The sequence below is a fragment of the Ruegeria sp. CJ9 genome (assembly GCF_056536625.1).
In genome coordinates this window covers 109,161-213,228 of the sequence record NZ_JBQFPY010000007.1, presented here as the reverse complement: position 1 = coordinate 213,228, position 104,068 = coordinate 109,161, and the positions used below count along the sequence as shown (strand labels likewise).

At 58.1% G+C, this 104,068-nt stretch carries 104 protein-coding genes and 2 tRNA genes (1 of these 106 running past the window's edge); 52 read left to right on the top strand and 54 right to left on the bottom strand.

The window, feature by feature from the left end; translation table 11 throughout:
• Positions 1–496 precede the first annotated feature (496 nt).
• The 4 genes from ACR0AJ_RS15980 (at position 497) to ACR0AJ_RS15965 (ending at position 4,416) form a co-directional block, all read left to right on the top strand.
• Positions 497–1,249 carry a 5-oxoprolinase subunit B family protein gene (locus tag ACR0AJ_RS15980; protein WP_170397355.1) on the top strand — a complete coding sequence of 251 codons (753 nt, stop codon included), beginning with the start codon at positions 497–499 and terminating at the stop codon, positions 1,247–1,249.
• Positions 1,246–2,244, top strand: a complete 999-nt coding sequence (locus ACR0AJ_RS15975; RefSeq protein ID WP_480741321.1) for a 5-oxoprolinase subunit C family protein — start codon at positions 1,246–1,248, stop codon at positions 2,242–2,244. Before ACR0AJ_RS15980 ends, ACR0AJ_RS15975 begins: the two co-directional genes overlap by 4 nt.
• Before the next feature lie 11 nt (positions 2,245–2,255).
• The gene (locus ACR0AJ_RS15970; RefSeq protein WP_480648263.1) at positions 2,256–3,017 is read left to right on the top strand and encodes a LamB/YcsF family protein; all 762 of its coding nucleotides are present in this window, start codon (positions 2,256–2,258) and stop codon (positions 3,015–3,017) included.
• A gap of 151 nt (positions 3,018–3,168) precedes the next feature.
• On the top strand, positions 3,169–4,416 hold the full coding sequence (locus ACR0AJ_RS15965; RefSeq protein ID WP_480741319.1) for a hypothetical protein: 1,248 nt from the start codon (positions 3,169–3,171) through the stop codon (positions 4,414–4,416).
• Positions 4,417–4,487: 71 nt separating this feature from the next.
• On the opposite strand, the gene ACR0AJ_RS15960 is transcribed toward ACR0AJ_RS15965, so the two are convergent.
• Positions 4,488–5,870 (bottom strand): D-alanyl-D-alanine carboxypeptidase family protein, encoded by a 1,383-nt coding sequence (locus ACR0AJ_RS15960; RefSeq protein WP_170350449.1) that lies wholly within the window; start codon positions 5,868–5,870, stop codon positions 4,488–4,490.
• Between the two features lie 280 nt (positions 5,871–6,150).
• The gene (locus ACR0AJ_RS15955; protein WP_170350451.1) at positions 6,151–6,852 is read right to left on the bottom strand and encodes an HAD family hydrolase; all 702 of its coding nucleotides are present in this window, start codon (positions 6,850–6,852) and stop codon (positions 6,151–6,153) included.
• Positions 6,853–6,945: 93 nt separating this feature from the next.
• Between ACR0AJ_RS15955 and clpS the strand changes: the two genes are divergently transcribed.
• From clpS to hemF, 4 genes are read left to right on the top strand one after another with little or no spacing between them, the layout of a single operon-like run.
• The gene (gene clpS, locus ACR0AJ_RS15950; protein WP_170350453.1) at positions 6,946–7,290 is read left to right on the top strand and encodes an ATP-dependent Clp protease adapter ClpS; all 345 of its coding nucleotides are present in this window, start codon (positions 6,946–6,948) and stop codon (positions 7,288–7,290) included.
• Positions 7,291–7,317: 27 nt separating this feature from the next.
• A complete protein-coding gene (locus ACR0AJ_RS15945) occupies positions 7,318–8,283 on the top strand; it encodes a class I SAM-dependent methyltransferase (RefSeq protein WP_170350455.1) in 966 nt (321 codons plus the stop codon).
• A gap of 37 nt (positions 8,284–8,320) precedes the next feature.
• Positions 8,321–9,121, top strand: a complete 801-nt coding sequence (locus ACR0AJ_RS15940; protein WP_170350457.1) for an SDR family NAD(P)-dependent oxidoreductase — start codon at positions 8,321–8,323, stop codon at positions 9,119–9,121.
• A 5-nt stretch (positions 9,122–9,126) separates the two neighbouring features.
• The gene (gene hemF / locus ACR0AJ_RS15935; RefSeq protein ID WP_170350459.1) at positions 9,127–10,011 is read left to right on the top strand and encodes an oxygen-dependent coproporphyrinogen oxidase; all 885 of its coding nucleotides are present in this window, start codon (positions 9,127–9,129) and stop codon (positions 10,009–10,011) included.
• Between the two features lie 7 nt (positions 10,012–10,018).
• Here hemF and ACR0AJ_RS15930 read toward each other — a convergent pair whose 3' ends face one another.
• Positions 10,019–10,432 (bottom strand): hypothetical protein, encoded by a 414-nt coding sequence (locus ACR0AJ_RS15930; protein WP_170350461.1) that lies wholly within the window; start codon positions 10,430–10,432, stop codon positions 10,019–10,021.
• Between the two features lie 191 nt (positions 10,433–10,623).
• Here ACR0AJ_RS15930 and ACR0AJ_RS15925 point away from each other — a divergent pair, with 191 nt between their 5' ends.
• Entirely contained in the window at positions 10,624–11,136 is a 513-nt protein-coding gene (locus tag ACR0AJ_RS15925) for a toxin-activating lysine-acyltransferase (protein ID WP_480648261.1), read from the top strand.
• A gap of 1 nt (position 11,137) precedes the next feature.
• Positions 11,138–12,052 (top strand): Hint domain-containing protein, encoded by a 915-nt coding sequence (locus tag ACR0AJ_RS15920; protein ID WP_480648259.1) that lies wholly within the window; start codon positions 11,138–11,140, stop codon positions 12,050–12,052.
• On the opposite strand, the gene modC is transcribed toward ACR0AJ_RS15920, so the two are convergent.
• Genes modC through modA form a run of 3 tightly spaced genes read right to left on the bottom strand, consistent with a single transcriptional unit; the run spans position 12,049 to position 14,618 of the window.
• Complete coding sequence (gene modC, locus ACR0AJ_RS15915; RefSeq protein ID WP_170506829.1) at positions 12,049–13,146, bottom strand: molybdenum ABC transporter ATP-binding protein; 1,098 nt, start codon at positions 13,144–13,146, stop codon at positions 12,049–12,051. The genes ACR0AJ_RS15920 and modC overlap by 4 nt on opposite strands.
• Positions 13,143–13,835: a molybdate ABC transporter permease subunit gene (gene modB, locus ACR0AJ_RS15910; protein ID WP_170350469.1), complete on the bottom strand. Its 693-nt coding sequence runs from the start codon at positions 13,833–13,835 to the stop codon at positions 13,143–13,145. Before modB ends, modC begins: the two co-directional genes overlap by 4 nt.
• A gap of 3 nt (positions 13,836–13,838) precedes the next feature.
• On the bottom strand, positions 13,839–14,618 hold the full coding sequence (modA, locus tag ACR0AJ_RS15905) for a molybdate ABC transporter substrate-binding protein (RefSeq protein WP_480689721.1): 780 nt from the start codon (positions 14,616–14,618) through the stop codon (positions 13,839–13,841).
• A gap of 217 nt (positions 14,619–14,835) precedes the next feature.
• Here modA and ACR0AJ_RS15900 point away from each other — a divergent pair.
• Positions 14,836–14,911 (top strand) — tRNA-Val (locus ACR0AJ_RS15900).
• A 145-nt stretch (positions 14,912–15,056) separates the two neighbouring features.
• Complete coding sequence (locus ACR0AJ_RS15895) at positions 15,057–16,055, top strand: LacI family DNA-binding transcriptional regulator (RefSeq protein WP_170350473.1); 999 nt, start codon at positions 15,057–15,059, stop codon at positions 16,053–16,055.
• Here ACR0AJ_RS15895 and ACR0AJ_RS15890 read toward each other — a convergent pair whose 3' ends face one another.
• A complete protein-coding gene (locus ACR0AJ_RS15890; protein WP_480741317.1) occupies positions 16,056–17,189 on the bottom strand; it encodes a Gfo/Idh/MocA family protein in 1,134 nt (377 codons plus the stop codon). It lies immediately after the preceding gene.
• A gap of 38 nt (positions 17,190–17,227) precedes the next feature.
• On the bottom strand, positions 17,228–18,331 hold the full coding sequence (locus ACR0AJ_RS15885; protein ID WP_170377599.1) for a Gfo/Idh/MocA family protein: 1,104 nt from the start codon (positions 18,329–18,331) through the stop codon (positions 17,228–17,230).
• Between the two features lie 112 nt (positions 18,332–18,443).
• On the opposite strand from ACR0AJ_RS15885, the gene iolC reads away from it, so the two are divergent.
• From iolC to ACR0AJ_RS15865, 4 genes are all read left to right on the top strand, one after another.
• Entirely contained in the window at positions 18,444–19,424 is a 981-nt protein-coding gene (gene iolC, locus ACR0AJ_RS15880) for a 5-dehydro-2-deoxygluconokinase (protein ID WP_170551425.1), read from the top strand.
• Positions 19,425–19,433: 9 nt separating this feature from the next.
• Positions 19,434–20,270, top strand: a complete 837-nt coding sequence (locus ACR0AJ_RS15875) for a 5-deoxy-glucuronate isomerase (protein ID WP_480648255.1) — start codon at positions 19,434–19,436, stop codon at positions 20,268–20,270.
• Complete coding sequence (locus ACR0AJ_RS15870; RefSeq protein ID WP_170350482.1) at positions 20,267–21,106, top strand: class II fructose-bisphosphate aldolase; 840 nt, start codon at positions 20,267–20,269, stop codon at positions 21,104–21,106. The genes ACR0AJ_RS15875 and ACR0AJ_RS15870 overlap by 4 nt, the downstream gene beginning before the upstream one ends.
• A gap of 73 nt (positions 21,107–21,179) precedes the next feature.
• Positions 21,180–21,986: a hypothetical protein gene (locus ACR0AJ_RS15865; protein ID WP_480741314.1), complete on the top strand. Its 807-nt coding sequence runs from the start codon at positions 21,180–21,182 to the stop codon at positions 21,984–21,986.
• A gap of 11 nt (positions 21,987–21,997) precedes the next feature.
• Here the strand turns inward: ACR0AJ_RS15865 and iolB are convergent, their stop codons facing one another.
• From iolB to nhaC, 11 genes are all read right to left on the bottom strand, one after another.
• Positions 21,998–22,804, bottom strand: coding sequence for a 5-deoxy-glucuronate isomerase (iolB, locus tag ACR0AJ_RS15860; RefSeq protein WP_480741313.1), 807 nt, complete (start codon positions 22,802–22,804; stop codon positions 21,998–22,000).
• Between the two features lie 24 nt (positions 22,805–22,828).
• Positions 22,829–24,010 (bottom strand): phytanoyl-CoA dioxygenase family protein, encoded by a 1,182-nt coding sequence (locus tag ACR0AJ_RS15855; RefSeq protein ID WP_170350488.1) that lies wholly within the window; start codon positions 24,008–24,010, stop codon positions 22,829–22,831.
• A 49-nt stretch (positions 24,011–24,059) separates the two neighbouring features.
• Positions 24,060–24,959 carry a myo-inosose-2 dehydratase gene (iolE, locus tag ACR0AJ_RS15850; RefSeq protein WP_170350489.1) on the bottom strand — a complete coding sequence of 300 codons (900 nt, stop codon included), beginning with the start codon at positions 24,957–24,959 and terminating at the stop codon, positions 24,060–24,062.
• On the bottom strand, positions 24,956–26,788 hold the full coding sequence (gene iolD, locus ACR0AJ_RS15845) for a 3D-(3,5/4)-trihydroxycyclohexane-1,2-dione acylhydrolase (decyclizing) (RefSeq protein WP_170350491.1): 1,833 nt from the start codon (positions 26,786–26,788) through the stop codon (positions 24,956–24,958). The genes iolE and iolD overlap by 4 nt, the downstream gene beginning before the upstream one ends.
• 87 nt (positions 26,789–26,875) lie before the next feature.
• A complete protein-coding gene (locus ACR0AJ_RS15840) occupies positions 26,876–27,694 on the bottom strand; it encodes an ATP-binding cassette domain-containing protein (RefSeq protein WP_170350493.1) in 819 nt (272 codons plus the stop codon).
• Position 27,695: 1 nt separating this feature from the next.
• Positions 27,696–28,820, bottom strand: a complete 1,125-nt coding sequence (locus tag ACR0AJ_RS15835) for an ABC transporter permease (protein WP_170350495.1) — start codon at positions 28,818–28,820, stop codon at positions 27,696–27,698.
• A gap of 80 nt (positions 28,821–28,900) precedes the next feature.
• Positions 28,901–29,842 (bottom strand): sugar ABC transporter substrate-binding protein, encoded by a 942-nt coding sequence (locus ACR0AJ_RS15830; RefSeq protein WP_170361549.1) that lies wholly within the window; start codon positions 29,840–29,842, stop codon positions 28,901–28,903.
• A 125-nt stretch (positions 29,843–29,967) separates the two neighbouring features.
• The gene (gene iolG, locus ACR0AJ_RS15825) at positions 29,968–30,981 is read right to left on the bottom strand and encodes an inositol 2-dehydrogenase (protein ID WP_170350499.1); all 1,014 of its coding nucleotides are present in this window, start codon (positions 30,979–30,981) and stop codon (positions 29,968–29,970) included.
• 162 nt (positions 30,982–31,143) lie between these two features.
• A complete protein-coding gene (locus ACR0AJ_RS15820; RefSeq protein ID WP_170350501.1) occupies positions 31,144–32,400 on the bottom strand; it encodes an Hsp70 family protein in 1,257 nt (418 codons plus the stop codon).
• A gap of 108 nt (positions 32,401–32,508) precedes the next feature.
• Positions 32,509–33,525: a GlxA family transcriptional regulator gene (locus ACR0AJ_RS15815; RefSeq protein WP_170350503.1), complete on the bottom strand. Its 1,017-nt coding sequence runs from the start codon at positions 33,523–33,525 to the stop codon at positions 32,509–32,511.
• A gap of 70 nt (positions 33,526–33,595) precedes the next feature.
• Complete coding sequence (nhaC, locus tag ACR0AJ_RS15810; protein ID WP_170397309.1) at positions 33,596–35,068, bottom strand: Na+/H+ antiporter NhaC; 1,473 nt, start codon at positions 35,066–35,068, stop codon at positions 33,596–33,598.
• Positions 35,069–35,412: 344 nt separating this feature from the next.
• On the opposite strand from nhaC, the gene ACR0AJ_RS15805 reads away from it, so the two are divergent.
• The 7 genes from ACR0AJ_RS15805 to ACR0AJ_RS15775 are packed head-to-tail and all read left to right on the top strand — an operon-like array spanning position 35,413 to position 44,689.
• Positions 35,413–36,651 carry a hydroxymethylglutaryl-CoA reductase gene (locus ACR0AJ_RS15805; RefSeq protein WP_480741310.1) on the top strand — a complete coding sequence of 413 codons (1,239 nt, stop codon included), beginning with the start codon at positions 35,413–35,415 and terminating at the stop codon, positions 36,649–36,651.
• 56 nt (positions 36,652–36,707) lie between these two features.
• A complete protein-coding gene (locus tag ACR0AJ_RS15800) occupies positions 36,708–37,559 on the top strand; it encodes a UbiA family prenyltransferase (protein WP_480741308.1) in 852 nt (283 codons plus the stop codon).
• On the top strand, positions 37,556–40,012 hold the full coding sequence (locus ACR0AJ_RS15795) for a PEP/pyruvate-binding domain-containing protein (RefSeq protein ID WP_170350510.1): 2,457 nt from the start codon (positions 37,556–37,558) through the stop codon (positions 40,010–40,012). Before ACR0AJ_RS15800 ends, ACR0AJ_RS15795 begins: the two co-directional genes overlap by 4 nt.
• On the top strand, positions 40,005–41,105 hold the full coding sequence (locus ACR0AJ_RS15790) for a BtaA family protein (protein WP_480648232.1): 1,101 nt from the start codon (positions 40,005–40,007) through the stop codon (positions 41,103–41,105). Before ACR0AJ_RS15795 ends, ACR0AJ_RS15790 begins: the two co-directional genes overlap by 8 nt.
• On the top strand, positions 41,102–42,433 hold the full coding sequence (locus ACR0AJ_RS15785) for a hypothetical protein (RefSeq protein ID WP_480648230.1): 1,332 nt from the start codon (positions 41,102–41,104) through the stop codon (positions 42,431–42,433). Before ACR0AJ_RS15790 ends, ACR0AJ_RS15785 begins: the two co-directional genes overlap by 4 nt.
• Complete coding sequence (locus ACR0AJ_RS15780; protein WP_480741306.1) at positions 42,430–43,275, top strand: hypothetical protein; 846 nt, start codon at positions 42,430–42,432, stop codon at positions 43,273–43,275. The genes ACR0AJ_RS15785 and ACR0AJ_RS15780 overlap by 4 nt, the downstream gene beginning before the upstream one ends.
• Complete coding sequence (locus ACR0AJ_RS15775) at positions 43,268–44,689, top strand: AMP-binding protein (RefSeq protein WP_480648226.1); 1,422 nt, start codon at positions 43,268–43,270, stop codon at positions 44,687–44,689. The genes ACR0AJ_RS15780 and ACR0AJ_RS15775 overlap by 8 nt, the downstream gene beginning before the upstream one ends.
• 139 nt (positions 44,690–44,828) lie before the next feature.
• Here ACR0AJ_RS15775 and ACR0AJ_RS15770 read toward each other — a convergent pair.
• The 3 genes from ACR0AJ_RS15770 to ACR0AJ_RS15760 form a co-directional block, all read right to left on the bottom strand.
• Positions 44,829–44,905, bottom strand: a tRNA-Arg gene (locus ACR0AJ_RS15770).
• A 21-nt stretch (positions 44,906–44,926) separates the two neighbouring features.
• A complete protein-coding gene (locus ACR0AJ_RS15765) occupies positions 44,927–45,421 on the bottom strand; it encodes a GNAT family N-acetyltransferase (RefSeq protein WP_367648264.1) in 495 nt (164 codons plus the stop codon).
• On the bottom strand, positions 45,418–45,729 hold the full coding sequence (locus tag ACR0AJ_RS15760; RefSeq protein WP_170361525.1) for an ETC complex I subunit: 312 nt from the start codon (positions 45,727–45,729) through the stop codon (positions 45,418–45,420). Before ACR0AJ_RS15760 ends, ACR0AJ_RS15765 begins: the two co-directional genes overlap by 4 nt.
• Before the next feature lie 153 nt (positions 45,730–45,882).
• On the opposite strand from ACR0AJ_RS15760, the gene uvrB reads away from it, so the two are divergent.
• The 3 genes from uvrB to ACR0AJ_RS15745 all read left to right on the top strand — a co-directional run bounded on the left by uvrB (position 45,883) and on the right by ACR0AJ_RS15745 (position 49,546).
• Positions 45,883–48,069: an excinuclease ABC subunit UvrB gene (uvrB, locus tag ACR0AJ_RS15755; RefSeq protein WP_480741304.1), complete on the top strand. Its 2,187-nt coding sequence runs from the start codon at positions 45,883–45,885 to the stop codon at positions 48,067–48,069.
• 79 nt (positions 48,070–48,148) lie between these two features.
• Positions 48,149–48,712, top strand: a complete 564-nt coding sequence (locus ACR0AJ_RS15750) for a hypothetical protein (RefSeq protein WP_480741302.1) — start codon at positions 48,149–48,151, stop codon at positions 48,710–48,712.
• 126 nt (positions 48,713–48,838) lie between these two features.
• The gene (locus tag ACR0AJ_RS15745; protein ID WP_480741301.1) at positions 48,839–49,546 is read left to right on the top strand and encodes an ORF6N domain-containing protein; all 708 of its coding nucleotides are present in this window, start codon (positions 48,839–48,841) and stop codon (positions 49,544–49,546) included.
• Here the strand turns inward: ACR0AJ_RS15745 and ACR0AJ_RS15740 are convergent.
• The 4 genes from ACR0AJ_RS15740 to ACR0AJ_RS15725 form a co-directional block, all read right to left on the bottom strand.
• Positions 49,543–49,896 carry an MmcQ/YjbR family DNA-binding protein gene (locus tag ACR0AJ_RS15740; RefSeq protein WP_480741300.1) on the bottom strand — a complete coding sequence of 118 codons (354 nt, stop codon included), beginning with the start codon at positions 49,894–49,896 and terminating at the stop codon, positions 49,543–49,545. The two genes, ACR0AJ_RS15745 and ACR0AJ_RS15740, sit on opposite strands and share 4 nt — an antisense overlap.
• 77 nt (positions 49,897–49,973) lie before the next feature.
• Positions 49,974–50,381 carry a hypothetical protein gene (locus tag ACR0AJ_RS15735; protein ID WP_480741299.1) on the bottom strand — a complete coding sequence of 136 codons (408 nt, stop codon included), beginning with the start codon at positions 50,379–50,381 and terminating at the stop codon, positions 49,974–49,976.
• 63 nt (positions 50,382–50,444) lie between these two features.
• The gene (locus ACR0AJ_RS15730; RefSeq protein WP_170350529.1) at positions 50,445–50,735 is read right to left on the bottom strand and encodes an antibiotic biosynthesis monooxygenase family protein; all 291 of its coding nucleotides are present in this window, start codon (positions 50,733–50,735) and stop codon (positions 50,445–50,447) included.
• Between the two features lie 98 nt (positions 50,736–50,833).
• On the bottom strand, positions 50,834–51,139 hold the full coding sequence (locus ACR0AJ_RS15725) for an excalibur calcium-binding domain-containing protein (protein WP_254437241.1): 306 nt from the start codon (positions 51,137–51,139) through the stop codon (positions 50,834–50,836).
• A 242-nt stretch (positions 51,140–51,381) separates the two neighbouring features.
• Between ACR0AJ_RS15725 and ACR0AJ_RS15720 the strand changes: the two genes are divergently transcribed.
• Positions 51,382–51,885, top strand: coding sequence for a HugZ family pyridoxamine 5'-phosphate oxidase (locus tag ACR0AJ_RS15720; protein WP_480741297.1), 504 nt, complete (start codon positions 51,382–51,384; stop codon positions 51,883–51,885).
• Here ACR0AJ_RS15720 and ACR0AJ_RS15715 read toward each other — a convergent pair.
• Positions 51,870–52,277 (bottom strand): universal stress protein, encoded by a 408-nt coding sequence (locus ACR0AJ_RS15715; protein WP_170350532.1) that lies wholly within the window; start codon positions 52,275–52,277, stop codon positions 51,870–51,872. The genes ACR0AJ_RS15720 and ACR0AJ_RS15715 overlap by 16 nt on opposite strands.
• 62 nt (positions 52,278–52,339) lie before the next feature.
• Complete coding sequence (locus tag ACR0AJ_RS15710; protein WP_170350533.1) at positions 52,340–52,666, bottom strand: antibiotic biosynthesis monooxygenase family protein; 327 nt, start codon at positions 52,664–52,666, stop codon at positions 52,340–52,342.
• A gap of 146 nt (positions 52,667–52,812) precedes the next feature.
• Here ACR0AJ_RS15710 and ACR0AJ_RS15705 point away from each other — a divergent pair, with 146 nt between their 5' ends.
• Positions 52,813–53,475, top strand: coding sequence for a hypothetical protein (locus ACR0AJ_RS15705; protein ID WP_170350534.1), 663 nt, complete (start codon positions 52,813–52,815; stop codon positions 53,473–53,475).
• Positions 53,476–53,520: 45 nt separating this feature from the next.
• On the opposite strand, the gene ACR0AJ_RS15700 is transcribed toward ACR0AJ_RS15705, so the two are convergent.
• From ACR0AJ_RS15700 to phhA, 5 genes are all read right to left on the bottom strand, one after another.
• Positions 53,521–55,809, bottom strand: coding sequence for a glycosyl hydrolase family 28-related protein (locus ACR0AJ_RS15700; protein WP_480648214.1), 2,289 nt, complete (start codon positions 55,807–55,809; stop codon positions 53,521–53,523).
• Positions 55,810–55,943: 134 nt separating this feature from the next.
• Positions 55,944–56,345 (bottom strand): DUF4864 domain-containing protein, encoded by a 402-nt coding sequence (locus ACR0AJ_RS15695; RefSeq protein ID WP_170361506.1) that lies wholly within the window; start codon positions 56,343–56,345, stop codon positions 55,944–55,946.
• Positions 56,346–56,393: 48 nt separating this feature from the next.
• Complete coding sequence (locus tag ACR0AJ_RS15690) at positions 56,394–57,968, bottom strand: lysine--tRNA ligase (protein ID WP_480741294.1); 1,575 nt, start codon at positions 57,966–57,968, stop codon at positions 56,394–56,396.
• A gap of 124 nt (positions 57,969–58,092) precedes the next feature.
• Positions 58,093–58,446: a 4a-hydroxytetrahydrobiopterin dehydratase gene (locus tag ACR0AJ_RS15685; RefSeq protein ID WP_170350538.1), complete on the bottom strand. Its 354-nt coding sequence runs from the start codon at positions 58,444–58,446 to the stop codon at positions 58,093–58,095.
• Positions 58,447–58,453: 7 nt separating this feature from the next.
• Positions 58,454–59,254, bottom strand: coding sequence for a phenylalanine 4-monooxygenase (gene phhA / locus ACR0AJ_RS15680; protein WP_170350539.1), 801 nt, complete (start codon positions 59,252–59,254; stop codon positions 58,454–58,456).
• A gap of 109 nt (positions 59,255–59,363) precedes the next feature.
• Between phhA and ACR0AJ_RS15675 the strand changes: the two genes are divergently transcribed.
• Together ACR0AJ_RS15675 and ACR0AJ_RS15670 are read left to right on the top strand one after the other, a co-directional pair.
• Complete coding sequence (locus ACR0AJ_RS15675) at positions 59,364–59,831, top strand: Lrp/AsnC family transcriptional regulator (protein WP_368040019.1); 468 nt, start codon at positions 59,364–59,366, stop codon at positions 59,829–59,831.
• An 81-nt stretch (positions 59,832–59,912) separates the two neighbouring features.
• A complete protein-coding gene (locus tag ACR0AJ_RS15670; protein WP_170350540.1) occupies positions 59,913–60,335 on the top strand; it encodes a tellurite resistance TerB family protein in 423 nt (140 codons plus the stop codon).
• 2 nt (positions 60,336–60,337) lie between these two features.
• On the opposite strand, the gene dacB is transcribed toward ACR0AJ_RS15670, so the two are convergent.
• The 3 genes from dacB to ACR0AJ_RS15655 form a co-directional block, all read right to left on the bottom strand.
• A complete protein-coding gene (dacB, locus tag ACR0AJ_RS15665) occupies positions 60,338–61,816 on the bottom strand; it encodes a D-alanyl-D-alanine carboxypeptidase/D-alanyl-D-alanine endopeptidase (RefSeq protein ID WP_480741292.1) in 1,479 nt (492 codons plus the stop codon).
• Between the two features lie 66 nt (positions 61,817–61,882).
• On the bottom strand, positions 61,883–62,503 hold the full coding sequence (locus ACR0AJ_RS15660) for a nicotinate-nucleotide adenylyltransferase (RefSeq protein WP_480648207.1): 621 nt from the start codon (positions 62,501–62,503) through the stop codon (positions 61,883–61,885).
• A gap of 32 nt (positions 62,504–62,535) precedes the next feature.
• Complete coding sequence (locus tag ACR0AJ_RS15655; RefSeq protein ID WP_480741290.1) at positions 62,536–62,898, bottom strand: MOSC domain-containing protein; 363 nt, start codon at positions 62,896–62,898, stop codon at positions 62,536–62,538.
• A 243-nt stretch (positions 62,899–63,141) separates the two neighbouring features.
• Here ACR0AJ_RS15655 and ettA point away from each other — a divergent pair, with 243 nt between their 5' ends.
• From ettA to ACR0AJ_RS15630, 5 genes are all read left to right on the top strand, one after another.
• Complete coding sequence (gene ettA, locus ACR0AJ_RS15650; protein ID WP_170412802.1) at positions 63,142–64,809, top strand: energy-dependent translational throttle protein EttA; 1,668 nt, start codon at positions 63,142–63,144, stop codon at positions 64,807–64,809.
• Complete coding sequence (locus ACR0AJ_RS15645; protein WP_170350545.1) at positions 64,806–65,552, top strand: hypothetical protein; 747 nt, start codon at positions 64,806–64,808, stop codon at positions 65,550–65,552. Before ettA ends, ACR0AJ_RS15645 begins: the two co-directional genes overlap by 4 nt.
• Positions 65,553–65,698: 146 nt before the next feature.
• Entirely contained in the window at positions 65,699–66,454 is a 756-nt protein-coding gene (locus ACR0AJ_RS15640; RefSeq protein WP_480741289.1) for a sulfotransferase family protein, read from the top strand.
• A 210-nt stretch (positions 66,455–66,664) separates the two neighbouring features.
• Positions 66,665–66,871, top strand: a complete 207-nt coding sequence (locus ACR0AJ_RS15635) for a cold-shock protein (protein WP_170350547.1) — start codon at positions 66,665–66,667, stop codon at positions 66,869–66,871.
• A 191-nt stretch (positions 66,872–67,062) separates the two neighbouring features.
• A complete protein-coding gene (locus ACR0AJ_RS15630; protein WP_170350548.1) occupies positions 67,063–67,623 on the top strand; it encodes a L,D-transpeptidase in 561 nt (186 codons plus the stop codon).
• Here ACR0AJ_RS15630 and ACR0AJ_RS15625 read toward each other — a convergent pair whose 3' ends face one another.
• Positions 67,624–68,283: an arylesterase gene (locus ACR0AJ_RS15625; RefSeq protein WP_480663376.1), complete on the bottom strand. Its 660-nt coding sequence runs from the start codon at positions 68,281–68,283 to the stop codon at positions 67,624–67,626.
• A gap of 26 nt (positions 68,284–68,309) precedes the next feature.
• Here ACR0AJ_RS15625 and ACR0AJ_RS15620 point away from each other — a divergent pair, with 26 nt between their 5' ends.
• Both ACR0AJ_RS15620 and ACR0AJ_RS15615 read left to right on the top strand, forming a co-directional pair.
• On the top strand, positions 68,310–69,005 hold the full coding sequence (locus ACR0AJ_RS15620) for an ABC transporter ATP-binding protein (RefSeq protein ID WP_480638762.1): 696 nt from the start codon (positions 68,310–68,312) through the stop codon (positions 69,003–69,005).
• A complete protein-coding gene (locus tag ACR0AJ_RS15615; RefSeq protein WP_480741287.1) occupies positions 69,002–71,530 on the top strand; it encodes an ABC transporter permease in 2,529 nt (842 codons plus the stop codon). The genes ACR0AJ_RS15620 and ACR0AJ_RS15615 overlap by 4 nt, the downstream gene beginning before the upstream one ends.
• Positions 71,531–71,532: 2 nt before the next feature.
• Here ACR0AJ_RS15615 and ACR0AJ_RS15610 read toward each other — a convergent pair whose 3' ends face one another.
• Complete coding sequence (locus ACR0AJ_RS15610) at positions 71,533–71,979, bottom strand: RrF2 family transcriptional regulator (protein ID WP_170350551.1); 447 nt, start codon at positions 71,977–71,979, stop codon at positions 71,533–71,535.
• 94 nt (positions 71,980–72,073) lie between these two features.
• Here ACR0AJ_RS15610 and ACR0AJ_RS15605 point away from each other — a divergent pair, with 94 nt between their 5' ends.
• Positions 72,074–72,685 carry a gamma-glutamylcyclotransferase family protein gene (locus ACR0AJ_RS15605; protein WP_170350552.1) on the top strand — a complete coding sequence of 204 codons (612 nt, stop codon included), beginning with the start codon at positions 72,074–72,076 and terminating at the stop codon, positions 72,683–72,685.
• 26 nt (positions 72,686–72,711) lie between these two features.
• Here ACR0AJ_RS15605 and gltX read toward each other — a convergent pair whose 3' ends face one another.
• Positions 72,712–74,037, bottom strand: a complete 1,326-nt coding sequence (gene gltX, locus ACR0AJ_RS15600) for a glutamate--tRNA ligase (RefSeq protein WP_480648196.1) — start codon at positions 74,035–74,037, stop codon at positions 72,712–72,714.
• Between the two features lie 59 nt (positions 74,038–74,096).
• Positions 74,097–74,531: a DUF1801 domain-containing protein gene (locus tag ACR0AJ_RS15595; RefSeq protein ID WP_480648194.1), complete on the bottom strand. Its 435-nt coding sequence runs from the start codon at positions 74,529–74,531 to the stop codon at positions 74,097–74,099.
• A gap of 116 nt (positions 74,532–74,647) precedes the next feature.
• Between ACR0AJ_RS15595 and ACR0AJ_RS15590 the strand changes: the two genes are divergently transcribed.
• A complete protein-coding gene (locus ACR0AJ_RS15590) occupies positions 74,648–75,580 on the top strand; it encodes an MBL fold metallo-hydrolase (protein WP_480648192.1) in 933 nt (310 codons plus the stop codon).
• A 3-nt stretch (positions 75,581–75,583) separates the two neighbouring features.
• Here the strand turns inward: ACR0AJ_RS15590 and ACR0AJ_RS15585 are convergent, their stop codons facing one another.
• From ACR0AJ_RS15585 to ACR0AJ_RS15575, 3 genes are all read right to left on the bottom strand, one after another.
• Positions 75,584–76,912 (bottom strand): NAD(P)/FAD-dependent oxidoreductase, encoded by a 1,329-nt coding sequence (locus ACR0AJ_RS15585; protein WP_480648190.1) that lies wholly within the window; start codon positions 76,910–76,912, stop codon positions 75,584–75,586.
• A gap of 160 nt (positions 76,913–77,072) precedes the next feature.
• Positions 77,073–77,306, bottom strand: a complete 234-nt coding sequence (locus ACR0AJ_RS15580) for a hypothetical protein (protein ID WP_170350557.1) — start codon at positions 77,304–77,306, stop codon at positions 77,073–77,075.
• A gap of 314 nt (positions 77,307–77,620) precedes the next feature.
• The gene (locus ACR0AJ_RS15575; protein WP_170350558.1) at positions 77,621–79,279 is read right to left on the bottom strand and encodes an NAD+ synthase; all 1,659 of its coding nucleotides are present in this window, start codon (positions 79,277–79,279) and stop codon (positions 77,621–77,623) included.
• Between the two features lie 146 nt (positions 79,280–79,425).
• On the opposite strand from ACR0AJ_RS15575, the gene ACR0AJ_RS15570 reads away from it, so the two are divergent.
• Entirely contained in the window at positions 79,426–80,871 is a 1,446-nt protein-coding gene (locus ACR0AJ_RS15570; RefSeq protein ID WP_170377678.1) for an MORN repeat-containing protein, read from the top strand.
• Positions 80,872–80,875: 4 nt separating this feature from the next.
• On the opposite strand, the gene ACR0AJ_RS15565 is transcribed toward ACR0AJ_RS15570, so the two are convergent.
• Positions 80,876–81,541 carry an SDR family NAD(P)-dependent oxidoreductase gene (locus ACR0AJ_RS15565; RefSeq protein WP_480741286.1) on the bottom strand — a complete coding sequence of 222 codons (666 nt, stop codon included), beginning with the start codon at positions 81,539–81,541 and terminating at the stop codon, positions 80,876–80,878.
• 291 nt (positions 81,542–81,832) lie between these two features.
• Here ACR0AJ_RS15565 and ACR0AJ_RS15560 point away from each other — a divergent pair, with 291 nt between their 5' ends.
• Complete coding sequence (locus tag ACR0AJ_RS15560) at positions 81,833–83,401, top strand: 2-isopropylmalate synthase (protein ID WP_480741284.1); 1,569 nt, start codon at positions 81,833–81,835, stop codon at positions 83,399–83,401.
• Between the two features lie 171 nt (positions 83,402–83,572).
• Here the strand turns inward: ACR0AJ_RS15560 and ACR0AJ_RS15555 are convergent, their stop codons facing one another.
• Positions 83,573–84,358, bottom strand: a complete 786-nt coding sequence (locus ACR0AJ_RS15555; RefSeq protein ID WP_480648182.1) for a 23S rRNA (adenine(2030)-N(6))-methyltransferase RlmJ — start codon at positions 84,356–84,358, stop codon at positions 83,573–83,575.
• Between the two features lie 154 nt (positions 84,359–84,512).
• Between ACR0AJ_RS15555 and ACR0AJ_RS15550 the strand changes: the two genes are divergently transcribed.
• From ACR0AJ_RS15550 to ACR0AJ_RS15525, 6 genes are read left to right on the top strand one after another with little or no spacing between them, the layout of a single operon-like run.
• Positions 84,513–85,559, top strand: a complete 1,047-nt coding sequence (locus ACR0AJ_RS15550) for a rod shape-determining protein (protein WP_008756832.1) — start codon at positions 84,513–84,515, stop codon at positions 85,557–85,559.
• 56 nt (positions 85,560–85,615) lie between these two features.
• The gene (mreC, locus tag ACR0AJ_RS15545; RefSeq protein ID WP_480648180.1) at positions 85,616–86,518 is read left to right on the top strand and encodes a rod shape-determining protein MreC; all 903 of its coding nucleotides are present in this window, start codon (positions 85,616–85,618) and stop codon (positions 86,516–86,518) included.
• Positions 86,511–87,047 carry a rod shape-determining protein MreD gene (locus ACR0AJ_RS15540; protein ID WP_480741283.1) on the top strand — a complete coding sequence of 179 codons (537 nt, stop codon included), beginning with the start codon at positions 86,511–86,513 and terminating at the stop codon, positions 87,045–87,047. Before mreC ends, ACR0AJ_RS15540 begins: the two co-directional genes overlap by 8 nt.
• Positions 87,044–88,993 (top strand): penicillin-binding protein 2, encoded by a 1,950-nt coding sequence (gene mrdA, locus ACR0AJ_RS15535; RefSeq protein WP_170350565.1) that lies wholly within the window; start codon positions 87,044–87,046, stop codon positions 88,991–88,993. Before ACR0AJ_RS15540 ends, mrdA begins: the two co-directional genes overlap by 4 nt.
• On the top strand, positions 88,990–90,129 hold the full coding sequence (rodA, locus tag ACR0AJ_RS15530) for a rod shape-determining protein RodA (protein ID WP_170350566.1): 1,140 nt from the start codon (positions 88,990–88,992) through the stop codon (positions 90,127–90,129). The genes mrdA and rodA overlap by 4 nt, the downstream gene beginning before the upstream one ends.
• A gap of 15 nt (positions 90,130–90,144) precedes the next feature.
• Positions 90,145–91,077: a 2-hydroxyacid dehydrogenase gene (locus ACR0AJ_RS15525; RefSeq protein WP_480741281.1), complete on the top strand. Its 933-nt coding sequence runs from the start codon at positions 90,145–90,147 to the stop codon at positions 91,075–91,077.
• On the opposite strand, the gene ACR0AJ_RS15520 is transcribed toward ACR0AJ_RS15525, so the two are convergent.
• From ACR0AJ_RS15520 to ACR0AJ_RS15495, 6 genes are all read right to left on the bottom strand, one after another.
• Positions 91,074–93,089, bottom strand: coding sequence for a M3 family metallopeptidase (locus ACR0AJ_RS15520; RefSeq protein ID WP_480741280.1), 2,016 nt, complete (start codon positions 93,087–93,089; stop codon positions 91,074–91,076). The genes ACR0AJ_RS15525 and ACR0AJ_RS15520 overlap by 4 nt on opposite strands.
• Before the next feature lie 100 nt (positions 93,090–93,189).
• Entirely contained in the window at positions 93,190–94,239 is a 1,050-nt protein-coding gene (locus tag ACR0AJ_RS15515) for a HesA/MoeB/ThiF family protein (protein WP_480741279.1), read from the bottom strand.
• Positions 94,239–94,694 (bottom strand): dUTP diphosphatase, encoded by a 456-nt coding sequence (gene dut, locus ACR0AJ_RS15510; protein ID WP_170350570.1) that lies wholly within the window; start codon positions 94,692–94,694, stop codon positions 94,239–94,241. Before dut ends, ACR0AJ_RS15515 begins: the two co-directional genes overlap by 1 nt.
• 15 nt (positions 94,695–94,709) lie before the next feature.
• The gene (coaBC, locus tag ACR0AJ_RS15505) at positions 94,710–95,906 is read right to left on the bottom strand and encodes a bifunctional phosphopantothenoylcysteine decarboxylase/phosphopantothenate--cysteine ligase CoaBC (protein ID WP_170377690.1); all 1,197 of its coding nucleotides are present in this window, start codon (positions 95,904–95,906) and stop codon (positions 94,710–94,712) included.
• 63 nt (positions 95,907–95,969) lie between these two features.
• Positions 95,970–96,785, bottom strand: a complete 816-nt coding sequence (locus ACR0AJ_RS15500; protein WP_480741278.1) for a ChaN family lipoprotein — start codon at positions 96,783–96,785, stop codon at positions 95,970–95,972.
• Positions 96,782–97,660: an RNA polymerase factor sigma-32 gene (locus tag ACR0AJ_RS15495; RefSeq protein WP_170377693.1), complete on the bottom strand. Its 879-nt coding sequence runs from the start codon at positions 97,658–97,660 to the stop codon at positions 96,782–96,784. The genes ACR0AJ_RS15500 and ACR0AJ_RS15495 overlap by 4 nt, the downstream gene beginning before the upstream one ends.
• Positions 97,661–97,760: 100 nt before the next feature.
• On the opposite strand from ACR0AJ_RS15495, the gene cobU reads away from it, so the two are divergent.
• The 4 genes from cobU to ACR0AJ_RS15475 are packed head-to-tail and all read left to right on the top strand — an operon-like array spanning position 97,761 to position 101,360.
• On the top strand, positions 97,761–98,282 hold the full coding sequence (gene cobU, locus ACR0AJ_RS15490; protein ID WP_480741276.1) for a bifunctional adenosylcobinamide kinase/adenosylcobinamide-phosphate guanylyltransferase: 522 nt from the start codon (positions 97,761–97,763) through the stop codon (positions 98,280–98,282).
• Positions 98,279–98,857, top strand: coding sequence for a histidine phosphatase family protein (locus ACR0AJ_RS15485; protein ID WP_170397225.1), 579 nt, complete (start codon positions 98,279–98,281; stop codon positions 98,855–98,857). Before cobU ends, ACR0AJ_RS15485 begins: the two co-directional genes overlap by 4 nt.
• 58 nt (positions 98,858–98,915) lie before the next feature.
• Positions 98,916–99,800, top strand: coding sequence for a glutathione S-transferase N-terminal domain-containing protein (locus ACR0AJ_RS15480; protein WP_480741275.1), 885 nt, complete (start codon positions 98,916–98,918; stop codon positions 99,798–99,800).
• A gap of 45 nt (positions 99,801–99,845) precedes the next feature.
• Positions 99,846–101,360: a YifB family Mg chelatase-like AAA ATPase gene (locus ACR0AJ_RS15475; RefSeq protein WP_480741274.1), complete on the top strand. Its 1,515-nt coding sequence runs from the start codon at positions 99,846–99,848 to the stop codon at positions 101,358–101,360.
• On the opposite strand, the gene gshB is transcribed toward ACR0AJ_RS15475, so the two are convergent.
• From gshB to rsmI, 3 genes are all read right to left on the bottom strand, one after another.
• A complete protein-coding gene (gene gshB, locus ACR0AJ_RS15470; RefSeq protein ID WP_480741273.1) occupies positions 101,357–102,289 on the bottom strand; it encodes a glutathione synthase in 933 nt (310 codons plus the stop codon). The genes ACR0AJ_RS15475 and gshB overlap by 4 nt on opposite strands.
• Positions 102,290–102,350: 61 nt before the next feature.
• Positions 102,351–102,722 carry a YraN family protein gene (locus ACR0AJ_RS15465; protein ID WP_170397216.1) on the bottom strand — a complete coding sequence of 124 codons (372 nt, stop codon included), beginning with the start codon at positions 102,720–102,722 and terminating at the stop codon, positions 102,351–102,353.
• Between the two features lies 1 nt (position 102,723).
• On the bottom strand, positions 102,724–103,581 hold the full coding sequence (rsmI, locus tag ACR0AJ_RS15460) for a 16S rRNA (cytidine(1402)-2'-O)-methyltransferase (RefSeq protein ID WP_170350580.1): 858 nt from the start codon (positions 103,579–103,581) through the stop codon (positions 102,724–102,726).
• An 88-nt stretch (positions 103,582–103,669) separates the two neighbouring features.
• On the opposite strand from rsmI, the gene ACR0AJ_RS15455 reads away from it, so the two are divergent.
• A protein-coding gene (locus ACR0AJ_RS15455; RefSeq protein WP_170350581.1) for a penicillin-binding protein activator crosses the window boundary here: on the top strand, positions 103,670–104,068 show its beginning. It continues 774 nt past the right edge of the window; only the first 399 of its 1,173 coding nucleotides appear in the window; its start codon is at positions 103,670–103,672; the stop codon falls past the right edge of the window.

The window sequence follows — 104,068 nt, the reverse complement described above, 5'->3', positions numbered from 1 at the left end:
ATAACCTCAGCGCGCCCGCCTAACAAATCCCTCAAGATGCCCCCAGTCTCTCCTGAGCGTCTCCGCCGTCTCCAGCGTCCCAACACCGCCTCAGCAGCGCCGGTGAAGGGGGTTCTAAGGTTTACCCAAACAACCCGCAAGTGGAAAATTGCATCTTGCGCGATTTTTTTGCGAATTGATTTTTTTCACTTATATTTCAAATGATTAAGATGAACCCAACTAAGCCACATACACCGCTCACGAAGTAGGCACACGCAGTTGCCCCACCATAAGCAATCGGTCAACCACCCGCATACCCTATATATAGTGAGTTCCTAACCGACATCCACAAGACCCAACCGAGTCGCATCATCTGATCCGGGCCGATTTTGAGCCCGTTTCCCCGACTCGCCTCCAAACAGGGCACTGAAAAAGGCACAACGCGCGCGCCGGGTCTTGCGCATTACCCTCGGATACTGTCACCTCGCCGGAAAGAGACAGCCAAACGCACAGTAATATGACAGCTACACACGCGCACCCCTTTCCTTGCATACGGACGGTTGGTCAGGACGGTCTATTGGTCTCGTTTGCTGACACGATGGCTGAATCCTCGAACCGGGCGGCGCTTGCATTTCGCAATGCGGTCGACCTTCTTGGATGGGAAGGTGTGATTGAGACATCGGCGTCTCTGGCCTCGGCCTATGTTCGGTTCGATCCCCTTGCCCTGCCGCACACGGAAATCCACGGGCGGATCGAAGAGATGCTGCATCAACAAGACTGGTATCGGGCACCGCTTCCTGCAGGTCGCCGCTTGTGGCAGGTACCCACTGTGTACGGAGGTGAATTAGCGCCGCAATTGGACGAAACCGCAGCGGCAGCTGGGCTGACACCAACCGAAGCCATACGACGCCTGAGTGAAACCCGTGTTCGCGTACTGACCATCGGCTTTGCGCCCGGCCTGCCATATCTTGGACCGCTAGGGCCTGAGTTCAACATTCCACGCCTCAAGAAGCTCACTCCTATGGTGCCGGAAGGAGCGCTGATCCTGGCGATATCGCAACTTGTGCTGTTTTCCAGACCCAACCCGACAGGATGGCGACATGTCGGCCAAACCGCTTTTCGCTGCTTCCGTCCCGAAGCCGAACAGAGCTTTGTCCTGCGCCCCGGCGACGAGATGCAATTTCTGCCGGTCTCACGCGCAGAACTGGAACAGATACGCGAAACCAATGATGGTCTAGGCGGGGCGACCCGAGAGGAGATCCCGGCATGAGCCTGCAGGTACATCAGATTGGCCCGGCCTGCACCATTCAGGATCAGGGGCGTTCGGGATATCTGGATCAGGGACTTTCACGGTCAGGGGCGGCAGATCAACTGGCGTTGCATGAGGGTGCCGCGCTGCTGGGTCAAAGCCCGGACTGCGCAGCCCTGGAAATGGCGGGAATGGGCGGCACGTTCGAGGCCACGCAACCGGTCAGCATCGCCCTGACCGGCGCGCCAATGCAGGCCAGTATCGATGGCTTCCCGATTGTCTGGAATGCCTCTTTCTCTATGGAGGCGGGTCAGAAGCTGACGATCGGCGCCGCCAATCAGGGCAACTATGGCTATTTGCATGTTGGTGGCGGATTTGAAGTACCGCTGTTTCTGGGTTCACGTTCCGCCCACCTGACAGCGAATGTCGGGCGTGCCGTGCAGGCCGGCGACCGACTGCCCGTCGGTCCCTATTCAGGCAACACCGGTATGAAACTGCGCCCCGATGACCGATTTTCCGGGGGCACCCTGCGCGTGTTGGCAAGCTTCCAGACCCCCCTGTTCGATCCAGAAACGCTGGACCGTTTTACCAAAACCGCGTTTCGGCGCGGTGCGCGGGCCAACCGAATGGGCATGCAATTGGAAAACGATGGCGAAGGCTTTGCCGCAAAGGGTCAATTGAACATTCTGTCAGATGTGATCACCCCGGGCGACATCCAGATGACCGGCACCGGAAACCCCTTTATCCTGCTGCCCGAGTGCCAAACGACCGGTGGTTACCCTCGTATCGCCACTGTCCTGCCCTGCGATCTGCCCCGGGCGGTGCAAACCCCGGCCGGCGGGCAGATAAAGTTTACATTTGTGTCCATGGACGAGGCCGTCGCCCTGCACGCCACTTACCTGTCCGATCTGTCGCGATTGCGCGCGCGGGTCGAGCCCTTGGTCCGCGATCCGCACGACATCCCCGACCTGTTATCCTATCAATTGGTCAGCGGAATGATCTCTGGCACCGAATAAGGAGTTTGCCGATGCCCAGCGTCGATTTGAATGCCGATATGGGGGAAAGCTTTGGCCCTTGGAATATGGGCGATGATGAAAGCCTGCTGAAGATCATCACCTCGGCCAATATCGCGTGTGGTTTTCATGCGGGCGATCCCGATGTCATGGCGAAAACGATGACGTCGGCTGCCCAGAACGATGTCGGCATCGGCGCGCATCCCGGCTTTCCCGATCTGCAGGGATTTGGCCGCCGCAATATGAAGGTGCCACACGAAACCCTGCGCAACCTGGTCCGTTATCAACTTGGCGCGGCGATGGGCATGGCCAAGGCGGTTGGTACGAAGGTCCGGCATCTGAAGCTGCACGGTGCTTTGGCCAATATGTGTTCGGTCGATATCGACATGGCACGAGCTTGTTATCAGGGCGCGCTGGACGTGGACCCGGACATTATTGTCATGGTGCTGGCTGTTACCAAACAGGAAGAGGCCGTGCGCGAATTGGGTTGCAAATGGGTGGGAGAAATTTTTGCCGACCGCACCTATAACGATGACGGTACGCTTGTTGATCGCAGCCTGCCCGGCGCGGTCATCCACGACCCCGAACTAGCAGGACCACGCATGCTGAACATGGTCCGCAAAGGTGCAATCATCACCGAAACCGGCAAGCGGTTGGAAACCTCAATCGACACGATCTGCCTGCATGGGGATGGGCCGACCGCGGTACAGATCGCCCGGTCTGTTCGCGAGAACCTTATCGCAGGCGGCGTCGAGGTGACAAAATTCACCCGATAGACATCCGGGTGTAAGGTTTGCACCCCACCTTCTTACTGTTGCCCAGTTGGATTTCTGACCCTAGCATGCCTGCAAGTGCATGTTCTGATTATTGGAAATCCAGGCAACGCCGGACCCAGAACTCTCTGGGCCCACGCAAGGAGGGAAATTTATGTCTTTCGATTTGATGTCTTATGAACCGCGCGGGGACAAGGAGAACTCTGACTTCTTCGGCGAGTATCTACCCAAAATTTATGAGCGGCGCAGCAGCTCTGGTGTTGCCGATCAGGTCGGGCCGATGCGGGCGATTGTCCAGCAAGTGGAAACCACGGCGCTGTTCGATACGCTGATCGAATTGTATGTGATGACCCCTTATCGCCACACAGCCACATATTTGGGGCAAACGCATAAGTTTTCGGTCCTGCATTCGCATGCCGACTACCCGGCGTTGATCGTGATGGCGCCGCTCAGCCCCAGCTTTGAGGATTTCATTCCCCGCATCAACCGCATGTATCCGCTGGCGCGCGGCACTCCGCAAACACGTTACGTCGGAGAGATTTACGGCGTGACAGACTTGAATACCCTTAGCAAGACGCTTGAGGATCAGAATATCCGCTTTGAGTATGAAGGCGATACCGAAAACCCGTTCTACACGCTGGATGGGTTCCGGTTCACCACCCCGTCGGATTTTACTTGCAACCGGGTCGGTTATTCCACGCTGGATTTCAATGACCCCGACAGCCTGGGTCTGGGTGACCGCGTGTTGCTAAGTGATGCCGAGCAGGCGCAGCTGGATCAAGCTGCGGCTTTTGGCTCTGACAGCAAAATCTCACCCTTGATGCTGGGGGTCGACCACCTTGCCACCCGCATTCTGGCCGGTGAGCGTGAAGACGCGATCCTCGAGTTTCTCACCATGGTGCCCTATTACTTCTGGGGTGCGTACAACATCTTTGACATGAACTCGTCGACCAACGTGAACCGAAACCCGAATGTGGATGATGACAAGAAATCGCCTGCCAAGGTCTTCACAGCCAACAACACCCCGTCCTTCATCAATTCATTCGAGCAACTGCCGATGCCGACCGAGGATTTCGTCCGAAATTTTGGCCGTCGCCTGCATCACATGGCCATCGAAATTCAGGACGGTGATCACAACGCCGGTGAGAAAAACGTCGATTTCGTGGTTAATACGCTCAAGGATAAAGGCGTGCCGTTTCTGGCCCATGTGGTGGGTGAATGCAAAGACGATCCGAACCTCAAGCAGATTTTCTCGAAACACTCGAAGAATACGCTGCTGATCACGGAATATATCGAACGCTGCCACCACTATGACGGGTTCTTCACCAAGGACAACGTGGCGGCCCTGACAGCCGCCGCCGGGCAGGACGAACAATACCAGCATGGCCACGTGTTCGACTAAAACGCCCTGACAAAAAAGGGCTGCGAGTTTCCTCGCAGCCCAGATCCATCCAGGAGAGTATATGTCGGATCTTATGACGGCCCGATCATGAAACAGGTGACATTCCGGGCCTGAAGCCTGCGGCAGGCCAAATCGGCCTGTTCGCGGGTCATGCCTTGGAATGTCGCGTCAAAGCCGCGCGAGCTTTGGTTCACCTTGCGCAGCGTGCCTTCCAGAGTGGTCATTTCCGACAGGGCAGTTTTCAGCAAAACCTTTTCCGCCTCGTATCGGGTGGTATAGCGGCCCACGTTGACGCCCCACAGATGCCCGCCGGACGTGGAAAGGCGGGTGACAATTTCCGGTTCGGGTTCCGGCTGCACGGCCGGATCGGCCGACGCCAGAACCAGATCATCCGGACGCGCAGCGGGGCGCGCTGTGTCGCCGGTTGGGGTTTGGATATCCGCAGCGGCCATGGCGACTGCAATACCGTCCTGAATACGCGCGCCGTTCTTGGCCGCTGTCGCAGCAACCGTGCCCGCAACCTGTACTGCAGACCCTGCCGTTGGACGCAGTACCGGGCGGAGACTGGAATTTGGTGCACCGGTCAGAGCTGCAACCGTCGCGCCCAATCCGGCATTCCCGGCATAGGCCGGGCGCGCCGGTTTACGGATCGGTGCCCGAGACGGGGCGCGGCGGAAGCCCATGTCCAACAGCTCGGCCACTTTGGCGTTGCGCGATGCGCCCGACTTGCCGCCAAAGACGGTGGCGATGATACGTTCATCTTTGCGCTTGGCCGAGGCCACAAGATTGAAGCCCGCAGCCCGGGTGTAGCCTGTCTTGATCCCATCAGCGCCCTTATAGGCGGCCAGCAGGCGGCGGTTGGTGTTGGGAACGGTCTTGATCCCCGCATGTGTCGATTGGCGCGAGAACAGATTGTAGTATTGCGGGTAATCATACAGCAGATGACGGCCCAAAGTGGTCATATCACGCGCGGTCGACAGGTGGCCTGATTCCGTCAAACCATGCGCGTTCTTGAAGGTTGTGCGGCTCATGCCCATCGCCTTGGCCGTACGGGTCATGCGGCGGGCAAAGGCGGCCTCGGACCCGCTGATCGCAATACCGATGGCGGTAGCAGCGTCGTTCGCCGATTTAACCGCCGCGGCACGGATCAGATAGCGGAATGCAATTCGCTGACCGGACCGCAAGCCCAGCTTTGACGGCGGCTCGGACGCGGCCTTTTTGGTGATGCGCACCTGGGTATCCAGATCGATCTCACCGTTCCGCACCGCTTCGAACGCAATATAAAGCGTCATCATCTTTGTCAGCGAAGCCGGATGCAGCCGTGTGTCGGCATTGCGCGAATGCAGCACCTCGCCGGTGCGTGCATCGATCACCATCGCCGCATAAGGAGCAGCCACCCCTTGCAACGGCGCAAAGGAGAGCAGCCACAAGAATGCTATAAGGAATAAGCCCATTCGGGCCGGAACTGTCCGCCGAACCTGCACGATCTTTGCCTCTGTCTACCTCGGGCCGCCGGGTTTTCCCGGTCGGCTAAATATTATTTTATTATCGATCAGGCTAACACAGGGGCCCAGTGAAAGAAACAAAAAGCTCGTGAATTCGCGGTTTATTGAGCTTGCCACCACCACACCACATGTGGTCAGTCGCACCCTTGCCACCACCAAATCCATGAATATGACCAGAATTTGCCGACGCTGGGCGTCGATTTTTCAGGACTGAGACCATTCGGCCACATCAGCTGAGTCGCTGAACAAGATTGGCAAGCTGACCCAAATCCTGAAGCTCGCGGTATCGCGGGTTATCTGCCGGGGTTTCGGCCTGTTCGATTTCCCAAACTAACCCATGAGGCACATATACTCCCCAGTACCCGGCCTGAATCGGGGCCACCACATCTGAGCGCATCGAATTGCCAACCATCATCGCAGATCCAGGCCCGTCACCGTATTGGCCAAAGATGAGCCGATAGGTCTGGGGCGTTTTCTCGGACACAATCTCGACCCCGTCGAACAGCTCACCCAACCCCGACTGGGCCAGTTTCCTCTCTTGATCAATCAGATCGCCCTTGGTGATCAGCACCACCTGATGAGTCGCCGCCACGCTTTCAATCGCCGCGCGTGCATGGGGCAACAGCTCGATCGGATGGGCCAGCATCTCTTGCCCGGCTTCTATCAATTGCCGAATGACCGAGGCGGGAACCCGGTCATCCGTCACCTCAATCGCAGTTTCGATCATCGATAGGATGAAACCTTTGATTCCATATCCATAGTGCCGGATATTGCGTTTTTCTGCGGCCAGCAGACGCTCCATCAGGTGATCCCTTTCGGCGTGATCCGCCAGAAGATCGGCGAAATAAGCCTGCGTCAGCTGAAAAAACCGCTCATTGTGCCACAATGTATCATCCGCATCGAAGCCGATTGTGGTAAGATTTTGGCCCATGGCTATTACGTCCTGCTGGCTCTTTTCTCTGGCTGGTTCGACGTTATATAAGCGCAAAGACAAACCGAAGCCTGAATCGGACAGTAGAACGCGATGCTTGAACACCAATGGATGATGTCTGACAAATCGGACGACGACGATGCAGACGCGTCTGTCCTGGTACAGACGCGCACCAAGACCAAGCGTCCGCCGCTGTACAAGGTTCTGCTGCTGAATGACGATTACACGCCGATGGAATTCGTTGTGCATGTACTGGAACGGTTCTTTGGCATGACTCACGCGCAGGCGTTCGAGATCATGCTGACGGTGCATAAAAAAGGCGTGGCCGTCGTTGGCGTGTTCAGCCACGAGATCGCCGAGACCAAAGTGGGCCAGGTCATGGATTTCGCCCGCAGGCACCAGCACCCCTTGCAATGCACCATGGAACGGGAAGAGTAAGACCAGACCGGTCTTACGGAATCGCTTATGTCCCCTCGCCTTGATCTTGCGCTGCAAAGCGGTCTGACCTTGTCGCAACCACTGACTGTACTGGGGCCAACAACGGCCAGTGACCTGTCTGATTTGCCGCGTGAAACGCAAGTGGTGCAGCCGTTTAAACCCTTTCACGACCATTTCACCCAACAGGGCTTCGCGGTTGTACCCGTGGCGCAAGATCCCTGTCAGGACGCCATCGTAATCCTACCTCGCGCCAAGGCATTGGCCCGGTCGATGGTGCAGCAGGCCTGCACCCGCGCGAATGGCGTGATTGTCGTTGACGGCGCCAAGACCGACGGTGTGGACAGTTTGCTGAAGGACATCCGCAAGCGGGTCGCGGTTGAGGGGCCGATTTCAAAGGCGCATGGCAAGATCTTCTGGTTCCAGTCCGATCCGCATGCTTTTGCGGATTGGGCCGCGCCCGCCCATCAGACCGCGGACGGTTTTAAAACCGCGCCAGGCGTATTCTCGGCCGACGGCATTGATCCGGCCTCGGCCCTGTTGCGGGCCGCGCTGCCGGACAAGCTGGGCGCTCGGGTCGCCGATCTGGGGGCTGGTTGGGGGTATCTTTCGGCCGGGCTGCTGCAGGCGCCGGGCCTGAAATCCTTGCACCTGGTCGAGGCCAACCATATTGCGCTGACCTGTGCCCGCACCAATGTGACTGATCCCCGCGCTCAGTTTCACTGGGCCGATGCGGTGACATGGCGTGCCGACGAACCCATCGACACCGTGGTGATGAACCCACCGTTTCACACTACGCGCAACGCCGATCCGGCACTGGGGCAAGGCTTTATCACATCCGCGGCAAAGAACCTGACCCGCAATGGCACATTGTGGATGGTGGCCAACCGCCACCTCCCCTATGAGCCCACATTGACCGACACATTTGCGCATGTCGAAGAAGTGACCGGCGACAATCGGTTCAAGGTGTTCCATGCCTCTCGCCCTCGGCGGTGATCCCAGTTAACCTGCGCCGCAATTCAGGAGGAAGCGCATGTCCTTTTCCATAGCAGGCAAAACCGCAATCGTGACCGGCGGCGCCAACGGAGTCGGCCTGGCCATCGGGCGCCACTTTGCCGATGCCGGGGCCAATGTGATGTTCGCCGACATGGACGAAAAGCGGCTGGCCGAAGAACTGGGCGAGCAGGCCGATGACAGCAATATCCGTTTCTTTGCTGGCGACCTGCGGGAAAAGCTGACAATTGCCAACCTGCTGTCGGCCACAATCGACGCCTTCGATCAGGTGGATATCCTGATCAACGGCGCCCGTCAGGTGATCCCTTCTGATCCGCTGGATGCCGAAGACGATTCAGTCCGCACCCTTCTGAATCAGAACCTAATGCCCGCCCTACGGTTAAGCCAGTTGGTCGCCAAACGTATGATCAAACAAGCCGGAGATGACGAGGAAAACATTGCAGGCTCGATCATCAACCTGTCTTCGATTGCAGCGCGACGAACCCACCCTGACCTGATGGCCTATTCCGTCTCGACCGCCGCGCTGGATCAGATGACCCGATCCTTGGCTGTCGCGCTGGCCCCCAACCGTATTCGGGTAAATTCCATCGCATTGGGATCCGTGATGAGCGCCTCATTGCGCTCCACCCTGAAAGAGAACCGCGACTTTCGGGACGATATAGAAAAACACACTCCGCTGGCCCGCATTGCTGCGCCGACCGAACTGACCGAAACAGCACAGTTTCTGGCCTCGGACGCCGCAGGTTTCATCACCGGACAAATTCTAACCATTGACGGCGGCCGCACCCTGCTGGACCCCGTTGCAGCCCCAGCGCACTGACACATATGTTCGACACCGAAAAATCCACCGCTTCTGCATGGTTCCGCCAATTGCGGGACCAAATCGTCACCGCCTTTGAGGCTCTTGAAGACAGCCACGACACCGGGCCGTTTTCGGACGCCAGACCTGGACGGTTCGAAATCAAGGAAACCACGCGCCAGTCCGAAGATGGCACGGATGCGGGCGGCGGATTGATGTCGGTGATGCGCGGTGGCCGCGTGTTCGAAAAGGTCGGCGTCAATATCTCAACCGTCTACGGGACACTTGGCGCGCGCGCGCAGCAGGCGATGGCAGCGCGCAAAGGCATTCCGGGCATGACCGAAGACCCGCGCTTTTGGGCCTCGGGCATTTCGCTGGTCGCGCATATGCAAAATCCGCATGTTCCGGCGGTGCATATGAACACTCGCATGTTCTGGACCCCACATGCATGGTGGTTCGGCGGTGGGTCCGACCTGAACCCTTGCATTGAATATGACGAGGACACGGCCCATTTCCACGCCACGCAAAGGGCGCATCTGGACCCGCACGGGCCAGGTCATTACCCACGCCTGAAAGAATGGGCGGACGAATATTTCTATATCCCGCACCGCAAACGCGCCCGCGGGGTTGGCGGTATCTTCATGGATGATTACTGCACCGGCGATTGGGCTGCGGATTTTGCGCTGACACAAGATATCGGCCGTGCCTTTCTTCCGGCCTTTTTACCCCTGGTCGAACAGCGCCGCGTGCAAGGTTTCAACGATGCCGACAAGAACGCTCAGCTTGTGCATCGGGGCCTCTATGCCGAATACAACCTGGTTTACGACCGGGGCACCAAGTTCGGGCTGGAAACCGGCCACGATCCCGACGCCGTGCTGATGAGCTTGCCGCCGATGGCCAAATGGGTCTGATCTACCCTCAGAAATCGAAATCCATAAAGTTATCGTAGCAACGGCTTTGCGCCCCGGATGCCGACATACTTTCGCCCACGCGGCTGACGCTGATCGAATAACTCTTTTTTGTGCTGCCCCCTTCGGGCTTAGTCAGCGAAAACTCCACCGTCCGTGTTTGCTTTTCATAAGGTCTCGAGACATAAATCTGCTGCGTTGTCGGCAGGCCGAGGGTGCGGATGGCGAAATCACCGATACCGCACCAATAGGCAATTGCCTTTGACGTGCCATGCGTGGCCACTTGATAGTTGCCATTGTCCAATGGCGTCACTGTCGTGCGAAAGCCGGGATTGAAGCCATACCTAAACCCAAACCCGGTCGCTTGCGCCAGGGCTGGCACCAACATCAGAACACCTATGCTGAATAATTTGAATAATTGCATAGTAAATCTCCTCTAACCAAAATACGGCTTTGCTTGAAATGATAGGGATTAGGCTCGATGAGTAAAGTTAACGATAGGCGGCGCAATTCTCACCATTCCGCAACGGAAACGCGCCTATGTGACCGAAATGGTATCATTTCAGGACTTTAGAGGGTAACCTCTGATCGTCGGTCATTTGCACGAGGCACGGGTTGAGCAAGGCATTCCCAAAGGACTGGTTCGACATTCCGCCCGAAAAATATGCGGATTTCGGCGCGCTGTTCTATCTGGCGTCGCTGACAACACCGCATAGGGATCGCAGTCTGGCGCAGGTGCTTTATGCCTTTGAAACGCCGTTCCGGCTGGGCCAATATCACATCTTTCGCCAAAATGGCTTTCCGCGCGGATTCGTGACATTCGCTGGCCTTAGCCCCGAGGCCGAACACCGGTACGCCATTCAGGAAACTCCGTTGACCGAGGCCGATTTCACCAGCGGGTCGTCGTTCTGGATCGTCGATCTTGTCGCCCCGTTCGGGCAGACCAATCAGATTGTAGAGATGCTGAAAAAGAGCATCCCCCATCCTAGGGTTCGCACGAACCGCATGGACAGTGATATGTCTCAAAACCGGATCGTGGAATGGACGCGTGATGACACGGGCGCGATTCATATGCAGCTGTACCGCAAGCAGGAGTTCGCACAGGTTCTGGCGGCAGAGGGCACGTGACATGGTTTCGATAGCAATTACGGGTGAAATAACCGGCGATGTGACCGGCAACCCTCCGAACCAGGCTATGGGCGATCTGGATCTGGACAGCAACGTCCCCATTTTGTCGGAAACATGGGTTATCTCTTCGCCTCCGGCTTTTGGAACTGCCAGCGTCGACCCAAATACAGGCGAATGGACCTATACAGTTGACCCGGCGTTTTTTGACAGCCTGGACGACAATCAAATCGTCACCGATACCTTCACCATTCAAGTGACCGGTGAGTTCGGCACTTTTCTTGGGCCTTTCCCTTTCGACCTGCAGCAAGAGATCACGATCACCATCGAAGGGGTGTGTTTTACCGCTGGCACGCTGATCGAAACCCCGGGTGGTGCGCAACTAATCGAGGCCTTATCAGTTGGCGATAAGGTGCTGACCGCAGATCACGGCCCGCAACCGATCCGATGGATCGAAAGCAGCGTACTGCCACCCGAGCGATTACGGGAAAATCCCGCCATGCGGCCTGTCAGGATCAGCGCGGGCAGCCTTGGCCCAAATACGCCCAGCCGGGATTTGCTGGTGTCGCAGCAGCACCGCGTTCTGATCCGCGGTCCCAAGGTCGATTTGCTGTTCGGCACGCCCGAGGCTCTGGTCGCGGCCAAGCATCTGTGTTCCTGGCCAGGGATCGATATTGAAACCTCTGACGTGGCCGTCGAGTATTTCCACATTCTGCTGGACGAACATGAAATCCTGACCGCCGAAGGCGCATCGGCTGAAAGCCTGTTTCTGGGTGAGGAATCCTTGTACTCGCTGTCATCCGAGGCATTGCAGGAATTGGCGGCGATATTCCCCGATACCGCGCCCCCTGATGGGAATGGCTTCGGTCGCGCCGCCCGTTTGGTTCTGCGTGAATTCGAAGCGCGCGCGCTGATTTAAGACGGGGTCAGCCTGCCGCCCACATCCTGCGGAGCCAGGGCAACGGTCTTGATTACCGCAAAACAGGACTTGCCCGGTTCCAACCCCAAAGCCGCGACAGAACGGCGGGTCACGCGCGCCAAGATCGGCCCTGCGGACGTTTGCAATGAGACGATGGCGCCCGGCCCGCCGCCCGCGCGGATGGTGTCAACCGTCCCTTCCAACATGTTCAACGCCGACAATCCATCAGGCCGCTTGCTGGACAGGATCACCTCTTGCGCGGGAATACGGATTCGAAGGTCTTCCCCTACTTGATGCGGGATACGTGGCAGGAACAGGCGTGCACCGCCGGCCTCCAGCTCGGTCAACCCATCCGCATGATGTTCCTGAACCCGCACATTCAGCACCGCGCCCACAGCGCGAACCCCGGCCGGAGCCACGGACGGGTCAGCCATAACTTCTGAGGCCGGGCCATGCCGCACCACTTTGCCATCCTGCAAAGCGACGACAGAGGTGGCCAGCCGTGCGACCTCGGCCGCGGAATGGGTGACGTACAGAATGGGCACTGAAACCTCATCCCGCAGCCGTTCGAAATAGGGCAGGATCTCAGCCTTGCGCGCCTCGTCCAGCGCGGCCAGCGGCTCGTCGGCAAGGATCAGGCGCGGGCTGGCCAATAGTGCACGCCCAATGGCGACTCGCTGCTTTTCTCCGCCCGACAAGCCCGCTGGACGGCGATCCAGCAGATGCCCAATGCCAAGCATTTCGATCACTTTGTCCGGGTTCTCGCGGCGCGCGCGCTTTGGTGCGAACCAGCGACCATAGGCCAGATTTTGGCGCACTGTCAGATGCGGGAACAGGCGACCTTCCTGAAAGATATAACCCAACCGCCTGCGATGCGGCGGTAACCAGAGGTCCTGTTCGGTATCAAATAGTTCCCACCCATCAACGGCAACACGCCCGGCTTTGGGCCGCAGAAGTCCCGCCACGGCATTGACCACGGTGGTCTTGCCCGACCCCGACCGCCCGAACAGAACCGTCACCCCCAAGGGCGCGTCAAAGCTGAGGTCCAGCTTGATATCGGGCAGGTCATGCTGCAGGCGGACAGACAGCCTCATGACCCGGACACCCGAGCGGCGGCGCGACGACCAATATATTCCGACAGTAGCAGTGCGCCCATGGCAATGATGATTGAAATCACAACCAGTCGGGTCGCTGCCCCCTCACCGCCGGGCACCTGCAGGAAGGCATAGACGGCTGACGGCAAGGTCTGTGTCTGGCCGGGAATGTTTGAGACAAAGGTGATCGTGGCGCCAAATTCGCCCATTGCCTTGGCGAAAGCGAGAATACTGCCCGCGATCACACCGGGCAGGATCATTGGCAGGGTCACGGTCGCAAACACAAAGGGCCGCGACGCGCCCAAGGTCGCTCCGGCCTGTTCCAACTTGGGGTCTACCGCCTCGATCGACAGACGAATAGCGCGCACCATCAATGGAAAGGCCATAATCCCCGCCGCCAGCGCCGCTCCGGTCCAGCGGAAGGCGACCACGATGCCGAACTCCCCCAGTAGCCTGCCCATCGGCCCCTGAATCCCGAATGTCAGCAGCAGCAGATACCCGGTTACAACCGGCGGCAGGATCAGCGGCAGATGCACCAACCCATTCAGCAATTGACGACCGGGAAACCGCCAGCGCGCCAGCGCATAAGCCACGAAAATGCCAAAGGGCAATGTCACCAACGTCGCCCAGAAGGAAACGCGCAGCGACAATCTCAGCGCTTCAATTTCTGCGGGCCCCAACCATCCCATGTGTCAGCTGCCCGGCAGGGTAAAACCCTGTTCTGTAAAGATGGTTTGGGACGTATCCGATTGCAGGTGGTCCAGAAACGCCCGTGCCTCAGGCCGCGCCGAAGTGGTTACGGCAGCGGGGTAAATGATCGGCGGGTGAAGCTCTGACGGGAACGAGGCCACGACCTTCACCCGATCTTCAACCTGCGCATCGGATTGGTAAACGATCCCCAGTGGCGCCGCCCCTGCCGCGACCAGCGCGAGCGCCGCGCGCACGTTGTCAGTCTGGGCGATCCGAGGTTGCACGCCCTCCCACAGCCCCAGGTTTTGCAGGGCCGCCTTGCCGTAGATACCCGCAGGCACCGCATCGACCAGCGCCATGGCCAGATGCCCGCTGCCCAGCCTTGCAATCAAATCGGTGTCCGGCTGAATATGCCCGATCTGCGCCTGATCCGACCCACCGATCAGAACCAGCCCATTGCCCAACAGATCCACGCGCGAGGCCACGTCGATCAATCCCTGATCCTGCAGAACATCCATCCAATCCACATTGGCGAAAATGAACACATCTGCGGGCGCGCCCAACTGAATCTGCCGCGCCAACACTGACGAGGCCGCATAGGACACCGTCACCTGATGCCCTGTTTGGTGCTCGAATATCGGTGCGATCTCATCCAACGCGGTTTTCAGACTGGCAGCCGCAAACACCAAAACTTCTGCCGCGCTGACCCGGAGCGGTGCCAGCGTTACAGTGCCAAGCACCAGGGCCGCGATTGCGCATCGGCGGGCAAGGGACAGGATCATATGCTCTCGCGTCAGGAAGGTTGCGTCCCTTCGGAGATATCTGAGGCAACCGGGGGCACGCAAGCGTCTTTCCCATACGATCAGGGCCAGCCTGCGGAAAATGAACAAGACTACCGGGGCCTGCGATACACTAGGGCGGATTATCCGGTATTGAGGTAAAGAAATTGTGCCGGACCCTCTTGCACCCGCGCGCAGGCTTGGCTACATGCAGCGTCACGGGTGATTAGCTCAGTTGGTAGAGCGCTTCGTTTACACCGAAGATGTCGGGAGTTCGAGTCTCTCATCACCCACCATTCTCCCTCTGCTTCCACAAATACCACGGACTCGGTGTTATTTGACTCTCGGCCTTGCAACCGATTGCAAAATATAGCTGTTGGCGCATACTATCTGTTTCATGAAATTGCTGATCAGCTTCCCCCCTAACCGTGGGTGCCAGTCATGAGTGTCACCTTGAAAGATGTTGCTGCCCTAGCGGGTGTGTCACGCTCGGCCGTGTCGCGGACCTTTACCGAAGGTGCCTCGGTTTCGGCAAAGACCCGCAGCAAGGTTGAAAAAGCCGCCAAAGAGTTGGGCTACAGCCCCAATGCGCTGGCGTCGTCGCTGACAACCGGGCGGACCAAGCTAATCGGGCTAATTTCCAACAACTTTCACAACCCGATCTTCCTTGAGGTTTTCGACCAGTTCACCCGCGCCCTGCAGGAGCGCGGGCTACGACCCCTGATCGTCAACCTGACGGACGAGACTGAACCGGCCAATTCGGTGCGGATGCTGCGGCAGTATTCTGTGGATGCCGCCATCGTCGCCTCATCGACCCTGCCGCCCAGTTTTGCCAAGGCGTTCCATGATGCTGGCGTGCCGGTGGTGCATACGTTTGGCCGCTCAGCCACGTCGCCCGAAGTGCATGTGGTCGGAATCGACAACGTCGAATGCGGGCGCATGGCGGCGCGGGAATTGCTGGCGCGCGGGTATCGGCGCGTGGGGTATCTGGGGGGGCCAAAAGATGCGACCTCGGCCATGGACCGATATCGCGGCTTTATGGAAGAGGTCGAAAAGCACCCCGAACTTGATGTGTCCCACTCATTCGCGGGAGCCTATTCGTTCGAGGCTGGACGTGCCGAGATGTTGCGACTGCTGGCAGGTGCCCCGGCTGATGGGTATTTTTGCGGTGACGACATTCTGTCGGTTGGGGCGCTGTCCGCCTTGCGCGACCACGGGCTGAAACCCGGCGAAGATATCGGCATCATTGGCCTGAACGACATGGAAATGTCGCGTTGGGAGAACATTGACCTGACCACCATTCATCAGCCGATCAAGCAGATCATCACCTCGTCCGTCGATCTGGTTGAAGAGATGCTGAAAGATCCCAAACGCTATCCCGAAGCGCGAATTTTCCCCTGCCGGGTGATCGAGCGGGGCACATTGCGGCCCCGCCCCTGATTATCGGAACATCGGCGGGCGCGCATCTTTCCACGCGCCGTCTTCTTTGCCTGATGCGACTGCCGCGTGGACGGCAGCAATCGAGCGGACGCCGTCTGAAGCGCCGGGCAGGCCGTCACGGGTTTCTCCGCGGATCGCATCGGCCAGATCGCAATAGATATTGGCGACGGCCAGGGGGAACCCTTCGGGATGCGCAATCGCCACGCGGGACAGGCGCTGCACCTCATCATGCAATCCACCCTCACCCTTTTCAATGATCTGAGTACGCCCCCCCACGGGTGTATAAATCAGCTGGTTGGGCTGTTCCGAGTGCCATCGCACTCCCCCGATTTCGCCAAACACCTGAATGTCGAACCCGTGCTGCCGCCCGATTGCCACGGATGAGGTCCACAGGCGGCCGACTGTGCCGCCCTCCATTCGGAAATTCACCATTGCATCATCCTCCAGCTCGCGGCTTGGGATGGTCGAGGCCATATCGGCGGACAGTGTTTTGACCTCGTCATCGCAGATGAAACTGGCCATATGCAGCGCGTGGATACCGCAATCAGCGAATTGCCCAGATACACCCGCCATGGCCGGATCATACCGCCAACGGACGCGCGGGTTGTCGGCGTCGGTGGCGTCGCCGTGGTGGCCATGGCTAAAATTAGTCACCACCAAGCGCACTTTCCCAATGTCGCCAGCCCGCACCATTGCACGGGCCTGCCGCACCATTGGATAGGCGGAATAGCAATAATTCACTGCACAGATCTTGCCCGAAGCCTCGGCCACGCTGACAATCTCTTCGCCCTCTTCCACGGTCATGGTCATCGGCTTTTCGCACAGCACATTGAATCCGGCTTCAAGAAACGCCTTGGCAATCTCGAAATGGGTTGAGTTTGGCGTGGCAATTGTCACCAGATCAATCCGGTCCTCGCGCCCTTTTTCACCCGCCAGCATTTCCTGCCAATCGCCATAGGCGCGGTCCGCAGCAACACCCAGCCGTCGGGCATATTCCCGACCCACATCAGGGCGGTGATCCAGCGCGCCCGCGGCGAGTTCGAACATCCCGTCCGCCAGCGCTCCCAAACGGTGCGCAGGCCCAATCTGGCTGCCTTCGCCACCACCGATCATGCCCCATCTCAGCTTTGCCATGGTTCTTGTCTCTCTTCAGGTTTTTTACGGTTGCGCGATCAGAAATCGCTTATGTTTTGCCATTGCCGCCGCTCGGACGAGGCCAGCGCTGCAGCCAGCACCCGGTTGACCTCATGCCCGTCTCGGAAGGTGGGCCAGATCGGTTGGCCGGCATGAATGGCTTCAAGGAAATCCTTGGCCTCAATGATAATCTGATCCTGATATCCTGTGCCATGGCCAGGGCCCTGACAGAAGGGTTCGTAGTCCGGATGTGCAGGACCGGTCAGGATCTTTGTGAAACCGCGATGCGCCTCGGGGCCTTCGCGACGATAGAACCACAGGGCGTTTTGGTCTTCCTGATCGAAACGCAGCGCGCCTTTGGTGCCCGAAATCTCATACGCATAGCCCATTTTACGCCCGGTTGAGATTCGGCTGACATAGATATTGCCCATCGCGCCATTTTCGAAACGGCACATGATCTGAGCATGGTCGTCATTGGTGACTTTTCCGCCGGGACGGGTTTCGTGGACGGTTTCAACCTCGGCCATCACTTCGGCAATCGGCCCCATCAAGGCCAGCGCCCCATTGACCATATGTGGCGCTAAATCGCCAATGGTGCCGTTGGCCATACCCGTTGTGCGCCACGTGGCCGGGGCATCGGGGTCGGCGTAGAAATCCTCGGTATGTTCACCCCGAAACCAGGTGACCTCGCCCAATTCACCGTCGGCAATCAGATTCCTTGCAAATTGAGTGGCAGGCGTGCGGACGTAGTTGAAACCAACCATGTTTGTGACACCAGCCGCTTCGGCCGCGGCAACCATGGCATCTCCATCAGCCATCGACGCGCCAAGGGGTTTTTCGCACAGGACCGGCTTGCCCAATGCAAAGGCCGCCTCGGCAATCTGACGGTGGGTTTCCTGAGGCGAGGCGATGACCACGGCCTCGACCGCCGGGTCCTTGACCAGCGCCTGCCAATCCCCAGTCGCGCGCTTGAATCCATAGGCCGCCCGATAGCGTTCGGCACTTTCAGGGCTTGAGGCACAGATCATTTCCAGACGCGGACGCAACGCGGTGTTAAACACCGCACCTACTGCTGACATCGCGACGGAATGAGCCTTGCCCATATAGCCGCCACCCACAATTCCAATTCCGATTTCAGGCATCTGTCACGGCTCCGAACATACTATTTGCAACCGGTTGCAAAATGAGTATCGTGTGAATCGATTCAACGCAAGGTCCAAACTTTGCCGACCCCACTTTGCCGGAGGACATGACGTGAGCGCTTTGATAGACGGTATCAAAGGTAATCGCTTTGCCGTATTGGGGCGTGCAGGCATGGACCTGTACGCAGATCCCATCGGTGTCAAAAGCGAAGATGCTGATACCTTTCACGCCGATCTGGGCGGGTCTTCCGCAAATATCTGCGCCGGTTTGGTCAAGCTGGGCAGTCAGGCATCTCTGATCACATCAGTCTCGGATGATGCGGTGGGGCGGTTCTGCCTTAACAAACTGCGCGATTACGGCGTGGACACATCCTATATCCGCGTTCTGGGCGGTGAATACCGCATGTCGCTGGCCGTCTATGAAAGCCGAATCGAGAATTTCCAGAACGTCATCTATCGCAATGGCGCAGTCGATTTTCAGGTCACCGACGAAGATATGGACAGGGTTGATTTCTCGGCTTTCTCTGCTGTGATCTCGGCTGGAACCGTCTTTGCCGCCGAACCCTCGCGCAGCGCCACGTTCCACGCCTTTGACAATGCCCGCGCCGCTGGTCTGCCGATCATCTTCGACATCGACTATCGCCCCTACAGCTGGCCCTCGCCCGAGGTTGCCGCGGATGTGCTGTCGCGCGCGGGTGACGCCAGCGATCTGATCGTCGGCAATGACGAAGAATTCGGCTTCATGGCTGGCGGTATCGAAAAAGGGTTCGCAAAAGCCAAGGAACTGGCCGAAAAACCCGGCCGGATCGTCATCTACAAGATGGGCGAGAAAGGTGCCGTCACGCTGGTAGACGGTCAGGAAATTGCCACCGGCATATACCCCGTCACCGCCGTCAAACCCAACGGCGCGGGCGACAGTTTTATGGCTGGCCTGCTGGCCTCGATCGCGGCGGGGCATTCACTGAAAGACGCCGTGATGCGCGGCTCGGCTTGCGCATCAATCGTGGTTTCGCAACCAGGTTGCGCCCCCGCCATGCCCACAACACCCGAGCTGGACGCATTCCTTGCCGCCCATCCCGGCCCGACCGCATAGGAGACCCCAATGCATATCGCACCCTATGACAATCAGAACAAACCCATAGTCGATGCCGACGACCCGATGGTGCCTTTGAACTATTTCAACATCGTCAAACTGAAAAAAGGTGAGGCGTTCGAATATCAGGTGCCGGGGTATGAAACCTGCATCGCCCCCGCCACCGGCAGCGTGGATGTCGACGTTGAAGGCGTACAGTTCCCCAGGCTCGGCAACCGGGGTGAAGACGTCTGGGATGGCGAGCCCGAGGGCGTCTATGTCCCCGTCGGCGCCAAGGCTCAGATGGTCTGCGTCTCGGATCAGGCCGAAGTGTTCATTGCCGGGGCCAAATACGACAAGGTGCTGGACCCGTTCGACGTGCGCGAACATGACCTTGTGCAATATGGTAGCGACGACACTAAAACCCATCGCAAAATCAAGCACATCCTTGGTCAGAAACAGCATGACAAGGTGGGTCGCCTGCTGGTCAGTGAGCTGTTCACCGTGGGTCAAGGCGGTTGGTCCGGATTCCCCAGTCACAAGCACGACACCAACCGCCTGCCGGAAGAGTCGCGCCATGACGAGACCTATAACTTCCGCTTCAAGCCCAATTGGGGCTCGGGCCTGCAGATGTTGCAACGCGAAGATAACAAACCCGGCGATGCTTATCACATCGTCGACGGGTCCACGATTTGCATCGACAAGGGCTATCACCCTTGCTGCGTCCTGCCGGGGTATGAGATGTACTATTTCACCATTCTCGGCGGTCTCAGCCAGAGGTCTCTGGTGCAGTACTTCCAACCAACCCATGCCTACCAGATCGAGACTATTCCGGGCATCAAAGACATGATTGCAAAGTTCAAATGACCCTTGTCACGCTGAAAGACGTTCTGTCCCCTGCTTATGAACAAGGTTATGCCGTGGGTGGCCTGGTTACGCTGGGCTGGGAAGACATGCGCGCCTATGTGGCCGCGGCCGAGGCTGAAAATGCGCCGGTAATCCTGCAAGCGGGCCCCAGCTGCCGCGAACACACGCCGTTGCCTGTGCTGGGCAAGATGTTCCGCCATCTGGCCGAAAACGCCTCGGTCCCCGTCGTCGCGCATCTGGACCACGGCTATACGTATGAGGACTGCAAAATCGCGCTGGACAGCGGGTTTACATCGCTGATGTTCGACGGGTCGCGCAAGCCACTGCGGCAGAACATCGACGAGACCGCCGCGATTGCCGAAATGGCCCACGCGGCGGAGATTTCATGCGAAGGTGAGATCGGCTTTGTCGGCTATTCCGGTGGCGAAGGGTCAAATGGTACCGACCCGGCCGAGGCCGCGCAGTTCGCACGTGAAAGCGGTGTGGATGCGATGGCGATTTCTGTCGGTAACGTCCATCTGCAGCAGAACAAGGAAGGCGGCCTAGACGAAGACCGCATCCACCAGATCGACGCCGTGACCGACGTGCCCTTGGTCATTCATGGTGGTTCCGGCGTGCCGGTTGAACAGCGCGCCCGCCTGGCCCGCGAGACCTCGATCTGCAAATTCAATATCGGGACCGAGCTGCGCATGGCCTTCGGCGCCGCCCTGCGCGAAGCCGTAAACAGCGACCCCGAAAGGTTCGACCGGGTCACCATTCTAAAAGAAACCCACGACCCGGTCGAAGCCGCCGCACGGCTCGTGATCCGGGCCTTCGGAGCGCCGCCGCAAAGTTAATATCAGAGCATCTAACATATTGCTTCAAAAAGAGGATTTTGCGCTCCATGAATAATCCTGTTATTCGTGAGGTATGCAACAAAACGCCGAACGCTTCCTCAATAAGCTCTTGCGGGGCATTTCAACTGACCACATAGAAACTGTTAGGGATGCATGGCGGGCATTACTTTCTGATAAGGAAGAGGCCGTCCCGGTCATAAAGAAAAAACTCAACTCCAATGCCTGGAAAAACAATCCTCCGGGTCCTTTACCAAAGTACTTTGGTATCCTGTTGGCGCTGCTAAGCGAGATGGACGGCGACGCGTTCCGGCAGGAAGTCATGCGGCTGGGACCGATCAAACTGCATCCAGTTCATCGCAGAACGCTGAACCTTTTGGCAAAACGGCTGGAAGATGCACCTTCAGCCTATTTGGCCGAAACCGTTCCGGTATTCATTGCCGATGACGTCGCAAATTCGCGTCGCGTCATTCGTAACCTTCAGCGTTGGAACAAAACCAAAGGATTGTCGTTAAAGGACGTGACCCGTATCGACGTTATCGCCGAGCGGCCTGAGCTTGACTATCTGGGCAGGTACAACCTGTTCTTCTCCGGCATTGTGCTGACCCAACCAACGATCCAACTCAAAGGTCTGATTAGTTGGATTGAAACACTCAACAATGAAGTCACCTTTTACCACGAGGTCGGCCATCACGTTCTTGGGCACAGTGAGGGTGGACAGGTGGCCGAGCAAGAAGAGGAAGCCAACGCCTATGCCCGGTCCATGATCCGCGCGTCGAGACCGGTTTTCTTTTTCGTTGTGGACGTGTTCAAAAAGCCACTGAAGCTGGCCCTCAAACCCTTATTTCCGCAAAGCAAACGTAACTCAAAGCGCGCCGCGTAGACCGATCGGACCTACCCGTCGCGCTCCATGATCCATTCAACCTCGGGAGCGGGTACAAACCGCCACTTGCGTAAAGGTCCGGCCATGACGTTCAGATAGTACATCTCAAACCCATAAGGTGCGCCGCACGGGTGATGGCCGCGCGGGACGGTCACGACGTCGCCGTCTGAGACTGCCATCGTCTCATCCAATTGACCGTCATCGGTATAGACCCGCTGAATGCCAAAGCCGTTGGCCGGGTTCAGGCGGTGGTAGTAGGTCTCTTCCAAATAGGTGATCCGCGGGTAATCATCTTCGTCATGTCGGTGGCTGGGATAAGATGACCAGTGCCCGTTCGGCGTAAACACCTCGGTCACCAGCAGACTGTCGGCATAATCCTCGGCTTCCATCGCGATGTTGTTGATATAGCGCGTGTTCACCCCTTTGCCGCGTTCGGTCAGAGTGATGCCATCAGGACCGATCCGCCGCGCCGCGTGCCCACCTATTCCCGGAGCGGAGCAGACGGCGATGACGCAATCGGTTTCGGCGATGGCCTGCCACTCAGTTCCGTTTGGCAGATACAGGCAGTGCGGCGGGGTCTTCTCAAAGACATTCATCCGGTCTCCCAGAACACCCCAATCCTGGCCGGCGCCAGTGATCTGCGCCTTGCCCTCGACCACGACCAAAATGACCTCGCGCTCACCAGTGGCCTCAGCCGCCTTATCCCCTGCGCGCAGATGATAGAGTCCGAACCCGACATACTGCCAACTCGCACTAGCCGGGGTGATGTCATGGACCTTGCCATGGGTACCGAAGGGTTTCTTAAGCAGGTCTGCCATTTTAGCCTCCTTGATGTTCTTGCTTCAGGCAGCTTGCCTTGTGTGCAGGGCGGATAGCGCCTTGGCCAGAATTGTTTCGGTCCAACCCTCGACCACGGCCCTTCGCAGGATATTGGCCTGACTTTCCGGCGCGTTGCCTCCGATCGGAGGGTCTGTGTCCAGATTTGTCGGAAACGGGTAGCCTTCCGCTGTGGCGGCGATGGCGGCGTCCAGTTCTGCTCCTGCCAGCTCGCCGCGCTGTTTCAGGGCAATGAGAGAGGGGAAAACCTCCAGCGCCATGGCGCGGCGATCCACCGCCTCCATCGCACGCCCGAACGCGGATGAGATTTGCAGCAGGTTGGCCATCCTGTGGATGTCGGCGCTGCTGTTTTCACCCGCCGCGTGAAACAGCGCCGGGTTGAAAAACACTGCATCACCTTTTGCCAGTGGCAGTTGAACATAATTGTCTTCGAAATGATCCTGATGGGCGGTATCGTGAAACGCCAGATATCCTGATGGGTAAAGCTGTGAGAAAGGCAACAGCTTTGTCGGCCCACTTTCCACTGGCATATCACAATGGGCAATCGCCCCCTGTAACGTCAGCGACGCAGTCACAAGATGGGCATGGGCCGGGTACTGGGCGGCACTGTCCGCGCTTTGAAACCCAAGGTGGTAATCCCTATGCGCCTGCTGCGCTTTACCGCCTGGACGCACCTGATTGACCTGCGCGGTGAGCTGATAGTTCGGGCCTAACCATGCCTCGCACGCTGCCGCAATCGCGGTGTTCCCGAAATACAGCGCAAAGCCTTCGGGGTCGCGAAGGCACTGCTTTTGCAGCGCGTTCCAGATCCGATCATTCGCGCCCGAGACCGCGAAGTGATCGCCCTCGCCCGCCCCGCTTTGGCGTTCCTCGTCGATAAGCTCTCGGAAGATTTCGGTGGCGCGGTCGATGATAGAAGTATCCAAATACGCCCCCTTGAGGGCGATCACGCCAGCGGACTTGTCCAGCACCCAAGCCCATTCCGCCAGCACTGCCCGGCGCGTATCGGGCCGTTCCAATGCCGGGCGCAACGCCTGCATGTCATAAACAGGAATGTTCTTTTCAACCGACGCGGCAAGGGGCACCGCATCGGCCAAAAGGCTTTGCGAGGTCAACACCTTAAACTCATCCAGATCACAGGATTCCCGGTCGAAATAGCCGACATATCCGAGGTCTTGATTTACCATGACTTTTTCCTTTCTCATGGCTTTTGGTGTTGCTCTCTTGGGCAGCGTGTTACGCCTTGATCTTCAACCCTGCCGTTCCGCACACGTCCACAATGTGGTCGTAACCCATCTTGGAGTATTCAGAAGGTGGCGCCTTGGCTGGGTCCTGTTCCGCCTCGACCACGATCCAGCCGTCGTAGTCCATCGCCTTCAGCGCGTTTGCGATCGCCTGGAAATCAATGCAGCCGTCGCTGGGCACGGTAAAAGCCCCGGCGATAACGGCATCCAGAAAACTGCGGTTGTTTTCGCGCGTATCCTGCACCACGGCGGGCCGGATATCCTTGAAATGCACATGATGCACCCGGTCGCCCCAGCGGTTCAGGGTGGCCAGCACATCGCCGCCGCCAAACAGCAGGTGGCCGGTGTCAAAGCATAGCTTCACCTCGGGGCCCGACCCCTCCATCAGCCAGTTCACCTCATCTTCGGTTTCGATGATCGTGCCCATGTGATGGTGATAGGCCATCGTCATGCCCTGATCGCCCATCCACTTGGCCAGATCGGTGATCTTAGCCGCATAGGCCATAACCTCATCTTTCGACAGTTTGGGGCGGTGGTTGACCGGCGTTCCAATCTGCCCCTGCACGGTGTTCGAACACTCGGCGTAAACGATGCACGGACTGTTTAGGGCTACGAATTGCTCGACCTGCGCGCGCACAGCTTCGCGTTCAGTTGCAAAGTCATTGACCAGCGACGCGCCCGAGCACCAGCCACCGCACAGCGCAATGTCGTTGCCGTCGAGATAGGCGCGCAAACCTTCGGTATCGCTGGGCATTCGCTGGCCCCGTTCGACGCCTGTATAGCCGATCTCACGCGCCTCTTTCAGCGCCTGCTCCATGGTGAAGGCCGCAGTAATGTCCGGCAGGTCATCATTCTGCCAGGCGATCGGAGAGATTCCGATTTTTACGCTCATTTCGTGTTTCTTTCCTTGATAGCAACCTCGTAGGCCGCCCGTTTTTCATTCACTTCGGGGCGGATGCTGACCTCGGGAACGGCCACTTCCCACCATGTTCCGCCATGTTCGGTCGAGGGGTACGGATCAGTGTCGATAACCACCACATTCGGCCCCTTGATCTCGCCGCGTTTAGCCAGCGCCTCCTCAAGCTCGGCAATCGAGCTGACCTTAACCGAAGTCGCCCCCATCGCCGCCGCATGGGCAGCAAAGTCGATGGCAGATGGCGTTTCGTGCACCGCATGATCCAGCAGGTTGTTAAACTCAGCCCCGCCCGTGCCCATCTGCAGCCGGTTGATACAGCCAAACCCGCGATTGTCGGTGATGACGACCGTAAACGAAATTCCCATCATCGCTGCCGTCGCCATTTCCGAATTCGCCATCATATAGGTGCCGTCGCCGGTAAAGCAGATCACATCACGTTCCGGTTGAGCCATCTTGATCCCCATGGCACCAGCGATTTCATAGCCCATACAGCTGAACCCGTATTCCATGTGATACGAACCCGGGCGCGGCGCTTTCCACAGCTTGTGCAACTCACCCGGCATGGTGCCCGCCGCACACATCACAACGGTGTCGTTGTGCGAGGCGCGTTGAACCGCACCCACCACCTGCATGTCGGTCGGCAGAGCGTTGCCGTCCCCCGGCGCATCGGTCAGCTTATCGACCTTGCCAAACCATTCAGCCTTCAGCGTGTCGGCCACCGGATCGACACGGTATCCTTGCAAGGCCGTGCCCAGCTCTTGCAGCCCGACTTGCGCGTCGGATTGCAGTGGCATGGCGCCGTGTTTTTCGGCGTCATAGGCAGCTGTGTTCAGGCAAATCGTCTCACGTTCGGGATTCGAGAACAGGCCCCATGAACCTGTGGTGAAATCCTGCAACCGCGTGCCGACTGCCAGAACCAGATCGGCGGCGGCACAAACGTCATTGGCGGGCTCACCGCCAGTGACGCCAACCGGCCCTAGATTCAAAGGGTGATCCCAGGCCAGTGCCGATTTACCAGCCTGCGTCTCGGCAACGGGGACGTTGTGCGTCTCAGCAAAGCTTTGCAGTGCATCGGTCGCGCCCGAGTAATGCACCCCACCCCCGGCAACGATAACCGGACGCTTCGCCGCTTTGATGGCCGCGACGGCACGGGCCAGTTCGCCTTCATCCGGGCGGATACGGCGCTGGTACCAGACCCGCGGCTCAAAAAAGCTTTCGGGATAGTCATAAGCTTCGGCCTGCACGTCCTGACAAAAGGCCAATGTTGCCGGTCCGCAATCGGCCGGGTCCGTCATGGTGCGGAAGGCACGCGGCAGTGCGGTCAGCAGATGTTCGGGGCGCGAAATACGGTCATAATAGCGGCTGACCGGGCGGAAACAGTCATTGGCGCTGACGGTGCCGTCGCCAAAGCTTTCGATCTGTTGCAATACCGGATCGGGTCCACGCGTGGCGAATACATCACCGGGGACGATCAGAACCGGCAGGCGGTTCACATGCGCCAGCGCGGCCGCTGTCACCATATTGGTCGCGCCCGGCCCGATCGACGAGGTCACTGCCATCGCCCGGGTACGCCGCATCTGCTTGGCATAGGCAATCGCGCAATGCGCCATGGTCTGCTCGTTATGGCCGCGATAAGTGGGAAGGGTGTCTTTGACAGCGTGCAGCGCCTCACCCAGACCTGCCACATTGCCGTGGCCGAAAATGGCCCAGACACCAGCGATGAACGGCTCTCCGGCCTCGTTCATCTGCGCACCCAGATAGCGCACCAAAGCTTGCGCTGCGGTCAGTCGGACTGTTTTGCCCATTGTGATCCCTTTCAACACAAGGCCGATTTGGCCAAGCCTGCAATTTTGTTTGATGTCGGGCCGTGGGCCCAAAATGGGGGAACGGGGTTAAACCGTTCCGCCCAAGGACCCTTCCAGTTCGGCCAGTTCCTGACCGCCTGCCATCAGGTCCTGCAACTCTTCTGGCGTGATTTCCCCGCGCCGTGCAGTGCCCAGCGTCTTGCCCCGGTTCAACACGGTAAAGCGGTCGCCCACAGCCAGCGCGTGACGCACGTTATGGCTGATGAAAACAACGCCTACCCCTTGACTGCGCACCTTGTCGATGGTCGCCAACACGTTCGAGGTCTGCCGCACACCAAGGGCCGAGGTCGGTTCGTCCAGGATCAGAATCTTGGCGCCGAAATGAACCGCCCGAGCAATGGCCACCGTCTGACGTTCACCGCCCGACAAGGTACCCACGGCCTGATCGGGACCACGCAAGTTGATGCCCATTTTTCGCATCTCTTCCATAGTGATTTCATCGGCCAGTTTCTTGTCGAAGAAATTGATCCCCGCGACTTTGCGCGTTGGTTCGTTCCCCATAAAGAAGTTCCGGCTGACGCTCATTAGTGGGATCATCGCCAGATGCTGGTGTACGGTGGCAATTCCCGCTGCAATCGCATCACGCGGATCTTCGAAATGCATCGGCTTATCTTCAAAGAAAATCTCGCCTGCGGTGGGCTTGTGTACGCCCGACATGGTCTTGATGAAGGTCGACTTGCCCGCGCCATTGTCGCCCAGCAAACAGTGGCATTCGCCGGAACACAGATCAAAGCTGACACCGGCCAGCGCAATCACCGAACCGAAATGCTTTTGAATGTCGACCATCCGAATAATCGGTTTCTTGGCCTGCGCGTCGCCGTGGTGGAACTTGGTGTCTTCGGTCATCTCAGCGTTCTCCTGTGATGATGCGACGGATGTAGGTGTTCAGGATCACAGCACCCAGAAGGATGACACCCAGGAACACCCGGAATAGCGAGCTTTCGACACCGGCAAAGAACAGACCCTGCTGCACGACGCCAAAGATCAACGCGCCCAACGCCGCCCCAAGGACCGAGCCATAGCCACCGGTCAGCAATGCGCCGCCAATGACCACGGCGATGATCGCCTCGAACTCTTTCAGCAATCCGCGGTCCGCACCGGCCGAACCAAACTCCATCACCTGACAGGTGGCGAAAACCGTGGCGCAAAAGGCAGTGAACATGAACATCAGCACCTTGACCCGATTCACCGGCACGCCTGAGTTCCGGGCCGCTTCGGCGTCACCACCGGCAGCAAAAATCCAGTTCCCGAACTTGGTTTTGGTCAACAGCACATGGCCAAAGATGATCAGCCCGATTGCCCAGATCAGCAACATGGGAATTCCATCGACGACCGGCTGCCCTTCACGTGTGCCACGTGAGAACGTTTCGATCAGGCCATTGTTGCCCAGCCAGACAAAGAAGCCTTGAAACACCTTGCCGCCAAACACCCACGCTAACCAATCGCCCTCGGCCACGTCCTTGATGCCGCCAATGATGGTTTTGCGTTCGATAGTCTGCGGCAGGTAGATCGTGAAACCGCGCAAGATGAACAGAAATGCCAGGGTGACGATAAAACTAGGCAGCCCCGTTCGTATGACGATGTAGCCGTTCAGCGCGCCGATTGAGACACACAGGGCAAATGTCACCAGGATCGCCATCCAGACCGGCCAGCTGAGCGTGACCGAAAAGATTGCGATCATCATGCCCGCGAAACCAATCATCGAACCGACGGACAGGTCAAATTCACCCGCGATCATCAGCAGACAGGCCCCTACCGCGATGATCATGAATTGCGCCGAGACAATGGACCAGTTCATGATGCCCTGGCTATTGAACATGCCGCTGTCAAAAGCAAAAAGCAGGAAAAAGGTGAAAACAGCAACTGTCCCGACCATGCCGCCCAATTCGGGGCGGATCAGGGCGCGACGCAGTGGCGAGATCTCTTTGATCCGTTCGTCACCGCCTGCCGTGGATTGAACTGTCTCAGACATTGTGGTCCTCCCTCGCGCGGGTTTCCGAGTGTTGGAGTGAGCGGCGGGCGCAGTCCTCTTGCGCCCACCGCATTGTTAAATCAGCGGTATTCGCCCGCGAACTCTTCGATTTTTGTCAGGCCGTCCGCCGTAACGAAGCCCGGACCAGAGTTGATGTTGTTGCCCGGGAGGACGCCATAGCGGTGGTAATTGGCCAGAACCACAACCGGCAGATAGGCCTGCAGGAAGGGCTGCTGGTCGATACCCCACTGGATGGTGCCGTCCTTGATGCCTTTGACGATTTCACCGCCCAGATCGAACGTGCCGAAATAAATGTCACCGGCCATTCCATTTTCCTGCAGCGCCAGAATGGTCGGGTCCGCCGATGTCGGACCAAGCGTCAGAACAGCGTCGGTTTCAGGGTTTGCGGAAAGATAGGCCAGAACCCGGTTCTTGATTTCAGCGGGGTCCTGACCGGCGTCGATCATCTGCTCGCCCAGTTCCACACCCAGACCATCGGCAAAACCTTGGCACCGCTCTTGGCTTGAGGGTTGAACGATATAGTGGTTCACACACAAGAAGGACCCGATCCCGTCCGCCTTGGCCCGCTGACCGGCAGCCAGACCCGCATCATATTCAGGCTGCCCCACATACATCAAAGCGCCAACTTCACGCGCCTTTTCGGGCGTGCCGGTGTTCATGATGATCACGTCGATGCCGGAATCCACCGCTGCCTTGATTGGACCTTCCAGAATGTCCGGGTCGGCCAGCGTGGTAATGATGCCATTGGGGCCAGACGCCGCTGCCTGGTCGATGATCCGTGCCATGTCAGCCAGGTCACCTGTGGGCGGGTTGCGGTATTCAACCTCGACACCCATCTGTTCGCCCGCCAGGGCAATGCCATTTTTGATTGTGTTCCACCAGCTGTCGCTGTCAGGGGCGTGGCTGACCAGAATGTATTTCTCACCCTCAGCCGCAACGCCGGTAGCGGTGACCAGCGCCAGCGCGCTGGCAGCCAGTGCGCTTTTTACGAACTTTTTCATTTGGTTTCCTCCCATAAAAACAGTTTGTCTTTATTGCCGGGGCAGCAGCCCCAGTTATTCGGACCGGCCGAATCTCCTCCGCTCCGGGAATCTGGCGGAGCTTTCCCCAGTTTCCGGATATCCGCTCATTTTGCAACCGGTTTCAAAACATCGGCCATTGCAACAGGCTGCCCTGATTGGGCCGAACGGTTCGCAGCTTCGGCCATGGCCAGGGCCGCAACCCCGTCTTCCAGCGTCACTGGCATTGACGAACCGGACTGCACCGCCTGCACAAACGCATCCCATTCTGCGCGGTAGGCAGGCATATAGCGTTCCAAGAAAAAATAGGTCGGTTTCGCCCCAGTGATGCCGTCGGCTGTTGACTTGACCACCGCGTTTTCCAGAATGTTATGGGCTTGCAACAGCCCGCCCGACCCAAGCATTTCGATCCGCTGGTCATAACCGTAGACAGCACGCCGCGAATTCTTGATCACCGCAATCTGACCGCTTGCATAAGTCATTGTTACAACAGCTGTATCCACGTCGCCCGCCCGTCCGATTTCGGGATCGACAATCGAGGTGCCGAAGGCCGAAATCTGCACCGGCAACTGCCCCATCAGATAGTTCGCCATGTCGAAATCATGGATCATCATGTCCCGGAACAGACCACCCGAGACCTTGATATAGCTGACGGGTGGAGGGGCCGGATCGAAAGACGTAATCGACAACAACTCGGGCGCGCCAATTTCACCCTGATCAGCTGCGGATTTCAGAGCCGAAAAGCTGGGATCGAACCGGCGATTGAACCCAACCATCACCGGTTGGCCGGTTTCCGCCGCAATGGCTTGGCAGGCAAGTGCCCGTTCAAGGCTGAGATCGACGGGTTTTTCACACAGAACCGCCTTGCCCGCCCGTGTAGCGGCCTCAATCAAGTCAGAATGGGTGTCAGTCGGCGTCGCGATCAGGACGGCATCAATCGACGGGTCTGCGATGATCTCCATCGAGTCGCGCGCGGTTGCCCCCTGTTCAGTGGCAAGGCTTTCAGCCGCATCGGAAATCGCGTCAGAGACAGCGCACAGCTGGCTTTGCGAATGCGCAGCGATGGCCTGTGCATGTACGCGGCCAATGCGTCCGGCACCAAGCAATCCGATTCTGAGCATGCAGGCCTCCCGATTCTTTAATTCGAGGATACCATGATTTTCTTTGCAACCGGTTGCAAGATATTTTTCAACTTACTCGATACAATCAGGCTTAAAGGGCTCCGCCCCACGTGAGCGGGCCCCAGTAAACCGCCGTCCATTTCAAGTGGTGCGATCTTTGCCCTACCCAAGCTCTTGCGCTGCCACCAGGGCCAGCCCCTCGGCCACGGCGGTAAAGACAGAGGCAAAGGAATGCTCGGCCGAAGGGAAAACGCCACGCATCGTTTCGGGCACGATGCCCATCAGGCTAGAACCCCCGACATAGACGACGCGGTCGATCTGCTGTGCGGTCAAATCAGCCTGGCGCAGAACTTCGCGTGCCCCCGTGTCCAACTGCGCGGCATGCGCGGCAAGGCTTTCGGCCACCAACACATCACTGAGTTGCGCGGTCAACCCCGTCTCGAGCATGTTCAGCGTGATGGCCGGGTCAATCGCCCCTGAGTTCACGGCTATTTTTCCGCGCTCCACCGCAAAGGCCAGTTCGTGACCCAATTCGTGTTCAAGCACTGTTGCAAGCCGCGCTAACCGCTTGGGAGACTCGGCCAGCTTCAGCATATCTCCCACCATGCGGCGGTTCTGGGCCGTGTACAGAAAAGGGATCATTTCCCAGGTCGCAAGGTCATTGAAGATCGCGTTGGGCGTCTGCGACACGCCTTTGCCAAAAACATCTCGAACCATCGACCCTTTACCCAACAGGGGCATGACCTGATTGATGCTTATTGTACGATCAAAATCCGTACCGCCAATTCGTACCCCGTGGTTGGCCAGAATCTCGACCTCTGCGGATCTAGTGCGGAAAACCGAAAAATCTGACGTTCCGCCACCGATATCCACAACCAATCCAACCGTGTCATCTGGCCCGGCCGCACCGTTCGCAATGGCAGCCGCGGCGGGCTCAGGGCAGAACCGGATGTCGGTAAATCCGGCGGCCTCATAACACGCGTGCAAATCAGCCTCAGCCTGCGCCTCGCGCGGATCGCCCGAGCCATGAAATACCACGGGCCGTCCCGAGACCACGCGGGTGCAAGACACGCCACGCTCGGCCTCGGCCCGCTCTCGAAGCCTGCGCAAGAAAGATCCGATAATCTCGACGAAAGTCACCCTCTGGTTCAGGATCTGGCGCTTTTCATGCATCAACGTGGTGCCCAGCACGCGTTTGAGGGCGCGCATAAATCGCCCCTCCAACCCTTCAAGCAATGCCTGATTAGCAGGCTCGCCGATAAGGGTTTCGCGGGTTTCGAAATCAAAGAAAAAGGTTGTGGGAAGGGTCGTGGCGGCGGCGTCGAACCGCACTAAACGGGGTGCACCCGCGTCCACATATGCCACCGCCGAGTTCGACGTGCCAAAATCAATGCCAATCCACGGGCTGCTGGGGGCCATGGCGCATGTCTCCGAGATGTCTGAGCAAAGACGACAGGGCCTAGAGCGTTCGCAGCCCAGGGTCAAGGGACAAACTTGACCGGCTGGATCGACTGAAACTGGCGGATATCATTCGCGCTTTTCCGACCATCCTCGTCTGAAGGACGTTGGCGCCTCGCCATAACGCTTTTTGAAACGCACCGTAAGCTGGGTCGCACTGCCAAACCCCGTAGCCGCAGCGATTTCGGTAACGGGCAATTCGGTTTCGCTGAGCAGTGCATAAGCGCGCGCAACGCGCAATTCGATGTAAAACTGCACAGGTGAAACTTCGACATATTTCTGGAACAGGCGCTCCAACTGGCGGCGTGATATCTGAACAGCCTCTGCTATTTCCGAGATATCCAACGGATCCTCCAAGTTCTCATGCATGATCTGCATGGCGTTGATCAGGTACTGGTTGCGGCTACCCAAAGCCACCGAAAAGGCTGATTTCTGGAGGGTTTTGCGGTTGTTCGACCGAAAATGAATGCACATGTCGGAAACGATGACGGCCAGATCCTTTCCGAAATCAGACTCGATCATATCCAGCATCATATCGGTCGCCGCATTGCCGCCGCCGCATGTCATAAGCTCATTATCGATTTCATACAGGTTTGCAGAAGGTTCCATCCCTTCAAAATGCTCGATAAAGGCGGGGTGGTTTTCCCAGTGTAAGGTGAACCGCTTTCCGGTTAGCGCTCCGGCTTTGGCAAGTGCAAATGCACCGGTGCAAATACCACCAAGCTTGCAGCCAAAGGCCTTCTGGCGACTGATCCACGACAGTACCCTGGGATTGGTGCTTTCTGCCGGTTCTATGCCAGAGCAGACGAACATCCTTGATAGGCGCGGTAGGTTTTGCAGTGCAGTGTCCGGGGTGATTTCAATTCCGTTTGAGCATTGAACCGGGTTTCCATCTTCGGTGATCAGATACCATTTGTAGAGCTCTCTGTTCGTGACCTGATTGGCGATCCTCAACGGCTCGACAGCTGCGCTAAAGGCCAGCATGGTTAGTTTCGGCAGAAGCAGGAAATAGATCTCTTTGGCTGGCCCGTCATGGTCTATGCGAAAACTGGCCGCCCCTTTTGGAATGAAGTTCTTGGGGCTCATTCTTTTTCCTCCCAATACCAACCGAGATGGGTGAAACGCACCAACACCCGAAGGTGTTGGTGCAGGTCGATCAGGCGTGCCACTCAGCAACAGGCTCGCCGCTGGCTTCCCAAGCGTGGATTTCCTCGTCACTGGCTTTGGGCGAGAAAAGCCCAGTCATAGCATAAAAGATACCGATGACAGGTGACAGCCAGCAAGCAAACGCAAGGGGAATGTATAGCAGGTTTTCAAAATTCCCGTCTGCGATCCCAAGACCAAGTGCGGTGATCACAAAGGCGCCTCCGGCGTTCCAGGGGATCAGGGGCGAGACCAAGGTACCGCCTTCTTCGACAGCGCGTGACAGGTTCAACGGTGAATACCCCATGGCCCGATAGACAGGCGCATACATGCGGCCCGGCAGGGCGATGGAAAGATACGGGTCGCCCGCAACGGTGTTTGTCGCCACCGAAGTCAGAATGGCCGAGGTCTGAATGCCAGCAAATGTCTTCACCTTCGAAATGACCACGTTGATGATTGCCTGAAGGCAACCCACGCGTTCGAGCGCGCCGCCGAAACCCAACGCCAGCAGCACCAGCGAGATGGTCCACATCATCGACTGAATGCCCCCTCGGTTCAGCAGCGGATCGATTTCTGGAACGCCGGTATCAATGGAATACCCGCTGTTGGCGAAGGTGAACGTTTCGTGCAGACCCGCACCCTGGCAAAAGATGGCCATGATGCCACCAACGACGGCCCCTGCAAACAGCGACGGGATCGGAGGCTGTTTCATAACCGCCAGAACGATGACCAAAACAGCCGGGAACAACATGATCGGGGAAATCCAGAATGCCTCATCCAGTGCGGTTGTGATGGCATGGATGCGGTCAAACGACACTTGCGATGTGTCGATCAACGTAAAACCGACAACAAAGTAGATCACCAGCGCAATCAACATGGACGGAACCGTAGTGGGTAACATGTTACGGATATGGTCAAACAGATTGGTGCCTGTCACGGCGGGTGCCAGGTTCGTAGTGTCCGACAAAGGTGAGATCTTGTCGCCGAAGAAGGCGCCTGAGACGACCGCGCCAGCCGTCCAATACATCGGGATACCAAACCCGGCGCCGATGCCCATCAGGGCCAGCCCGACAGTGCCCGTCGTTCCCCAGGAGGTGCCCAGCGAGACAGAGACGATGGAACACAACACCATGCCCGCGGCCAGAAACAGCTCGGGCGACAGTATCTTCAGACCATAATAGATCAGTGTCGGAACCGTGCCGCTTGCGATCCACACACCAATGATCATGCCAACCGTGATCAGAATCGAAACAGACGGTAGTGAAATATTGATGACGTGGAATACGCCCTCTTCGATGCTGGGCCATTTGTGCCCAAGCATAAGACCGACGATCCCTGTAATCGCGATCCCGAAGGCCAGCGGAATATGCGGGGTAAAGTCACCAAAATAGAAAAGCTGCAGGCCAAGCACGAAAAGGGTCAGCACAATTGGTACAAGCGCCAGCCCCAGACTTGGCTGTCTTATGTGTTCTTCATTCGCAGACATTTGGGTCTCCTCCGTTGGAATGATCCAGAACCGTGATGATCCGCGGAAGAAACCAAGTTTTAGGGGACCGCACCGTCGGTCAAAGCGCACATCCTATAGAAATTTGCGACACGGTTGCGTCGATTTTCGGCCCACGCCCGACGCGGCGATGCACATGTAAGCACGCATAGTGCAATCAAACATATCCATTGCCGCAAGGTTGGGGTCCTTTCGTTTCAAGGAGATATGGCTGGATATCGGCGGACCTTTTGGTAACGTGCAGACACATTGATTTGCATCTGCAATAGTTTTTGCGGGACAGATACCGGAGCGTACTTTTGATAATTCCGTTTCACGTTCGTGAGATGCTTCATCGCATCAAGGCTCGATTTGATGCCGATCAGATACCGCAGCAGATGGCGTCAAACGACGCCGAATTTGCCACCTTGCGACCATCGCGCAAGACAACCCCTGAAATGGTTGTGCGGTTTTGGGAAAAGCTGAAACCAACCGCAGGTGATGAAGATCAGGCGCAGATTGCGGACCCTGCAACGCTTGAGGCTGCAGAAATTTACAGTGCCAATATCGAAAATTTCATTGGGACAGTTAAGCTTCCTGTTGGAATTATTGGGCCGTTGCGTTTGAACGGAATGAACGCAAACGGGGATTTCCACGTTCCCCTCGCCACAACCGAGGCGGCGCTGGTCGCCTCATATGCCCGGGGTGCCTATGCCGCCACCCGGTCTGGTGGTATCAGCACGGCTGTTTTGTACGAAGGGGTGCTGCGCACTCCGGCTTTTGTGTTTGAAAGCCTGCTAAAGGCCGGGCAATTCGTGGATTGGGTGGTTTCAAATGTCGAAATGCTCAAATCCGCGGCCGAGGCGACCACCGGCCACGGCAAGCTAGTTTCGCTGGAGCCGTTCATAGACACCAACGTCGTGTTCCTGATCTGCCGATACACCACCGGCGATGCAGCCGGACAGAACATGGTGACCATTGCCACCGACGCGATGTGCCATGAAATTGCAGACAACTGTCCGGTCGAGTTCGAGAACTGGTATGTCGAAGGGAATTTCTCAGGTGATAAGAAAGCTTCGGCGCTTGGGCTGGTGACAGGGCGCGGACGAAAGGTTAGCGCCTCGGTCACACTTCCTGCTGAAATTGTCGAAAAGACGCTGGGCACAACGGTCGAGGCGATGTTGGCCTATGGGCGTGTCGCCAATCTGGGTGCGCATCTGTCGGGTCAGTTTGGCGCACAGGCGCATTATGCCAACGGGCTGGCCGCGTTTTACATAGCAACCGGCCAGGACGCGGCTTGCGTGGCCGAAAGTGCGATGGGCGTCACAAGAATGGAGCCAAGGGGTGATGATCTATTCTGTTCGGTGACGTTGCCAAACATTTTGGTTGGTTCAGTAGGGGGCGGCACCGGGTTGCCAAGCCAGACTGCGGCCCTGAATATACTAGGCCTCAAGGGCAACGGGTGTGGCACAGCGTTGGCTGAGGTGGCCGCGGCAACCTGCCTGTGTGGGGAAATATCCATCGTCGCGGCGATCGCGGCAGGGCATTTCACCCGCGCTCATGAAAGTCTGGCCCGCCAAAGATGAGCTTTCAAAGCCGCTTCTGGATTTATCAGACTGAGCGATTTCCGCTGAAGAAAACCGTGCCCCTGCTGCTTGTGTTTTCTGCGGCCAGTATATGTGTGTCCGCCCGTCTGGCGGATCGCCCCCTGCCGGAATGGCCTGCATTTGCCGCCGGTTTTATCCTTGCCATGGCGCTGTTTTTCCAGATGCGGGTCTGTGACGAATTCAAAGACGCCGAGGATGACCGACGTTACCGGCCCGACAGGCCAATTCCACGTGGTCTGGTATCCAAGCGCGAAGTATTGGGCTGGGGCCTGTTGACCGTGCCTTTGTCTGTTGCCGCCGCCTGGCTGTGGTACCCGCCGGTCTTGTGGCTATTGGGTTTAGTCTGGATCTGGCTTGGGGCAATGACCGTCGAATTTGGCGCGCCCGCCTGGTTGAAGGCACGACCGGTCCTGTACCTGCTAAGCCATATGGCAATCATGCCTCTGATCGATTTGCTGCTGACTGGCATCGAATGGCTGCCAAAAGGTCAGGCGGCACCCTTCCTGTGGTTGTTTCTGGCGCTGTCCTTCGTGAACGGGTGTGTGCTTGAGATTGGCCGCAAATTGTGGGCACCCGAAAATGAGATCACCGGCGTGGACACCTATTCCGGGTTATGGGGCCCGCCTCAGGCAGGGCGCATCTGGGTGGGTTGCGTTTTGATATCCTATGCGCTGCTTGTGGGCACAGGTGCCGCAACCGGCGTTGGTTGGTTAAGCGCCTTGATCGGCGGGTTGGCCCTGATCCCCTGTTGTCTGGCAGCAAAACGCTATGTTCAGGCGCCGACAGTGAAAGCCCAAGATCGGATGGACACAATCGCCGGCCTATGGGTGTTTTTCTGCTACGCCACAGCTGGTTTCCTTCCGTACCTGATCGGAGCGCTTACATGACCTTCATCGTCGCCCAATCGGATGCAAACGATGTTTCCGTTGTAGGGGGCAAGGCAGCTGCTTTATCGCATCTTACGCAGCATGGTTTTGCCCCGCCCGCATTTTTTGTCATCACCAGCGATGCATTCCGCATGGGGAAATCCGGTCCCATTGCTCAAAACGGTCTGAAATCGGCTTTGACTGCCGCGCTGAAAACACTCGGAACCGGGCTTTACGCGGTTCGTAGCTCTGGTAAGGCCGAAGATGGTGTGGAACACAGCCATGCGGGACAATACGAAACGGTTCTGAACGTTTCGGGCAGCTCTGTTTTGAAAGCGGCCAAAAAGGTCTGGCATTCCGGTTTCTCAGAGACGGTCGAGACATACCGCGCGGTCAAATCCGGGGGCGAGGCCGAAGGACCCGCGATCATCGTACAGCGCATGATTAATCCAAAATCTGCAGGTGTCGCATTTTCCGCCGACCCGGTTAGCGGTCGTCGCGGTGTGGTCGTAATTTCGGCAATTGATGGTCTGGCTGAGCAGTTGGTTTCTGGTGAGACGGACGGGGAAGATTGGATCATAGGCGCGGATGACGCACCTGAAAGCGCACCGGATAAGCCTGAGTATTTAATGGTGAGTGACGCGCAGTCCATTGCCGCCCTCGCGCGTAAAGCCGAAGAGCTTTTCGGATCGCCCCAGGATATTGAATGGGCCATTGATGCACAGGGGCTTCATATTCTGCAGGCCCGACCAATCACAACGCCATTGCGCCCCGCGGCCTTGGCCGACACAACGCTGACGATTTTCGACAACTCGAACATTGTCGAAAGCTATCCCGGTATCGTTAGCCCGCTGACCTATTCCTTTGCTCTGCACGTGTATGCTCAGGTCTACCGCGCGTTTGTCAGGTTGTTGGGCGTCTCCAAGCGTACGGTCGACCAGAATCCAACGGTGTTCGACAATTTGCTCGGGCGCGTGGATGGGCGTGTCTATTACAACCTGATCAACTGGTATCGGGCCTTGGCCCTGTTGCCGGGGTTTTCGCTGAACCGCGACTATATGGAAACGATGATGGGCGTGTCGGAACCCATGCCGCGAGAGGTCACGGATGCCCTTGCCCCACCCCCCTCGGTTGGTTGGCGCAGGATTGTGGAATACGCAAAGCTGGGCAAGGTCGCGGCCGGGCTGATCTGGCAGGCCATCTGCCTGCCACGGACGCGGCGAAGCTTTTATGACAGGCTGAACGGGGTATTGCAGGCGGGGCTGGACGTAGATGCGTCTAATGCGACCCAGCTTGCAGCCGAATACCGCCGCATCGAAAGCACCTTGCTGGATCGGTGGGATGCCCCATTGATCAATGATTTTCTGTGCATGATTGCATTTGGCGGGTCGCGCAACCTGCTGCAAAGGTGGCTTGGTGAAGACGGCCTGACGCTGCATAATGACCTGATGATCGGCCAGGGTGACATCGTGTCAGCCGAACCTGCGCAGCGCATTGCCCGGATCGGCCATCTGGTGCGCACCGCCGGTATCACGGAACAGTTGAAAGCTGACGCGCGGCTGTCCGTTTTGTCCGCGCACCCACAGATCGAGGCTGAAGTTGAATCCTATCTTGAGAAATTCGGAGACCGATGCACCGAAGAGCTAAAGCTGGAAAGCATCCCTCTGCAAGACGACCCGACAAGCCTGTTGCTGGCGATTGCCGCCTGCGCCGATCATCCTCCCGGCGGGCGTCAGGAAGGCCGTGAACCGGATTGGAAGGCACTGTTCCCAGCGAGCCCGATCAAGCGACATGTTGCGAAATGGATTTTGGGTTGGACCAAGGCGCGTGTGCGCGACCGCGAAAACCTGCGCTTTGAACGCACGCGCATCTTTGGCTATGCGCGCCGTGTGTTTTTGGGGATCGGTCGGGAATTTACCGCGCGCGACTTGCTTGAAACACCAAGAGATGTGTTCTTTCTGACAACGCATGAAGTCCTTGGCGCGGTCGAGGGGTTCAACCTGTCGCCTGACCTGAAAGGCATCGTTGCACGACGCAAAGCCGAAGATGCGGCCTCATCCCAACGCCCCGATCCGCCCGAACGGATTGAAATCCAAGGTCCTGCCATCGCGCCTGTCTGGTCTGATTCGATTGAGGCCGAAGCAGATGCCACACGGACAAAGTACGGAACGGGCTGTTCCGCGGGTCAAGTCAAAGCACGTGCGCGGGTGATCCGCGATCCTCGGACCGAGGCGCTGAACCCCGGCGAAGTACTGGTCGCCCGCCACACCGATCCAGGCTGGATCGCCGTTTTCTCGAACGCCTCTGCCATCGTTGTCGAACGTGGCAGCTTGTTGTCCCACTCGGCCATTGTGGCGCGCGAATTGGGTATCCCCTGCGTTGTTGGCCTTAAAGGGGCCACACAATGGATCAAAGACGGAGAAGTACTGTCTGTCGACGGGGCAAGCGGCGCCGTGGAGCGGTGCGATGCGTAGCAGTGAAATCGAAGAAAAGGCGGATTTCGACCATATCCGGTACGCCCAACTGTGGGAGGACGCGGACGTCCTGACCGCCGCATTGGGTGATTGCACGGGGCGGACACTGGTGTCGATATGTTCGGCCGGAGACAATGCGCTGGCCATGCTGACACTCGATCCCGCGCGTGTTGTGGTGCTGGATTTGTCCCCGGCTCAGATCGCCTGCCTCAAGCTCAGGATCGCGGCGTATAAGGTGCTGACGCATTCAGAGTTCATTGAGTTGACAGGCTCGCGCCAAAGTAAGCGGCGGCTTGCTTTGCTGAACCGGGTGTTGGAAGAAACCGATGAAGAAACAAACGCCTTCTGGCAGACCCTTGCGTCCGAAGTAGACAGACACGGCATCGGCGGCGTCGGTAAGTTCGAGCGGTATTTTCGCATCTTTCGAACTTGGCTGTTACCGCTGGTCCATTCGCGCCGCACCGTCGACGACGTGTTCACGCCCCGCCCCCCCGACGCACGCGAGGTTTTTTTCGACACGCGGTTCAACACATTCCGATGGCGGTTGTTGCTAAACACTTTCTTCTCGCGATTCGTGATGGGGCGGATGGGGCGGGACAGCGCGTTTTTCGACCACGTAGATGGAAGCCCGGCCCAACATGTTGCTCGCCGACTGCGCCATGCCGGGGTCGCGACCGATCCATCGCAAAACCCTTATCTGCACTGGATTCTGAAGGGCACCCATGGCGACGCATTGCCGATGGCGTGGCGTCCGGAACATTATGAAACTGTCCGGTCCCGATTGGATCGCCTGGATATTCGCCTTGGCTCGCTCGAGGCTTTCGTCGCGACAGGCGAAAAGGCCAGCGGGTTCAACCTGTCCGACATTTTCGAATACATGTCCCCTGATACTTTCAAGCAGGTCTATGGTGCGATCCTGAGTGCTGCAGAGCCAAATGCGCGACTGGTGTATTGGAACATGATGGCGCCGCGCCGTGTACCAGCGGATTACCGGGACAGGATTGAAACCCTGACCGATATCGAAACACAACAGAAGGCTCGCGATCTGGCCTTCTTCTATTCGGATTTCGTGGTCGAAGAGGTCCGGCCTTGACCGTTCTCATGCAGATATTGCTGGCGGCAGGGTCGGTGTTGGCATTGCTCGGCGTGATGATGGTCATCCGCCATCTGGCCAAAGCTGCAGGGCTGAACGCCGAAGTGCAGCGGAAACTGATGCATGTAAGCACGGGGCTCTTTGCGTTGCTGCTGCCCTGGATCTTTCCCGACCGCTGGCCGGTTTATATGCTGATCGCCGCCACAATGCTTGTGATGCTTGTCTTGCGTCTTCCTCGTTATTCGAAAGGTCTTGGCGCGACCCTGCATGGGGTGGAGCGAACATCATATGGTGACTTCCTGCTCGCGTTGTCGGTGGGGCTTTGCTTCCTGCTGGCCGGGGACAACCTGTTGTTCTACATCTTGCCGATTGCGGTTCTGACCTTGGCAGACGCCGCCGCCGCGCTGGCCGGAACCGCGTATGGAACGCGGCGGTTCATTGTCGAGGATGGTGAGAAAAGCGTCGAGGGATCGGTCGTTTTTTTCGTGGTTACGATGCTGATCGCGATCGTCTGTTTTCTGTTCATGGCCGCCTTGCCACCGGCGAACACCCTTATGCTCTGCGTTATGGTTGCTGCGTTTGGAACCCTGGTCGAGGCCCAAAGCTGGCGGGGTTTTGACAACCTGTTCCTCCCACTTGGCCTCCTGATTTTTCTGAGCGTACACTTCGACAGTTCCTTGATTGAGCTGGCGACCATAGCCTTGGTTTTTCTGGCCTCGCTCGGCGGTTTCAGCATCCTGGGCGCAAGGCTGGGTCTTACCAAACATGCCACACGGGTTTACGTCATCACCGTTTTCCTCTTGCTGGCGGTCACTGCACTTCAAAATGCGGTCCTGCCTATTTTGGTACTGGCGACGCATCTTTGGGCACGGGTATCGACCCCCTGCGACAGCAAGTACCCGGATCTGGATGTCGTGGCGTCTCTGGGGTTGTTCAGTTTCGGATGGCTGGCGCTTGGCAATGCGACCGGGTGGAATGCCGTATCGTTTTATGGCCTCAGTGCGATGGGGCTGGCCATGGGGTTCAGCGTTCTGGCGCTGCGAGGCAAAATCCTTGCGATCCTTGTGGTGGCCACAACATTATTCTTAGTCAGACACTTTGCTACTGCGCTGAACCCGGAACCTGCACGCTGGGCCGAACCGCTGACAATTCTGGCGCTGCTTTCCTTAATCTGCATGACGGCCGTACCGTGGATCAGACCGCGGTGGTTTGAAAAAGATCGGGTGCTGAGGTTAACAGTATTGGCCCTTGCCCTTCCGTTGATCTATTACGCGTACTCCGTTGCGGGATCGATCGGTGCAGGTTTTTTTGCCGGAGTCGCGTCATGACCAAAGAGACAATCAAAACCGCTGATGCGAAGCTGACCGTTTACCTGAACGGCCCCAATTGGGAGGGCGTACAAGCGGCAACATTCGGTGACTTTTCATGCAAATCACCCGAAGCCGGTGCCGAAATTCTGGATACGGGTATAGAACTGGTCAGAAACGCAGGCATCGACCGGGTCATTGGGCCGATGTCAGGGGACACCTGGCACAGTTACCGGTTCGTCTCCTACAGCGACGGATCCGCTCCGTTCCTGATGGAGCCGACCAACAAAGCGCATGAACCTGAAGTCTTCCGATCCGCGGGTTTTTGCGAAATCAGCCGGTATTTCTCGGCCCGTGTGCGGTTGGAGGATACCGACTCAGTGGCACCGCCTGAAAACGATGGTTTTGAGGTGGAAGCGTGGGATGGAAATGATCCCGAAGGCTTGTTTCGCCAGGTGTTCGCGCTGTCTGCACAGGCGTTTTCGGAAAATGCGTTTTACAAACCGATTTCCGAGTCCGAGTTCCTGGCCATGTACCTGCCTGTCGTGCCGATGATGAAGCGTAAACTGATCCTGTTTGCGCGTCGCCACGATGGCAATTTGGCGGGTTTTCTGTTCGGCATTCCCAACTATGCCGAAGGGGCTACCCCCAGTTCCGCGATCCTCAAAACCTATGCAAGTCTGGAACCGGGTGCAGGGCGGCATCTGGCCCACAGGTTTCACAAAGCGGCTGCAGAGATGGGGTGCGACACTGCCATCCATGCCCTGATCCACGACGACAATAAGTCCGCTGATCGCAGTGCGGCAGAAGGGGCGACTATATTCCGGCGATACTCTCTGCTTGGACGTAAGCTGAATGGCTGATTTGATAGCACATTTTGCTGCTGCGGTTGAACGGTTTCCGAACAGAACCGCCATAGTGGACGGCAAAGGCCGCCAGATCAGTTTTCAGCAACTGCACTCTCGCATGCAGAAACTGGCAGGCCGATGGCACGCAAAAGGTATCAGGCCAGGCGACCGCGTATTGCTGGCAATGCCCGTCGACGCAGACCTATATGCGAGCCTGGCGGCCCTGTGGTCGTTGGGTGCAACCGTTGTGCTGCCGGAACCGGCAATGGGACTGGCCGGTTTGCGCCACGCTGCGCGGGGCACTTCGCCCAAGGCGTTCTGCGCAGCGGGCGCGTACTCTTTGCTCAAGTTTCTAATTCCAGAGCTTTGGAGGCTGCAACTTCTGACGCCCAAAGAAGGCCCCGGCTCGCCGCCCAATCATCAGATTCAGGCCGATGACACAGCCTTGATCTCATTCACCTCCGGAACGACAGGCCAGCCCAAGGCCATCCCGCGCTCGCATGCGTTTTTAATGGCGCAACACGACGCCATTGCTCCCCTTCTAGAAAGCGACAAGGCTGAAAGGGATTTGGTGGCCTTTCCGGTGTTCACCCTGATCAACCTGGCCGCAGGGCGCACCACCGTTATGCCAAACTGGCGGCTGAGCAAGTTTGACCGCCTTGCGCCCACCCACTTGGCGGACTGGATTCAAAAGCAGCAAGTTACTCGCGCCCTCATTCCACCCTCAATTTGCGAAAAACTGACCCAAACCCAAAATACCGGACAGTTGAACACGGTCTTCACGGGTGGCGGTCCGGTTTTTCCGGACCTTGTTGACACGTTGCGAACCCGAAACGGGCTTTCCGTGGTTTGTGTCTATGGATCGACCGAGGCTGAACCGATTGCCCACCTTGATGCCACAGATATCTCAGAACACGATCACCGACAGATGGCCGAAGGGAAAGGTCTACTTGTGGGGTATCCGGTTCCTGAAATCATACTCCGTATCTGCGACAACGAGATACAGGTCGCTGGGGCGCACGTGAATGACGGCTATCTTGATCCCGCACATTCGGGCGAAAATAAAATCAAAGAAGGCGCCGTCATCTGGCATCGCACCGGAGACGCCGGCACGTTGGATGAAGAGGGACGCTTGTGGTTGTGGGGTCGGGTGGGGTCTGAAATAGAAGTGAAATCGGGCCTGCTCTTTCCCTTTGCGATTGAAGTCGCGGCAAGACAATGGCCGGGTGTTGCGCGCTGTGCGTTGATCAACACTGGGACCAGACCGACGCTATGTGTCGAAGGGCGGCGTGATCACCTTCAGGATTGGCGTAAATTCGCGTCGGATTTTGGCGTGCCCAATGTGATTTCAGTTCACAAAATCCCCATGGACAAACGCCACGCATCTAAAGTTGACCGCTCGGAACTTGAACGTATCGTTGCCCGCTAGTGCAACACGGGTCGAAATCATGGCAAAGCACCTTCCCACTGAAATCCAAGTAATCTCCAACAATTGCGACCGACCTTGGTACAGCGACAACGGACGTGTTCAAGATTTCTTTCTTTGGTATTTCGATGATTTGGTGAAATGGCGATCCCTGAAGGACTCGAACCCTCAACCTGCTGATTAGAAGTCAGCTGCTCTATCCAGTTGAGCTAAGGGACCGCTGCGCCCTTCTTGCGGTTTTTACGGGCGGGGTTCAAGACCCAAGCGCATGAAGGCGCTGTTCGGGTCGGCCTCATACCCAAATATCGGTCCGCAATAGGTATATCCCAGCGCCTCATAGAGTTTGCGCGCGGCATCATATTCCGTCAGATGTTCCGCCCCAGTTTCCAGCACCAGGGCCGTCACACCTTCTGAACGGGCAAGGTCAGCCAGGTAGGTCATGATCACTCGCGCCAGACCACGGCCACGGGCGGCGGTCACGACATGCACTGATTTCACCTCAGAGGTGCCATCGGGCAAGGCTTTAAGCGCTCCGCATCCCAGCGGTTTACCCGCTTCATACAATGCCCAGAATCGAATGCCGGGCTCTCGCAATGCATCGACGTCCAGGGTGTGGTTCGAGGTCTGGGGCGTGGCATCCCAGCTATGGGCCAAATGCGCTTGAATGATCGGGCGCATGTCCTGCGCTCCGGGATCCACTTCGCGGATGTCGATCATTCCAAGGGTTTCGGTCAATGGGTCCAGGGTGCCCGACGACCCGGGGCGAAGTTTTCACCATACCCACCTGCGCGTACGTTGGGCTTGCGCTTATGCGGTTCGCTGACCTGCGCATCAATCCCGTTGTCCTTGGCGTAATCCAACGCCTCTTCCTTGGTGTCGAACTTCAGGCGCACCTGGGTCTGCGTGTCGTTGGACGAGGTCCAGCCCATCAGCGGATCAACCTCGCGCGATGACGCGGGGGCGTATTCCAAAACCCACTTGCGGGTCTTGGCCATTCCCGAGGTCATTGCATTTCTTGCGGGCTGGTAAATCCGTGCGCGCATGTCGCCTCTCCGTACTCATTTGGATAGGGATGTTTATGCGTCAGGCAGGCGGCGCGGACAAGTCCGCAATTGTCGCAATTTCGGCATTTGGAAATGCCCCCTTGAACAAGAACAAAAACAGATCAAAATCAGGCGCGAAAGGAATCTTCCCCTATGGCCTATGCTCATTCCGACAAGACCCAGATGAATGCCGAGGATGTCCGCGCCCGCCTGAAGCTGGAAGGCGGCAAGGAATTCGTTATGCATACCGAGTTCGCACCAGCGGGTGACCAACCAACGGCCATCAAGGAGCTGGCCGGGGGTGTGATGGACGGTGAACGCGATCAGGTTCTGCTGGGCGCGACGGGGACGGGCAAGACCTTTACCATGGCCAAGGTGATCGAGGAGACCCAGCGCCCGGCTATCATCCTTGCACCCAATAAGACGCTGGCAGCGCAGTTGTATGGCGAATTCAAAGGCTTCTTCCCCGAGAACTCGGTCGAGTATTTCGTGTCCTACTATGACTACTATCAGCCTGAGGCCTACGTGGCGCGGTCGGACACCTACATCGAGAAAGAATCCCAGATTAACGAGCAGATCGACCGGATGCGCCACTCGGCCACGCGGGCACTGTTAGAGCGGGACGATGTGATCATCGTCGCCTCGGTTTCCTGCATCTATGGTATTGGTTCAGTCGAAACCTATGGAGCGATGACGCAAGACCTAAAGGTCGGCAACGAATACGACCAGCGACAGGTGATGGCCGATCTGGTCGCCCAGCAATACCGGCGCAACGATCAAGCGTTTCAGCGCGGGTCTTTCCGGGTACGCGGCGATTCCTTGGAAATCTGGCCCGCCCACCTTGAGGATCGCGCCTGGAAATTCTCGTTCTTTGGCGAGGAACTGGAGACCATTACCGAATTCGACCCGCTGACTGGCGAACGCGCGGCCACAATGGAGCAGGTGCGCGTTTATGCGAACTCACACTACGTGACGCCGAAACCGACCATGCAGCAGGCCATCATTGGGATCAAAAAAGAACTCCGCACCCGGCTTGATCAACTGGTGGGCGAGGGCAAATTGCTGGAAGCGCAGCGACTGGAACAGCGCACCAATTTCGATCTGGAAATGCTTGAGGCCACCGGCGTCTGCAACGGAATCGAGAACTACTCGCGCTATCTCACAGGCCGCGCACCGGGCGAGCCGCCCCCGACCCTGTTCGAGTTCATCCCCGACAACGCGATCGTCTTTGCCGACGAATCCCACGTCAGCGTTCCGCAGATCGGCGGTATGTACCGGGGCGACTATCGGCGCAAGTTCACGCTGGCTGAACATGGGTTCCGGCTGCCCTCCTGCATGGACAACCGCCCCCTGAAGTTCGAGGAATGGGACGCCATGCGCCCCCAATCCGTCTTTGTCTCGGCCACCCCGGCAAAATGGGAGATTGAACAGACCGGCGGCGTCTTCACCGAACAGGTGATCCGCCCCACCGGCCTGCTAGACCCTGAGGTCGAAATCCGTCCTGTATCCATGCAGGTGGACGACCTGCTGGACGAGGTGCGCAAGGTGGCCGCCGATGGCTACCGCACGCTGGTCACGACCCTGACCAAACGCATGGCAGAGGATCTGACCGAATACCTGCATGAACAGGGCATCAAGGTCCGCTACATGCACTCGGACATCGACACGCTGGAACGTATCGAGATTCTGCGTGACCTGCGGCTGGGGGCGTTCGACGTGCTGGTTGGCATCAACCTGCTGCGCGAAGGGCTCGACATCCCCGAATGCGGGCTGGTCGCCATTCTGGACGCGGATAAAGAGGGTTTTTTGCGTTCCGAGACCTCTCTGGTTCAAACCATCGGCCGCGCCGCGCGGAACGCCGATGGCCGGGTGATCATGTATGCCGACAAGGTCACCGGTTCGATGGAACGTGCGCTGAATGAAACCAACCGCCGCCGCGCCAAGCAGCTCGCTTACAACGAGGAACACGGCATCACCCCTGAAACGGTGAAGAAGAATGTCGAAGACGTTCTGGCCGGTCTCTACGAAGGTGACGTTGACATGAACCGCGTCACCGCCACCATCGACAAACCGATGCACGGCGCAAACCTCGAGGCCCATCTGGACGGATTGCGCGACCAGATGCGCAAGGCCGCCGAGAACCTGGAATTCGAAGAGGCCGCCAATATCCGGGATGAGATCAAACGTCTGGAAGCGGTCGATCTGGCCGTCGCCGACGACCCCATGGCGCGCCAATGGGCGGTCGAGAAAGCCTCGGAAGACGCCGTGAAATCACGCGGACGGTCAACGGCTGGACGGCCGGGTCAGCGGGGCGGGAATGTGAAAAGGAAGAGGCGGTAATCGTGTTTGTTATTCTTTGGGTTGAATTAACGCGGCGAAAGGAACATCGTGCTGCACGGTAAGACTCGGAGAACAAACAATGAAATACCGTTGGTTTCATCTTTTAATTGTTTCAATTTTCTCGCTAACGGCATGCGGCGAAATTCAAGATCACTCCAAAATTAGCACTGCCTCTAAATCCATTGATGGCGAGTACATTGCTGGTGTCGGAGATACCGTACTCACTATAGAAAACTCTGAAAGCCTGCCAAATGCATTTGGAGCAGCTGATATTTTCGGAAGAACGCGACCTACCGGTACCACCACCGTATACTACAATGGATATGCCAATGATAAAGCTCAGTTTGTCCGCAGGGACGTTTTGATTCACAGTTCAAAAACTACGGTAAATAGCTCCCCGCTAGTAGTTAACCCAAGCAGCCAGAGTACTTTCACAGGAAACATCGGCGGCGTTCCGTACTATGGATCAAGCAGTACGAGTACCTATCCCATTATTGTTCCGCCGAATACACCTCAGGACCAAGTTGCAGGTATTCGCGACATCAACATTGCGGCCCAGATTGGCAAACCAGTTTTCGTAGCCGGCAAGGAAATTGTTATCATTGCCGCATCTCCCAACCAAGTTAAGTACACCATTCAGTAAACTGGGCGTGCATGCAGGATGGGAATATGTATCCATCCTGCTTCTCCTACCCCACACTTCAACCTTGCAGCCCAGCGCGCACTCCTCCACGTTTGAAATCACAAATTGTGATTCCAAACGGTTGCTATGACAAACCCAAACACCCTGCCCAGCACGCATGAGGTCCAAAGCGCCATTCACCGGGTGCGCGGCACCCGTGTGGTGCTGGCCGAGGATCTGGCGCAGTTCTACGGAAAATCCGTCAGCGCCTTCAATCAGGCCGTCTCGCGCAACAAGGACCTGTTCGAGGGCTACCGCTTTCAGCTGACCGATGCCGAGGTCGCCGAATTGCAATCACAGAATGTGATCTCAAAACCCAAGGGCCGCGGCGGGCGGCGGGTCAACCCTTGGGTCTATACCGATTACGGCGTGGCCATCGCCTCGGCCCTGTTCAAGGACCCGCGCGCGATCAAGATCACCCGGATGATCACCGAGGCCTTCGTTGACGGCGCAAATGCGCTGGCAGAGACCCCGCGCAGCGTGCCGGAAATCCTGCCGCCCGAGAACGCCCCGACCCCGCTGTTGCCTAATGGTGAGCAGTTGCGCGATCTGGCCGAAAACATCCTCGATTCCGGGCAGCAGAGCCTTGTCGATTACATCGCCAACCCCACCACCAAGCGCCAGCAGGCCGTAGCGGCGATTATGAAAACTCTGGCGGAAACCGCCGGAGAAGAAGTGCGTACCCAGCACGAACGCCTGCGCCTGAACATCGCCCAGCGTCTGGCGATCGGAGATTACGCCGATGATGACGACCGAAAACGTCTGCTGGAATTGCTGCACGCGATGAAAGGTTAGACGCCCAATTCGGCCCGCGCCTTCTTGGTCAGCTTGGCCACGACCAGATCATAGGACGTCACGATATGCTCGCGCAGGGAAGCATCGCTCATTCCGCGTTCCTCATAGACCTGCAGCCACTTCATCCCCCGCGAGGCCAGATAAGGCGCTGGGCGGATGCCGGGCTCATCACCCAGCACCTCAAAAGCCAGATCGGTGGTCTTGAAGGTGAACGCATCACACCCGTCGTTCCAACCGCAGATCGCAAAGACCTTGCCGCCCACCTTCCACACATCCGCATTGCCCCATTGCACCACGTGGCTGGTGGCTTTGAGGCTGGCGCAAAAGCTGTTGAATTCATCACGGGTCATGGCCCGATCTTGGCTTGCAGGATCAACTGAAAGCAAGCGAGAAGATCAATCCTCTCGCTTACTTTCTTTCCATGCGTTTAGTAGCTGACCCACCAATCATGTAAGTTGCGTTTGCCGTCAGTGAACCTCAGGTCACGGCCCATAAAATAGACTTTCGAACAGCGTTCGCCTTTGCCAGAGGTATCAGATTCCCGGCAAAGTTCATTGCCTTTGACGGACCACGTGCCTTTATCTGTCCATGACCCGTCATTTGCCGTCGAAGATTGTTTTCCATCTTTTTCAAACGTCCAGGTCCAGTTGGAACTCTTGAGAGTGTTCCCCGAAACGATCTTTTCTATCGACGCCCCGTCCATTTGCTGTGCGCCCATATCCTTAATCTGAGACACCTTGGTCGCCGTCAGGAAATCTTTGGATGTGTCAGCAATGGCCGCACCGGAAAACAGGGTTGCGATCAAAGCCATAGCTGCGCATTTCGAAAAGTTCATTGAACATTCCTCCTGAAAAAGTCTGGTACTGGAGTTGAGAAATTTGGCCCTGAATACGCGGACCTATCCTTTATCCCAATGGACAACCACGTCGAACCCGGCCGGTGATGGCGGGCCTTCTAGGAATTCGGCAAAATGTCCCCAAAGCGCCGCCACTTTGGGGGCGTTGGCGTTCGAGGTTTCCTCGCTTTGAACCACGGCCACAACAAAACCGGTACCGTCCTCATTCATGACATTGGTAAAGCTGTGCATGCCTTCCATGCCCATAATCTGATCTTTAAGCTCGTTCATCTTTGCCTCGGCCGCATCCCGCATTCCGGGCTTCATCTTGAACTGAGTAATACGTGCAAACATGATTTTCCTCGCTATCTGGGCGAAATCCCCCAATGACGGCCAAAACGACGCGTCCGGCGGAGTGTACCACAGTCACGGGGATTCTGTTAGATTTGGGGTCAGGGCCGCAGGAATTTGGCGTTGCCGACTGTCCGCGATCTGGGCGTTTCAGCCGGTTGCGGCACTGCGCTCTGCCCGGAAATCGACCTTTGCGTTCCGCAGGCCACACCATCGCCATCGGGGTCATTGCGCGGGTGATACCCAGGACCGCCCTCAACGAATGGCCCCGGCACAATGGTTTCAATCGCGCCGCACCCGGCCAGGGCAATCAGATGCAGCAAAGCTTCTTCGTGCCTATACTCAGACGTCCGCAGATAGACCCCCACGACGATACCCATAGTCGTCACCGGCAGCATCAGGACCATGAGGAAAATTCGAACCGGGGATAATGCGCGTTTCCGCTGCGCCTCAGCCCGTTTTTGACGCCGCGAAACCTTGGGGGCAGAAGATTCCGTTTCAGGGGTGGGTTTTCTAAACTGCATTCCCCTCTGTTACCCTCGATTTGTGGCGAAACCGAGACCCCAATTGACCCGGAAACAAGCCCTCGCACAGAGAGGGCATAGGGGGTATCTTATGCTTGTTTCAAACAGCTAGAACCACGCACATCATGAGCCAATCCAGCCCATTTCACCCGGTCGATGAGACCGCCCGATGTTTGACTCGTGATCTGATCGAGGGCGCAACCTATGGTGCGCTTGCCACTTTGCGACCGGACCTAGGGGTGCCTTCGGTGTCGCGCATCGGCCTGGCCACGGATGACGCGGGCAGCCCTATGACCCTGATTTCGACATTGGCGGATCATACAGCCGCCTTGCGTGCCAATCCGGTTTGCGCGTTGCTAATCGGAGAACCCGGCAACACCGGCGACCCGCTGACCCATCCCCGATTGACATTGCATGCCACAGCCACATTCGTTGCCCGTGAAAGCGCCGAACATGCCAGCTTGCGGTCGCGGTATCTGACCTTGCGACCCAAATCGAAACTCTATGTCGATTTCACCGATTTCAGCTTTGTGCGTTTCGCCATTTCAGACGCCGTTCTGAACGGAGGGTTCGGCAAGGCCTGGCGCCTTGCCCCCAGCGATTTGCGGCCTGATCAGCGCACCACGTGAACCGCGCAGGCGGCGTGACGGACCACGTGGTTTGTGGTTGAGCCCAACAAAAGATCCTGCATGCCAGGCCGGTGTGAGGCCATGATGATCAGGTCAGGCTTGTGGGATTCCGCCCAGTCCAGAATGGTGCGCCCAGAATGCCCTTCGATCACCACACCCGTCGCATTGGACAGCTTGGCCGCCAACTCATCCAGCTCGCCCTGGACCGCCTTGCGGGCCGCGGTCAGATATTCCGGTGGCATGTAGGAAATCGCGTAGTTCGGAATATGCTCGACCACATGCAGCAGTGTCACCTGAGCATCTGGTGTTGCCAAAATCTCGGCCAGTTTCAGCGGGCCGGAGATATCCCGATCGGCATCAAATGAAATTGGAACAAGAATGTTGTGATACATGGTGAGCCTCTACTTTCTTCAGCCACCATATCTGAATTTTTCGATTAAGGTTTTGATACAAGTCAGGAACTGCCAAAAGTTTCGGCCACGTCATACATCACCGGCTCAAAGCTTTTACACATCTCGTTGATCTTGCGATTGCGATCGCGCATTTCCGGCGTTCGCAACATTGCCAGAAAATCCTCACGACGGTTCCATTGGGAATAGTTGGCAATCCGCGTCTGCGCATCGTTCACATGCAGCCCTGCGGAAACAAATCCCGGCTGTTTCGAGATAAACTCGGCGTAGGCGTCGGTCAACGCATCCAACAGATCGTGGCAGGTGCCCGGTGTCATCTCAAAAGTGGTGATGACAGTCTGGACGCTCGCGGTCTTGGAAATCTTCGGCATCTGGAATCTCCCTTTTCTTTTGCAAGCTTAACACAGGATTTGGAAAGGTCTTGTGTTTCCTTAAACGACACGTCGCCTTGGATTGGTTTCCAGAAAATAAACAAAACACTAACCAACCGTTAACCATGCTTGCGGAAACTGCGTGCATGTTCCGGGTTCTCGCTTTTTTGGTATTGCTGCTTGCCGCAGCCCCGGCTTGGTCCGGCGCATGGCTGCGTGAGAAGGACGCAGCGTTCACCGCGGCCTCGGTCACTGCATTCAAAGACCGTGACGGCAGCTATGATTACAAAACGGCGCTTTATGCTGAATTCGGATACAGGCCGAACCTCACAATCGGGGTAGATTTCGAACAAAGCCGGGATTTCTACGGCCACGCCCTGTTGTTTGCCCGGGTTCCCGTGGCCAATTTCAACAAATGGGGGCATTTCGCGGCCGAGTTCGGGGCCGGTGCCCACCACAAGCAACTTGACGCCTGGGCGATGTACAAACTGACCCTGTCCTATGGCAAAGGGTTTCAAACCGGTTGGGGCAACGGTTGGGTTGCGGTCGACACGGCCCTGGAAATTCGCACACATGACGCGGTTTATCGCAAACTGGATATCACGGCGGGCCTTTCGTCAGATCGATTGCTCAATCCTCTGATACAGGTGGAAACGGCTTATACCTCTGGACACTCGTTATTTTGGAGGGCCAGGCCCTCGGTCATGATCCGTGCGCGCGACAAAGGGCCCACCTGGGTGCTGGGCCTTGAACGCAACGATGCCCGCAACGATACTGGTTTGAAAATCGCGCTTTGGGAAGAGTTTTGATACCGGTGAAATGGCCACCCTGCAAAAGTGTGGCCATCCCAGTTGTCAGCTTTCCATACGAATGCGGGTCGAGACTTCTCCGCGGACCGCCTCGGGCCAGCGCAGGTTGATCGCGTTTCTCGACGCACCTTGTTCTAACTGCACATAGGGGGTGGCATAGGTCACCGCGCCGAATGTATTTCTCAAAGCTCCCAATGCCGTAACCGCGTCGCAACTACGCGCATAGCCCCCGAAAGGCAGCTCTCCGGCTGTCTGAACGGACCAGGCTTGCGCTGCGGTTCCTTGCGTATGCTTGACCCGCAATGGGTTCGCAACTTTTTGGTCAACGCCGTGAAAGGTATTGTTTTCAAACATCACATTGCGATGCGCATAGTTGTTCATACTGGCAAATGAGGTATCCACCCGTTCCACCCGCGTGATACCACCGCTTGTTGCGCGGAACTTATTTCCGGTCACGATCACACCGTTCAGGAAGTGTCCTGCACCATGGGGACGAACAATGAGGTAAGTGAACCAGGGCGGGGCCTCGCTGGAATAGAAAATATTGTCGGTAATGGCCATCGAGCTGAAGGAAAACCCGGTTGTGTAAACCGGATCTGCGTCACGTTCGTTGGTCCACAGGATCGAGCAATTGTCGATATAGTTCCCCGAGATTGTCGAGCTGTTGTAAGTGCCGATCATGACCAATCCAGGGCTGCGTACACCTTGTGGAATGCTGTCGCCCTGAAAAAAGTGATTGCCGAGGATCATGTTGTTGGTGCCACCCAGAACCGCAAAATGGCGGAACCGTACGGCCCGGTTGTGGCGCAGTTTGACGTCGTTGGCCGTCGCGTTTAGCGCGATCGACGAACGGTCTGGGACGTTAAAGGATTCTTCGGTGGACAGGAATTGACACGTATCGATCAACATGCCCTGACAACCAGTACCGATAGACGTGATCCCGCGATCTTTGGGGCGGCTGACAAAACAGTTCGCCAATGCAAAGGTGCTGCCTGACGGGGCCAGACGGATCGCGCTGCTGCGGCCGTTACATTGGAATTCGATCTGTTCCATTCCAAATTTGCGCAGCGTGCTGAAACCACTGAAATCCAGCAGGTACTTGAAAGACAGGAACGTGAATGTCTGCGTACCAGACGCATCGTAGAGCGGCGCGCTGAGCGTGATTTCACCCGCGCCGTCGTTCTTCGAACGCACGTAAATCTCGCGACCGACCCCGCTCCCCTGTACCAGACAACCAACCGGAATGTTGGCCACATTCGCCACGTTCACCAACCGGGTGGGATCGTTCGGGTTGTAGGTCGCGACCGATGTAAAGGTTTCGGTATCCCAGGCCGTACTGCTTTTGACGTCAAACTGTCCGTTGCGGATCACACGGCGCGTCGAGAATCCGGTTTGCCGGTTCGGAACAGCAGCGGCCATATCGATGGGCTCGGTTACCGATACCTTGCGCCCACCCATATCCAACGATTCATGGTCAGAATTGTTCAACAACGCCTGAAACGCCTTTTTAAAGGCCCGCATTTCATCACCAAACGCATTGATATAGGTCGGCAGATCAAAATTCTTGGTCAGCAGCAGCATCTTGTCATCCGGCATTGTTACGGTGCCTTCAAATTCGATCTCGGATGCCACCGACGTGTTTTGCGCCAGCAGATAGGTCCCCTCGGGCACGAAAATACGACGACCATTCGCAGCCTGATCCGCGGCCTCAAACGCAGCTGAGTCATCCGTCACGCCATCCCCGACCGCGCCGAAATCGCGGACATCGACCAGACTGATGAGATTGCGAAGGAACACACCGGTGACATCCGAAATCTCGATATCATCAACGCGGATAACCGCCCCATTTGCGCCGTCGATATCCAGACCGAAATGCCCGTAAAGGGCTTGTACACCCCATGGCATATCCACGCCAGGGCGTTGACCGGTGCCGACAATGGCCGTGATCTCGTGCACAGTGCCATAGCCCGAAAGCTGCGTGGCCGGGCCTTGCTCGACCACACCGGTAACCTGAACATCCCCGGTACCGCCAGCCCATCCGGCGATACGTACCTCGGGCAGCGGGCCGCTGATGGCTTTGACCCGAGCCTTGATTTGCAGGTAACAGCCCGGCAGCAACGGCGTCTGCCCCATGTAACGCAGGCGCTGGGTGGTGCTGACTTTCAGGATTTCCAGACAGCCCGCAAAATCCGCATCCGCCGGAACAAATGCGCCGGTGCCCGATCCGTCATAGGTAGGCGAGCCGGGCGTCCCGTCGCCGCTGGACCACACATTCAAACCATTTGCGAAAGCAGGCGGCGTGAACACGATACCGTCGGTGATTGCCTTGTTCATAGAAATCCCTTTCCCAATCGCGCCGCATCAGCGCGCATAAACCCAGTGCCCGGAGACACACGCCCCGAACGCAAAAGCCTGAGTACCGAAAAGGGATTAACCGCCGCTCATATCACCGTGACGGTGGTGTTGCATCAAGCTGCCGGATCAGAATTGCCCAGCAGTTGCACGCCATTGATCTTCCAACCGTTGTCCATCTGCACCATCTGATAGTCCAGGATATGCACCCTACCAGCGTCATCAGTGATCATGACTTTTTGCCACAGCGCCCCGGCCACCTCGCGCAATTCCAGAAAACGAACCTCCGCCGGACGCCAGACCATCGGATAGCCGCGCCTAACCATGACGCCGAAATTCTCGGGCGTTTGAAACAGTTGCTGGATATTGGGGCTGGCAAAGGTAAAGGCGGTGGCAAAATCATCAGCCTCAAACGCCTTAATCTGCGCCGCGATGTTTTTCTCGATCTCGGCGCTTTGGGCAAACGCGCCCGAGGCCAAACCGGCGCTGAGGGATAGTGCAAGCAGTATTCGACGCATGGGGCCACCTCCTGTTGAAAGAGTAGCCCCACGCGGTATCAGGTCAAATCAGACCAGCTCACCCGCCAACGCCTTATCGATCAGCGCGATCGTTTCCGGCACGCCGTACAGCGCGATAAAGCCGCCAAAACGTGGGCCCTGCGAGGCACCCAACAACACTTCATACAGCGCAGTAAACCAACCCCGCATGGGATCGAACCGCTCTCGCCCGATCGAATAAACCACCGATTGCAGCGCTTCATCCTCAATGGGGCCGTCATAAGCTTCCAACGCAGTTTTCAGTGCCTCCAACGCTTCGCGTTCCTGATCCGTCGGGGCGCGGTGCCGACGTGTTGGTTTGACGAAATCGTTGAAATAGCGCACAGCAAAGCCAGCCGCCTGATCCAGATCCGGATGCGTTTCAGCCGTCGCCTCAGGCGCATAGCGGCGAATGAACCCCCACAACGCCTCTTTATCCTCAGCCCCCGAAACGGACGCGAGGTTCAACAACATCGCAAAAGGCACCATCAGCGTGGATGCAGGAACATTGCCGCCATGGATATGCCAAACAGGGTTGTTCAACTGGGCCTTCAGCTCCTGCCCCGGATAGGCTCGCAGCTGTTGATGATACTCATCCACTGCCTTCGGGATTACGTCAAAATACAGCCGCTTTGCCGTCTTGGGCTTTTGATACATGAAATACGACAGGCTTTCAGGCGCGGCATAGGTCAGCCATTCCTCCATCGACAAGCCATTGCCCTTCGATTTGGAAATCTTCTGGCCCTGCTCGTCGTTGAACAGCTCATAGCTCAGCGCCTCGGGTGGCTTTTGGCCCAGCGCCCGGCAAATCTTGGACGACTGCGTGACCGAGTCGATCAGGTCCTTGCCCGACATCTCATAGTCCACACCCAGCGCAGCCCAGCGCATCGCCCAATCCGGCTTCCACTGCATCTTGACGTTACCGCCAGTGACCGGGATTTCGACCTTCTCGCCGTCAGGTTCCTGATAGACGATCGTGCCCTTAGCGACATTGCGCTCCAGCGTCGGCACTTGCAGCACGTGCCCGGTTTTCGGGCTGATCGGCAGGAAGCACGAATAGGTCTCGCGCCGTTCTGGCCCAAGCGTCGGCAGCATGATCTCTTGAATTTTGTCGAAGCGCTCCAACGCGATCAACAGCATCTCATCAAACCGACCGCTGGTGTAGTAATCCGTGGCCGAGGCGAACTCGTACTCAAACCCGAAACTGTCCAGGAAATCGCACAGCATCGCATTGTTGTGCTGGGCAAACCCGGCATGGGTGCCAAACGGATCGCGCACCTTGGTCAGCGGCAGATGCAGGTCTTCTTTCAGCTCTTCCTGCATCGGCACGTTGGTCGGCACCTTGCGGAAACCGTCCATGTCGTCCGAGAAACAGATCAGCTTAGTCGGGATGTCACTGATTTGTTCAAAGGCGTGACGGACCATCGAGGTCCGTGCAACCTCGCCAAATGTACCGATATGCGGCAGACCCGACGGGCCATAGCCGGTCTGAAACAGCACGTATCCCTTTTCCGGAGCCGCTTTCTGATAGCGTTTGAGCACCCGGCGCGCCTCTTCGAAAGGCCAGGCCTTGGACGCAATCGCGGTTTCACGCAGTTCAGACATTTTTAGACAAGCTCCATCGGGAAAAACAGCGCCGGTCACCCCATGCAACCGACCGGACCCTCCTATTGTGCCGGTGCAGCATGAGTCAATAAAGCGCTGGTTTTTTCCTGTATGGAAGGCTGATCTATATGGTCAACTGGTCCAGTTTGGCCGCCCAGATGAAATCATTCTCGCTTAGACCACCAATTTCATGCGTGGTCAGTCTGACATCCACATAACCCCAGCCAAAGGTGACATCCGGGTGGTGCCCCTGCTGATCGGCGAGCCACGCGCAAAGATTGGCCAGATAGGTCGCCTTGGCGAACCCTTTGAACTTGTAGTGACGGCTCAGTTCTTTCGCATCAGCGTCCAAATTCCAATCGGGCGAAAGCTCCGCCATGTGCGTGTTCGCCTCATCCCGCGTCAAAGCTGGAACGCCACCTGAACAGGGCACACAGGTTCGGTCCGATAGGCTGCAGGTTTCTCCTGTTAGTGTCATGATCCGTTCACTCCGCTGCGGTTGCCTTTTCCGGGAACTTGTTTGGCAACAATCCCAGGGATTGTGCCTGCCGCACGTCTGCCAGCAAATCGCGGTCGGCGGCGGCAAAAAGTTCCTCGGGTGAGTTTAGCACGAAATAGCCCATCTGATGCATATCGATCCGATAAGGCGTGCGCAGGATCGTCAGTACATCGAACGGATCCCGATCAGGAATGTCGCTTTCGACGGCATAGACAAGCTCTGTCGGCGAGGACGCCAACCCCGACCCCAACGCCTTGATCACACCATCCTGACGACGCAACCCAAATTCGATCGAAAACCAATACAGTCGGATCAGCCAGGCATAGTCCTTGTCATCAGCCTGCACGCCTGCCTTGCCGATGGCATGGCTGAACGCCGCAAAGCGTGGATCGCTCAGCAGCGGGGTATGACCGAAAATTTCATGAAAAATATCCGGTTCCTCAATGTAATCGAAATCCTCGCGTGACCGAATAAAGGACGCAGCGGGAAACACCTTATCTGCCAGCATGCCAAAGAATGTCTTGAACCCGATAAGCGCTGGCACAGGCTGAACCCGCCAGCCGGTCATGTCCAACAGCCGTTCCGAGATATCCGCGCATGAAGGCACGCGGGTCATTGGCAAGTCCAGCCTTTCCAACCCTTCAAGATAGTCTCGCGCCATAAAACGCTGCACGTTCTCTGCTTGCGCAGCATAGAGGTCAGCCCAAACGGCGTCCTCTTCTTCTGTATAGGCGATATGGCCGCGTTCATCGGCCACTTTGGCGATGTATTTGGTCGACTTTGGCATCTGCATTCCCTCCGCAGGAAAAGTATAGCCACGCGACTTGAAGGTTTTGATTTGGACAATCGATGGTTTCTGATTATTTTGGCAAATATATATCGAAAGGTGACAATTTGTGAAACAAACCATCCAACCTGCTGATATCGCCATCCTGCAAGAGCTGCAGACCAATGGCCGCCTGTCTATGCAAGACCTTGCCGACCGAACCGGTCTTTCCGCCTCGCAATGTTGGCGGCGCGTACGCGATCTTGAGGCATCCGGGGTGGTATCAGGCTACATTGCGCAGGTGCGGGCCAAATCGGTCGGGCTGGACGCCATTGCCTATGTTCACGTCGCATTGCGCGATCACCAAGAGGACAGCATCAACTCATTCCTGCGATTGGTCGAAACCGAGCCGCAAATCGTCGAATGCGCCTCAATCACCGGAGACCACGACTTTATCCTAAAGGTTTATGCCAAGACGCCCGAGGACCTTGAACATTTCATCATGCAACGGCTGCTGAAATCCGGCCTTGTCCGCGACACGCGCAGCAATTTTGTGCTGCGCCAGACCAAAACACGCGGCCCGTTGCCCATTCTCTGATCGGTCAGGGGCAAAATCCGTTGAACCTGCCCGCCAGCCCTCCTATCGTGCGAGCGCAAAAAGCCCAATCAGGACGACACCATGACCGAACAAGTACCCCACCCGATGTCCCCACAGGATTGCCTGGTTGCGATCATGGTCGCGGTCTCTGCATCGGATGAAACCATTCGCACGGCCGAGTTGGTCAAGATCGAAGGCGCCGTCAACATGTTACCTGTCTTTGCCGAATACGATATCGACCGCACGCGCCGTGTATCTCAGACGGTGTTCGACCTGTTCGAGCAAGAGGACGGGCTGGATGCACTTTTCGGCCTGATCCGCGATAACCTTCCCGAGCGGCTGAATGAAACGGCCTATGCGCTGGCTTGCGATGTGGCCGCTGCGGACGGGTCGCTTGCGGAAACCGAACTGCGCCTGCTGGAAGAAATCCGCTACGAGTTGAGCATTGACCGTCTGCACGCCGCAGCGATCGAGCGTGGCGCACGGGCGCGCCACACGACCTGATCCTAGCTGCCCTGTAACGACCCCCAACGTTCGATCAACGCGCGTTGCAGCTTGCGCGACCTGTTGTTCCAGCTGCGCGCGCCTTCCGGACGCTCGCGCAGCGCACGGGGAATGGTCGCGCGGTGATCAACGTCAGCGGTAAAGATGGCAAAGGCCAATTCAGAGCCATCCGGTGCAGTTATGAAGCCGCCCAATCCCGACACGAAATTCAGCGTCCCGGTCTTTGCGTCTACTTTGATCGGGTGATCCTTGACCGGCCGTCCCTGACGGTCCGCCAGGGTAAATTTCTTGAGCAAGGGCCGCAGCGCGCCGTCCTTGCGCGCCGCCACCAGCGCGGTAACCAAATCCGCGGGTGCCACGCGGGACGCATCGCCAAGCCCCGAATGATCCACCATCGCAATCCCGGTCACACCATAGGTCTCGACCGCCCAGCGATTCATTTCAGCGGCGGAATCGGCGAGGCTTTGCATATTTGCCCCACGGGCTTTCGAAGCCATCATACCGACCAATTCGGCCGTTATGTTGGTCGAATATTTGAGCATACCGCGCAGAATACTTTCCAGCGGATCACTCTGATGCACCACCAAAACAGTGCCCTGCGGGGTCTGCCGCGTGATCTGTACGCGCCCCAGCACAATGCCATTTGCCCGCGCCAGAGTCCGGAAAACATCCCCCGCATAAAGCGCAGGTTTGCGAACGGGCAGCCAACGCGCGCCACCATTGCCCAGCGCACCGCGGGCAACGGTCCAGCGATCCTGCCGCGCACTTGGCTGATAGGTGTATATCGGCAAACTGCGCTTTTCGACCTGCATCGACGCCATATCCACAGACGGAGTATATCGGGCGGTGCGCGCATCCATACTCACGTCATAACTGGCACCAGCGCGCTTCCATTCGAAATGGACGCGATTGAAATTGAGTGAGATGCCGCTGATGGCCGGGCTATAACCCAGATGATCCGGCTGCCCGGGGTCAATGCTGAACACATAGGGCAACGCTCCGTCATAGACCATGAACGCCCCGCGCACCTCGGTGATTCCGGCCTCGCGCAGATTGGCGGCCATCGTGGCCAGATCATCTGTGTCCAGCAACGGGTCGCCGCCACCAACAAGGATCAGGTCACCATCCAACACGCCATTCTCAATCGGCCCATCCGCCATCAACGCGGTTTCAAACCGATAATCCGCGCCCAGAACATCCAGCGCATAAAGCGCGGTCAGTGCTTTGGCGACACTGGCGGGCGGCAGGCCCTGATCGCCGCCAAACGCCTCAACCTGCATACCGGTCTCTGCATCAGAGACTGCAAACACAACCTCCCCGCGCAACCCGGCGGACTGGATAAGGCGCTCTGCCCCGCTGGGCAGGTCCCCCCGCAGTTGCGGTCGCAAGGATTGAACAGGCGCGTCGGCCAACGCTGAGCCCGACGCAATAGAGGCCCCAAGGCCCGCAAGAAACAAACGACGCGAAATACGATCAACCATGGGTCAATTAAAATCCCAGAGATCACAGGCAAACAACCACTGAATGTGATTATGCCCGCATGGGGGCTATTCAGGCAACACCCCTCCATCCCAGCCACCGCGTGTGCGAATCTCGGTCGAGCTGACATCGACCATCGGTACATTCACGAAACACCACGCCGGTGCCTGCGCACGCCCCAGCAAATGCCGCGCTTGGCCGTCAATGCGATATCGAGCGTAAAGCCGCGCCGCAGGCGACATCCGTGCCGAGATCCGATCCCCCGGCCGTGCGACAACCCCCACCGGCACGCTGTCCATAATCAGCCGCCAATCCTTCCAGTGATGAAACTGCGCCAGATTGTCCGCGCCCATCAGCCAGACAAACCGCACCTGCGGATAAAGTTTTTGCAAGGCCGCCAGCGTATCCGCCGTCGCCCGCGTCCCGGTCAGCGCCTCGATATCCGTCACCTCGACCTTGGGGTGCTGCATGACGTCCCGCGCCGCCTTGATGCGCCGCTGTAGCGGGGCAGGTCCACGCGCCTTTAACGGATTGCCCGGAGACACCAGCCACCAAACCCGATCCAGCCCAAACGCCTTCATCGCTTCAAGCGAGACATGCACATGTCCCTGATGCGGCGGATCAAAAGACCCGCCGAACAGACCAACGACCTGGCCAGGCCGTGCATATGGAATATCGCTTCGCAACATCCTTTGCTGATGTTCAGAACTGAAGCGGCTTGTCAATCAACCGGTTGCACCAGATCGCCCAGCCGGACCCCTCCGGACCTGATGACCTCGGCGCACCATCCCCCGTGCCCACGCACGGCGGAATAGCCGCCCTTGCCCAGCGCCTCCTCCATCCGGCTGCACGGCGCGCAGATGACAGTGAATCGCAGAATAGCCTCCCCCACCTGCACCTCCCGCCCCTTGAGCGCCGCCAGATTGATCCCCGAAACCACCAAGTTGCGCCGTAGGATGTCGGCGGCAACCGGCCCTTGCCCCAAGTAGGAACCAATCGCCGCCAGATGTTCTTGCTGGATCAGAGTCACAGCCCTTTTGCCAGCGCGACCCCGGTCGCCCTCTAGGCCGTCTGCTGAAATCATAATATTATCAACCGCGCGCATTTCTTTGCAGCGCTCAGGTCGCAATCCAATCCAATCGACACAACCCGGCTTGGCCCAGCCAGCTATCAATTCCGCCAAATTCGACATTTTAGCTCCCACTCAGCGAATAGATCTAACTAAATTCGACGCCATTAGAAATTCACAAAACCACCAGCTTGCCCCGCCCGCCCCGCTTAGATATCTAGCGTTTCAACCCAATTTCCCCGACCCAGAGGACGCGACATGGCCGCCTATCAATATGTCTACCACATGCAGGGTGTCTCAAAGACCTATCCCGGTGGCAAGAAGTGCTTTGAAAACATCCACCTGAGCTTTCTGCCTGGCGTGAAAATCGGTGTTGTCGGCGTCAACGGTGCGGGTAAATCGACGCTGATGAAGATCATGGCCGGCCTCGACACCGATTTCTCGGGTGAGGCATGGGCGGCTGAGGGCGCCAAGGTCGGTTATCTGCCGCAGGAACCCCAGCTGGATGAATCGCTTTCAGTCCGCGAAAATGTCATGCTGGGCGTGGCCGCGAAAAAGGCCAAGGTCGACCGCTTCAACGAGATCGCCATGGAGATCGCTGAGAACTATTCGGACGAGTTGATGGAGGAAATGACCACTCTGCAGGACGCGATCGATGCGGAAAACCTCTGGGACCTCGACAGCCAGATCGACGTCTCGATGGAGGCGCTGCGCTGCCCGCCGGACGACGCCAACATCGCCAACCTTTCCGGTGGTGAGAAACGCCGCGTGGCGCTCTGCAAACTGCTGCTGGAAGCGCCCGACATGCTGCTGCTCGACGAACCGACCAACCACCTGGACGCCGAAACTATCGCCTGGCTGCAACAGCACCTGATCGACTACAAGGGCACCATCCTGATCGTCACCCACGACCGCTATTTCTTGGATGATATTACGGGATGGATCCTCGAGCTCGACCGCGGCCGCGGCATTCCGTACGAGGGCAACTATTCCGCATGGCTGGAACAAAAAGCCAAGCGGTTGGAGCAAGAAGCGCGCGAAGACAAGTCCAAGCAGAAGACGCTGCAGCGCGAGCTGGAATGGATGCGCCAGGGTCAGAAGGCCCGTCAGGCCAAATCCAAGGCGCGGATCAACGCCTATAACGAGCTGGCCGAACAGTCCGAACGCGAAAAGCTTACCCGCGCCCAGATCGTCATACCCAACGGCCAGCGCCTTGGTGGCAAGGTTATCGAGGTCGAAAGCCTGTCGAAACACATGGGCGACAAGCAACTGATCGAAGGTCTGGACTTTGCGCTGCCCCCCGGCGGCATTGTCGGCGTCATCGGCCCCAACGGCGCCGGTAAATCGACCCTGTTCAAGATGCTCACCGGTCAGGAACAGCCCGACAGCGGCACCATCACGCTAGGCGACACGGTTGAGCTGTCTTATGTCGACCAGTCCCGCGACGACCTGAAAGACAACGACACCGTGTGGGAGGCGATCACCGGCGGTGCCGAGATCATCCAGTTGGGCGACGCGCAGGTCAATTCCCGCGCCTATTGCTCGTCCTTCAACTTCAAGGGCGGCGACCAGCAGAAGAAAGTCTCGCTGCTGTCCGGGGGTGAGCGAAACCGCGTCCACATGGCCCGTCTGTTGAAAGAGGGTGGCAACGTCCTGCTGCTCGACGAACCGACCAACGATCTGGATGTCGAAACCCTGCGCGCGCTGGAAGACGCCCTGGTCGATTTCGCCGGCTGCGCGGTGGTCATCAGCCACGACCGTTTCTTCCTGGACCGTATCTGTACGCATATACTGGCCTTCGAAGGTGATGCCCATGTGGAATGGTTCGAGGGCAACTTCGAAGATTACGAAGAGGACAAGAAGCGTCGTTTGGGACCAGATGCGCTGGAGCCCAAGCGGTTGAAGCACAAAAAGTTTGCGCGATGAACGGTTTCATCGAAGCACGTATAGACAAATGGATGCGCAGCGTACGCAAAAGGCTGGCCCCCCGGCGTTTGAAGCGCATCCCGCAAAACGCGCCGGAAAATTGCGTCATCGTCGCCAGCAATGGCCGGTCAGGTAGCACAATGACCTTTCTGGCCCTTGCGGATTCGCTAAGAGACGTTGATAGGGAAGCTGCGAAAAAATCGAACTTCATCGCCCGGCTGGACGACGCTACATTTCACGCGCCGTGCGTGTACAAGACACACGATTACCCTCAGCCCCTCTCTTCATGGCCCGAGAACACTCGGGTCGTTTTTTGTTTTGGGTCTGCTAAGGATTCCGCGTTTTCCGTCTATTCCGCGCTGGACAGATACGGTGCAGATTGGATCGACCTGCATTTTCATCACCTGCATGCCACCGGTACCTATGACGAACTGTTTCAGCGTGATGTGCTGCAGCAGGCGCGGCAGATCAAGGAATGGGTGACATATGAAGACGTGCCTGTTCTGTGCGTTCACTATGACGCGCTTTGGGAATATCAGGAAACCATCTCGCGCTTTACTGGATTGGACTTCAGGCCCCCTGAACGGCGCGAGCGTGTGCCAAAGGACATTCCGGCAGAACTCAAAGCTGCAGCCGATCTTGTTTACGATCCGATCGACGACGTGATCGAACACCTGCCACGGTGTTTTGTTGCGTCCAAACAATACCGAATGACTGTCGAAGAACTACCGATTTCCAACTGAAGACCGCAGATCAAAGCACCCTGACTGGATGTTCGACGATGCATCACCCAGGTCAGACCAGCTTGGCAATTGGAAAAAAGTGGGTCAGGTTGCAACTGTTGGTCACATCGCAGCCGCAGCAGACGAGTAACAAAAGGACAATATTTGTGAGAGTGCTTTTCTCAAAGGGGCTTGTTTTCATATCCAAGCCACGCTGTGGTTCCACATCAATCCGCAGACATCTGGGCCCTTTTCTTTCAAAGGATGACGGTGATTTTGCTGTCGATGTGGCCAAAACGGTCGAGCATTTTCACCCGCATGATACGGCGCCCTATGTCAAAGCAAAGCTGGCAGAGTTGTACCCGGATCACCCAAAGCTGACCTATTTCATGACCATCCGTAATCCGGTTGATATGCTCTGGTCATATTATCGGTTTTTTCGACCTGATGCTGATTGTCTCTACAACTATCAATCCGATTGGAATGAAAACTCGACAATCGACTTTGAAGAATGGATTCAATTCGGCAAAGTTGGCATGAACCCTGCCTGGCAGGAACTTGCGCCCAAATGGATTTCGACCCAGAATCTTTCCCCGCTCAGCCTAGAAGCACATGCCATCGACCGCGCAGGTGTCAACCACGTCAAAAACGTGTTTCAGCTTGAAAACACTGAGAAACTGAACAGGTGGCTAACCAGCAAGCTGGAAAATCGTAGATTCCCAGCTTTGTCCGAGGCTTGGCGGTCTCGCAGACTTAAGCCACTTACCAGCGCCAAGAACAAACAAAAGGCGCTTCCACACGTTAATCAATCGGATGGGGTTGGAAAGGCCGCAAGTGATCAACGACCCGTTGTTCTGTCAGACCAAAGTCTGAAGGCGATCCGAACAATGTTTCCTGAGGAAAGCAAGATTTACAAGATTTGACTCGCCCTTAACCGAACGGCCAATTGCCTACTGAAGGATATCGCCTTCAGCACTCTCTTGCCCTGCGCTTGTGCAAATGCCATATCTGACGGGCACACGTTTTTCTATTTCGACCTACTGTCTCCTTCTACGGCGCTCAGTCTATCGATACAGACAACGACGCCGGGCTGCCGCAACACCGTGGGCAGCACTAAACAGGAGACAACGGATATGCCCGCAGGCACCGTAAAATGGTTCAACACCACCAAAGGCTATGGCTTTATCGCACCCGAAGATGGCGGCAAAGACATCTTCGTACACATCTCAGCTGTCGAGCGTTCGGGTCTGACCGGCCTGGCCGACAATCAGAAAGTCACGTACGAGCTGCGCTCGGGTCGTGACGGCCGCGAAAGCGCCGACGACATTCAGTTGGCGTAAGTCAATGAAAGGGCAGAGCATTTCTCTGCCCTTTTCCTTACTGGACGACCACTTTTGCGTTTGACCATCATCCGCAAGTGTGTCCCGGCGAATACATCACAAACAGGTTACTTCTCTCCGGCGATTGACCAGATCGGCTATCATTCCGACATTAGGGTCAAGAATTTTGTGTTTTGTTGAAGAGAGCTGCCATGTTCACGCGCCGTACTTTCCTGACAGCAACTGCTGCCACCAGCCTTTTGCCCGGTGTTGCAATCGCAAAGCAAAAAGCTGTCGAATACGATCCCACGCCGCAATACGTACGGATCAAGAAAGAGTTTTTGCCGGGTCAGTTGCTTGTCGTTCCCCGGTCCTTCTACCTCTACTACGTTACCGAACCGCGCAAGGCGGTCCGCTATGGGTGCGGGGTGGGTAAAGCGGGGTTGGAATTCACCGGCACCGCCACGATCGACGTCAAGAAGGAGTGGCCGACCTGGCGCCCGACTGATGAGATGATCGAACGCGAACCCGTCACCTATGCCAAGTTCAAGGACAATGACTATGTCCAACCTGGTGGAGGCGACAATCCATTGGGGGCGCGGGCGCTGTATTTGTTCCAGAACGGTGTCGATACCTATTTCCGCATTCACGGCACCACGCAGCCGCAAACCATTGGGCGGGCAGCATCCAACGGCTGTATTCGCATGCTGAATTCACATGTGGTCGATCTGTATGAACGTGTGCCCATCGGCACCGTGGTCACTGTCGTCTGATCACTGCCGCGTGGCGTTCACAAGCTCCAACACGTAAGGACCTAGGTTCTCAACGATCAAGGTCACACCTGCGGCGTTCGGATGAATGCCATCTGATTGCATGTAGTTGCGGGCGGCGCCCGGATCGCCCCCGGCTGTCAGCCCAGCAAAGAAACTGGGCACATAACCCGTTTCATACGCAGTCGCCAAGTCGGGATAGATCGCGTCAAACGCTTCTTTGTAATCCGCCCCATAATTCCCCGGCGCTTGCATGCCGACCAGCAGGATATCGACCTCCGAGCTGTCTGCCACTTTTACAATTGCCTCAAGATTACTGCGCGACACTGCCGGATCGATCCCCCGCAGCAGATCATTACCGCCCAGCGCCACGATCATACCATCCACGTCCGGCGTCAAAGTCCAGCCCACGCGCGCGGCGCCTCCGGCTGTGGTATCGCCGGATACACCGGCGTTGATCAGGCGTACATCCGCGCCTTGTGCCCTCAACCACCGGTCCAACTGCGGTACAAACCCGTCCTCTTCCGGCAACCCATAGCCTTGTGTCAGGGAATCGCCTAAGGCTGCGATTACGACCTGTTCAGCTGTGGTTGCAAAACCGCAGCAGACAAATATCACCGACAACAAAGCCTTGCGCACCATCAGAACCGCTCCATATCCCATTTGACCGCCTTCATTTGGAAAGACCTATGACGACACCTGTTCTTTCGCTCCAAAATGCCGCTTTGTCGCTGGATGGCAATGCCGGGCGGGTCAATATCCTGCATGACATCTCCCTGACCGTGGCCAAAGGTGAGACACTGGGTCTGGTGGGGCCCTCCGGGTCGGGCAAATCCTCGTTGTTGATGCTGATGGGCGGGCTGGAACTGGCGACGGCGGGCAAGATCACCGCCCTTGGCAACGATCTGACAGAAATGGACGAAGACGCCTTGGCCCGTTTTCGGCGGGACACGATGGGGGTGGTGTTTCAGAACTTCCACCTTATCCCGACCATGACCGCGCTGGAAAACGTGGCCACGCCGCTGGAACTGGCCGGCCACAGGGATGCGTTCGACAGCGCCGAGGCCGAACTGGAAGCGGTCGGCCTGTCCCATCGGCGCGATCATTACCCGGCGCAATTGTCGGGGGGTGAACAACAACGGGTGGCGCTAGCCCGGGCATCGGCCCCGCGACCGCAGATATTGCTGGCGGATGAACCCACGGGAAATCTGGACGATGCAACTGGTGCCGCCATTGTCGATCTTCTGTTTGGTCTGCGTGACAAACACGGCGCAACACTGGTTCTGGTCACGCACAGCCACAGTCTGGCGCGCAAATGCGACAGGGTCGTGCGGTTGCGAGACGGAACGATTGCCGAAGACGTTCAGCAAGAGGCCGCGGAATGAGCCTGCGGCTGGCTGGCCGTCTGGCCCGGCGCGAGCTGCGCGGCGGCCTGCGCGGTTTTCGGGTGTTTCTGGCCTGTCTTGCGCTGGGTGTTGCCGCCATCGCCGCCGTTGGATCGGTGCGTCAGGCCATCCAGACCGGACTTGCCCAGGAAGGCGCTGCGCTTCTGGGTGGCGATGCCCAATTGGAATTCACCTACCGCTTCGCCAATGAGGATGAGCGTGACTGGATGGAACAGACCGCAACGGCTGTGTCTGAAGTGGTCGACTTCCGCTCTATGGCCGTAGTCCAGCAAGGCGAGGAAGCCCAGCGCGCGCTGACCCAGGTGAAATCGGTGGATGCGGCTTATCCGTTGTTGGGCACACCCGTGCTGGACCCTGACCAAACGCTATCCACCGCTCTGGATGGTGATCAAAACCTGCCCGGAGCGGTCATGGATCCGGTGCTGATGGATCGGTTAGGTCTGTCCGTCGGAGACCGCTTTGCCCTTGGTACGCAAGAGTTTGCCCTGACCGCCGCCCTGATTCACGAGCCGGACGGGGCTGCCGACGGGTTCGGATTGGGACCGCGTACTTTGGTACGAACCGAAGATTTACAGGCGTCGGGCCTTTTGGCGCCGGGGACGTTGTTTTCCACCAAATACCGGCTGGCTTTGCCACCCGATACTGACCTTGCGGCCTTGTCCACCACAGCACAGCAAAGTTTCGACAGTACCGGTATGCGCTGGACCGATGCCCGCAATGGCGCTCCGGGGATCGCGAAATTCGTCGCCCGCCTCAGCGCCTTTCTGGTTCTTGTGGGACTGTCGGGTCTGGCGGTTGGCGGTATTGGCGTCTCTGCCGCCGTCCGGGCCTATCTGGGGCAAAAGACCGAAACCATCGCCACGCTGCGCACTTTAGGGGCGGATCGCGCGACGATTTTGCAAACCTACATGATCCAGATCGGTGTATTGTCCGGTATTGGCATCCTTATAGGCATAACTTTGGGTGGGCTACTTCCCCTGCTACTGGCCCCGCTGATCGAAAGCCAATTACCTGTCCCGGCGGTCTTCTCGCTTTATACGCGTCCGCTGGCCGAGGCCGCGCTATACGGGGTTCTGACGGCCTTCCTGTTCACCCTCTGGCCCCTGGCCCGCACCGAAGAAGTGCGGGCCGCGACCCTGTTCCGCGATGCGTTGTCTTCGGCCCACGCCTTCCCGCGCCCGGTATTCATCCTGGCGACTGGCATCGGGCTGGTCCTGCTGGTCGCATCAGCATCCTGGTTCAGCGGTTCGGCACGTCTGACACTCTGGACCAGCGGAGGGCTGGTCGGCGCGCTGCTTGTGCTGTCTCTGTCGGCTTTGGCAATCCGCAAGTTTGCCCGTTTCGGTGCCAAACCAGCACGTGGTCGCCCGGCCCTGCGATGGGCCTTATCGGCCATCTCGGACCCGCGCGAAGGGGCTGCGTCGGTCGTGCTGTCCTTGGGGCTGGGGCTTTCGGTACTAGCCGCCGTTGGCCAGATTGACGGAACCCTGCGCAATGCAATCGCAGGCAATTTGCCGGACGTGGCGCCATCCTATTTCTTCGTCGACATTCAAAAAGACCAGATGCCCGGTTTTACCGAACGGCTGAACGCTGACCCGGCTGTCACCCGTGTTGAAAGCGCACCGATGCTGCGGGGGATCATCACCCAGATCAACGGCCGCCCTGCCCGTGAGGTAGCTGGCGACCACTGGGTTCTAGACGGTGATCGGGGCGTGACCTATTCCGCCGCTCGGCCACAAAACACCCGCGTCACGGCAGGCGAATGGTGGCCGGATGACTATTCCGGTTCACCGCAGGTCAGTTTCGCGGCAGAAGAGGCCGAGGAAATGGGCCTGTCCCTAGGCGACGAGTTGACCGTAAATATCCTTGGCCGGGACATCACTGCCGAAATCACCTCACTACGCGAGGTCGATTTTTCAACCGCCGGCATCGGCTTTATCATGTCGATGAACCCTTCGGCGCTGGCCGGAGCCCCACACAGCTTTATCGCCACCGTCTATGCCGAAGAACAGGCCGAGGCTGCCATTCTGCGCGACCTGGCCGGGCAATATCCGAACATCACAGCGATCCGGGTGCGGGACGCGATTGATCGTGTCTCAGGCCTGCTGGCCGGGCTGGCGGCGGCGACCTCCTATGGAGCGGGTGTGTCTTTGCTGACCGGTTTCTTGGTCCTGATCGGGGCCGCCGCAGCAGGCGAAACCGCGCGCCGCTGCGAATCTGCGATCCTCAAGACATTGGGCGCAGACCGGCGGCGCATCTTGCTCAGCTTTGCGCTGCGTTCGATCTTGCTGGGCGCGGCCGCCGGATGTGTCGCCCTGCTGACCGGGATATTAGGGGGTTGGGCTGTGGCCACATACATCTTTGACACCGGGTTCACGGTCATCTGGAGTTCAGCCCTGGGTATCGTGCTGGCTGGAATCCTTGTGACACTGGGCGCAGGTCTGGTCTTTGCCCTGCGCCCACTGGCGGTACGCCCGGCCAGCATTCTGCGCGCCGCTGACTAGGATCAGCGCACGCAGGCCACCGGTTGCAGGATTTGCAACAGCTGTTCGTTGTCACAGACCAGCGCATCCAGCGTGATCTCGTCCAGCGAGGCATAGAAAACCTCGGCAGCGTCGCTAAGCGCCACCCGCAACCGACACGCATCGGTCAGTGGACAAGTATTGTCGGCATCGGCAAAACACTCGGCGATCGGTAAAGCGCCCTCGACATGGCGAAAAACCGACCCGACGCGAATTTCGTCAGCTGGGCGCGCCAGAGACATACCGCCATTGCGACCGCGCTGGGTGCTCAGGTAATTTAGCTGGCTCAATTGATTGATCACCTGTGCCAGATGGTTTTCCGAGATATTGCACACATCCGCAATCTCGGCCTTTGTCACCAATCGATCCTGATGCGCCGCACAATACATCAAAAGGCGCACTGCTATGTTTGTCCGTTTGGTAATCCGCATGTTGGCCTCCCAAATTTCAAGGTGGGACCTTATTGCATGTCTGGCAAAAAAGCGGTTTGACATACATCAATCGCTTAGAAGGACATGTAGGCGCATGGCGGACCCTTATTTCTTTGGCTATGGCAGCCTTGTGAACCTTTCGACCCATGATTTCCCCGATCCGCACCCGGCCCGGTTAAAGGGATGGCGGCGCGCCTGGCGCCATACCGATCTGCGCCCGGTGGCCTTTCTGACAGCAGTGCCGGACCCGGATTGTGAGATTGAGGGGATGATAGCTCATGTGCCGAAAAACGACTGGGCGGCGCTGGATGAACGGGAATGGGCTTATGATCGGGTGCCTGCCACGCAGGCGGTGACACACCCCCTGACCCATGACGTTGAAATTGCCGTCTATGCGGTGCCGCATGACCGTCATACCGCACCCAGCAACCACCACCCGCTGCTGCTAAGTTATATTGACGTGGTTGTGCAGGGTTATCTGCGTGCCTTCGGACCCGATGGAGTGGATCGGTTTTTTGCAACCACCGATGGTTGGGACGCGCCAATCCTGAATGATCGCGCAGAACCTCGGTATCCGCGCCATCAGCAACTAAAACCGGCAGAGACCGAATTGGTGGATGATCGTTTGCAACAGGTTTCGGCACAAGTGCTGCAGACCGGCCAACAAAAAAAGGCAGGCGGTTTGCCTGCCTCATTCGTGTTCTAGGCTGATTAATACCGGATCAGGTACATTCATCCGCGCGCGCGGATCACCTGCAGCAACGGCAGCAAGGTCGCCATTTCCGGGCCCCGCTCCATGCCGGTCAGCGCCTTGCGCAGCGGCATGAAAAGGCCCTTGCCCTTGCGGCCGGTGGCTTCTTTCACCGCCTTGGTCCATGCGCCCCATGTTTCACCATCGAAAGGCCCTTCGGGTAGCAGCGCAACGGCTTCGGCGATAAACTCACGGTCCTCATCCGCGATCAAGGGTTCAGCCCCGTCGCGGCACAGCTCCCACCAGCCTTTCAGATCGGCCAGGGTGGTGATGTTTTCGCGCGCCATCAACCAGAACGGCTCGGCCAAGTCGGCTGGAACGCCTGCGTCGGCAACGGCGTCGGCCACATCGGCCAGCGGCAGCGATTGCAGGTGCTTCGCCGTCAGCGGGAACAGGTCCTGCACGTCGAACTTTGTTGGTGCAGCCCCGAAACGGGTTACATCGAATCCTTCGATCAGTTCAGCCATGTCCGAACGCAACTCAACCGGATCGGACGAGCCCAGACGCGCCATCAGGCTCAGCAGAGCCATTGGTTGCACACCCTGTTCACGCAAATCGCGCAGGGCTAGCGTGCCCAGGCGCTTGGACAAAGCTTCACCCTGCGGGCCGGTCAGTAGGGAGTGGTGCGCAAAGCGCGGGCAAGTGCCGCCCAGTGCCTCGATGATCTGAATCTGCGTCGCGGTGTTGGTCACGTGGTCCGAGCCGCGCACAACGTCAGTAACGCCCATTTCGGTGTCGTCCACCACCGATGCAATCGTATACAGAACCTGACCATCCCCCCGGATCAGCACCGGGTCAGACACCGAGGCCGCATCGATTGAGATGTCGCCCAGAATACCATCGGTCCATTCGATCCGCTCATGATCCAGCTTGAACCGCCAGACACCATTACCACGCTCGGCCCGCAACGCGTCTTTCTCAGCCTCAGAAAGGTTCAGCGCGGCGCGGTCATAAACTGGCGGCTTGCCCATGTTCAGCTGTTTCTTGCGCTTCAGGTCCAGCTCGGTCGGCGTTTCAAACGCCTCATAAAACCGGCCCATCTCACGCAGTTTGTCCGCAGCTTCGGCATAACGGTCCAGCCGTTCGGACTGGCGCTCGACCCGGTCCCAATGCAGACCCAACCATTCCAGATCCTGCTTGATGGCGTCGACATATTCTTCTTTCGACCGCTCGGGATCGGTGTCGTCGATACGCAGAATAAATGTACCGCCTGCCTTGCGGGCGATCAGATAGTTCATCAAGGCGGTGCGCAGGTTGCCCACATGGATATAACCGGTGGGCGACGGGGCAAAACGGGTGGTGGTCATGGAGTTCTCCTGTTGGCGCGGCTCATGTCACAAAGGCGCGTTTTTGTCCAGCAGGGGTTTCAGGTCGGTTGCACCGGCCAGTGCCGATCCAAGTCTTTCAACCCGGCGCGGATCAGCTCGAAGAGCACATCCAGATCAATATCCGCCAGCTTGTTCACATAAAGGCAGGATTTGCCCAGTTTGTGCTTGCCCAGGCCCGTCAGAATATCCCCGAAATCCGCATAACCGGGCATGATATAGATCGACAGCGCAGATTTACGTGGGGAAAACCCGGTGGCCAGAAAATCACCCTCGCGCCCGGATTTATATCGGTAATGGTATCGCCCGTACCCGATCATCGACGCCCCCCACATAACAGGTGCAAATCCCGTCGCGTTACGGAATACTGCATCCAGTACCCGTGCCTCCTCGGCTTTTCGCGTTGGCTGTACCGCCGAAAGGAAACTCTCAACGCTTTGCCCTGTGGGGACGGTTTTGTTTACAGATCGCGCCATGAACAAAATTTAACACGTAATGTTCAACCACACAGCCCATGTCTTGAGTGTATAGAGTGGCAAGTGACCCTCTCCGCCCTACCTAACATCCTGATATTCTGACAGGGAGATCGAAAATGACCATCAAATTGACTCGCCGCGCGGCCCTAGGAGCCGCAGCAGCATTGCCATTCGCATCCGCCGCCGCCCCGGTTCTGGCCGCCGGGACCGAGACCAAGACCAATTCAACCATCGCCAAATCCTTTAAGTTGGGCGACTTCACCGTCACCACATTGTTGGACGGTAGCCTGCCCCGTGACGGCGCCAAGGATATCTTTGGCGGCGGCGCTTCGGACGAGGATTTCGCCAAGGTCTCAGCCGACAACTTCATCTCGCCCGAGGTGGCGCAGTTCTTTTTTACCCCAACACTGGTCAATACCGGGTCTGAGCTGGTTCTGTTCGACACTGGCCTAGGTCAGGGCGGCATTCAGGCCGCGCTGGCGGATGCGGGCGTGACGCCAGATCAGATCAATACCGTTGTGATCACCCATATGCATCCCGACCATATCGGCGGCATGACCACGAACGACGCGCCGACCTTCCCGAATGCGCGCTATGTCACTGCATCGCCTGAGTATGATTTCTGGGCCGCGCAAGACGCAGGCAACCGCGTCGGCGATCTGGTCGCAGCCAAAGTGACACCGCTGGCCGAAAAGATGACCTTTGTCGAAGACGGGGGCGAGGTTGCATCGGGCATCACCGCAGTCGCAGCCTATGGGCATACTCCGGGTCACACAGTTTACCACTTGGAAAGCAACGGGCAACGTCTGGTGCTGACCGCTGATTTGGCCAATCACTATGTCTGGTCTTTTGCCCACCCGGAATGGGAGGTGCGCTTTGACATGGACAAGGCGGCAGCCACTGCATCCCGGCGCAATGTGCTGGGCATGCTGGCCGCCGACAAGGTGCCTATGATCGGCTATCACATGCCGTTCCCGGCGGCCGGCTTTGTCGAAACGCGCGGTGACGGGTTCCGCTTTGTCCCGGTCAGCTATCAGATGATGGGCTAAGCCCTAGTATCCAGGGTCCGGCCGCACTATTGAGCCATCCGTGAAACGGGACAGGCGAAAAGCGGCCGGATCGACGCAAGGCGTGGTTTCGGCGACCAGGTCAGCCATCAGACGACCTGCTGCGGGGCCAATACCAAACCCGTGACCGGAAAAACCGGTTGCAATATACATTCCCGCCATCTCATCCACCCCCGAGATTACCGGCACCGCATCCGGTGTTACATCGATCATGCCCGCCCAGCTTTGTACAATCTCGGCCTGTTCAAGCGCCGGAAACGCATTGCGTGCTTTGGCCCATGCCTTGCGCAACACTTTTGACGACGGCTCGGGGTCCAGCACACGGCATTTTTCGAACGGCGTCACATCGGTTGGCAGCCAGGTCTGATCCTGCTGCGCCTCAGTGCGCCAGCGGCCCGACAATCGAAAGCGCAAAGACCGCCATTCCTGTTTAAAGGCAGGCAGGAACTGTCGACCCAGACGAAAGCTATCGGGCACGATATCAACCGTATTCTCACGACCGGACGCGATGCTATAGCCGCCATCGGCACGCTTTCGCATTGCGAATTCATCCGCCCAAAGCGCTGTTTCAGGACCCTCGACAGGTGACGTGCGCAGAACCGTGTTCAGTACCTTCAGTTGCGGCAGATCAATCCCGGCATTCCTGGCAAACAGACGTGACCACGCACCACCGGCCAGAACCACATAGTTACATGCCACCCGACCACGCTCGGTGAACACACCAGAAACGCGGCCATCCCTAAGATCGACACTGCGCACTGCGCAATTGGTCATCAGCACCGCCCCACGGTCCCGCGCCGCCTCGGCGATGGCGGGTGCGGCCCATTGCGGCTCGGCCCGACCGTCCTGCGGCATAAAAAGGGCGCAATCAAAATCCGCTGCAGTATCAGGCAGCATCGCGTCCAACTCACCCCCGGCCACCAATCTGGCACCGGTTTGCAACCCGTCGACATGGCGTAGCCAGCGTTCCAGATTTCCGCTGCTGCGTTTGCCCGAGGCGCCAAACAGGATGCCTGCACGGGTATAACCTGTCTTGCGGCCGGTCCGCTGATCCAGCCCTTGCCAAAGGTGCAGCGCCTCGACCATCAACGGGATTTCCCGCGGGTCGCGCATACCCAGACGCACCCATCCCCAGTTGCGCGAGCTTTGCTCGCCCGCGATCTGCCCCTTTTCACACAGCAGCACCGAAGCACCGCGTTCAGACAGTTCCAACGCGGTGGACGCGCCGATTATGCCGCTGCCAATGACAACCACATCCACGGTTTTGGGCAAGTGCAAATCAGGTTCGACGGGGGTTGGCTTGGGGCCGGGCATCAACCGCTCTTATTTCATGGCTCGAACCGCCATGAAGGCCCAGAGCGAGCGCGCAGGCAACGTGCCTTGTGCCGCAGGGGTGATGATTTTCAAAAGTTGTGGCGAACACGCCAATAGGCGCGAGAAAACACGCGCCATTCCGTCCGTATTCACCTAGAAATTAAGCCGCGCCGCGCAACTCTGCCAATTTCTGGCGCAGGGTCGCCCCCAACCCGCTGTCTTTCGTCTCGACCTCTTCATCCATCTCGGCCTGTTGAGGCAGTTCAGGAAAGACGGCCGGCGCTTTTGTGGATTTCACCTCAGGCTCGGGGTCTTCGGGCTCATCCTCGCGAAGAAGATCCGCGATGGCAGAATCCAACTTAGCTTCGTCCAGAACCCGCGCCTCGGACTCCATTGATTTGTACCTCAACGGCGGGTGAAGCGGTTTGTCATATCCCTCATACATAATAACACCAAATCGTTAACTCAGACATCCAATACCAAGTGCGCCACAATTCGATACTTTCGAAATAAGGTCACACCGCCCCAGATGGGGCGTGAATTAAGCTAAAATGTGGCAAAAAAATGTCTCAATTTCAAGCCATCCATTCCAAGAGAGGCTGGAAAATTAGAGTGTTATCGGAAAATTTGAAACAATGCTCACCTCTCTGGGCAAACTAGCCTAGCGAAGGAGACAATCATTTTTTCCTTAATTGGTTCCAGAGCAGTTCAGCCTTTGTCCCGCCAGCGATTCACAATCGGATAGCGGCGATCCAGCCAGAAAGCCCGATGTGTCAACCGAGTTCCGGGGGCGGACTGAAAGCGTTTGTATTCGCTGATATAGATCAGATGCTCGACCCGCCGCGCATCAGCCTCGTCAAATCCGGCAGCGACACAATCGGCGATCGAGCCCTCACGATCGACCAGAATATCCAGAATGGCATCCAAAACCGGATAGTCGGGCAGGCTGTCGCTGTCCTTTTGGTCCTCACGCAGCTCGGCACTAGGCGGTTTGTCGATGACCGAAGGGCGGATCACCACACCTGCGGGCCCCATCATCCAGTCGCGGTGGTTTGCATTGCGCCAGCGGCAGGTCTCGAACACACGGGTTTTGTACAAATCCTTGATCGGGTTATAGCCGCCGTTCATGTCGCCGTAGATGGTGGCATATCCCACCGCGACCTCGGATTTGTTGCCTGTGGTCAAAAGCATCTCACCAAACTTGTTCGAGATCGCCATCAACAGCAATCCGCGCAAGCGGGATTGGATGTTCTCTTCGGTCAAATCCGCATCACGCCCAGTAAACAGCGGGGCCAAGGTCTCGGTCACGGCTGCCCTGCTGTCCGAGATCGGCACATAGTCATAGTGAACGCCCATCGCCTTGGCGACGGCTTCGGCATCGTCCAATGACGCCTGACTGGTGTATTCCGAAGGCAGCATCACACAGCGAACATTCTCAGCGCCAATGGCATCCACTGCGATAGCCGCGACCAAGGCAGAATCAACGCCGCCCGACAAACCCAGCAGCGCTTTTTTGAACCCGGTCTTGCCCATATAGTCGCGCAAGGATTGCACCATGGTGCGATAGTCCTGCTCCCATTCGTCGGGCTGCGGCACGATTTCTGCGGGCACGATGCGCCAGCCATCATCGCCACGCTCCAGATCGATCTGCGTCACGGCCTCGTCAAAGACAGGCATCCGAAACGCCAGCTCTCCGCCCGGGTTCAGGCCAAACGTGGCCCCGTCGAAAACCTGATCGTCCTGACCGCCAACCATGTTCAGATAGATCAGCGGCAGGCCAGTCTCGACCACGCGGGCCACCATATGATTCAGGCGCACGTCGTATTTGTTGCGGAAATACGGCGAACCATTGGGGATCAGCAGAAACTCGGCCCCGGTTTCCTCAAGCGTTTCGGCCACGTCCGGATGCCAGCTGTCTTCGCAGATCGGGCTGCCGATGCGGGTGTTGCCAACCGCATAAGGCCCGCCCAAAGGCCCGGCATCGTACAGGCGAACTTCGTCGAATACAGTTTCATTGGGCAAATGATGTTTCAACGACTTGCTGCTGATCCGCCCGTTCTTGAGGATCAGGTACGCATTGAAAAGATTGCCATCTTCTGCCCAAGGTCCGCCAATCGCCACCGCAGGGCCATCGGCGCATTGTTTGGCCAGATCCACGACCGCCGCCATCGCCGCCCGGTGGAACGCAGGCTTCATCACCAGGTCCTGCGTGTTGTAGCCGGTGATGAACATCTCGGGGAACGCCACCAGATCGGCCCCGGCCTCGCGCCCCTGCTTCCACGCGGCCAACGCCTTGGCAGCGTTACCGTCGATATCCCCCACGGTGGGATTGAGTTGCGCCAGAGTGATACGGAAACGGTCGGCCATTGTGCCCTCTTGCCCTCGTCAGTCTTACAGCCATTTAGCAGATCATTGCGCAAGTAAAAGGCAAATGCGGCAAAACCCGTTGCTCTGCCCCCACCGGTACCTTAGTTTTGCGCAAAAGGATCAACACTGGGCAGGCAGGACAGATTATGAACGCTTTTCGCATTTCCATTGCCGCATCAGCAATCGCTCTGATCGCTGCTGGCGCCGCCGCGCAGAACGGTCAGGTAATCACCACGGACGATGAAGTTGGCGGCGTCTATGAAGGCACGTTTGAAAACGGCCTGCGTCACGGAACCGGCACGTATCGCCTGCCTAACGGGTTCGAATATAGCGGTGAATGGGCCGAGGGTGAGATTCAGGGCAAGGGGATTGCCCGTTATGTCAACGGCTCGATCTACGAAGGCATGTTTGTCAAAGGGCAACCCGAAGGGCGCGGCAAGATCATCTATGCCGACGGCGGCAGCTATGATGGTGAATGGGCCGACGGGTCGCTCAATGGCGCTGGCATCGCGATCTATGCCAATGGCGCGCGCTACGAGGGCAATTTCAAAAACGCGCGTTATCACGGCAAGGGCGTGATGACGGACCCCAGCGGCTTTAGCTATGACGGGGACTGGGTTGATGGTGTCAAACAGGGCAGTGGCAAGATTACCTATGCCGAAGGCGGTATCTACGAGGGCGAAATCAAGGATGGTCAGCGCCACGGTCAAGGCAGCCTGACCCTGCCCGACGGGATGACTTACGTCGGCGATTGGGTCGAAGACCGCATAACAGGCTCCGGGCGCATGACCCTTGTCAACGGTGACGTCTACGAAGGCGAACTGATCGAGGGTCGGCGGCAAGGCAAGGGCAAGATGATTTATGCCAATGGCGACGTCTACGAAGGCGACTATGCCAACGATCTGCGCCATGGTCAGGGGGCCTATACCGGCACTGACGGATTTGCATACACCGGCGAATGGACCGACGGGCTGCTTGAGGGTTTAGGTGAGATGACCTATCCGGATGGCTCGGTCCATGTCGGCGATTTCAAGGCTGATCTGGCCGAGGGTAAGGGCCTGATCACCTACCCCGACGGCTCGACCTATGATGGCGATTGGATCGCTGGTGTGATTGAAGGTCAGGGTATTTCCACCTATCCCAACGGCACGGTCTACAAAGGACAGTTCAAAAACGCCAAACCGAGTGGCAAGGGCATTCTGACTTCTGCTGACGGGTCCAGCTATGACGGGGATTGGGCCGATGGTCTGCGTCAGGGCAAGGGCTTGTCCACGTACCCCGATGGCACCACCTATTCCGGCGAGTTCAACGCAGGCAAACGCCACGGGCAAGGTGAAATCGTCATGGCCAACGGGTTCAGCTATTCTGGCCAATGGACCGAAGGCAAGATCACCGGTGACGGGATCGCCACATACCCAAGCGGCGATGTTTACGAGGGCAGCTTTGTCGACGCCAAACGGCACGGCAACGGCACAGTGCGCTATGCCAACGGCGAAGAGGAAACCGGTGTTTGGGAAAACGGTGCATTGGCGACATCGAACAGTGCGACCCCTGAGGCGGATGCCACGGACTCAACTGATTCGGACGGCTGAACCTTCACCACGGCACGGGTTTGCCGGCCCAATCGAAAAACCCTCCAGTTTCGGCTGGGGTTAAATGCGCCATCACGGTCAACAGGTTCTCGGCGGCTTCATCCGGTGCAACAGCGGGATGACGCCCCAGGTATTTTCGGGTGAATTCAGTTTTCACGGTGCCGGGATGCAGGGCAACGCAGATCGCTTGCTGGTGGGTACGATGCAGTTCGATCGCCCCCGTATGTACGATCTGGTTCACCGCTGCTTTTGCTGCGCGATAGCTGACCCAACCGCCCAGCCTATTGTCCCCGATGGACCCGACGCGTGCCGATAGCACAGCAAAAATCGCCCGGCGATCCCGCGGCAGCAGGCGTGATGCATGGCCCAGAATCAGCGCAGGTCCGACAGCGTTCAACGCAAACTGGCCCATCATTGTCTGTGCTGTGACCGCACGCATTGTCTTTTCCGGTGCCGCCCCGTTGATTTCTAACGCGCCCGAGGCGACGAGGATCAAATCGAAGGGGCCGGACAACTTGCCCAATACGCTCTCAATACCGGCGGGATCGGTTAAATCAAATCCGTCCGTAGATCGCGACAAGGTGGTCACCGCCACGCCCTGCTGCCTCAGGCGGTGACATACCGCCTGACCGATTCCTCCTGACGCGCCTATGATCAACGCTGTTTTCATCACTAACCACCTAGACGTCCTGTTACGCGGATCAATACGCCACTCTTGAAAGAAACCCCTGCAACAGCAGTTAAGGCGCAAATGGGTCTTTTCATTCTGGGCGGGCTCTGTATAAATTCCGCCCCATGATCAAGTGCGCAGATATCCCTTTTGCCGACACCGCCCTGCGCGGTGCGTCTCTGCGTGGCCTACTGATCCTAATCCGCCTCTGAGCGTGCCATCCGGCGCGCCCGCTCAGAGGAGGACGCCCGCGCGCCATAGGCTTTAGGACAGAAGAAGAAAGAGAATCCCATGACCAACGTGACCGACCAAGACCGCGTCTTGATCTTTGACACCACTTTGCGCGACGGCGAGCAAAGCCCCGGCGCAACCATGACCCATGACGAAAAGCTGGAAATCGCAGAACTGCTGGATGAAATGGGCGTCGACATCATCGAGGCCGGTTTCCCCATCGCGTCCGAGGGCGATTTCAAGGCGGTATCCGAGATCGCCGAGCGATCCAAAAACAGCCGCATCTGCGGCCTGGCGCGTGCCAATTTCGCGGATATCGACCACTGTTGGGAAGCCGTGAAGCACGCGGGAAAGAACCGAATTCACACGTTTATCGGCACCTCACCACTGCACCGCGCCATTCCGAACCTGACACAGGACGAAATGGCCGAGAAAATCCACGAGACTGTCAGCCACGCGCGCAACCTGTGTGAAAACGTGCAATGGTCGCCGATGGATGCAACGCGGACCGAGTGGGATTATCTGTGCCGCGTGATCGAGATTGCGATCAAGGCCGGCGCCACAACGATCAACATCCCAGACACTGTGGGCTATACGGCCCCGATGGAATCGGCTGACCTGATCAAGCGCCTGATCGAAACGGTGCCGGGTGCAGATGAGGTGATATTTGCCACCCACTGCCACAACGATCTTGGCATGGCGACGGCGAACTCGCTGGCCGCTGTCGCGGGCGGGGCACGTCAGATTGAATGCACGATCAACGGCCTTGGCGAACGCGCTGGCAATACGGCGTTGGAAGAGGTCGTCATGGCACTGCGCACCCGCAACGACATTATGCCGTGGAACACCGGCATTGATACGACCAAGATCATGCATATCTCTCGCCGCGTCGCGACGGTGTCTGGCTTCAACGTGCAGTTCAACAAGGCCATCGTAGGCAAGAACGCCTTTGCCCATGAAAGCGGTATCCACCAGGATGGCATGCTGAAGAACCGCGAAAACTTTGAGATCATGCGCCCCGAAGATATCGGCCTCTCGGGCACGTCCTTGCCTTTGGGAAAACACTCGGGCCGCGCGGCGTTGCGCGACAAGCTGGAAACGCTGGGCTATGAGGTTGGTGACAACCAGCTCAAGGATATCTTCGTGCGGTTCAAAGATTTGGCTGACCGCAAGAAAGAGGTGTTTGACGACGATCTTATTGCACTGATGACGCTGGACGATGAAGACGATCATCTGCAATTGGTGTCGATGAAAGTGACCTGCGGAACCGGCGGGCAAGCGGAGTCGACGGTTGAGTTGGAAGTGGACGGCAAAGACATCATCGCAACCGAACACGGCGACGGTCCGGTGGATGCGACCTTCAAGGCTATCCGCGCGATCTTTCCGAACAAAGCCCATCTTCAGCTGTATCAAGTGCATGCAGTAACCGCGGGCACTGATGCCCAGGCCACGGTGTCAGTCCGTCTGGAAGAAGACGGCATGATTGCAACGGGTCAATCGGCCAACACGGATACGGTTGTGGCTTCGGCCAAAGCCTATCTTCACGCCTTGAACCGCCTGATCGTACGCCGTGAAAAAACCGGCCCCGGTGCCGACGCGCGCGAGATCAGCTACAAAGATCTGACCTAGAGACAAAGGTCAAAGGCTCCCGCATCCGCGGCGGCCCGGCTTCGCCGAACCTTCTTGGGTTTTGGGCCCGGCAGCGCGCCAAAGGCGCGCTGCCGGGCCCAACTCGGTTGGCTGCATCTTTGATGCGGGCAAACGAGGCGGGAGCATTCTGGAATTGACTGTAGACTGTGTTCAGAGCGCCTTGAACAACTTAGTCAACCTGGCGGCTTCGTTTTCCAGACCGAAAGGTGCATTGACGATAAACATACCTGAACCGACCATGCGGTGCCCTTCTCGCACCGGATCAAACCGAACCTCGTGGCAAAACGCCTTGGGCAGATTCTGCGCCTGCAGCGCCGAAACCATGGCCCGGTGACGGTCATCCGTTAGAAGCGGATACCACAGGGCAATCACGCCAACATTCCACTTGCGATGCAGTTTGGCGATGATGCCGGGCAGACGATCATATTCCGATTTCACCTCGTAGCTTGGGTCGATCAGCAACATCCCGCGCCGCGGCGTCGGCGGCAGCAGGGATTGCGCCAATTCGTACCCATCCTGCTGATACACTTTGGCTCCATAGGGTGACATCGCCATAGCCAAAGCCGCGTGTTCCTGCGGGTGTAGCTCCGCAAAGTGCAAACTGTCCTGATCGCGCAGCAAACTGGCCGCGATCATCGGAGAACCGGGATAGGCCACGCTCCCCTGTCGCTGCTGAACCGCCGCAATTGCCCGGCTCAGTGGATGATCCGCATCGAACCAGTCGGCCTTTTGGGCTCGCCCGATTCCCGCCGCCGCCTCGCCCGTGCGCAGTGCCTCAACCGCATCCAGCTTATACAGCCCCCGTCCAGAGTGGGTTTCAAGGTATGTCAGCGGCTTGTCTTTGCGGGTCAAATAATTCAGCACCCATGCCAATAATGCGTGCTTTTGCACATCAGCCAGATTCCCGGCGTGGTAAATGTGTTGATAAGAGAGCATATTGCCTTCTAAAGTCCCTCTCAATAAGGCGGAAAGGTGCTGATTGTCGCGGAATCAGCCCTTTAACCGGGCGTATTGGCACCCTATAAGTCATCCGTCCCGGAACCGTCGAGTCGCGGGCAGTAGAAAACCGACATACAGGATCAGGGGAATCATGGGGATCTTTGGCAATCTAGGCGGCCTGTTCACAGCGGACATGGCCATCGACCTTGGGACAGCGAACACGCTGGTTTATGTCAAAGGACGCGGCGTGATCCTGTCGGAACCGTCCGTTGTCGCCTACCACGTGAAAGACGGTGTGAAAAAAGTGCTGGCCGTGGGCGAGGATGCCAAGCTGATGTTGGGCCGGACGCCGGGTTCGATTGAAGCCATCCGCCCGATGCGTGAAGGCGTCATTGCCGATTTCGACACCGCCGAAGAGATGATCAAACATTTCATCCGCAAGGTGCATAAGCGCTCGACCTTTTCGAAACCCAAAATCATAGTCTGCGTTCCACACGGCGCAACTCCGGTTGAAAAGCGTGCGATCCGTCAGTCGGTTCTGTCCGCAGGTGCGCGTCGCGCCGGATTGATTGCGGAACCTATTGCTGCCGCGATCGGTGCTGGCATGCCAATTACTGACCCGACCGGCAACATGGTCGTTGATATCGGCGGCGGCACCACCGAGGTGGCCGTTCTGTCGCTGGGCGACATCGTCTATGCCCGTTCAGTCCGTGTGGGCGGAGACCGGATGGATGAAGCCATCATCTCGTATCTGCGCCGCCAGCAGAACCTGCTGGTGGGTGAATCGACCGCCGAGCGGATCAAGACCACCATTGGCACCGCCCGTATGCCCGATGACGGCCGCGGTCAGTCGATGCATATCCGTGGCCGCGACCTGCTGAACGGCGTGCCGAAGGAAATCGAAATCAGCCAGGCGCAAGTGGCCGAGGCATTGTCGGAGCCAGTTCAGGCGATCTGCGAAGCCGTCATGACCGCGCTGGAAACCACTCCGCCCGATCTGGCTGCGGACATCGTGGACCGAGGCGTCATGCTGACCGGAGGTGGCGCGCTGCTGGGCGATCTGGATCTGGCCCTGCGCGAACAAACCGGGCTGGCCGTGTCGATTGCAGATGAAAGCCTGAATTGTGTGGCTTTGGGCACCGGCAAGGCGTTGGAATATGAAAAACAGCTGCGCCACGCGATTGACTACGAAAGCTAAGGCGCGCACCCTTTAAGGGACAACACTCGGGCAAGAGCAGCACGGGAAGGTAACCTGTGGCAAAGGACCGATCACAGCGCGACGAATACACCACCCCCCTGCGCCGTCTGCTGTTGGGGATTGTGGTGCTGTGCCTGCTTGCCATCTTTCTGGTCTGGCGGATCGACAGCCCGCGCGTGGAACGGTTCCGCGCGCAGGTCGTGGACCGGGTGGTGCCCTCGATGGAGTGGGCAATGGTCCCGGTCACCGCCGTGGTCAACCTGGTCCGCGATTTCCAAAGTTACCAACGCCTGAGCGAACAGAACCAGGAGCTGCGCAGCGAGCTGCGCCTGATGCGCGCCTGGAAAGAAGCAGCACTTCAGCTTGAACAGGAAAACGCCCGGCTGTTGGATTTGAACAACGTGCGTCTCGATCCCCGTCTGACCTATATCACCGGGGTCGTGATGGCCGATAGCGGGTCACCCTTCCGGCAGTCGGTTCTGCTGAATGTGGGGGAACGCGACGGCATCACCGATGGCTGGGCCACAATGGATGGGATTGGTGTGGTCGGGCGCATTTCCGGCGTGGGGCCGGACACGGCACGGGTGATCCTGATGACCGATGCCTCCAGCGCGATCCCTGCCACAATCCAGCCCTCTGGCCAGACCGCCCTGATCACCGGCGACAACACGTCCGCACCGGCGGTCGAGTTTCTGGAGAACCGAGAGCTGGTCCGCCCCGGCGACCGGGTCGTAACCTCGGGCGATGGTGGCGTGTTTCCCGGCGGTTTGCTGATCGGTCAGATCACTGCTGATCCCGGCGGTCGCCTGCGGGTGCGCCTGTCAGCAGATTTTGAACGGCTCGAATTTCTGCGGGTGCTGCGCTATCAATCAGCGCCTCAGATCCGCGATACGGGTGATATCGTCGGTCCACGAAACCCCGAGGCCGCCCTGACCCCGTCCGAGGTCGGCGATGGATAACGCAACCTCACAGCTTTGGTCCAAGCGTGGGCTGTATCTTATACTGGCCGCCCTTGTGCTATTTCTGCACTTGCTGCCACTGGACACAAAACCGGACCGCTGGCCATTTCCCGACTTTTTGATCGCACTGACTTTTGCCTGGGTATTGCGGCGGCCCGAATTTGTACCGACCCTGCTGATCGCCTTCGTCATGCTGATGGCTGATCTGTTGTTACAACGCCCGCCCGGCTTGTTGGCCGCGCTCGTAGTGTTGGGCTCGGCTTATCTGCGCTCGGCTGCATTTGGAATGCGGGATTCAGGTTTTGTTAGCGAATGGTCCACCGTTGCGGTGGCGATCACGGGAGTTTTCATGCTGAACCGTGTCATTCTTGCTATTGTGTCTGTACAACAAGCGGCATTGGGGCCTGTAGTGATACAAGTGGTTCTGACAATTGCGGTTTATCCTTTGATCGTTCTGCTTAGCCAGAACGCGCTTGGCGTGCAGCGCGCAACCGTGCCCAATACCAATGCCGTAGGGGCACGGGGATGAAACAGCGCAAACCCAAAGCCCCGGGCCTTGCCTATAAACGCCTGCCTCGTCGAGCATTGCTTTTGGGTGGGCTACAAGCCGCCTTCATCGGCGGGCTCGCCGCCCGGATGCGCTATATGCAGGTGGATCAGGCCGATGAATACCGCCTGCTGGCCGAGGAAAACCGGATCAATATCCGCCTGATCCCGCCAACCCGTGGACGGATCTACGACCGGAACGGCGAGATCATCGGCCAGAACTCGCCCTCATACCGTATCGTCATGGTGCGCGAAGATGCCGGTGACGTCGATCAGGTTATCGCCAAGCTTTCAGAGCTGATCCCCCTGACGGCAGATGAGATTGAACGCGCCAAGACCGAAATGCGCCGCTCGGCCCCGTTCCTGCCGGTCACGCTGGCCGATCAGGTCACGTGGGAGGATATCTCGAAGGTTGCCGTCAACGCACCCGCCCTGCCCGGTGTGATCCCCGAAGTGGGACAGACAAGGCAGTACCCGCGCTATGAGGATTTTGCCCATGTGGTCGGCTATGTCGGCCCGGTCAGCGATTATGACCTGAGCCAGATCGAAGACCCAGAGCCGGTCCTACGAATTCCGCGGTTCCAGATCGGCAAGGTCGGGCTAGAGGCCAAGCAAGAGATTGCCCTGCGCGGCAAAGCCGGGGCGAAACGGGTCGAGGTCAACGCCACCGGCCGCGTGATGCGTGAACTGGACCGGCAAGAAGGTGAGACCGGGGCCGACTTGCAGCTTTCTGTCGATGCGGATCTACAGCAATACGCGCAAGCACGTCTGGCCGGGGAAAGTGCCGCCGCCGTGGTGATCGATTGCGAAACCGGCGATATCCGTGCCATCAGTTCAGCCCCCAGTTTTGATCCGAATCTGTTCGTGCGCGGTATCTCGGTCGCAGACTATCGGACGCTGACACAGGACAATTACCGCCCGCTGGCCAACAAGACGGTTCAGGGCACCTATCCGCCGGGCTCGACCTTCAAGATGATCACCGCCATGGCCGCGCTTGAGGCCGGGGTGATCGGGCCATCGAACACAGTCTATTGTCCCGGCCACCTAAAGGTGGGCAGCCGCCGCTTCCACTGCTGGAAACGCGGCGGGCACGGCACGGTTGATTTGGAAACCTCGCTGAAACGCAGCTGCGACGTCTATTATTATGACGTGGCTCTGCGCACCGGTATCGACAAGATTTCGGAAATGGCGCGCATTTTTGGTCTGGGCGTAAAGCACGACATACCGATGTCTGCCGTCGCCGCCGGGTTGGCACCTAACCAGGCGTGGAAGCAGCGTGTTCATGGCGAGGAATGGCTGGTCGGCGACACGGCGAATGCCTCGATCGGTCAAGGCTTTATGCTGGCCTCACCGCTGCAATTGGCAGTCATGACGGCGCGGATTGCAACCGGTCGCGCGGTGTCGCCGCGGCTGGTACGCTCGGTGAACGGGATTGAACAACCTTCCGGCGCGGGAGAACCGCTGGCGGTGAACCGCAATAATCTGGAACAGGTGCGTCATGCCATGTTCACGGTCTCGAACAACCGGCGCGGCACCGCCTATCGCAGCCGTATCATCGCGGATGAATTCCGCATGGCCGGTAAAACCGGCACCAGCCAGGTGCGCAACATCACCAAGGCGGAGCGCGCAGCCGGTGTGATCCGCAACGAAGACCTGCCATGGGAACGCCGCGACCACGCGCTGTTCGTCAGCTTTGCACCCTATGACAATCCGAAATTCGCCGTGGCCGTGGTGGTGGAACATGGCGGCGGTGGCTCCAAGGCAGCGGCCCCGGTCGCACGGGACATCATGTTGCAAGCGCTGTACAACGGCACACCGCCGCTCGAGGCCTATCCGGCTGGCGATCGCGACCGCATCAAGGAACAGCAAAAACGGCTTGAGGGCGATCGCCGCCCCAAAGCGCGTCCGACCGAGAAGGACCGCGCATGAGCTATCTTGAATATGCCGTCAAATCCACACCGTCGGGGTTCCGCAAATTCCTGTATATGAACTGGCCACTGACCCTGTTGCTGATCAGCACAGCAAGTGCCGGATTCCTGATGCTGTATTCGGTTGCGGGTGGATCGTGGATGCCCTGGGCGGAACCGCAGATGGAACGCTTTGGGCTGGGTCTGACAGCGATGTTCATCATCGCGCTGGTACCGATCTGGTTCTGGCGAAACATGTCTGTCGTGGCCTATCTCGGGTCAATCGTATTGCTTGTTTTCGTTGAGCTTTTTGGCACCATCGGCATGGGCGCGCAGCGCTGGATCGACCTGGGATTCATGCGACTGCAGCCGTCCGAGGTTATGAAAGTTGCGCTGGTTATGGTTTTGGCCGCCTATTACGACTGGCTACCGTCTCATAAAACGTCACGCCCGCTGTGGGTGCTGATCCCGGTGGCGTTGATCCTGATCCCCACGTTCATGGTTCTGAAACAGCCCGATCTGGGCACCTCAATCCTGCTGTTGGCGGCAGGTGGCGGGCTGATGTTTTTGGCTGGAGTCCACTGGGCCTATTTCGCCGCCGTCATCGCCGCTGTGGTCGGCCTGATTGCCACCGTGTTCAACAGCCGCGGGACCGAGTGGCAGTTGCTCAAGGATTATCAGTTCCGACGGATCGACACGTTTCTGGACCCGTCTACCGATCCGCTGGGCGCAGGGTATCACATCACCCAGTCCAAGATCGCTTTGGGATCGGGGGGATGGAACGGGCGCGGGTTCATGCAGGGTACGCAGTCGCGTCTGAACTTTTTACCCGAAAAACACACCGACTTCATCTTTACCACGCTGGCCGAAGAGTTCGGCTTTGTCGGTGGCATCACCCTACTGACTCTGTATGGCCTGATCCTGGTGTTCTGCCTAATCACCGCGCTCTCGACAAAAGATCGATTCTCATCACTGGTGACGCTGGGCATCGCACTGAATTTCTTCCTGTTCTTTGCTGTCAACATGTCGATGGTGATGGGCCTTGCCCCGGTGGTGGGAGTGCCGTTGCCGATGGTCAGCTATGGCGGTTCCGCCATGCTGGTTCTGATGGCCGCCTTCGGCATCGTCCAAAGCGCCCATATCCACCGCCCCCGCTGATCCGAAAGGCCCCTTATGCCCGTGAACGTCCTGTTTTCCGCGCGCCCAGCGCAATGGCCGATCTATAAGCCTCTATTGACCAAAGGCCTGACCGAAGCCGGGGTAGACTTTCACCTGGCAACCGAGTTTGAGCCGGATCAAGTCGACTATATTGTCTATGCCCCAAGCGGTGGGTTACTGGATTTCACCCCATACACCCGGCTGAAGGCCGTGCTTAGCCTGTGGGCCGGGGTAGAAAAAATCGCGGGGAATGCGACCCTGACCGTGCCGCTGGCGCGGATGGTGGATCATGGCCTGACACAAGGCATGACCGAATGGGTGGTGGGCCACGTGCTGCGCCATCACCTCGGCATGGATCGACACATCACCGTGCAGGATGGTGTCTGGACCCCTGCACCGCCCCCGCTGGCAACCGGACGTCAGGTCTGTGTTCTGGGCCTTGGCGCGTTGGGCGAGGCCGCGGCGCGTGCGCTGGCGGCGCTGAAATTCGGTGTCACCGGCTGGAGCCGTACAGCCAAGGATATTCCCGGTATTACCTGCCTGCATGGTCCCGATGGGCTGCGCACAGCCTTGTCGCGGGCCGAGATCGTGGTTTTGCTGTTGCCTGACACTCCCGCCACCGTGAGTATATTGAACGCCGACACTCTGGCCCTGCTGCCAAAGGGTGCTTGCATTATCAATCCCGGTCGGGGCCCGTTGATCGACGACGATGCCCTGCTGGCGGCACTGAATGCGGGTCAGGTTGGCCACGCGACGCTGGACGTGTTTCGGGTTGAGCCCCTGCCTGCAGATCACCCCTATTGGGCGCATCCGAATGTGACGGTGACCCCGCATATCGCCTCGGAAACCCGGCCCGAAACAGCAGCGCAGGTGATCTGCGAGAACATCCGTCGGGGTGAGGAAGGTGAACCCTTCCTGCACCTCGTTGACCGGTCTCTGGGGTACTAAGCCGCGATCAGACCGCGCCCTTTCAGCAAGGCCTCAACCCCCGGCAACCGACCCCGAAAGGCGAGGTACAGCTCTTCGGCCTCGCGTGAGCCGCCTGTGGACAGGATGTTTTCTTCCAACGCTTTAGCGCGTTCGGGGTCAAAGGCCCCTCCGGCCTCTTCAAACGCGGCAAAGGCATCGGCGTCCATGACCTCGGACCACATATAGCTGTAATAGCCCGCGCTATAGCCATCGCCTGCAAAGACATGCGCGAAATGCGGGGTGGCGTGGCGCATCCCAATGGCTTGCGGCATGCCGATCTGGGACAAAACCTCAGCCTGTTTCGCCATCGGATCAGCCGGGGCATCGCCATCGTGGAACGCCAGATCGACCAGCGCCGAGGCGACATATTCCACCGTCTGAAACCCCTGATCGAAATTGGCGGCCTTGAGCACTTTTTCCAGCATCTCCTGTGGCATCGCTTCGCCGGTTTCGGCGTGGGTGGCAAATTCGGCCAGAACCTCGGGCACTTCCAACCAGTGTTCGTAAAGCTGGCTGGGCAACTCTACAAAGTCCCGCGCCACGCTGGTGCCCGAAATGCTTTCATAGGTCACATCGGACAGCATCTGATGCAGCGCGTGACCGAACTCGTGGAATAGGGTCCGGGCATCGTCGTAAGACAACAACGCAGGATCGCCCTTGGCAAAGTTGCAGACGTTGATCACGACCGGCGCCTGCACTTTGGGGAACTTGGCCTGTGACCGCATCGCACTGCACCACGCCCCTGACCGTTTAGACCCCCGTGCGAAGTAGTCGCCTATGAATACGGCTATATGTTGCCCGTTGCGCGTGACTTCCCACGCGCGGCAATCGGAGTGATAAAGCGGCACATCCAACGGTGCGAATTCAAGCCCGAACAGGCGGTTTGCGCAGGCAAAGGCAGCCTCGATCATCCGATCCAACTGCAGGTAAGGCTTCAACGCGGCCTCATCCAAATCATGCTCGGCCTTGCGGCGTTTCTCGGCATAATAGCGCCAGTCCCACGCTTCCAGCAGGCCGTTGACGCCGTCCTCCTGCATCATCTGCGTCAGGATTTCAGCATCGGCATCGGCGCGTGACTTGGCGGGGCCCCAAACTTGCATCAGCAGGTCGCGCACCTTGTCAGGCGTGCGGGCCATTTCAGTTTCCAGCTTGAAACCGGCGAAGCTGTCATAGCCCAGCAGCTTGGCGCGTTCTTCGCGCAGTTGCAGGATTTCAGCTGAGATATTGCGATTGTCGGTCTCACCGCCATTGGCACCACGCGCCGCCCAGGCCCGATAGGCCTTTTCCCGCAGGTCGCGCCGAGGCGAGAATTGCAAGAACGGCACAATCAGCGAGCGCGACAGGGTGACCACCGGACCCTTTACTCCCTTTTCCTGCCCCGCAGCGCGGGCGGTATCCACCACGAATGCAGGCAACCCCTCAAGATCGTTTTCGGATAGCTCCATGTACCAATCACGTTCGTCGGCCAGAAGGTTTTGCGTGAAAGACGTTCCCAACGAGGCCAGCCGTGCCTTGATGTCCTGCATCCGGGCGTCCTTTTCGCCCTCTAGCGCCGCACCCGCACGGACAAAACCGCGATGGGTCAGCATGAGAACGCGGGCCTGTTCATCCGTCAGGTTCAGATCCTCCTTGCGAGACCACAGATCGGCCAACCGTTGAAAAAGAGCCTTATTCGAAGAAATACCCGAGAAATGCGCCGCAAGTTTGGGCGAGAAGTCTCTTTGCAGCTCCTCTCGTGCCGGGTTGCTGTCTGCCCCTGCGACCGTGAAAAAGACCGACAACACCTTGTCCATCTGCTCTCCGGCAGCTTCCAGCGCTTCGACCGTATTGGCAAAGGTGGGCGCATCGGGGTTGTCGGCAATCGCGTCGATCTCGGCGTTATGCGCCTGCATGGCCTGCTCGAGCGCGGGGGCAAAATCGTCGTCTGAGATTGCGTTGAACGGAGCGATTTCAAACGGCGTGGTCCAGTTGGACAGGATCGGGTTGGTCATGCAAATCTCCTTTGCTGGTCAAGCTAGGGAGGCGGGCTGGAATGGTCCAGAGGTGGCGTATCAAATTCCGCGACAATCCAGTTTCGCGCGGCGGTTGCATCTAGTTTTTGGAACCTGCGCAAATGAGGCAATCTTCCCGACGTGATAAGGTGATTTTGCGACTTTCACCAAATAGCGCGTCGTAGATCAACATCTCACCGCGCAGAGCTTGCCCAGCCCCGGTGATTACCTTGATCGCCTCAACCGCCATCATCGAGCCTAGCACGCCGGGCAACGGGCCAATCACACCAGCCTCGGCGCAGGAGGGGGCCAGACCGGGGGCCGGAGCCTGGGGGAAGATACATTGATAGCAGGGCGCACCATTGGCCGGGTCGAAGACGCTGAGCTGGCCTTCCCATTGTGACAGCGCGCCCGAGATCAGTGGCTTGCCCAGCGCGACAGCAGTGCGGTTTGCCAGATAGCGAGTGTCAAAGTTATCGGTGCCATCAAGGATCAGGTCAAAATCTGCAAACAGGTCAGTGGCGATTTCATCCGTCAGGCGGCGGTGATAGGGCAGGACGATCACATTGGGGTTCTGCGCCAGCATCGCCTGTTGCGCCGAAAAGACCTTGGGCATGCCGATATCTGCGTCGCGATGGATAACCTGCCGTTGCAGATTGGCGTTTTCAACCTCGTCATCATCAATCACGCCGATAGTCCCCACCCCGGCGGCAGCCAGATATTGCAACGCAGGTGCCCCAAGACCGCCAGCACCGATGACCAGAACCCGCGCCTGTTTCATTTTTTTCTGTCCCGGCCCGCCCAGCTCACGCAGGACGATATGGCGGGCATAGCGCTCAAGCTCGGTCTCAGAAAACTGGTCGGATGGCATTGCGGGCTCCTTGGCTGAGGCTGGCGCGGCGCGGTTTCGCAACGCTTTCAGAACACGTCCGTAAACCAGTACCAGCAGCACCGTACCCGCCAGTATCAGCCACATCGCCGCAGAACCGCCGGTCGCCTGACGCAAGGGATGCCCATCAGGCAGCAGCAATTGAGCCGTAATCACACCCAGAAGCAGCACGGCCACCGAAGTCGTGCGGGCCGTTCGCGATACACCAGCCAGATAGCCGATGCCCCACAGACCAGCCGCTAAAATCCCGACCAGAAGCATCAGCCGCGCCCGGTCGAGCCGAAACCACCCGCCCCGCGCGCCGTGTCGCTGAGCATATCAACCGCTTCGAACGCGGCTTGCACGACCGGGGCTACGACCAGTTGCGCGATACGTTCGCCATGAGTGATCTCGAACGCCTCTTGACCTGCGTTCAGGACGATCACACCCAATGGGCCGCGATAGTCGCTGTCGATCGTACCGGGCGTATTGGGCAGAGTGATCCCGTGTTTCAGCGCCAGACCCGAACGGGGGCGCACCTGAACTTCGAACCCCTGCGGAATTTCGATCCTTAGACCAGTGGGCACCAGGGCGCGTTGGCCCGGTTCAAGCGTGATTGACGCACCGCCGGGCAGGTTTGCCCGCACATCCGCACCAGCCGCCCCCGCGGTTTCATAAGACGGCAAGGGTACTGAGGGGTCAGCGCCCTGTTCGCGGATCACACGAATTGCAACCATCACTGTTCCTCTTGTCTAGCTCGTCAAAGCGTCGGCGATCTTGGTCGCCAAACGCTCGGCCACTGCATCTTTGCCCATGCGCGGCCATTCCTCGGCCCCGTCATCCGAGATTAGGATCACCGCATTCTCGGACCCGCCCATGATCCCGGTTGCCGGGCTGACATCATTGGCCACGATCCAGTCACAGCCCTTACGCCCCCGTTTGGCGGTGGCATGTTCGATCACATTGTCCGTCTCGGCGGCAAATCCCACAACCAGCGCCGGGCGACCAGTTTTCATATGCGATACGCGTTTTAGGATGTCGGGATTTTCGGCAAACTCCAGCGCTGGCATCCCATCGCGGCTTTTCTTCAGCTTTTTGTCCGAGGCACTGGCGACCCGCCAATCCGCGACAGCTGCAGCGAACACGCCTGCATCCACCGGCAGTGCGGCATTGACGGCGTCCGACATTTGCAGCGCGGTTTCGACCTGCACGACCTGCACCCCTGGGGGCGGCGGAACATCCGCTGGGCCCGTGACAAAGACCACGTCAGCGCCCAGTGCAGCAAGCGCCCGGGCCACCGCCGTACCCTGCGCCCCAGACGAGCGATTGGCGATATAACGCACCGGGTCAATCGGTTCATGCGTCGGCCCCGAGGTCACAAGCACGCGCTTACCGCTAAGCGGGCCCTGACCCAGTTCCGCCTCAATCGCTGCGACGATCTCAAGCGGTTCGGACATACGGCCGGGGCCGTATTCGCCGCAAGCCATATCACCCTCGTTCGGGCCGACAAAACGGACGCCGTCGGCCTGTAATTGTTTTAAATTGCGCTGCGTCGCCGGATGGTCCCACATGCGCACATTCATCGCAGGGGCACACAGAACCGGCGTGTCGGTGGCCATCAACAGGGTCGAGGCCAGATCGTTCGCCAGCCCGGTAGCCATCTTTCCCATCAAATCCGCCGTCGCGGGGGCCACAACGATCAAATCCGCCGAGCGCGACAATTGGATATGCCCCATCTCGGCCTCATCTGTTAGATCGAACAGATCGCGATAGGCTTTCTCTCCGGCCAGAGCCGCCACGGACAGGGGTGTCACGAATTCCTCAGCCGCGCGCGTCAACACGGGCGTCACGGCCGCGCCGCGTTCTTGTAGGCGCCGGATCAGGTCCAGCGACTTATAGGCCGCGATCCCACCGCCGATAATCAGCAGAATGCGTTTCGATGCCAGCATGTTGAGCCCTTCCTGTCCCGGTCGGCCCCGACATTAGGCAAGGGGGCCTAACAGTTCCAGCCGTTAATTCTGCTTTTGAAACGCCAGACATGGGTCCTCGCGTTCAACGCTGGGGCTGTCGATTACCGCGTCGAAGGTGCCATTAACCACGCCATCTTCGGATTGGCCCAGCACAAAGACCTTCAGCCCCGGGCGCAATCGGTACAAAAAGGTGGGAATGCCCCGATCTTTACGGGCATGGCCATTCCCGGTAATCACCGCCACCGGTCCGCCGGTTTCATCGGTGGCGCGCAAGATGGCGCGCGTCAGCACCGCATCGCGCAGGCGCTGAATGGCCACCAGTTGCGGCAAGGCACTTTCTGGGATCGCATCGCAATGGGCGGCCAGTTGATCGGCCTCGCGCGCGGCCTGTTCATCGGTTGGCAAAGGCACGGTCAGTCCATAACGTGCTGCATCCGCGCCCAAAGCGGTGGCTGCCCCTCGCTCCATCGCCGCACGGGCTGCGGCACGTGGAACCATGGCCCCGTAGACGGGCGCGTCTGATGCCTGAAACACCGGGTAATACATGCTGAGTGGCGGCCAGCCCGATTCAAGCCATTCCAGAATGCGCGCAAGCTCTTCGGGGTTCGATACAGCCTTATCCGCCAGTCGCTGCGCACCTTCTTCGGTTACCATCTCCCACACAACAGCCGAGGGGGTGATGGCCTTCAATGCTTCGGCCTGAATGACATGGTGTTGCGGGTTGTCGTGTATCTCGCCCAAAATGACTACATCCGCCGAGGTCATCGCGGCCAGAATATCATCGGGGATCAAATCTTCGGCCTGGCCGGGCACGGCCATAACCATCAGTGTACAAACAAGAATCGCAAGCTGTCTCATGCGATGAAGTGTTGCACCTCGCGCGACTGGGCTTCAAGGTTCTTACGCATTTTCACAAAAGCCGCAGCCTCAAGCTGACGCACGCGTTCCTTGGACAGGCCAAGCTCTTGCCCCAGACTTTCCAGCGTGCGGGCAGGATCGCGCAGCTTGCGTTCGCGCACGATAAAGCGTTCGCGGTCGTTCAACGCCTGCATCGCCGTCACCAACCATTCGCGCAGCTGTTCGGTATCGTGGCTGTTTTCAACCGTCTCGGCAGCTTGCTCGCGTTCATCCTCTAGCGCATCGATCCACTCCCGACCGTCTTCATCGGTCGATTGCACCGCGTTCAGTGAGAAATCCGAGCCCGAAAGGCGCCCTTCCATCATCTCAACATCACGCAAGGGCACGCCGATTTCAGCTGCAATCATCTGGTGCAACTGATGACGGTCCAGATCCATCCCTTCGGTTGCGGCCTCGCGTTCCAAACGCGCCTGAACCCGCCGCATGTTGAAAAACAGGGATTTCTGCGATGAGGTCGACCCAGTGCGCACCATCGACCAGTTGCGCATCACGTAGTCCTGAATGCTCGCCTTGATCCACCAGACCGCATAGGTTGAAAAGCGCACGCCTCGGTCGGGGTCAAATTTGTCGGCCGCTTTCATAAGGCCCAATCCGGCCTCTTGAATCAGATCATTCATCGGCGCGCCGTATCGTTTGAACTTGGCCGCCATCGAAATCGCCAGCCGCATATAGGCCGTGATCAACCGATGCAACGCTTGTTCGTCACGGTCGTCACGCCACGCATAAGCCAGCTTTAATTCAGTTTCTGCGTCCAGCAATTCGGCTTTCATCGCCTGCCGGGACATCGAAAAATCGGTTCCATTATCCAGTGCCATGGAAATCTCCCCTTTTCACAGGCGCGGGTCGGGCTTGCCTTACCGACTTAGGGTCGATACGCAGAACAAAACCGGGTGGATCACCAGAAAGGTAATAATAGTGTATCCGGATTTAACCTTTGTGTTGGGTGGCGCGGCCTCTGGTAAATCCGTTTTTGCCGAGCAACTTGTTGTTTCATCGGGGAAAAACCGCGTTTATCTCGCCACATCACAAGTGTTTGATGATGAGATGCGCGACAAGGTTCAGCGCCATATCGCCCAACGCGGTGCAGGATGGGCGACGATCGAAGCCCCATTTGATCTTGGCCCGGCCCTGTCCGATTTGACCCCCGATCATATCTGTCTGATCGACTGCGCCACCATGTGGCTGACCAATCATCTGTTGGCTGAAAACGATCTGGAACAAGCCCAATCTGTGCTGTTGCAGGCCCTGCAATCGTGCCGGGCGCCGGTTATCATCGTCTCGAACGAAGTCGGCCATGGCATCGTCCCGGACAACTCTCTGTCCCGCCGCTTCCGCGAAGCCCAGGGACGGTTGAACATCGCGCTGGCCGCGCAGGCCGATCTGGTCGTGCAGGTCACAGCTGGGCTTCCGCTGGTGCTGAAAGGACAATTGCCGTGACCCGGCTGCATCTTGTTCGTCACGGGCCGACCCATGCGAAAACCATGGTCGGGTGGTCCGATCTGCCTGCCGACCTCAGCGATCACGCCGCTATCGCGCGGTTGCACGACCATCTGCCAGACAAGGCGCTGGTGGTATCATCTGACTTGCTGCGGGCCACCGATACGGCATCGGCCATTCAGGGTAAACGCCAGCGCCTGCCGCATCATAGAGACCTGCGCGAGATTCACTTCGGCACATGGGAATTGCGCAATTTCAAAGAGATTGAGGCCGAAAACCCCGATCTGGCCTTTGCGTATTGGGACAATCCCGGCGACGTGCGCCCGCCCAAAGGTGAAAGCTGGAACGAGGTTCGCGCCCGCGTCGATGCCGTGATCGACCAGTTGATTGCCGATTACACGGGCCACGACCTGATCATCGTGGCCCATTTCGGCGTGATCCTAACCCAGGTGCAGCGCGCCCTTGGCGTTGACGCACAAGAGGCGTTCAGCCATCGCATCGACAACCTCTCGGTCACCGACATTACTCATCACGGCGATCGGTGGTCTGTTGGGCAGATCAATCACTGTCCGTGATCACACCCCGCACAAATCACTGATTTACTGAACGATCGCGGCGCGCCATCGTAGTCGTATGACCTATGAATTATTTATCGGAGACCGCCTGTTTTCCAGCTGGTCCTTGCGCGGTTGGCTGATGCTGGAAAAGTTCGGCCTGCCCTACCGAAACCACATGATCGGTCTCTATTCCGGCACCATGACCGAGGATATGAAGCCACTGGCTCCGGCGCGCCTTGTCCCTGCCCTGCGCCTGCCGGATGGGACCATAGTGGGCGAAAGCCTTGCCATGGCCGAGACTTTGGCCGAACGGCATCCAGAGGCCGGGATGTGGCCCGAAGACGTAGCCGCCCGCGCAACGGCCCGGTGGCTGTGCGCCGAAATGACTGCCGGGTTCGCCGCGTTGCGCGCGGAATGTTCGATGCAACTGTTGCACTGCTGGCAGGGATTTGATCCATCGCCTGAAACGCTGGTTGATCTGGACCGGATCGAAACCCTCTGGGCACATGCCCGCACTATATCCGGTGCAGACTCCGGGCCGCTTTTCGGCAGGTATTCTCTGGTGGATGTATTTTACACCCCCGTGGCCGCGCGGATCATTGGCTATGGTTTACCTGTGTCCGTGGCTAATCGGGAATATTGCCTGGATTTGCTATCCGACCCTTCGGTCCGACAATGGCGCGCAATGGGATTGACCGTGACCTATGATCCGTTCCCCTACGCATTCGACCTGCCGTCACAGGCATGGCCCATCGGCGCGCAAACCGATGCCCAATCTGTAGATAACGGACCATCGATCAACGATATCTGTCCTTATTCCGGCAAAGCGGTCACCCATTTTCTGGAACTGGACGGTCAGCGCTGGGGATTCTGTAACCAATTCTGCCGCGACAAAACGATTGCGGACCCCGGTGCCTGGCCAAAATTCTTAGCAATGACCGACACCGTTAACCATTCGTAAACCGCATCCATGGCAGCAACGACCTGTTAACCAAACAGGTCGTTCATGGTCGCCCGTTCTCATACCGTCGCTTTCCAAGGGGTTGATGCCCGCCCGGTCGAGGTGCAATGCGCCGTCTCGCCGGGCCTGCCCGCTTTTTCCATCGTAGGCCTGCCCGACAAGGCCGTGTCCGAGGCCCGCGACCGCGTCCGCAGCGCGCTGAGTTCGATGGCCATCGCGCTGCCGTCGAAACGGATCACCATCAACCTGTCCCCCGCTGACCTGCCCAAAGAAGGCAGCCATTTCGACCTGCCCATCGCCGTCGCGCTGCTTTCGGCGTTGGAAATCATCCCGCCCGACGCCGCCGAAGGCGCGGTTTCGCTGGGCGAGTTGTCTCTGGACGGCTCGCTGGTTCCGGTCGTCGGTGCGCTGCCTGCCGCCATGACTGCCGCAGCCGAGGATCGCGCGTTGCTGTGCCCCCGAGCCTCCAGCGCCGAGGCGGCTTGGGTGGATGCCACACAGGTCATCGGCGCGGGATCACTCGGCGATGTCGTACGCCATTTTTCGGGCCAGTCGCCCTTGCCTGCGGCCCAACCCGGCGAAGTGAACTTGGCGCCCAGCGCCCGCGATCTACGCGATGTAAAAGGGCAGGAACGGGCCAAGCGCGCGCTGGAGATCGCCGCCGCAGGCCGCCACCACCTGATCATGATCGGCACACCCGGATCGGGTAAATCCATGCTCGCCGCGCGCCTGCCCGGTATTCTGCCGCCTCTGACCCCGACCGAGGCACTGGAAACTTCGATGATCCAATCTCTGTGCGGGTTGCTGGACGAAGGCGGCATCAGCCGCAGCCGTCCCTTTCGCGAACCCCACCATACCGCCTCTTTGGCGGCGATCGTTGGGGGTGGCAAGGGCGCCAAGCCGGGCGAGATTTCCTTGGCTCATAATGGCGTTCTGTTCTTGGACGAATTTCCCGAATTCCCGCGCACCGTGCTGGAAACCCTGCGCCAACCTATCGAGACTGGCGAGGTTATGGTCGCGCGCGCAAATGCCCATGTGAAATACCCCTGCCGGTTCATGCTGGTGGCTGCAGCCAACCCCTGCAAATGTGGATATCTGACCGATCCCGCCCGCGCCTGTTCTCGCGCGCCTGTCTGCGGAGAGGACTATCTGGGCCGCATATCAGGCCCGCTGATGGATCGGTTTGATCTGCGGATCGAGGTGCCCCCAGTCGGGTTCACCGATCTGGACCTGCCACCTTCCGGCGACAGTTCGGCGACAGTTGCAGCGCGCGTCGACCAGGCCCGCGCCATTCAGGCCGAACGGTTCCAGGACACGCCCGCTACGCGGCAGAATGCCGATGTTGAAGGTTCGATACTGGAAGAAATTGCCGCGCCGGATGCCGAAGGCAAAGAGTTGCTGTTGAAGGCCGCTGAACGGTTCGGCCTGTCGGCGCGCGCCTTTCACCGTATTTTACGGGTCGCGCGCACGATTGCAGATCTCGATGGCACACCAGATGTCCGGCGCCCTCACGTGGCCGAGGCGCTGAGCCTTCGCATCAGCGCCAAGGTTGCCTCTTAAAGCTTGGCTTCAATGGCCTGCCAGATTTTTTCGGCGATGTTCACATCGTCGAAGCGCTCAAGCTCCTGAATGCCGGTGGGCGAGGTCACGTTGATTTCGGTCAGATAGTCTCCGATCACGTCGATCCCTACGAAAATCTGGCCTTTTTCTTTCAGCAACGGGCCAATCGCCGCGCAAATCTCCCGGTCACGCTCGGACAAGCCGATCTTTTCGGGCCGCCCCCCCACATGCATGTTTGACCGCGTCTCACCCTTCGCCGGAACACGATTGATCGCGCCCACGGCTTCGCCATCCACAAGGATCACGCGCTTGTCGCCGTTGCTGACATCGGGCAGGAATTTCTGCACGATCAACGGCTCGCGCGAGAAGCCTGTAAACAGCTCGTGCAGAGAGGTCAGGTTGCGGTCATTCGCATCCAGCCGGAACACGCCCGCGCCACCGTTGCCATAGAGCGGCTTCAGAATGACATCGCCGTGCTTTTCCTTGAACGCTTTGATGGTTTGCAGATCACGCGCGATCGTGGTTGGCGGGGTCAGGTTAGGGAAATCCAGAACCAGCAGCTTTTCGGGGTAATTCCGCACCCAAAACGGATCATTGACCACCAACACCTGCCCTTTGAGACGATCCAGCAGATGAGTCGAGGTGATATAATGCATATCGAACGGAGGGTCCTGGCGCAGCCAGATCACGTCGAACTCGGCCAAATCCACCTCGCGTTCCGGGCCCAGCTCGGCCGGGTTGCCTGCCACACGCTGCAATTTCATGTCCTGACCGCGCGCGGTGATCCGCCCCTCTTGATAGGCCAACTGGTCCGGGCTGTAGAAAAACAGCATATGCCCGCGCGCCTGTGCTTCTTCGGCCAGACGGAATGAGCTGTCTGCGTTGATATCCACGGCCCCGATCGGGTCCATCTGAAAGGCGATTTTCATGGCGTGTCCCTCAGTTTCACGCCAGATACATGGCCCAGAGGGGCCGAGGGTTCAATGGGTGTCAGGCCTGACCAAACGCGTTTTCGATGATTTGAACAGCCCCCGTGGCATCCACCAACGCCGCATCAAACCGAACATTTGTCAGCTGCCCGCCCGGTTCCGTTTCCAGAAATTGCGCTGCTGAAGTAAAAATCCGGTCAATCTGCCGCTGGCTAATCCGCGCCGCGGCCATGTCGAAACTGGTGCTTTTCTTGACTTCGATGAACACAAGCCCGTCACTGCCCCGGGCGATCAGATCGATCTCACCGCCTGCGCCGCGCCAGCGATGATGCGCGATTTTGAAACCCCTACGTTCATAGTCGGCTGCGACCTGCAACTCTGCCGCCTGTCCGGCATGGTAGGAAACCGAACTTCGGACAGATCGCGAGGTCATGTCATCCCTTTCCCAATTTCAACGCCTTTTGATAAATCGGACGGCGCGGTAGTTTGTACATCTGCGACACCAGATCCGCCGCATCACGCACCGAATGGGTTTCCAAGGCGCGTGTCAAAGCCTCTTCTATGTCGGATTCGTTAACAGATTCCGAATGACCCCTGTCGACCAGAAGAACAATTTCACCTTTGACCGTCTGTCCTTGCAGGGCAGTAGCCAGTTCACCCAATGAGCCGCGCCGGATCTCTTCGAACTTTTTCGTCAACTCACGGCACATCGCGGCCTGGCGATCTCCACCCAACACCTCGGCCAAATCCGACAAGCAAGCCGCCACGCGCTTGGGTGATTCGTAAAACACCAGCGTGCCGGGAATGTCGCGCAACGCCTCGATCCGCGTCCGGCGCGCGCCGGTTGCGTTGGGCAAGAAACCCGCGAAAAAGAACGCGTCCGTCGGCAACCCCGCCAGCGTCAGGGCCATCAATGCCGCCGACGGCCCCGGCGCGCAGGTCACCATATGCCCGGCCTCGGCCGCCTGCCGCCCCAGATCATAACCCGGATCGGCAATCAGCGGCATTCCGGCCTCGGACGCATAAGCAACCGATTTCCCTTCGGCCAGAGCATCCAGAATTTTGCCACGTGCCCCCGCGCCGCTGTGGTCGTGATAAGCCAGAATGCGCCGCCCTTCGAGCGGGACGCCATGAATCTCCATTAACCGCCGCAGGCTGCGAGTGTCTTCGGCGGCAATCACATCGGCCGAGGCCAGCACGTCCAGCGCCCTGAGCGTGATATCGCGCGCTGTTCCAATCGGAGTGGCAACAAAATACAGGCCGGTGCCCAATCTGACTTTTTGGAAATTCAAAGCTGGACCCTCACAGCGTGACGTTTATTATCGCGACCCAATAGATTGGCGGCATCTCAAGCCGCCGGGACAGGGAGTTTTCATTCAGATGTTTACCGTTTGCAAGCCCGTTCGCAAACTGGCGCGCACCGCCGCCGTACTGGCAACCGCCGCATTTCTGGCCGCCTGTGACGTCAGCACCATCGGCGGAGGTCCGTCGATCGACACGTCAGACCCCGTGCCTGTTGCCCTACTGGTTCCCGCGGGATCGGGGCAGGCCGGTGATGCGGCGCTGGCACGTAGCCTGGAAAACGCCGCCCGACTGGCCATGTCAGATCTGCAGAATGTTCAGATTGATCTGCGCGTTTATGACACGCGGGGCAGTTCAAATACGGCCGCTGCGGTTGCGCAACAGGCGGTGGCGGACGGGGCGAAAATCATACTCGGTCCGGTCTATGCGCAGGCTGCAAACTCTGCAGGCATTGCGGCGCTGAGCAGCAACGTCAAC

Bases quoted from the DNA above. Each gene is read 5' to 3' on its own strand.
- ACR0AJ_RS15725 (WP_254437241.1), bottom strand. From the start codon at position 51,139: ATGGTCCTGATGCTGCCGGTGACGACTATGGGTATCGTCGTGGGGGTC.
- ACR0AJ_RS15795 (WP_170350510.1), top strand. From the start codon at position 37,556: ATGACCTTCATCGTCGCCCAATCGGATGCAAACGATGTTTCCGTTGTA.
- ACR0AJ_RS15920 (WP_480648259.1), top strand. From the start codon at position 11,138: ATGGTTTCGATAGCAATTACGGGTGAAATAACCGGCGATGTGACCGGC.
- ACR0AJ_RS15790 (WP_480648232.1), top strand. From the start codon at position 40,005: ATGCGTAGCAGTGAAATCGAAGAAAAGGCGGATTTCGACCATATCCGG.
- ACR0AJ_RS15780 (WP_480741306.1), top strand. From the start codon at position 42,430: ATGACCAAAGAGACAATCAAAACCGCTGATGCGAAGCTGACCGTTTAC.
- ACR0AJ_RS15815 (WP_170350503.1), bottom strand. From the start codon at position 33,525: ATGAGCCCCAAGAACTTCATTCCAAAAGGGGCGGCCAGTTTTCGCATA.
- gltX (WP_480648196.1), bottom strand. From the start codon at position 74,037: ATGACCACCACCCGTTTTGCCCCGTCGCCCACCGGTTATATCCATGTG.
- modB (WP_170350469.1), bottom strand. From the start codon at position 13,835: ATGGGATGGTTGGGGCCCGCAGAAATTGAAGCGCTGAGATTGTCGCTG.
- ettA (WP_170412802.1), top strand. From the start codon at position 63,142: ATGGCCGCCTATCAATATGTCTACCACATGCAGGGTGTCTCAAAGACC.
- ACR0AJ_RS15500 (WP_480741278.1), bottom strand. From the start codon at position 96,785: ATGAGACAGCTTGCGATTCTTGTTTGTACACTGATGGTTATGGCCGTG.
- ACR0AJ_RS15655 (WP_480741290.1), bottom strand. From the start codon at position 62,898: ATGATTTCAGCAGACGGCCTAGAGGGCGACCGGGGTCGCGCTGGCAAA.
- ACR0AJ_RS15745 (WP_480741301.1), top strand. From the start codon at position 48,839: ATGACAAACCCAAACACCCTGCCCAGCACGCATGAGGTCCAAAGCGCC.
- dut (WP_170350570.1), bottom strand. From the start codon at position 94,694: ATGGTTGCAATTCGTGTGATCCGCGAACAGGGCGCTGACCCCTCAGTA.
- dacB (WP_480741292.1), bottom strand. From the start codon at position 61,816: ATGGTTGATCGTATTTCGCGTCGTTTGTTTCTTGCGGGCCTTGGGGCC.
- iolD (WP_170350491.1), bottom strand. From the start codon at position 26,788: ATGGGCAAAACAGTCCGACTGACCGCAGCGCAAGCTTTGGTGCGCTAT.
- ACR0AJ_RS15830 (WP_170361549.1), bottom strand. From the start codon at position 29,842: ATGAAAAAGTTCGTAAAAAGCGCACTGGCTGCCAGCGCGCTGGCGCTG.
- clpS (WP_170350453.1), top strand. From the start codon at position 6,946: ATGCTTGAACACCAATGGATGATGTCTGACAAATCGGACGACGACGAT.
- ACR0AJ_RS15930 (WP_170350461.1), bottom strand. From the start codon at position 10,432: ATGCAATTATTCAAATTATTCAGCATAGGTGTTCTGATGTTGGTGCCA.
- ACR0AJ_RS15740 (WP_480741300.1), bottom strand. From the start codon at position 49,896: ATGACCCGTGATGAATTCAACAGCTTTTGCGCCAGCCTCAAAGCCACC.
- ACR0AJ_RS15760 (WP_170361525.1), bottom strand. From the start codon at position 45,729: ATGCGCGCACGGATTTACCAGCCCGCAAGAAATGCAATGACCTCGGGA.
- iolE (WP_170350489.1), bottom strand. From the start codon at position 24,959: ATGAGCGTAAAAATCGGAATCTCTCCGATCGCCTGGCAGAATGATGAC.
- ACR0AJ_RS15495 (WP_170377693.1), bottom strand. From the start codon at position 97,660: ATGGCACTGGATAATGGAACCGATTTTTCGATGTCCCGGCAGGCGATG.
- ACR0AJ_RS15565 (WP_480741286.1), bottom strand. From the start codon at position 81,541: ATGAAAACAGCGTTGATCATAGGCGCGTCAGGAGGAATCGGTCAGGCG.
- ACR0AJ_RS15670 (WP_170350540.1), top strand. From the start codon at position 59,913: ATGACCGAACAAGTACCCCACCCGATGTCCCCACAGGATTGCCTGGTT.
- ACR0AJ_RS15870 (WP_170350482.1), top strand. From the start codon at position 20,267: ATGACCCTTGTCACGCTGAAAGACGTTCTGTCCCCTGCTTATGAACAA.
- ACR0AJ_RS15580 (WP_170350557.1), bottom strand. From the start codon at position 77,306: ATGGAGTCCGAGGCGCGGGTTCTGGACGAAGCTAAGTTGGATTCTGCC.
- ACR0AJ_RS15480 (WP_480741275.1), top strand. From the start codon at position 98,916: ATGACCTATGAATTATTTATCGGAGACCGCCTGTTTTCCAGCTGGTCC.
- ACR0AJ_RS15520 (WP_480741280.1), bottom strand. From the start codon at position 93,089: ATGACCAACCCGATCCTGTCCAACTGGACCACGCCGTTTGAAATCGCT.
- ACR0AJ_RS15960 (WP_170350449.1), bottom strand. From the start codon at position 5,870: ATGGGCTTATTCCTTATAGCATTCTTGTGGCTGCTCTCCTTTGCGCCG.
- ACR0AJ_RS15525 (WP_480741281.1), top strand. From the start codon at position 90,145: ATGCCCGTGAACGTCCTGTTTTCCGCGCGCCCAGCGCAATGGCCGATC.
- ACR0AJ_RS15570 (WP_170377678.1), top strand. From the start codon at position 79,426: ATGAACGCTTTTCGCATTTCCATTGCCGCATCAGCAATCGCTCTGATC.
- rodA (WP_170350566.1), top strand. From the start codon at position 88,990: ATGAGCTATCTTGAATATGCCGTCAAATCCACACCGTCGGGGTTCCGC.
- ACR0AJ_RS15955 (WP_170350451.1), bottom strand. From the start codon at position 6,852: ATGGGCCAAAATCTTACCACAATCGGCTTCGATGCGGATGATACATTG.
- ACR0AJ_RS15685 (WP_170350538.1), bottom strand. From the start codon at position 58,446: ATGACACTAACAGGAGAAACCTGCAGCCTATCGGACCGAACCTGTGTG.
- ACR0AJ_RS15730 (WP_170350529.1), bottom strand. From the start codon at position 50,735: ATGTTTGCACGTATTACTCAGTTCAAGATGAAGCCCGGAATGCGGGAT.
- ACR0AJ_RS15690 (WP_480741294.1), bottom strand. From the start codon at position 57,968: ATGTCTGAACTGCGTGAAACCGCGATTGCGTCCAAGGCCTGGCCTTTC.
- ACR0AJ_RS15975 (WP_480741321.1), top strand. From the start codon at position 1,246: ATGAGCCTGCAGGTACATCAGATTGGCCCGGCCTGCACCATTCAGGAT.
- ACR0AJ_RS15705 (WP_170350534.1), top strand. From the start codon at position 52,813: ATGTTCCGGGTTCTCGCTTTTTTGGTATTGCTGCTTGCCGCAGCCCCG.
- ACR0AJ_RS15945 (WP_170350455.1), top strand. From the start codon at position 7,318: ATGTCCCCTCGCCTTGATCTTGCGCTGCAAAGCGGTCTGACCTTGTCG.
- ACR0AJ_RS15965 (WP_480741319.1), top strand. From the start codon at position 3,169: ATGTCTTTCGATTTGATGTCTTATGAACCGCGCGGGGACAAGGAGAAC.
- ACR0AJ_RS15980 (WP_170397355.1), top strand. From the start codon at position 497: ATGACAGCTACACACGCGCACCCCTTTCCTTGCATACGGACGGTTGGT.
- ACR0AJ_RS15590 (WP_480648192.1), top strand. From the start codon at position 74,648: ATGACCATCAAATTGACTCGCCGCGCGGCCCTAGGAGCCGCAGCAGCA.
- modC (WP_170506829.1), bottom strand. From the start codon at position 13,146: ATGAGGCTGTCTGTCCGCCTGCAGCATGACCTGCCCGATATCAAGCTG.
- coaBC (WP_170377690.1), bottom strand. From the start codon at position 95,906: ATGCTGGCATCGAAACGCATTCTGCTGATTATCGGCGGTGGGATCGCG.
- ACR0AJ_RS15895 (WP_170350473.1), top strand. From the start codon at position 15,057: ATGAGTGTCACCTTGAAAGATGTTGCTGCCCTAGCGGGTGTGTCACGC.
- ACR0AJ_RS15750 (WP_480741302.1), top strand. From the start codon at position 48,149: ATGAAATACCGTTGGTTTCATCTTTTAATTGTTTCAATTTTCTCGCTA.
- ACR0AJ_RS15610 (WP_170350551.1), bottom strand. From the start codon at position 71,979: ATGCGGATTACCAAACGGACAAACATAGCAGTGCGCCTTTTGATGTAT.
- ACR0AJ_RS15620 (WP_480638762.1), top strand. From the start codon at position 68,310: ATGACGACACCTGTTCTTTCGCTCCAAAATGCCGCTTTGTCGCTGGAT.
- ACR0AJ_RS15560 (WP_480741284.1), top strand. From the start codon at position 81,833: ATGACCAACGTGACCGACCAAGACCGCGTCTTGATCTTTGACACCACT.
- iolB (WP_480741313.1), bottom strand. From the start codon at position 22,804: ATGGCAGACCTGCTTAAGAAACCCTTCGGTACCCATGGCAAGGTCCAT.
- ACR0AJ_RS15835 (WP_170350495.1), bottom strand. From the start codon at position 28,820: ATGTCTGAGACAGTTCAATCCACGGCAGGCGGTGACGAACGGATCAAA.
- ACR0AJ_RS15595 (WP_480648194.1), bottom strand. From the start codon at position 74,531: ATGGCGCGATCTGTAAACAAAACCGTCCCCACAGGGCAAAGCGTTGAG.
- ACR0AJ_RS15720 (WP_480741297.1), top strand. From the start codon at position 51,382: ATGAGCCAATCCAGCCCATTTCACCCGGTCGATGAGACCGCCCGATGT.
- gshB (WP_480741273.1), bottom strand. From the start codon at position 102,289: ATGAAAATCGCCTTTCAGATGGACCCGATCGGGGCCGTGGATATCAAC.
- ACR0AJ_RS15940 (WP_170350457.1), top strand. From the start codon at position 8,321: ATGTCCTTTTCCATAGCAGGCAAAACCGCAATCGTGACCGGCGGCGCC.
- ACR0AJ_RS15970 (WP_480648263.1), top strand. From the start codon at position 2,256: ATGCCCAGCGTCGATTTGAATGCCGATATGGGGGAAAGCTTTGGCCCT.
- ACR0AJ_RS15885 (WP_170377599.1), bottom strand. From the start codon at position 18,331: ATGCCTGAAATCGGAATTGGAATTGTGGGTGGCGGCTATATGGGCAAG.
- ACR0AJ_RS15820 (WP_170350501.1), bottom strand. From the start codon at position 32,400: ATGGCCCCCAGCAGCCCGTGGATTGGCATTGATTTTGGCACGTCGAAC.
- ACR0AJ_RS15865 (WP_480741314.1), top strand. From the start codon at position 21,180: ATGCAACAAAACGCCGAACGCTTCCTCAATAAGCTCTTGCGGGGCATT.
- ACR0AJ_RS15715 (WP_170350532.1), bottom strand. From the start codon at position 52,277: ATGTATCACAACATTCTTGTTCCAATTTCATTTGATGCCGATCGGGAT.
- ACR0AJ_RS15735 (WP_480741299.1), bottom strand. From the start codon at position 50,381: ATGAACTTTTCGAAATGCGCAGCTATGGCTTTGATCGCAACCCTGTTT.
- phhA (WP_170350539.1), bottom strand. From the start codon at position 59,254: ATGCCAAAGTCGACCAAATACATCGCCAAAGTGGCCGATGAACGCGGC.
- ACR0AJ_RS15625 (WP_480663376.1), bottom strand. From the start codon at position 68,283: ATGGGATATGGAGCGGTTCTGATGGTGCGCAAGGCTTTGTTGTCGGTG.
- ACR0AJ_RS15555 (WP_480648182.1), bottom strand. From the start codon at position 84,358: ATGCTCTCTTATCAACACATTTACCACGCCGGGAATCTGGCTGATGTG.
- ACR0AJ_RS15550 (WP_008756832.1), top strand. From the start codon at position 84,513: ATGGGGATCTTTGGCAATCTAGGCGGCCTGTTCACAGCGGACATGGCC.
- ACR0AJ_RS15575 (WP_170350558.1), bottom strand. From the start codon at position 79,279: ATGGCCGACCGTTTCCGTATCACTCTGGCGCAACTCAATCCCACCGTG.
- ACR0AJ_RS15475 (WP_480741274.1), top strand. From the start codon at position 99,846: ATGGTCGCCCGTTCTCATACCGTCGCTTTCCAAGGGGTTGATGCCCGC.
- ACR0AJ_RS15585 (WP_480648190.1), bottom strand. From the start codon at position 76,912: ATGCCCGGCCCCAAGCCAACCCCCGTCGAACCTGATTTGCACTTGCCC.
- ACR0AJ_RS15515 (WP_480741279.1), bottom strand. From the start codon at position 94,239: ATGCTTCTGGTCGGGATTTTAGCGGCTGGTCTGTGGGGCATCGGCTAT.
- ACR0AJ_RS15855 (WP_170350488.1), bottom strand. From the start codon at position 24,010: ATGGTAAATCAAGACCTCGGATATGTCGGCTATTTCGACCGGGAATCC.
- ACR0AJ_RS15540 (WP_480741283.1), top strand. From the start codon at position 86,511: ATGGATAACGCAACCTCACAGCTTTGGTCCAAGCGTGGGCTGTATCTT.
- hemF (WP_170350459.1), top strand. From the start codon at position 9,127: ATGTTCGACACCGAAAAATCCACCGCTTCTGCATGGTTCCGCCAATTG.
- ACR0AJ_RS15710 (WP_170350533.1), bottom strand. From the start codon at position 52,666: ATGCCGAAGATTTCCAAGACCGCGAGCGTCCAGACTGTCATCACCACT.
- uvrB (WP_480741304.1), top strand. From the start codon at position 45,883: ATGGCCTATGCTCATTCCGACAAGACCCAGATGAATGCCGAGGATGTC.
- modA (WP_480689721.1), bottom strand. From the start codon at position 14,618: ATGATCCTGTCCCTTGCCCGCCGATGCGCAATCGCGGCCCTGGTGCTT.
- ACR0AJ_RS15605 (WP_170350552.1), top strand. From the start codon at position 72,074: ATGGCGGACCCTTATTTCTTTGGCTATGGCAGCCTTGTGAACCTTTCG.
- ACR0AJ_RS15890 (WP_480741317.1), bottom strand. From the start codon at position 17,189: ATGGCAAAGCTGAGATGGGGCATGATCGGTGGTGGCGAAGGCAGCCAG.
- ACR0AJ_RS15805 (WP_480741310.1), top strand. From the start codon at position 35,413: ATGCTTCATCGCATCAAGGCTCGATTTGATGCCGATCAGATACCGCAG.
- mrdA (WP_170350565.1), top strand. From the start codon at position 87,044: ATGAAACAGCGCAAACCCAAAGCCCCGGGCCTTGCCTATAAACGCCTG.
- ACR0AJ_RS15615 (WP_480741287.1), top strand. From the start codon at position 69,002: ATGAGCCTGCGGCTGGCTGGCCGTCTGGCCCGGCGCGAGCTGCGCGGC.
- ACR0AJ_RS15660 (WP_480648207.1), bottom strand. From the start codon at position 62,503: ATGTTGCGAAGCGATATTCCATATGCACGGCCTGGCCAGGTCGTTGGT.
- ACR0AJ_RS15840 (WP_170350493.1), bottom strand. From the start codon at position 27,694: ATGACCGAAGACACCAAGTTCCACCACGGCGACGCGCAGGCCAAGAAA.
- ACR0AJ_RS15645 (WP_170350545.1), top strand. From the start codon at position 64,806: ATGAACGGTTTCATCGAAGCACGTATAGACAAATGGATGCGCAGCGTA.
- ACR0AJ_RS15695 (WP_170361506.1), bottom strand. From the start codon at position 56,345: ATGCGTCGAATACTGCTTGCACTATCCCTCAGCGCCGGTTTGGCCTCG.
- ACR0AJ_RS15630 (WP_170350548.1), top strand. From the start codon at position 67,063: ATGTTCACGCGCCGTACTTTCCTGACAGCAACTGCTGCCACCAGCCTT.
- iolG (WP_170350499.1), bottom strand. From the start codon at position 30,981: ATGCTCAGAATCGGATTGCTTGGTGCCGGACGCATTGGCCGCGTACAT.
- ACR0AJ_RS15700 (WP_480648214.1), bottom strand. From the start codon at position 55,809: ATGAACAAGGCAATCACCGACGGTATCGTGTTCACGCCGCCTGCTTTC.
- ACR0AJ_RS15635 (WP_170350547.1), top strand. From the start codon at position 66,665: ATGCCCGCAGGCACCGTAAAATGGTTCAACACCACCAAAGGCTATGGC.
- ACR0AJ_RS15875 (WP_480648255.1), top strand. From the start codon at position 19,434: ATGCATATCGCACCCTATGACAATCAGAACAAACCCATAGTCGATGCC.
- ACR0AJ_RS15465 (WP_170397216.1), bottom strand. From the start codon at position 102,722: ATGACCTCGCGATCTGTCCGAAGTTCGGTTTCCTACCATGCCGGACAG.
- nhaC (WP_170397309.1), bottom strand. From the start codon at position 35,068: ATGTCTGCGAATGAAGAACACATAAGACAGCCAAGTCTGGGGCTGGCG.
- ACR0AJ_RS15775 (WP_480648226.1), top strand. From the start codon at position 43,268: ATGGCTGATTTGATAGCACATTTTGCTGCTGCGGTTGAACGGTTTCCG.